The sequence below is a fragment of the Halorubrum rutilum genome (assembly GCF_042665015.1).
Taxonomy (GTDB): Archaea; Halobacteriota; Halobacteria; order Halobacteriales; family Haloferacaceae; genus Halorubrum; species Halorubrum rutilum.
Genome location: NZ_JBHTBL010000010.1, coordinates 1 through 94,299, shown reverse-complemented (window position 1 = coordinate 94,299; position 94,299 = coordinate 1). Strand labels below are relative to the sequence as shown.

Here is a 94,299-nt window from a genome sequence, read left to right as displayed (position 1 = left end):
TCGCTTACCGTCTTCACGTACCATGGTTTATGCTCCATGCGAACCCAGCACATAGTGTGTAATAAATATATCGGGGAAATGAAAGCTGCCCGGCAAAACATTTATATACTGACTCCGCTCGGGCTAGCGGTTTCGTCCGGTCAACGGGAAGTGGTTCGGGGAAGCGGGGTCAGATACGGGTCGGAACGGCCGACCGGCGCGTCGTGCGCGGGCGGACTGAATCGGAAGTGAGACGGGGCGGAGGGCGACGGAGCGGAACCGCCGCGAGACCGACCGTGGGCGGGTCGCGGGTGGGCGGGTAAACAACACTTATGTGTCTGCTATAGCGAAGTGCGACCAGTACAACCGCGATGGTCCGTAAAAAGAAGCTCAGCCCCAGTGGCGCCAAGGACGACGAGGGGGAGTACCACAACGTCCACGTGAATCTCCACGAGGACGAACTCGCCGTCGCCGGCATGGAGATCGGCGACGAGGTGTTCGTTCGGGTCCGAGACGGGAAGATAATCATCCAGAAGGCCGACTCCAACCCCGAACAGCTCGAACACGACTTCTGAATCGGGTCTCGTTTTCCGTCGTCCGCCGGACCGTCACCGCGAGCGACGGCGACGCCGCGAGGCGACCGGACGCGCGTCGACGCCGTCCTCGGTCGGCGGATTGATGCCGACTCGCGACGAATCCGAGACGATGAGCGCGTACGATCTGCTGAAGCCGGCGCTGTTCGCCCTCCCGCCGGAGACGGCACACGGGATGACGCACCGGCTGTTGCGAGGCGTACAGGGGACGGCGGTCACGGGCGCGCTGCGCGAGCGGTACGTCGTCGACGACCCGCGACTGCGGGTCGAGGCGTTCGGGGAGACGTTCCCGAACCCGGTCGGCGTGGCCGCCGGCTTCGACAAGAACGCGGAGGTGCCGCGCGCGCTCGCGTCGCTCGGGTTCGGACACGTCGAGGTGGGGGGCGTGACGGCCGAGCGGCAGCCGGGGAACCCGCGGCCGCGGCTGTTCCGGCTCCGCGAGGACGAGGCGCTGATCAACCGGATGGGGTTCAACAACGAGGGCGCGGACGCCGTCGGAGAGCGACTCGACCGGGAGCCGCTGCCCGACGTGCCGGTCGGGATCAACGTCGGGAAGTCGAAGTCGACGCCGCTCGCCGACGCGGCGGACGATTACCTGTACACCTACGAGCGGGTCGCGGACGCGGGCGACTACTTCGTCGTCAACGTGTCGAGCCCGAACACGCCCGGGCTCCGGGAGCTGCAGAACCGCGAGGCGTTAGAGGAGATACTCGGGGGCCTCGACGACGCGGGCGCGAGCCCGCTCCTCGTGAAGCTCTCGCCGGACCTCCCGGAGCCCGCGGTCGAGGACGCGCTCGGCGTCGTCAACGACCTCGGGCTCGACGGGGTCATCGCGACCAACACCACGACCGCCCGCCCGGAGTCGCTGGAGAGCCCGAACCGCGCCGAGCGCGGCGGCCTCTCTGGGAAGCCGATCGAAGCGCTCGCCACCGACCGGGTCCGGTTCGTCGCGGAACGCACGGATGTCCCGGTAATCGGCGTCGGGGGAGTCTCGGACGCGGCGGGGGCCTACGAGAAGATACGCGCCGGCGCCTCGCTCGTCCAGCTGTACACGGCGCTCGTCTACGAGGGGCCGGGCCTCGCGCGCGACATCAACGAGGGAGTCCTCGAACTGCTCGACCGAGACGGGTTCGACTCCGTCGACGAGGCGGTCGGCGCGGACCTGTAGGAGAGAGGGGGAGCCGATCCGACCTACGCCTCGTCGCGGACGATGACGACGACGTCGTCGGCTTCGAGCAGCTCGCCGTCGCCCCGGTACCGCCGCTCCTCCTCGATCGAGAACTCGTCGCCGACGAGCGTGACGCCGGCCGCGCGAAGCTCGTCGCCGTTGATCTCGTACTCCTCGCGCGCGATGGCGGCCTCGATGTCGCCGACCCGATCCCCGTACTTCGGGCCGATCGTCGCGTAGTCGAGGTCGATCCCGGTGACCACCGTCTCGACCGGCGCGTCGGCGTCGGGGTGGACCGCGAGGTCGGCGACGTGCATCACGCCCGTGATGTCGTCCTCGAACCCGCGGACGTCGGCGTACACCTCGACGGCGTCGAGCTCGGCGTTCAGCGGGAGCTGGTTCTCGCTCTTGTGCTTCCGGAGCGCGCCGACGACCGCGGTGGCGGCGGCGCCGGCCTCCCGGTCCGCCTCCAGCCCGAGCGGCTCGGGCCAGTCGGCGAGGTGGACCGAGTCGCTCGCGCCGTCGGAGACCGCGGCGTCGACCGCGTCGGGGTCGGTCGCGCCGTCGGCGTACATGTCGTGCCAGAGCTCTTCCGTCACGTGCGCGAGCAGGGGCGCGAACAGCTTCAGGAACCGGCGGTGCGCCGTCCGGAGCGTGTACGCCGCGGCGTCGTCGTCGCGCTGCTTGGCGATCTCGAGGTAGTCGTCACAGAACGTGTTCCAGAAGAAGCTCCGGAGCTCGTCGCGGGCCTTCGAGAACGCGCGGTCCTCGAACAGCCCGGTGAGCCGCTCGACCCGCTCGTCGAGCTCGGCGAGCAGCCAGCGGTCGAGCTCGCGGAGCTCCCCCTCGTCGGGCTCGTCCGGGTACGGCTCCGGGGCCAGCGACTCCACGAGCTTCGAGGCGTTCCAGAGCTTGCGGATCAGCTTCTCGCCCGCGCGGAGGTCCTTCTCCTTGAACGGGAAGTCGTCGCCGACGGCGGTGCCGGCCGCCCAGTAGCGCGTGGCGTCGACCGGGAACTCCGCCAGCACCTCCTCGGGCTCGACGACGTTACCCACCGACTTGGACATCTTCTCCCGGTTCTCGTCGAGGACGTGCCCGTTGATCATCGCCTCCTCGAACGGGACCTCGCCGGTGTGCTCGTAGCACTTGACGAGCGTGTGGAACAGCCAGAAGCTGATGATGTCGTGGCCCTGCGGCCGGAGGTCGAACCGGTACAGCTCCGGATGCTCCATCGTGAACTCCCCGGCCTCCGCGTCCCAGTCCCAGCCGGCGTTGATGAGCGGGGTGAGGCTGGAGGTGGCCCACGTGTCGAGCACGTCGTCCTCGGGCTCGAACTCCTCGTGCCCGCACGCGGGACACGCGTCGACCGGCGGGTCGTCGGAGAGGGGGTCGACGGGGAGGTCGGCCTTCTCGGCGATGACCTCCTCGCCGCAGTCCTCGCAGTACCACACCGGGAACGGGATGCCCGAGGAGCGCTGGCGGGAGATGAGCCAGTCCCACTGGAGCCCCTCGACCCAGTGCTCGTACCGGGTGAACATCTTCTCGGGCGACCACTCCATCTCCCGGCCGACCTCGAGGTACTCGTCCGCCTTGTCGAGCATCTCGATGTACCACTGCTCGGTGACGAGGAACTCGACGCTCGTCCCGCAGCGCTCGTGGACGTTGACGGCGTGGGAGATGTCGCGGCGGTCGAGCAGCGCGCCGGCCTCGTCGAGGTCCTCGACGATGGCCTCGCCGGCCTCGTCGGCGTGCATCCCCTCGTACCCCTCGGCGACGTCGGTCATGTGCCCGGACTCGTCGATGGCGACGCGGAGGTCCAGGTCGTGGACCTGGTACCACTCGATGTCGTTTTTGTCGCCGAACGTACAGCACATCACGATCCCGGAGCCCGTCTCCCTGTCGACGCGCTCGTCGGCGATGATCGGAACCTCGTGACCGAACAGCGGGACCTCGGCGGACTCGCCGACGAGACCCTGGTTCTCGTCGTCGTCGGGGTGGACGAAGACGGCGACGCAGGCCGGGAGGAGTTCGGGCCGCGTCGTCGAGATCGTGAAGGTCTCGGCGGCGCCGTCGGCGTCCTCCGCGTCGCCGTCCGCGACCGTGAACGCGATGTCGTTGAAGTGGCTGGCCTGCTCGTCGTCCTCCGTCTCGACCTGCGAGATGGCGGTCTCGCACTCGGGACACCAGATCGCGGGCGCCTTCTCGCGGTACTCGCGGCCCTGCTCGTAGAGGTCGACGAACGACAGCTGGGAGACGCGCTGGACGCGCGGCTCGATCGTCTGGTACGTCTGGTTCCAGTCGACGGAGACGCCGAGCGACTGGACGTTCTCGGTGAACTGCTCCTCGTACTGCGCGCAGACCTCCCGGCACTTCGCCTGGAACTCGCGGCGCTCGAAGTCTTGGTGCCGGATGTCGAGCTCGTCTTCGGTGAGCCGCTCGGAGGCGATCCCGTTGTCGTCGTAGCCGAACGGGAAGAACGTCGCGCCGCCGTTCATGCGCTCGAAGCGCGCGACGAAGTCCTGGAGGGTGAACCCGTACAGGTGGCCCATGTGGAGGCTCCCCGATACCGTCGGCGGGGGCGTGTCGATGGAGAAGACGGTGTTCGGATCGACCGGGTCGTCGTCGGGGTAGGCGTACGTCTCCTCGTCGACCCATCGCCGCTGCCACCGCGGCTCGACGGTGTCGGGGTCGTACTCACCACTGGGCATTTCACGCTCACGTTCCGCCGGTTCCCCCTTAACGGACTCGGTTGTGGGGGAGGGGTCGGGGCGGTCGGGCGGAGGGAGGTCGAGGAGGTCGGGTGGAAGGAAGCGGGCGGTCGGGGGTCGCCGAGCCCGGTCAGACCGTGTCGTCCGGGTCGTGTTCGGCCGCCATCCGCGACGCCTCGGACGCGAACCGCTCGACCTCGTCGGCCGGGCTCTCCCCGAGCGCGCTCTCGTCGACCTCGCGGCCGGCGGTGATCCCGTCGCCCGTGACGAGCCGCTGTTCGGCCAGCTCCTTCGTGTGCATCCGCTCACCGTCCTCGGTGGCGTAGGTGAGCCGCACGAGCCCCTTCGAGTCGAACTGCCGATCGACGAGCCAGACCGTGGTCATACGCGGTGATGGGCGCCTGCGACGCTTAAAAAGGACGGTCGGGCTGTGGGAGATCGGGGGAAGAGGTCAGTTCCGGAGGGCGGTTGCGGTGGTGCGTGCCGACGAGTGCCCGAAGGGCACGAGTCGCACGCGCGAGGGAGTCGGTGGTCCGAAGCGAAGCGAAGGACTACCGACGAGGCTGGGGAGGCGTGAGGTGCGGGGCGGTCGCGGTGGGGGGCGGGACTCAAAGCGGCAGCCGGGGGAAGTTCGGAGGCGACCCAAGCACCGCGGCGAAGGAGCGGAGCGACTGAGCGAGGCGCGCAGCGAGCGTCCGAACTTCCCCCGGCTGGGGCTTTGGAGGCGGTTATCGGTGATCGACCGTCGGGTCCGAGCCGACTGGATCCTCACACGCCTCCCGTCGCCACGGCTTTGTACCGTCTCACCTAACCGAGAGGCATGTACGTCGAGTTCGACCGCGACACCTGCGTGGGGATGTTCCAGTGCGTCGCCGAGTGGGACGCCTTCGAGAAGAACCTGAACGACGGGAAGGCCGACTTGGCGGGAAGCACCGAGGAGGACGAGGACCTGTTCGTCGTGGAGGTGCCCGACGGCGAGGAGTTCGACGCGAAGTTCGCGGCGCGGGTCTGCCCGGTCGACGCTATCGAGGTGTACGACGACGACGGCGAGCAGGTGGTCTAACGGGACTTGGTGATGACGACCTTTGAAATTCCAGCCGCCCAGTTATAAACTAATGTCGCCGGATCGACGGCGAACTCCTCCAAAGCCCCAGTCGCTCGGTTGTACGTGTCCAGCTACTCCACGGTAAACCCCTCCAAAGCCCCAGTCGCTCGGTTGTACGTGTCCAGCTACTCCACGGTAAACCCCTCCAAAGCCCCAGTCGCGACGGCTCGCGCACCTCGTTGCGCTCCTCACTCGGTCGCTATCGCTCCCTCGCTGCGGTGCTTACGTCGGTGTGCTTCGCCCTCGCGACTGCCCCTTTGAGTCCCGCACCGCATGGCAACCGCGCCTCACGCCTCCCCAGCCTCGTCGGCCACTCTCCGCGTCGCTCCGAGTGGCCGACTCCCTCGCGCGTGCGACTCGTGCCCTTCGGGCACTCGTCGGCACGCGCCACGGTGACTGAGTAGCGAGAGCGTCGGTCTCCACCGGCTCCTACTTATAACCGCTCGGCCAGGTCCTCAGCGAAGTACGTGACGATCAGGTCCGCGCCCGCGCGCTTGAGCGACAGCAGCGACTCGTGAGCGGTCTCTTCGAGGTCGAGCCATCCCTTCTCCGCGGCCGCGTGCAGCATCGCGTACTCGCCGGAGACGTTGTACGCGGCCACCGGGCGGTCGAACTCGCGCCGGACGTCGGCGACGACGTCGAGGTAGGGGAGGCCGGGCTTCACCATCAGCACGTCCGCGCCCTCCTCGGCGTCGATCCGGGCCTCGCGGAGCGCCTCGCGCCGGTTGGCCGGGTCCATCTGGTAGTGGCGGCGGTCGCCGAAGGCGGGCGCGCCGTCGGCCGCGTCGCGGAAGGGGCCGTAGAAGGCGGACTCGTACTTGACGGCGTAGCTCAGCAGCGCCACGTCCTCGTGGCCGGCCGCGTCGAGCGCCTCGCGGATCGCCCGGACCTGCCCGTCCGTCATCGCCGAGGGCGCGACCATGTCCGCGCCCGCGTCGGCCTGCGAGATGGCGGTCTCCGCGAGCAGCTCCAGCGTCTCGTCGTTTTTGACGGTGAGCGTCGGGTCGGTCTCCGCCGACTCCTCGATCACGCCGCAGTGGCCGTGGTCGGTATACTCGCAGAGGCAGACGTCGCCGATCACGTAGGCGTCGGTCTCGGCGGAGATCCGGCGGATCGCGCGCTGTATCACGCCGTCGTCGGCGTACGCCCGCGACCCCTCGGGGTCCTTCGACTCGGGGATCCCGAAGAGGATCACCGCCTCGACGCCGGTCTCGCGGACCTCCTCGACGCGGTCGACGGCCTCGTGCACGGGGACGCGCTCGTGGCCCGGCATCGTCTCGATCGGGACGCGCTCGTCGGTCGTCGCGTCGACGAAGACGGGCGCGACGAGGTCCGACGCCGACAGCGAGGTCTCGCTGACGAGGGGGCGGACGCCGTCGGTCCGGAGCCGCCGCGGCCGGTCGGTGGGGTGCATACCGGGGCGTTGGCTCCGGGCGGTCTTTTATGATCCGTCCGCGGCGAACCGATTCCGAAGCGAGAGGAGACGCGAGGAAGGCGCGGGGACTGGGAAGGAACACGGAGGAGGCGCAGGGACTGGGAAGGAACACGGAGGAGGCGCAGGGACTGGGAAGGAACATGGAGGAGGCGCAGGAACTGGGAAGGAACACGGAGGAGGCGCGGGTGCCGAGGGCGAACCCCTACTCCGACGACTCGACGTCGATCCGGTCGCGGAGCGACGCGAGCTCGTCCGACTCGGCGAGCTCCTCGACGCGCTGCTTGAAGTGCGCCTCGCAGAGACCGACGACCACGCCGCTCTGCTCGGCCTCGTACGTGGCCTCCCGCTCGCAGTAGTGACACCGCATGGTCGGTACTCTCTCGGCAGCGGGCTTAATCCTGTTCGTCGATCGGGGAAGATTCGGCTTCCCTCGGAGTCGGATCCGGCAGCCGGTCGCGGACGGGCTCGAAGGCCTCGGCGGTCAGCCCCGCCTCGGCGAGGGTCCGCTCGTGGGCGTCGCTCCCGCCGGTCAGGAGGAGGTCGCTCTCGGCGGCGACCCGCTCGACGCGGGCGTCGTCGACCGGGCGGCCGTACGGGTAGAACCGCTCGACCGCGTCCAGCTCGCGGGCGACGTCGAGCGCGGCGTCGACGTCGTCGTACCGGAACGGGTGCGCGAGCCCGACGAGCGCGCACGCGTCCCGGAGGAGCTCGACTCCCCGGTCCAGCGCGGTCACGTCGCGGGCGACGTAGCAGGGCCCGTCGTCGCCGATCAGCTCGTCGAAGGCGTCGGCGTAGTCGTACGGGGCCGGCGACTCCTCGATGGCGCGAGCGATGTGCGGGCGGCCGAGCCCGGGACGGGGCTCGACGCCGAGGTCGACGCCGAGCCGCTCTTCCACCGCCTCGAGCATCGCGGCGCCGCGGCGCTGGCGATCCGCCTGGAGGCGCTCGATCTCGTCGTCGAGCGCCGGGGTGCGCTCGACCGCGTAGCCGAGGAGGTCGAGCCGCCCGAAGCCGGCGTCGACGCGCAGCTCGATCCCCCGGACGACCCGGACCCCCTCGCGCTCGACGACGGGGGCGCCGAGGTCCGGATGGACCCGGTCGTGGTCGGTGACGGCGACCCAGTCGAGCCCCGCGTCGGCGGCGGTCGCCGCGAGCTCCGCGACCGTCATGGTGCCGTCGGAGACGGTGGTGTGCGCGTGGAGGTCGGCGACGATCCGGTCCGTGACCATGCGTCCCGTTCGGCGACCCGGTACTAATCGACCGCGATAGTCCCGTGTGAACGCGGGCCAATATAAGGAGATATAATCCGATACCTCGAACTAAGGTTGTGCATGGACAATCATTAAGAACCGTCGGCGATTGCGACTTGTTGATGCGCTTGAACGGCGTCGACGACCGACTCGAACGGCACCAATATCCGACGACCTCGGAGGAACTGATCGCGGCCCACGGGAACGCGACCGTAGAGCTCGCGGAGGGCTCCGAGCGTCTCGGCGACGTGCTGGAGCGGTTCGGAGACCAGACGTTCGACGACGCGGAGGACGTGTTCACCACGCTCCGCGCCGGCGTCTGCCACCGCGGAGTCGGTCGGCGGTTCTACTCGGACCGCGACCCGACGACCGACGCCGAGGACGGCCCCGCGCCGGTCTCGTTCTGAACGGCGCCGCGATCCGACGGGGTTTTTTCGTCGTAATCTCACGTCGCTAGCGACGGCGACGGCCGACCCCTACACCCAGTCGACAGCCGGGGACAGGTCGATCGGGACCGACCCCTTTCGATACCCCTCCACGTGCCCGTTCGGGCGCGCGCGGAGGACGACCGCCGGGCGGTGCCGGACGTCGGGTTCGGCGTCCCGGACCGCCGCCCAGTCGTCCGCGGGAAACGAGGTGCAGTCGACGAGCAGGGTGACGCCGCCGCCGTGCGCCTCCAGCTGGCCGCTCGTCTTCGTCTCGGCGGTGTCGCGGACCGCCGCGACGGGGCCGCTCGCGGACCGGTTCGAGGCGGGCTGCGGGCGCGTCACCTCGACGAGGGAGGCGCGTCCGGTGTCGGGATCGGTCGCCCGGAAATCGAGCGAGTGCCCGGTCGTCACCTCGATCTCCGGGGTCACGTCGTAGCCGGCGTCGGTGAGGATCCGCGCCGCGGTGAACTCCGCGATCGCCGCGCTCATCCGCACGAGGTCGAGCGACGCCGACGTGCCGAGCTTGCCGGCCATCGTCTCGCGGTAGTCGTCGAGGGTGCCCGGCCGCAGCGTCTCCTCGACGAAGCCCGTCCCCTCCTCACGGGTCGCGTCCGGGAACCCGGCCGCGTGGTCGCGGAAGAACGCCCGCGTCGTCTCCGCGCCGTCCTTCGAGCAGAACACGGGGAGGAAGTACCACGAGACGTGCGGGTACGCCGCGAGCCACGGCTCGTCGTCGTGGAGCGCGGCGAGCAACTCCCGCTGGACCCACCGGGAGACCGGGTACGGGACCTCGTCGAAGCCGTACTTGTCCGTGCGCCACAGCTCGCTCGGCGTCTCGGTGTTGCCGACCCAGTACCCCGCGGGGCCGCCGCTCGCTCCCGAGGGCGGGTCGGCGTCGTCGTCGGTCCAGCAGAACAGGGCGAACGAGCCGTCGTCCATGTCGAACCGCCGCGCGTCGTACCCCGGCGGAGGACTGAACCACGGGTCGCTCGCGGTCGCTCCGAGGTTGTCGTCGAGCGGCCGTTCGAGCTGCGAGCGGACGCGGTCGGCGCTCCACCGACCGGGAGCGCGCCTGAATCGGAGCGGTTGTGCCACGGCGGTGCTACCGGACGGCGGGTCTAATCGGTTCCGGTGGCGGGGAGACGCCGTACGCGACCGCGTCGCCGGGGTCGTCTCGGCGAACGGACAGCTCACCGACACATATATCAACAACTGTTTCCAAGGTATGGTGTACCATGTCAATGGGTGCCTACGACGAGGCCGAACACGAGCGTCGCGAGAAGAAGACCAGCGAAGTCGACGCCGACTTCGACGCCGAGCGGCCGGAGTACTCCGGGTCGCTCACGTACGACTCCGGCGACTCCGCGGAGGCACTCCTCGACAAGTTCCAGGAGCTGCAGGGCGAGTGAGACGGCGACGCCAGCTCGCGTTTCTGCGGACGCGTCGGGTTTGCTCCCGAATCCGTCGACTTCTCCCCGAACCACTGACTACGGTCCGGTCCGGTCAGGTCAGGTCAACGCGATCGCGGCCGAGCAGACGATCGCGACCGCGAGGACGTGGCCGACGACGGCTCCGAGGAGGATCGGCTCCTCGAACAGGAACGGGACGAGCGCCAGCTGGAGCGTCGAAAAGCCGATGTTCTCCGCATCGAGCCGCCTGACGCGCGCCGCCTCGCCCGGACCGAGGTCGACGTTGATCGCGCGCCACAGCGCGACGACCGCGCTCCACCACGACGTGCCGATCCGGTAGGTGAGGTCCCAGAGGATGAGCAGGGTGAGGTACACCACCGGGATCGGCGGATCGGGGCCGAACAGCCGCTCGATCAGGGTCCCGTCCCACGCGATCATGTACGTGAGCAGCGCGATGAACGCGAGCACGCCGAGGACGATCTCGACGCTCGACCCGAACAGCAGCCGCTTGTGCTCCGGCGGCGTCGAGAGCCGGCGGTTGGCGGCGCCGAGCCGGTGCATCTCCACGCTGCCGATGGCCGCGACGAGGACGGCGACCGTCCCCGCGACGACGGCGTTCCACAGCCCGTAGTACCAGCCGAGCGCGACCACGCCGACCTGGAACAGCAGGAACTGGATCGCGACCGCGAGCCTGCGCGAGACCCCGAGGCCGGGGATCCCCCCGACGAGGCTCTCGTACACCCACGTCTCGCCGTAGTTCCGGCTCACAGCTCGACCTCCAGCTCGGTCGGGGCGACCTCGTCGGTCGGGTCGCCGCGGCGGGGGCGGTCGATCGCCCGCGCGACGGCGACCTCGAACGGCGTCTGTTCGATCGGGACGAGGTCGCGGATCCGGTCGTCCTCGACGATCACGGTGTTGCGGAGCCCCTCGACGAGCGAGCGGGCGAGATAGGGGTTCACGTCGGTCACCAGTCGGAGCCACTTCGCCGACAGCTCCGGGCTCAACACCGGCACCCGGATGATCCACAGCGCGTGGCCGAGCTGCCGGCGGGTGCGGCGGAGGATCTCGGCGTACGTCAGGACGTTCGGCCCGCCGATCTCGAACGTGTCATCCCGGGTCTCCGGCACTTCGAGGACGCCGGTGAGGTAGCCGACGACGTCGTCGATCGCGATCGGCTGACAGAGCGTGTCGACCCACTTCGGCGTCGTCATCACCGGCAGCCGGCTCGCGAGCCCGTGGATGACCTCGAAGCTCGCGCTCCCGGCGCCGATGATGATGGCCGCCCGCAGCGTGGTCAGCGCCGGGGCGCCCGACGCGAGGATCCGCTCCACCTCGCGGCGGGACCGGAGGTGTTCGGAGAGCTCCTCGCGGTCCTCCCCGAGGCCGCCGAGGTAGATCACGCGGTCGACGCCGGCGGTCGACGCGGCCTCGACGAAGTTGGTCGCGCAGTTGCGGTCGCGCTCCTCGTACCCGGGGCCGCCGTCCATGGAGTGAACGAGGTAGTAGGCGGCGTCGACCGGGTCGCCGTCGACCTCGAACGCCGGCGGGAGAGTGTCCGGCTCCAGGAGGTCGCCCTCGACGACGCGGACCCCCGCGGGCGGGGCGTAGCCGTCGGCGTCGCGGACGAGCGCGACGACCTCGTGGCCGCGGTCGAGGAGGGTCGGAACGAGCCGGCTCCCGACGAACCCCGTCGCGCCGGTGACGAGCACGCGCATACCGATCGCTGGGGCGGGAGAACCATAAGCACCGGTCACGGCGACGCGGGTCCGGTCCGGGGCGTCGGTCCCGTCCGTCGCCGGGACCGATCCCTAAAAGGGGCCGGGCGGCGCTCGTTGGGGCATGCACGCAGGCGAGTTCGAACCGGTCCGCGGGGTCCCGGACCTGTACGTCCACGACACCGGGATGTTCGACACCGACGAATACGGGGCCGTGTACGTGTACGACGCCGAGCGCCCGATCGTGATCGACACCGGCACCGGCGCGAACCGCGAGGCGCTGTTCGAGACGATAGCCGAGGTCGGGATCGACCGCGAGGAGCTCGCGTGGATCCTGCCGACGCACGCCCACCTCGACCACGCGGGCGGGGCGGGCCACCTCGCCGAGCGCTACCCGAACGCGGAGGTCGTCGTGCCGGAGAAGGGAGTGCGACACCTCGTCGACCCGGAGGCGCTCGTCGCGGGGACGAAGTCCGCGGTCGAAGACCAGTGGGAGTACTACGACGAGCCCGAGCCGGTCCCCGAAGACCGTATCTCGGGGCTCGCGGAGGGCGACCGGATCGACCTCGGCGACCGCGAGCTGGTCGCGTACGAGGCGCCGGGCCACGCCCCGCACCACGCGATCTACCACGAGCCCGACGCCGACGTCGTCTTCGCCGCCGACGCGGCCGGGATCTACGTCCCCGCGGTCGACGGGATCGAGCCGACGACGCCGCCGCCGCAGTTCGACCTCGACCAGTGTCTCGCCGACGTGCGGACGATCGAGGAGCTCGACCCCGATACCCTCTGTTTCGGCCACTTCGGTCCCCGCGAGTACGAGCCGGAACTGGCCGGCGAGGTCAAGCGCGCGTACGTCGAGTGGGTGGAGGCGATCCGGGAGCAGCGCGAGGCGCTCGGCGACGACGACGCGGTCGTCGAGCACTTCGAGGCGGCGAGCCGGGACGTCGAGTTCTGGAACCCCGAGCGCGCCCGCGCCAACGCGAGCCTGAACGTCCGGGGCGTCCTCGCGTACCTCGACTACGTCGCGGAGAGCGGCGAGGAGTGAGACCCCGGGTCCGTCGCCACCGACGGAAACGTCCTAAACCCCGCGTCGCCTAGATCCGCTCATAGATGGGTATCTTCGACACGATCCGCGCCGTGCTCGGGACGAACGCCGAGACGGGCGCGACCCGCGAGGCCGACCCCGAGGACCTCTTCGGGATGTCGACGGCGTACATGACGATGGAGGCCGACCTCGGCTACGACCACTGCGGGGAGGCCGCGCTCTGCTTCTCCGGGGTGGACAGCACCCGGTTCGACGACGCCGTCGAAACCGTCGAAGCGATCCTGGAGGCCGGCGAGATCGAGACCGGCACGGGGTTCCACCGCCACGAGGACGACCACGGCTACCGCTGGTTCGTCCTCGAAGACGACGACCCGGAGGATCTCGTGACGAGCGTCCACTTCGCGGCCGACCAGTTCATCGAGGAGGGGTTCGGCTCCCGGCTGCTCGCGGCCGTCTTCGGCTTCGAGCGCGGTGACACCGCCGCCTACTGGATCTACTCGTTCCGGCGCGGCGCCTACTACCCGTTCTCGCCGAAAGGCACGAGCGACCGGAACCAGCAGGTCGAGTTCAAGCTCCAGTCCGTCCTCGACGGCGAGCTCGGGCTCGAAGACGACGAGTCCTACTGGTACCCGTTGTGGCCGGACGCGCCCGGGAACCACCCGTGGGAGTGACCCGATGACCGCGCCGGCGTCGGGAGGGGAGTCCGGCGGTGTCGCTTCCGAGGCCGGTCCGGACGGCGAGGCGTACGCCGGCCGCGACGCGCCGAGGAAGCGTGTGCTTCGAGTTGTCGCGGTGCAGGCCGCGGTGTTGAGCGCCGCCGTCCACCTGCTGTGGGCGTGGCCGCGGCTCGGCGACCCGGGCGACGCGCGGCCCTACGCGTTCCTGCTCGGCGGCGCGTTCGCCGTCGCCGTCGCGGTCGCGACGCTGCGCGCGCCCGAGTACCGGCGCCTGTACGCGCTGGGAGGCGGGACCCTCGCGGCGTTCCTCCTCGGCTACGTCGGCTGGCACGGCGCCGCGGCCGGGTCGGCGCTCGCGAGCGACCCGTTGGCGATCGTCGCGAAGGGGGCGGAACTCGTCGGGGTCGCCGCGTTCCTCGGGCTGTACCGGCTCGCACCGCCGACGAGCGCGGTGCTCGAACGACGGGACGGGTCGGTCGGCGGAGGCGACGACCCCGCCGAGAGCGACGATGTCGGCGAGGAGCGTGTCGACTCGTGACGGACGAGACGTACCTGACCGTCGCGGAGCCAGCGACGGCGACGTTCGAGGTCCGGGGATCGGAGTTCCTCGGGCACGTCGCCCCGGTCGACGCAGTCGACGAGGCCGAGGCGTTCGTCGAGCGCGTCCGCGAGGAGTACGGCGACGCGAGCCACAACGTGCCGGCGTACCGAGTCCCGGCCGGCGCGGCGTCCGAGCGGACGCCCGGGAGCGGCCCCATGCTCCGGGAGTACTCCTCCGACGACGGCGAGCCCTCCGGGTCGGCCGGGAAGCCGGCGCTCAACGTGCTCCAGCAGCGCGAGGTCCGCAACGTCGTCGCGGTGGTGACGCGGTACTACGGCGGGACGAACCTCGGCGTCGGCGGGCTCGCGCGCGCCTACTCGCGGGCGGTGAAGGAAGGAGTCGACGAGGCCGGGGTCGTCGAGGAGCGGCCGCACCGCCGGCTGGCCGTGGAGACCGCGTACGACGACTCGGGCACGGTTCGGGGCGTGATCGAGTCCGCGGGCGTGGAGTTCGACGCCGACTACGACGAGCGCGTGCGGTTCGAGCTCCGAGTTCCGGTGGCCGAGGTCGACGACCTGGTCGAGCGGCTCAACAGCGCGACGAGCGGCCGGGTCGAGATCGACCGGTAGGCCAGGGGGTCGGCCGCCGAGCGCGGTCCGAATGGCGAGCAGGCGACGGAGTCGAAACGGAGGGTCCCGCGGCGGTGCGTCGCGCTCCCGCCGAGTGCGCCGCGGGCGACGGTCACGTCACGGGCGGGGATGGCGGCGGTATCGAACTTCAACCGTCGGACCGATCCGACCGGGGGCAGCGACGGCTACGCGAACTTCCGCACGGTCATCTCCAGCGTGTCGAGGTCGAGGATGGGCGCGTATCCGGCGTCCGGATCGATGTTGACGGACTTCTGAAAGTCGGTCTGGGCCTGCCAGCAGCCGGAGTTGACCGCGAGGACGTTGTGGTACTTCCCCCAGCCCAGCTTGTGGACGTGGCCGGTGTGGAACACGTCCGGGACATCTTCGATGACGAGATAGTCGCGCTCCTCCGGCGCGACCCGGGTGTGCCCGCCGAACTGGGGCGCGACGTGGCGCTTCTTGAGGAGCTGGTACATCGCCTTGTGCGGCTCGTCGTAGCTCGCCTTCTCCTCCGGGAGCTCCGCGATCACCTCGTCGAGCGAGACGCCGTGGTACATCAGCACCTCGACGCCCTCGACCGAGACCGTAGCCGGGTTCGAGACGACCCGCGCGTCGTGGACGTTCAGGATGTCGCGGATCTCGTCGTTGAACCCGGGCTGCGGCTCGGCGAGCCGGACCGCGTCGTGGTTCCCCGGGATCATCACGACCTCGGTGTCCGCCGGCACCTCCTTGAGGTGCTCCGAGAACGCCTCGTACTGGTCGTAGATGTCGACGATCTCCAGCTCCTCGTCCTGATCGGGGTAGACGCCGACGCCCTCGACCATGTCGCCGGCGAGGAGGATGTACTCGACCGGGTCGGCCTCGGGCGTGTGGAGCCAGTCGGTGAAGCGGCTCCATGCGTCGGCCATGAACTCGTCGCTGCCGACGTGGACGTCGGAGATCAGCGCCGCTTGGACGTGGCGGTCGGCCCCGCCGGTCCGGTGGGTGCGGGGGACGTCCGGGAAGTGAAGCGAGTCGGCGAACAGGATTCCGGAGTCGTCGGCGAGCGTCCCCTCGACCGCGACGCACTCGTCCATCAGGATCTCGTCGACGACGTCGGCGAGCCCCTTGTCCTTCATCACCAGCGCGGGGAACGTCCCGGTGGTGTCCTCCAGCTCGACGAGCCAGTGGCCGGACTTGGTGGAGCGCACGTCGTTGACGAGCCCGATCATCGCGGCGTCGCTGCCGCCGGGCATGTCCGCGATCGCCTCCGCGGGCCGGTGGTTGACGCGACCGCGGAGGAGCTTCGAGAGGCGCTCGTAGCGGTCGCGGAACGTCCGGACGAAGTCGGCGTACTCGCCGGTCCCGGTGCTCCGCCCGGTCATGTCGTTCCCGACTTCCAGCTCGCGGCGCTCGGGGTCGCGAGCGCCGTCCCCCCCGGTCTCGTCGGCACCAGTCGACTCGCGAGCGCCGCCGGCGTCCGGCGCGGCGCGGTTCGGGGCTTCGTCCGTGGAGTCGGCGCGAACGGTTCCCACAGACCCCTCCGTTTCGACTGGAGATCGGTCGGCGTTGGCGGTCGTATCGAGGGATGCGTCCGTCTGAGTCCCGGAGTCGCCGTCGGGGTCCGGATCGGGATCGGGGGCGGTCGTAGTTTCGGAATCGGAATCGGTCGTGCTCTCGGGACCGACGGCGTCTGCCGAACCGATCGCCGCACGAACGTGGTCGGCGGTGATGCGGAGGGCGTCGTCGGGAGCGCGGTCGACGGCCGAGTCAAGGGCCGTCGCGGAGTCGGGCGCGCCCGCCAACAGGGTGACCGCTTCCCGCTCGGCGTTGTAGCCCCGTCTGGCGAGCTCCTCGACGATCCGGGCGTTCGACTCCAGCGGCACGACAGTCGAGAGGGGGGTGCGACTCAAAACGGTTCCGGAGGGGGCGCCCGGGCGTCGCGTCGACCGACGGCGGCGGTGACCCGGAAGCTTATCACCGAAACCCGACAACCCGGAGGTAATGGACGAAGGCGATCGGCCGGAGACGGACGGCGATCCGGCCGAGCGAAGCGGAGCGTCGGACGAGACCGGGGACGATCGGGACGAGACAGAGGGAGAGAGGAATGAGGGCGGCGACGGACGCGACGAGACCGAATGCGACGAGACCGAACGGGACGAGACCGAATTGGCCGACGCGGGCGACGGGATTAATGCGCGCGACGAGACCGATTCGGGCGATTTGACTGACACGGGGGACGTGACCGACACGGAGGATGTGACCGACACGGAGGGCCAAACCGATACGGACGACAGCGGCCGTTCGGCCGACCGCGGAGAGGAATCCGGGCTTTCGGTCGGCGGCGACGGTTCGAGCGATAAACTCGGACGCAGGCGTGATAGGTCTGATCCGGAGGAGACGAAGGGGTTCGTCCATCGGTTCCGCCACGACAAGGAGGGCCCACTGATGTGGGTCCGGGAGATGCTCACCAGCGTCGCCGTCGTGCTGGCTATCGGACTGATCCTGTTCGCGGTCAGCGGCGTGTGGCCGCCGATGGTCGCCGTCGAGTCCGGGAGCATGGAACCCAACATGCAGGTCGGCGACCTCGTCTTCGTGACGGAGCCCGGGCGGCTCGCGCCCGACGCCGCGGACAACGACGTCGGCGTGGTGACGTACGACGACGGGCGGGCCGCCGACTACCGGACGTTCGGGTCGTACGGGTCCGTGGTCATCTACCGGCCGCCGGGCCGGACCGCCTCGCCGATCATCCACCGGGCGATGTTTCACGTCGAGGAGGGCGAGAACTGGTACGACCGCGCCGACGAGGAGTACCACAGCGCGGCGGGATGCGCCGAGCTCCGCCACTGCCCGGCCCCCCACGACGGGTTCATCACGCTCGGCGACAACAACGGCGCGTACGACCAGGCGAACGGGCTCTCGCCCCCGGTCAGGGCCGAGTGGGTGACGGGCGTCGCGCGGGTTCGGGTCCCCTATCTCGGGTACGTGCGACTGGTCGCGAGCGGACAGGCCGAGCCGAGCGACGTGCTCGCGACGACCGCGGTCACTGGGTCCGGGATCGGGGGATCCGGTGCCGACGCCGAGCGGGGCGGTGCGAACGAGTTCGATGCGGTCGCCGAGCGGGAAGCTATCGAGGCGTTAGGAGTTCCGAGCGGAGGTTCAGTCGCGAGCGTATCAGTGTGATAGGGACCGTCAAGGCTCGACGTGAGCAGTCGGGATAGGCGAAGGCCGAAGTGACGCGAGTCAGTTGTCGAACCGGGCCTGGACGAACGGCTGGGCGTTTTCGATGTCGCCGAGCCGGGAGTCCGACAGGAGCACCGCTTCGGTCTCCTCGACCGGGACTGAGAGGCCCATCTCCTTCGTGCGGCCGTAGCGACCCTTCGACACGACGACCGCGTTGACGATCCCGAGCATGTCGAGCTCGCTGATGAGGTCGGTGACCCGGCGCTGGGTGAGGACGTCCGCGTCGATCTCCTCGCAGAGGCGCTTGTAGATGTTGAACACCTCGCCGGTGTTGATGTTGTGAACGCCGTTCTTCTCCAAGAGGATCACGGCGAAGAGGACGATCTTGCTCTGGGTCGGGAGCGTCCGGACGACTTCGACGACGCGGTCGAGCTCGATCTTGTCCTGCGCCTGCCGGACGTGTTTCTCGGCGACGATCTCGGCCTGCGAGCGCTCGGCGAGCTCGCCCGCGGTCCGGAGGAGGTCCAGCGCGCGGCGGGCGTCGCCGTGCTCCTGCGCGGCGAACGCGGCACAGAGCGGGATCACGTCGTCGGTGAGCGCCTCCTCTTTGAACGCGATGTCGGCGCGGTGCTGGAGGATGTCTCGGAGCTGGTTCGCGTCGTACGGCGGGAAGACGATCTCTTCCTCCCCGAGGCTGGACTTGACGCGGGGGTCGAGGAAGTCGGTGAACTTCAGATCGTTTGAGATCCCCATGATGGAGATCCGCGACCGGTCGAGCTCGGAGTTCATCCGCGAGAGGTTGTACAGGGTGTCGTCGCCGCTCTTCTCGACGAGCTTGTCGATCTCGTCGAGCATGATCACGACCACGCGCTCGTGGTAGTCGACCGCCTCGAAGAACGTCGAGTACACCCGGTCGGTCGGCCACCCGGTCATCGGGACCTCCTCCATCTCGTCCGCGTCGGCTTCGAGCTCGTCGATCCGCGCGTCGAGCTCGTCGAGCGTCGCGAACTCGGTCCCGGCGAGCGCTCCGTGGTCGTCGGCCGCCTCGGACCTGAGCTCTCGGTACTCTTCGAGGCGGTCCGCGATGACCTGCTGGTTCTTCTCGATGAAGGTGTTGGCGAGCTGGGCGAGGACGCGGTACTGCGTGTCCGTCACCTCGCAGTTGATGTACTCGACCTCGCAGGGGACGTCGTACTTCTGTGAGGTCGATTCGAGCTCCTGAGAGACGAACTTCGCCGACGCCGTCTTCCCGGTGCCCGTCTTCCCGTAGATGAGGATGTTCGACGGGGTCTCCCCGCGGAGCGCGGAGACGAGGATCGTCGCCATCCGGTTGATCTGATCGTTCCGGTGCGGGAGCTCGTGCGGGGTGTACGAGGGGCGGAGCACCTCCTTGTTCTCGAAGATCGGCTCGCCGGACAGGAGGTCGTCGAACAGGCCTTGGTTGTCGTCGCCGTCGTCGAGAACGACCCCGTCGAAGTCGACATCGGGGGAGGAGCGGTCGCGACCGGCGCTTCCGACGTCGACCTCGCCCTCGGCCGTAACCCCGATATCGGTGTCGACGTCGACGTCAGTGACGATGCCGGGATCGGCGTCCCCGTCGGTGTCAGGGTCTGTATCGACGCCGGGGTCAGTACTGGGGCCTGTATCGACGCCGGAGTCGGTGTCGGGACCGTGATCGTCCGGACTGTCGGAGGGTCGGGCCGATCCTTCGGTTACCCCGTCCGTCGAACTCGAAGCCGGATCGTCGAGGTCGTCATCTGCCGTGGCCGGTTCACCGGTTTCCCCGTCGCTGTCCTCCGATCTTCCCGCCTGCGGTGTATGCTCTCCTTCGTCCATATGTACCCCCCTGTTTCAGGTGGAAATACGCCACGCGGAAGCGAGGCGTGTCGCGTTCCGGCCTGAAACGTTGACATCCGACGCATTACGTGCTTCCGGATGTCCAGTTGATGCAGTCGAACCAGATGAAGAGGTGGTACTAAAGTGTTGCTCTCCGGACTCGAAACGACCGTCCAGTCGTGACAGCGTTGGACGAGACCCGCCGCGTGGAACGGTGCGACTCGCCCCCGACCCGACGAGACCGCCGTCGGCTCGACGAGGTGAACCGTGTGCGAGGGACCGAGGACGTCCCGAGAACCGCGACCGGATCGAGCTCTAGGAGGTGAGAACGGGGGGCGGCACGAACGGTATCAGCTTCCGTGAGCGGGTCTCGATACGCGGGATCGGATACAACGGTACACGATGATCGAAGACGTCGTCCGAACGAACACCCTGTGCACGGGAAGTGGAGGGGGCGGAGACGGTCGTATCGGGAGGAGATCGCTCGTACGGTTTCGAATAATCCATGAAGCTCTCCGACGAGTCGAGCGGGACTGAGTGGAACCGAACGGGATCGAACGAATCCCGGCCCGGTGGTTTCCGGGCTGTTCGATCGAGACGAGTTTGTCGATACCCCCACACCCCTTTGTTTCGTGTGGAACGGAGATTGGGTGGGTGGGGGTGGCTGGGGGTGCTATTAGTTATGGAAGAATTTATATAGTAAATAGTACAACAGTACCCTCGACAAACCACCCTTCTTTTTTGTTGTTGTATCTGGTTTGTATGTATTACTCGGAAAGTGAATTTAACGCGCGTCGGTTCCGACCGCCACCGCCGCAACACCTACCGACCCACACCACCGACCGTCTCCAGTCGAAACGAAGGGGTGGGGGAGGAGGACCCACGGTGGAAGGGGGAGAAGGACTCACGGTGGAACAGAATCTTTCCGACACAGACGGACCGTCGTTCCGGGGCCCGGATTCGATTCATTCCCTCCGGCCCGACCCGGTTCTCTCCAACTCGACACCTTCTTATCTAGCTCGACGCCTTCTTCTCCAGCATCCGAAACGAAACGAGTATCCTGCGGCTCGAATCCACACGCGCCCAATATCGGCCGATCGGAACGTCTGACGCAGTTCTTAAGTGAGAGGGGCGTGGATTCAAGCTTAATTCCCCGAACGAACGCCGGGCGCGGCCGGATCGGGCGGTGACGCGCGACGCGGCTCGTTCGGGCGAAACCAGGACTGGAGGTCAGGATGGGACTGCTCACGAATCTCAAAGACAGCATATCACGGGTCACGGACGGGCTGTTCGCGGCCGACGAACCCAAGCGGATCGGGATCTACGGACCGCCGAACGCCGGAAAGACGACCCTCGCAAATCGGATCGCACGCGACTGGACGGGTGACGCCGTCGGCCCCGAGAGCCACATCCCGCACGAGACTCGACGGGCTCGCCGCAAGGAGAACGTCGAGATCGAGCGGAACGGCCGGAAGGTCACGATCGACATCGTCGACACGCCCGGGGTGACGACGAAGGTCGACTACAAGGAGTTCCTCGACCACGACATGGAGAAGGACGACGCGGTGCGTCGCTCCCGCGAGGCGACCGAGGGCGTCGCGGAGGCGATGCACTGGCTCCGCGAGGACGTCGACGGCGTCATCTACGTCCTCGACTCCACCACCGACCCGTTCACCCAGGTGAACACGATGCTCATCGGGATCATCGAGTCGCAGGACCTCCCGGCGCTGATCCTCGCGAACAAGACGGACCTCCCCGGAGCGGACGTCCAGCAGATCGCCAACGCCTTCCCGCAACACGAGACGATCCCCCTCTCGGCGCTCGAAGGCGACAACATGGACGAAGTGTACACGAAGATCGCGGAGTACTTCGGCTGATGCCCGGACCGACTCCCAACGTCGACGGCGACGCCTCCTCCGACGGCCCCGAGGATGACGGCGTCCGGATCGACATGATAAGCGGCGCCCGGATGGAGGGGCTCACCGGGATGGAGAAGATCCGTCTCATCCTCGACGGTGTCCGCGACGGCAACATCGTGATCTTGGAGGAGGGCCTCTCTCCGGACGAGGAGTCGAAGCTGATCGAGGTGACGATGACCGAGATCAGCCCGGACGACTTCACCGGGATCGAGATCGAGACGTACCCGAAGGCCGAGACGAGCGACCAGAGCTTCCTCGACAAGCTGATGGGCCGGAACTCCGCACAGAAACTCACCGTCATCGGTCCGGCCAACCGGATCGAGACGCTGCACAAAGACGAGAACCTCATCAGCACGCTCGTCTCCCGCAAGTAAATGCCCCACCAGTGTACCACCTGCGGCCGGACGTTCCCCGACGGGTCGAAGGAGATGCTCTCGGGCTGTCCGGACTGCGGTGGGAACAAGTTCCAATTCAAGCCCGCGGGCGCGACGACGGACGAGCAGTCGGCCCCGAACGAGCAGTCACCCCCGGACGGGCAGTCGACCTCGAACGACCGAGCGGTATCCGACGACCGAGCGGTATCCGACGACCGACCGGCACCCGATGAGCGGCCGACGCCCGACGAGACGGAACGGCCACCCTCTCCCTCACCCGATCCCACCGACGTCGACCCCGCCGGGAACGCCGACACCTCTCCCGACGACAACGCCGACTCGACCGACCCGACCTCCGATTCGACCCCCTCTGGTAATCCCGACCCGACCTCCGCCGTCGACGAGGAGTCGACGGGAACCGAACGCGTTCGCGAACGCAGCGGAGAGGACGTCGCGCAGGCGAGCGCCCGATCCGACGTCGTCTCGTCCGACGAACTCGATCAGGCGAGCCAGCCCGTCGACTCCGGGTCCGGCGCGGACTCCACCGGATCCCCCGACCCCGAAGGCCCCCGTCCCGATATCGACGAACTCCGAGACGAACTCAACGAGCAGTTCGAGAGCATCCGGATCGTGAGCCCCGGAAAGTACGAGCTCAACCTGATGGAGCTGTACGACCGCCAGGAGTACATCATCTCGCTGCAGGAGGACGGCCGATACGTCATCGAAATGCCCGACGCGTGGGGCATTCAAGACGAGTAGCGTCGGCGGTATCTCTCTCCCCGTGCGACGCACCGATCGAATCGACTGTTCGAAGATTCGATCGCCTATCCGTCTGAATCGTCCGTCCGGCAAAACCGTCTGCCGGGTCGAACCGTCCGCCAGGCCGAACTACCACCATACTGAATCGTCTCCTCGGCCGAACAGTACGTTCGGGCGACCATTGTCGAAGTGGACACAGTTATGCGGCTTCCTCCGTTACGGGCGCTCATGTCTACCGATCACGCTTTCACTTCGCGATCTCGATCCGCCTCTTCACCGGCCCGACCCGACGACCGCGACCCGAACGTCCCCGGTGAGGTGTCCGTATGCGCGTAGTCGCCAAGTTCGGCGGGACGAGCCTCGGGAGCGGCGACCGCATCGAGCGCGCGGCGGACTCGGTCGCGAACGCGGTCGAGGCGGGCCACGAGATCGCGGTCGTCGCGAGCGCGATGGGATCGACCACCGACGAGCTCCTCGACGACATCACCTTCGAGACCGACGACGCCGACCGCGCCGAGATCGTCTCGATGGGCGAGCGAACCAGCGTCAGGATGCTCAAGGCGGCCCTCTCGGTGCGCGGCATCGAGGCCGTCTTCCTCGAACCGGGCCACCCCGACTGGCCGGTGATCACGAACGAGCTCGGCGAGGTCGACGTCGAGGAGACGAAGGAGCGGGCGCACGCCATCGCGGAGCGGCTCGACGGCGTCGTCCCGATCATCACCGGCTTCCTCGCGGAGGACCACGACGGCAACGTCACGACGCTCGGCCGCGGCGGGTCCGACACGACCGCGGTGATGCTCGGCAACTACATGGACGCCGACGAGGTCGTGATCGTCACCGACGTCGAGGGCGTCATGACCGGCGACCCCCGCGTCGTCGAGGGGGCCCGGAACGTCGGTCGGATCACCGTCGACGAGCTCCGGAACCTCTCGTTCCGCGGCGCCGAGGTCGTCGCGCCGTCGGCGCTCTCGTACAAGGACGAGGACCTCTCCGTCCGCGTCGTCCACTACCAACACGGCGACCTCCTCAGGGGCGGAACCCGGATCGAGGGCCAGTTCGAGAGCCTGATCGACATGCGCGAGGAGCCGCTCGCGTGTCTCACCATCGCCGGCCGCGCGATCCGGAACCGGTCCGGCATCCTCTCGCAGCTCGCGAACGCCCTCCGCGAGGAGGAGATCAACATCGACGCGGTCGCCTCCGGCATGGATTCGGTCACGTTCTACGTCGACGTCGACGTCGCGGAGACCGCCGAGGCCCTCCTCCACGAGGCCGTCGTCGACGACGAGGCGCTCTCGTCGGTGACGGTCGCCGACCCCATCGCCGTCATCCGGGTGACCGGCGGCGAACTCCCGAACCAGCCGGGCGTCATCCAGGACATCATCGCCCCGCTGTCCGACGCCGGGATCAACATCATCGACCTCATCACGAGCGCGACGTCGGTCGCGGTGTTCGTCGACTGGGAGGACCGAGAGGAGGGCCTCGAAATCGTCCAACAGCGGTTCGACTGACGACTCGCCTAGGCGGGACGACTCGCTTGGCCGGGACGATTCGCCTGAGTGGGACGACTCACCCCCGGCCGGATTCGCCCGTCTCCGATCCGCAGTCGTTTCACCCGTCCGTCCGCCCGTCTAACTCCTCGTACTCGATCCGATACCGGGTCGTCCGCCGCCCCTCGAATCGCGGCCCTCTCCCCGCCACGGCGAACCCCGAGGCCTCGATGACCTCGCTCGTCTCCTCGTCGTTCGGAACGACCACCTCGACGCACATCTCCTCTCGACGCGCGAACCGCCGCGGCTCCCGGAAGAGCCGTTCGATCGTCGAACCGCTCCCGTCGAAGTCGGTCACGTGAACGGTCCCGTCGCGAACGTCGAACGCGACGAATCCGAGCACCGTCTCCTCGCCGTCGCCGCTACCCCCACTGCCCTCACCGTCTCCGCCCTCCACTGCGACTCGAACCGACCGGTCGTGGATCATGTTCCTCACGACGTCCTCGGGCCGACCGATCAGCGTCGCCAGCGACTCGGCGTCGGACTCGAGTGCGTCACGGATCCGCATACCACGGTTACCGGACGGACCCGTATAAACCCGCTGGCGCTCGGCGCCCGCGGTCCGTCGGGATTTCGCCCCCTCCCGCCGACCTGCACTCTGATTCACCCGAATCGCGTCGTTCCCCGCCCGAATCGCGTCGTTCCCCGCCCGAATCGCGTCGTTCCTCATCCGAATCCCTCCGTTCGCCACCCGAACCACGCCCCGCTCGTCCGAAGTAATATGGTTTTAACCGACCGGCGGCCTCAGGCACCGACATGAGCAAATCCACAACGATCGTGCTCGGAACGATCGGCGTCTCGGCGGCCCTGTCCGTACTCATCATCCTCTCGTACGTGCTCGGCTGATGTTCTCGTCCCGGCCGCTCGACGACGACCTCGACGCGGTCCGCGAGGACCACGCGCCGGGATCGCCCGTCCTCGACGTCGACGCCGACTTCGAAACCCTCCCGCCGGCGTCCGCCGAGGACCTCGGACTGTTTGTCGACGGACTCTCGCCCGCCTCCTACCCGGCGGAGTGGCTCCCCGAGGAGGTCCCCGAACTGCTCCGGCGGTACGCCGGCCCGACCTTCACCGTCGGCCTCCCCGGCGACGGGACCGTCGTCCGGACGACCCAGACCGAGCCGCAGACCGTGCTCGTCAAGAAGCGAGCGGAGGGGACGCCGGACGACTTCCTCGCGTTCCTGATCGCCGACCGGCTGGTCCAGATCGGCGTCTCGCCGTCCCCCGGATCGCTCCCGGACGACGTGCCATGGAACGACGCACCCGAGGGGTCCGCCCCTCGGGACCGCCTCCCCGAAAGCTTCCTCCCGTTCTTCGGCGAGCGCTACCGCGACCTCGACGCCGCGATCCGCCGACCCGACCCCGACACCGGCGGCTCGACCACGGGGCACGGCCCGAGCGACGTCTTCCAGGTCGCCGCCGCGCTGTTCGACGCGTGGATGGGGCTGTACACCCGCGACGTCTTCCCGTCGTGGGAGGACCGCCACCCGCGGCTGTTCGACGCGTGGCTCGACGCCGGCGACCGCCTGGAGGGCCGCCTCGGCGACCTCGCCGGAGAGGTCGCCCGCGGCGAGACCGACTTCGCGAGCGCGACCGAGTACGCCTGCTCGGCCGTCCGCCACGGCCTCGACCTCCCCGCGCCGTTCGCCCCGCTCGACACGGCGGCCTACCGCGACCGCGGCGCTCCCTACGCGGTGAAGTGGGCGGAGAAGACGTTCGAATCGATGGCCGACGACGACGCCTGATCTGCTTCCGCTCTTATATTTCGAAGCTGACGTTCCCCTCGCCGTCGAGCTCGATGACGCCCTCGAACAGCTCTCGGAACCGGTCGAGCGTGGCGACCTCGTGGACCTCCTCGGAGAGGTGGAAGATACCGACCGCGTCGTGCTCGTCGAGGAGCGCGAGGATGTCCGCGGCCGCCTCGTACACCGCGTCGTCGTCGGCGTAGTACGCCATCTCGGTGAGCGAGTCGACGGACACCCGTCGCTTCCCCTCGTTCTCGGTGAGGAACCGCTCGACTCGGTCGACGACGCCGTCGAGGTCGTCGGGCGCCGAGACGTAGTACACGTCGTCGCTGGAGCGCCGCGAGTACCCGCGCTCGACGGAGAGCGTGTCGAGGATCGTCGCCTTCGTCTCGTCGACGTCGTAGTACTCAAGCTTCTGTTCGACCTCGCGCGCGGTCGTCCGCGTGGAGACGACGAGGAACGCGTCGGTGTCGGTCTTCAGGAAGTCCGTGTCGATGCGGTCCGTCTCGCCGATGCTCGGGTGAACGAGCAGCAGTCCCGTCCCCCCCGGGATCGTTTCCGGCCCGTTCTCGATGGCGAGCGAGTAGTCCATGGGATCGGAAACCCCCCGACCGACTTAACGATGCGGGCCACGTCGGCCGACCGGTTTTTGACGCTCCCTCGCGTCGAGGTGCACGATGGCCGGTCACGACACCGCGCGCGACGTCTACCGACAGGCGCTGCCGGTGATCCTCGTCAGCCTCGTCGCCGGCCTGTTCGCCGGCACGATCCTCGGCTCCGAGACGATGCGCGCCGGCATCTCGGAGGTCCCCGGCCTCCTCCTCCTGCTCCCGGCGTTCCTCGCGACCCGCGGCGGCGTCTACGGCTCGCTCGGCGCCCGGCTCTCGACCGGGCTCCACCAGGGGCTCATCGAGCCCCGGTTCCGGCTCGACCGGCGGCTCAGGAACGCGATCCTCGCCTCCTTCATCAACGGGATGAGCGTCTCCGTCTTCATCGCCGTGGTCACCTACCTCTGGCTGACGCTCCTCGGGACGGACGGGAACCTCCTCCAGCTGGTCGGGATCATGGTCGTCGCCGGGTTCCTCTCCGCGACGCTCATGATCTCGGTGCTGATCGCCGTCATCTTCGTCGGCTACCGCCGGGGACTCGACCCGGACAACGTGATCGGCCCCGTCGTGACGACGCTCGGCGACGTGTTCGGGGTCTTCTTCCTCCTCGTCGGGATCTACGTCGTGGGGGCCGTGCTGTGACCGGCTCCGATAACGCGGGAGACGGTCCCGCCTCTGATCCGGACGGTCGCTCGGCATCCGGCACGGGGGCGACGATGGCCGACGAGTGGTCGATCCGGCGGATCGTCCGGACGATGATCCCCCTCCTCGCCGCGCTGTCCGTGCTCCAGCTCGTCTCGGGGACTGTCCTGGAGACGTACGAGGCGGTGCTCGTCGACAATCCGGCGCTGCTCGTGTTGGTTCCGGTCCAGATCGGCACGGCCGGCAACCTCGCGTCGATCACCTGCTCGCGGCTCACCACGCAGCTCTACCTCGGGACGTACGAGCTCGATCCGTCGAACCCCGCGCTCAGGGCGAACGCCGGCGCCGTGCTCGCGCTGGCGGGCACCGTCTTCGGCGTCGTCGGCGTCGCCGCCTGGGCCATCGGCGTCGCGCTCGGCGGCACGCTCGGGCTCGGACGGGTGCTGCTCGTCTCGATCGTCTCCGGCATGCTCCTCGCCGTCCTCGTCGTCGTCGCCAGCGTCGCCGCCGTAGAGGCCTCCTACCGGATCGGGCTCAACCCCGACGACACGACCATCCCCGTCGTCACCAACGTCTGCGACATCGCCGGCGTGTTGATCCTCTTCGCCGTCGTCTCGGTCGTCGTGTGAGTTCGGGCGGCGCCGTCGCCGTCCGCGCTCAGAACACGCTGTCCGCGGTCGCGGCGCCGACGACGCTGAACACCGCGCCGACCGAGACCGCCTTGGCCGTCGTCGCCCAGAGCTCCGCTCCCGTCACGCCCTGCTCGATAAGGAAAGTGTCCGGGGCGTCGAACAGCACCGCGAGGACGGCCACGGAGCCGAACGCGACGACCATCAGCGACAGGAACCGAGCCGGGATCCCCGCGATCTCCTGCTCGACGTCGGGGTCGCGGTCGGTGTCGGCCCGGTAGAGCGCGGCGTACCCGATCAGCGCGACGATCCCCGCGGTCAGGGCCCCCTGAACCCAGTGCATGCCGGCGGCGAGCACCCACACCTCCTCGGTGACGACGAACGGCCCCGCGAGGAGGAACCCCCCGACCGCCTGCTGCGCGGAGTCCGCGATCCGGAACTTCGGTCGACGGAGGCTCCGCGGGCGTTTCATACTCCCGTGAGGGACAGCGGCCGATAAAACGGCGACGCTTTTCGGCCGCCCCCTCTCGACGCGCGTCACGGGTCCCCCGTGTCCGAACCCCTCCGAACCGGTTTTCACCCGTCCCCCCGTCGTGCCGCCATGAGCGTTCGCGAGGAGTTCGACGAGTGGGCGGCGTCGGGAAAGGACCGCGGGATGGAGGACAGACACTGGCACACCGCGAAACACGTGCTCGCGCGGATGCCGGTCGAGACGGGCGACGCCGTCCTCGACCTGGGCACCGGCTCCGGCTACGCGCTCCGCGCGCTCCGCGAGCGCGGGATCGGTCGCGGGTACGGGCTCGACGGCGCGCCCGAAATGGTCCGCAACGCCCGGAGCTACACCGACGACGGCGCGGTCGGCTTCCTCGTCGGCGACTTCGACGCGCTCCCCTTCGCCGACGACTCGCTCGACCACGTCTTCTCGATGGAGGCGTTCTACTACGCGAGCGACCCGGGGAACACCCTCCGGGAGATCCGCCGCGTCCTGAAGCCCGGCGGCACCTTCTTCTGCGCGGTGAACTACTTCGCGGAGAGCGAATCGACCCACGCGTGGCAGGAGAACATCGCGATCGAGATGACGCTGTGGAGTCGCGCGGAGTACCGCGAGGCGTTCCGCGACGCCGGGCTGTACGTCGCCGAACAGGACAACGTCCCCGACCGCGAGATCGAGATCCCGGACGCCTCGGCGTTCCCGACCGACGACTGGGACTCCCGCGAGGCGATGGTCGACCGCTACCGCACGTGGGGGACGCTGTTGACGGTCGGCGTCGCACCCTGACTCGTACGGTTATTCGTTATCCATCGGCGTGCCGTGGCGGCTGGTTCGAACCGTCCCGTTTCCGCCGCGGCGAACACGTCTAAAGCCCCGGTCGCTCGGCTATACGTTGTTGACATCGGCTCCGCGGCGACCACCGCCAAAGCCCCAGCCGCTCGTATGTAATCGATTAACTGCAGATCGGCGGTCAACGCCTCCAAAGCCCCAGCCGAGAGGCGGGCGTACGCTCGCTGCGGTCCTCAGTCGCTCGTTCCACTCGCTCCTTCCGGTCCTTACCTCGCCTACGCCCGCCTCTCGGCTGCCCCTTTGAGTCCCACCCCACACAGCAACCGCGGCCTCACCCCTCCCCAGCCTCGTCGCCGGCGCTGGGCGCCGGCTTCCAGAGGCGCTTCGCGCCTCGCTGCCGCGGCCGCCAAAGCCGGCCGCGGACTCCCTCGCACGCGCTCCTCGTGCCCGGCGGGCACTCGGAGGCGCGCGCCGGCCGCCGTCTGTTTGTAAGTATCTACGCTCACCCGCCGATCCCTTTTAAGCGTGCGAACCGTTCGCACGGCTGATACCAGATGGAGCTCCGCTGTGAGGGCTGTGCCGGCTGCTGCGTCGACTGGCGCGCGTTCGCGCCGGACGCCGCCGGCTCCGACCGCGCCGGCGACCGCCCCCCGCTCGACGACGTATACGGGCTGGCCCCGCTCACCCGCGACGAGGTCGCCGCCTTCCTCGACGACGGGCTCGGCGACGCCCTCGTCCCGCGGCTGTTCGAGCCCGCCGAGCGCGACCCGACCGTCTCGATCGACGGCGTCGAGGTGGCCGCCGCCGGCGACCGCCCCGTCTTCGTGGTCGGGCTCCGGAAACCCCCGAAGCCGGTCGCGCCGATCGGGACCGACAAGCCCCGCTGGCTCGACGCCTGCGTCTTCCTCGACCCGACGACGCTCCAGTGCCGGATCCACGACGAGGACCTGTATCCCCGGACCTGCGCGACGTACCCCGGACACAACCTCGAACTCGACGCCGAGACCGAGTGCGAGCGCGTCGAGGCCGCGGGCGGCGGCGACCGCCTCCTCGACGCCGAGCCCCCGAGCGACCTCCCCCCGCCGGCGTTCGGCCCGCAGGCGCTCGGAACCACGGTCTTCGCCTACCCCGATCCGGACGACCTCGACGGCGTGGTCGACCGGATCCGGACCGACTCGCTCACCGCCGACGACCGCGCCCGGTTCGTCGGGGCCGCCGTCGGCTCGCGACCCGGGTCGCTGTCGGTCGACCGCGACCGGATGGCCGAGGCCCGGGCTCACGTCCGCGACGCCGACTCGTGGGCGGGCCGCGCGGTCCGCGAGTGGACGGCCCGGGCCGGGAGCGATGGCGCCGCCGTCGACCTCGACCCCGAGTCCCGCGACCGGCTCGTCAGCGAACTGGAGGACGACGCCGGCGCCCCGGGCACTCCCGGCTGGGAACGGTAGCGGTCCGTTCGTCGCGTCCCCCGGCGCTCTGCCCGGTCGCGCACGCACGCGCGCGTGAGGCTTACCCGTCTGCGGTCCCTCCGATCGGGTATGGCCGAACGGAACCCCGTCGACGATCAGTCTCCCGAGTACGCGCGCGAGGACGTCTCCGTCCTCGTCGTCGGCGCCGGCGCCGCGGGGGCGCGCACCGCCATCGAACTGGCCGAACGCGGGATCGACGACGTGCTCGTCCTCGGGAAGCGCGGCCACGGGGACGCGCACACCACGTGGGCGCGCGGCGGCATCAACGGGGCGCTGGGCACCCACGACCCCAAGGACTCGCCGGCGATCCACGCCGCCGACACCCTTAACGAGGGCCACTTCGTCAACGACCCGGCGAAGGTCGAGACCGTGACCGAGCAGATGCCGGAGCGCCTCCGCGAGCTCGACGAGTGGGGAATGGCGTACTCCCGTACCGACGACGGCGAGATCGACCAGCGCTTCTTCGGCGCGCAGTCGTTCCGCCGGACGGCCTTCGCCGGCGACCACACCGGCGAGTCGCTGCTGAACACCCTCGTCGACCGGGCGCAGGAGCTGTCGGTCCCGTACCGCGAGAACGTGATGATCACGAAGCTCGTCTCCGACGGCGACGCGGTCCACGGCGCCGTCGGCTTCGACATGGACGACGGCGAGTTCGTCCTGTTCAACGCGGGCACCGTCGTCCTCGCCGCCGGCGGCCACGCGGCGATCTACGACCGCCACACCTCCAGAGACGACGAGAACAACGGCGACGGGGCGGCGCTGGCGTACGACGCCGGCGCCTCGCTGCTGGACATGGAGTTCATGCAGTTCCACCCGACCGGGATGGCCGTCGACGAGAGCGACCCCGAGTGGGCGCCGTGGAGCGGCCGCCTCGTCACCGAGGCGGTCCGGGGCGAGGGCGGCCGTCTGTTCAACGCCGACGGCGAGCGATTCATGGAGCGCTACTCCCCCGATCAGATGGAGCTTGACGCCCGCGACGTCGTCGCCAGGGCGATAGCGCGGGAGGTCGCCGAGGGTCGCGGCACCGAGAACGGCGGCGTCTACCTCGACATCTCCCACCGCGACGCCGACTTCATCCGCGAGCGGCTCCCCCGGATGTACGAGCGGTTCGCCGACCTCGGCGTCGACATGGCCGAGGAGGCCGTCGAGGTGGCGCCGACCTCCCACTACGGGATGGGCGGCGTCGCCGTCGACGATCACGGCGAGACCGACGTTGACGGCCTGTTCGCCATCGGCGAGACGATGGCCGGCGTCCACGGCGCGAACCGCCTCGGCGGGAACTCGCTGGCCGAGACCGTCGCGTACGGGGTCGTCGCCGGCGAGCGGATCGCCGACCGCGTCGGCGGCCCGGGCGAGGTACCCGACGACCTCCGAGAGGGCCTCGTAGAGCCCCACCTCCGCGACCTGCACGCGTTGGCGGGTCACGACGGCGAGCACGAGGCCGCGGCGGTGCTCGCCGACCTCCGGGAGCTGATGTGGGACCACGCCGGGATCCTCCGCGACGAGGCGTCGCTCCGCGAGGGCCTCGACCGCCTCGACGCCGTCCGCGATCGCGCCGCCGACATGCGCGTCGGCCCGGTCACGAGCGAGTCGTTCGAACTCGCCGTCGACGTCGGGTTCTCCCTCGTCGCCGCCGAGGCGGTGCTCCGCGGCGCGCTCGAACGCGATGAGTCCCGGGGCGCCCACTACCGCACCGACTACCCCGACACCGACCCGGACTGGCGCCGGAACGTCTACTTCGACGCGGCCGACGTCGGCGGGATGACACTTCGGACGGAGCCGGTCGGCGAGCCGAGCGACGCCGTGCAGGCCGCGCTCGACGAGGGCCACGAACTGGACTACCACCAGTTGGAGTGACGCCGGCGCGGTTCCGAGAACGACGCCCCCGCCGGTAACCCGGTTTATCCGTCCCGATCCGGTTCACCCGCCCCGCTTCCGATACCAGACGCGCTGTCCGACCGCCGACTCGTCGTCGTCGATCGGCAGCCGCTCCACGACCAGGTCCCTGACGGCGACCGTCACGACGAGTTCGATCGGCGAGTCGTCTCCTCCCGTCGCCCCGCCCCCCTCGCCCTCTCCCCCCGACCCGACCGGACGAACCGTGAGGACCGCGTGGCCGTCGCGCTCCCCGATCGACTCGATCACCCCGACCGACCATCGGTCGACGCGGTGCGACGGCTCTCGGGCGTGGACCCGGTCGTGGTTCACCCGGTCCCTCCCGGCCGCCAGACCCCCTGCCGTCGGTCGAGCCACGCGACGACGACCACGTGCGGGAGCGTCATGGCCGCGATGGCGACGAGCGACACGGCGAGCAGGTCGCCCGGGGCGGCGACCCCGGCGGGGACCGAGAGCCCGACCGCGGCGACCACGAGGAACCCGCCGAGCGTGAGGGGGGCGGCGTCGCGCCCGAACCGCGCGAGGGCGCCGTGGAGGTCGCCGTCGCCGACCGCGGCCGCCGCCCGGTCGTCGACGAGGATCAGCCGGCCGACGTGGCGGAGGCCGTGCCAGAGCGCGAAGTACACCCCGATAGCGAACACGGGCGCGGCGAGCAGGAACCACGCCCACAGCGCCCCGACCTCCCCGGCGTCGCGGAGCCAGTCCCGGCGCGAGGCGCCCGCCCGAACGCGTCGGTAGCCCAGCCCGACCGACACCGCCGTCGCGGCCGTCATGAACGCGCCGACGGCCAGTCGCGTCTCCGGGACGAAGACGGGGTCGACCGCGGCGGCCGCCGCGGCCGCGTCGACGACGAACAGCCCGACGATCCACTCGGCGACCAGCCGGTACTCCTCCGGATGCGCGACGAGCGGGACGCCCATCGGGAGCCCCCCGCGGACGACGAGGCTCAGCCAGCGCTCGGCCGCGGTCGGGAGGTGATCGACGTCGGCGACGGTGAGTGCCGCGACGTCGCCCTGCCCCCAGTGGAGCCACGTGAGGGCGATGAACCCGACGAACGCCGCGACCGGCGCGAGGAAGAACGCCGCGACGACCGCCCCCCCGAGGATCGCGTAGGCGACGGAGACGACCGCGACCGACCGCCGGAGCGAGACGTCCGTCGCCGCCCGCAGGGGGACGAGGTGGTCGACCGCGCCGTGGGCCATCCCGACGACCAGCGTCCCCAGCGCGAACGTCGCGACGCCCACCTCCACCGGAAACAGGGGGGTGACGGCGGCGAGCGGCAGCAGCCCCGCGAGCGCCAGCGCGGGATAGAACGCGAACCACCGGTCGACCGCCGACCGGGCGGGGTCGTCGCCCTCGTCCGCCGTCGCTCGACGCCGGGTCGCCGAGCGCGTCGCGGTCTCAGTCATCGACCGGTTCGGCCGGCTCCGGGTCCGGTTCGAGCGCGTCGGCCGCGGTCTCGGTCGGCCGCCCCCGGCGGTCGTTCCAGTCGAGGACCCACTCGAACAGCACGAGCCCGTTCACGGTCATCACGCCGGCCGAGGCGAAGAAGAGCATCTCCTCGATCGGGAGCCCGAGGACGGCGATCCCGGTCGTGAACTCGGTCGAGAGCCGCCACGTCCCCATCGCGATCGCGATCCGGTCGGCGACCCAGAAGTACGCCGCGGGGATCAGCGTCGCCGCGAGCCACATCCGCGGCGTCCGGACCAGGTAGCCGCCGCCGACCGCCCACTGGAGCGCGAAGACGGGGCCGACCCACGCGATCAGCCCGCCGAGGTAGAGGTACGAGGGGTCGAGCGTCACGAGCCAGAGCCCGCCGGCGATCATCGCGACCCCGGCGACGACGCCGGCGATCCGGGGACCACGGTCGAAGTCGCCCTCGCGGAACGTCGGGTCGAACCCGATCAGGTGGAGCGCGAACGCGGTGACGACGGTCTGGATGGTGAAGAAGAGGTACTCGCCGAGCGGGATCGACAGCGCCCGGACGAGCACCGCCCCGTCGGCGTACGACCACGCCCCCCGCCGGATCATGTAGCTGATCCACGGCGTCGTGTAGAGGTACGCGATGGCGACGAGGATCGCGATCCCGGCCGTCGCGCGCCGCCGGCGAACGACGTCGTACCGCGGCGCGAGGTACCACAGCGCCGCGACCACGGGGAGGCTGAAGACGAGGTGGAACTGGAGGTACGTCAGCGTCGGAAGCATCTACTCACCCCGGCGACGGCGATCATGGCTCCATGTTCGCTTTCCCTCTTATTAAGGCCCCGTCCAAACAGTGTGACCGCGTCCGACGATCGTCGAGCTCCCGCTCGGCGGTCATCGAGGCGACGACTCGACCGACAGCACGCCGTGTCCCTCCAGCACCTTCCCGAGCCGGAACATCGAGGCGACGACGGCGTCGCAGGCGGGACGCACCGCGTCCTTCGGCACGAACCCGACCGCGAGCCCGGCGACCTCCAGCATCGGGAGGTCGTTCGCGCCGTCGCCGACCGCGACCGTCTCGCTCATCGGGACGCCGAGGTCACCCGCGAGCTCCGCCAGCGCGTCGTCTTTCGTCCCCTCGATGAGCGGTCCCTCGGCCTCCCCGGTGAGCTTCCCGCCGGCCGTCGGGAGGCGGTTGGCGACGATCGTGTCGGCCTCCGCCCCCGCCTTCGCCAGCGCGCGCTCGACGCCGCGCTCGAACCCGCCCGTGAGCACGGCGACGTAGTGGCCCTCGGCCCGGAGGCGCTCGATCAGCTCTCCGGCCCCCGGCCGGAGCGTCACCGCGTCGAACGCGGCGTCGACGTCGTCCTCGCCGAGTCCCCCGAGCAGCTCCGCCCGCTGATAGAGGCTCTCGGCGTAGCTGAGCTCGTCGTTCATCGCCCGCTCCGTGATCTCGGCCACCGCGTCGGCGACCCCCGCGCGCTCGGCGAGCAGGACCGTCATCTCGGAGTCGGACAGCGTGCCGTCGAAGTCGAACGCGATCAGGCTCATGGGCCCCGTTCGGCGCGGCGGGGTTTTGAAGCACCTGATCGCGCAACGGACGCCGCGGGCCGGTGAGACTTTGACGCCCGCCGCCGTCGCCCACGTATGGACCGAACCGACGCGGACCGCGCCGACGTCGACGTCGACGACCTCCTGAAGGTGATCCTGGGGCTCGCTATCGTGTGGCTTCTCCTGGAGGTCATCGGAGCGGTACTGGACCTGACGTTCGCGCTGATCGACGCGCTCCCGACCCTGATCGTCGTCGTCATCGTCGTGTTAATCGCCTTACGGCTCACCGACCGGATCTGAGGCGTGTTCAGCCTGAACGTCCCGCTCCCGCCTGCGATAGGCGATTTCGCGGCCGATCTCCACCCGAAACTCTCGGGGTTCGACCGCGTGCGCGACCGGCACACCCTCGTCTGCAAGCGTCTCGGGGTCGAGGCCGTCCCGGACCGCGTCGACGGCAACGGGTCGAGTTCCGGGCGCGACGGCGGCGCGCCGAGCCCGCCCAAGCCCGACGCGCTCGCGGCCCTCCGCGAGGACCTCCGCCCCCTGCTGTCGGGGACCGGCCCGTTCGACGCCGCCGCGACCGAGGTCGACGTCTTCGACGCGCCCGCGTCCGGGTCGCGGCCGGTGGTGTACCTCGCCGTCGAGAGCGACGCCCTCGTCCGGCTCCATCACCGGCTCTGTGCGGCTTACGATGCGATCGAGGGGATCGAGGGCGACGACTTCGTCCCGCACGTCACCCTGGCGCGCGGCGGGAACCCCGACCCGGGCGTCGTGGCCGACCTCGTGAACCGGGAGTTCGAGCCGATCCGGTGGCGCGTTCACGCGATGGAGGTGTACGACCCCGAGTTCCGCGAGGTCGCCGCGACGATCGAGTTGTAAATAGCTCCGAACGGATCGGCGGTGAACAACTCCAAAGCCCCAGCCACGAGGCGGGCGCACGCTCGCTGCGCTCCTCACTCGGTCGCTCACTTCGTTCGCTCCCTCGTTGCGGTGCTTGTGTCGCCTGCGCCCGCCTCGTGGCTGCCCCTTTGAGTCCCACCCGACCGCACAGCAACCGCGCCTCACGCCTCCCCAGCCTCGCGGTTCGCGCTCTTCGAGCGCTCACCGCGTCCCTCGCACGCGCTCCTCGCGGCCTACCGGCCGCTCGGAGGCGCGCGCCACCGCTATCAATTTATACATAGCACGTCGCCTACGGCGCTCACTCCTAGTCGCCGTCTTCAGTAGCCGCACCGTCGCGCTCGCCCGGCTCGTCGACCGCGTGGTGCGGCCCGACGGGGCCGTGCGTCGGGCAGACGCCGGCGATGGGGGTCGCGTTGAGACAGCAGGCGCGCTGTTCGCTCGCGATGACGCCCCGCGAGAGGGGCTCGCCGCAGCGCCGGCAGTACGACGCGGTCGCGTCGTCGGTTATCCCTACCGCTCGCGGACGCGCATCGGCACCGGGTGGTCGGGGTGCATCGTCAGCGAGCCGCGCAGCGAGAGCTCCGGCCCCTCGTACTCTAGGTCGTACCGCGAGCAGACCTCCGCGAGGATCAGCTTGGCCTCCAGCAGCGAGAACGCCTTCCCGATGCAGTGGCGGGGGCCGCCGCCGAACGGGAAGAAGGCGAACCGCGGGCGCCCGCTCCGGCGCTCGGGGGCCCACCGGTTCGGGTCGAACGCCTCGGGGTCGTCGTACCAGCGCGGCGACCGGTGGACCACCCACTGCGACAGCATGAGCGCGGCGCCCTCCGGGATCCGGTACCCCCCGACCTTCACGTCGAGCTTCGGCTCGCGGAACAGGGTGTAGACGGGGGGATACAGTCGCATCGACTCGTTGAGCACGCGCTCGGTGAACTCCATGTCGCGGGCGTCGGCGGCGGTCGGGGCGCCGTCGGCGGTCGCCGCCTCGGCCTCCGCCGCCACGCGCTCGCGGGCCTCGGGGTGGTTCGAGAGCAGGTAGAAGGTGTAGGTGAGCGCGAGCGCGGTCGTGTCGTGGCCGGCGAGCAGCATCGTCACCAGCTCGTCGCGGAGGTTCTCGTCGGTCTGCTCGCCGCGGTCGCGGGCGCGCAGCAGGACCGAGAGCAGGTCCATCGGGAGGTCGCCGTCGGCGTCGCCGGCGGGGCCCCGCACCGCGACGCCCTCGGGGCCGGCCGGGTCGGCGGCGGGGTCGCGCTCGGTGCCGCGGCGGCGCTCGACGATCCCGTCGATCACCGATTCGAGGGTGTCGACGGCGGCGTCGAACCGGCGGTTCTCGCGGGTCGGGACCCAGTTCGGGATCAGGAAGCGGCGCGGGTCGGGCTCGAACCGCGCCCCGAGCGGCTCCAGCTCCTCCTGGACCGTCTTCACCTCCTCGTCGGTGATGTCGGCGCCGAACATCGCCGAGACGATGATCTTGACGGTGAGGCGGGCGACCTCCAGCTGGACGTCGACGACGTCGCCGTCGCTCCAGTCCGCGAGCTGCGACTCGGTGTGGTCGACCATCGTCCCCGCGAGCGCCCCGATCCGCCGGTTGTGGAAGGAGGGGTTCGCGAGCTTCCGCTGGCGCTGCCACGTCTCCCCCTCGCTCATGAGGAGGCCGTTCCCGAGCAGGGTGTCCATGGCGTCGTCGCCGAACTGCGGCTTCCGGTAGCGGTCGGCGTCGGCGACCAGGACGCGCTCGACGTCGGCGGGGTTCGTCAGGAGGTAGGTCTCGCGCGGCCCGAGGTCGAAGCGGACGACGTCGCCGTAGCTGTCGGCGCAGGCGCGCATGAACGAGAACGGGTCGTCGGCGTACTGGCGACCGTTGCCGAAGACGGGGTCGCCGATGGGTCCGGGCGGCGTGACGGACATACGAGAGACAGGGTCCGGGCGAGGTTAAACGTTCGGCGGCGGGAGGGAAACGCCGGGAGTCGGACCGCTCGATCGGGCGACCACGGGCCGTCTACTGCCGGGCGTCCAACCGCTCGACGCGGGTGATCAGCTCGTCGACGGCGGCCTCCTGGTCGTCAGTCGCCTCGACGATGCGGTCGGTCGCGTCCTCTGTGCGGTCGGAGCGCTCCCGGACCGCCTCCAGCGATGACGTGAGCTCCTCGACGGTTGCGGCCTGGTCGTCCGTGGTCCGGGCGACCTCGGCGACCCCCGCGGCCGCCTCGTCGACCGCGTCGGCGATCTCCTCCAGCGAGTCGAGCACCGTCTCGATCTCGGTCCCGGCGTCCTCGATGCGGTCGTGCGAGCGCTCGACGGCGGTGCTCGTCTCGTCGGACTGCGCCTGGAGCTCCGCGAGGCTCTCCGTGATCTCCTCGGTGTAACCGCGGGTCTCGTCGGCGAGCTTCTTCACCTCCTCGGCGACGACCGCGAAGCCGTCCCCGCCCTCCCCGGCGCGGGCGGCCTCGATGTTGGCGTTCAGCGCGAGCAGGTTCGTCTGCTCGGCGACGTCGGAGATGACCTCGATGACCTCCTCGATGTCGTCCATGCGCTCCGAGAGCGCGCCCACGCTCTCGACGAGCTCGTCGCCGATCTCGACCACGTCCTCGGTCGCCTCCCGGGCGTCCTCGCTGGCGTCGAGTCCCTCGTCGGCGGCCTCGCTGGCGGCGACCGCGGCCGAGTCGACCTGGTCGGCGGTGGCGGCGACCTCCTCCATGCCGGCCGAGAACGACTGCATCTCGGAGACGCTCTCCTCTAACAGCTCGTTCTGCTCGTCGACGTTCTCGGCGATGTCGGCGGCGGCCCCGCTCGCCTCCTGGACGGTCTCGTCGATCTGGCGCGCCTGCTCGTGGACGCTCTCGGAGAGGTCCTGGAGGTTCTCGGCCATCCCGTTGACGACGCCGATGACGGCCAGCAGCTCCTCGTCGAGGATCTCGCACTCCTCGTGGCAGACGGCGCGGGCGTCGAGGTCGCCCTCCCCGATCTCCTCGGCCGTCTCGCGGATCTCCGAGACCAGCCGCTTCGTCGCGTCGCGCTCGTTGACGTTCTCGGTGCGGTCGATGACGACCTCGGTGACGCCGACGAGCTCGTCGCCGTCGTACAGCGGGGTCGCCGTGAACTCGATGTGCTTCTCGTCGCCGTGGCGGTCCACCATGGTGCTGGTGTCGCGGTAGCGGTCCTCCGCCGAGCCGCAGCGCTCGACCCCGTACACCTCGTCCGCGGTCTCGGGCGCGTCGAGCACCTTGTCGGCGAGGGTGTCGGCCCGGCGGCCGTCGGGGTAGAACAGCTCCGAGACGTGGCCGTGCCCGACGGCGTCCTCGCGCTCGGCGCCCGTGAGCGAGGCGATCGACTCGTTCCACTCGGCGACGTTGCCGTCGGCGTCGAGGATGAACGTCGGCACGCTCGTCGCGTCGAACACCTGCTCGAAGCCGGCGGCCGCGAGCGTCCCGGCGCGGTCGACGCCCTCCTCCTCGGTGATCTCGTACTCCTCGCCGTCGTCCCGCTCTCGCCCCCCGCTGGGCGCTCCGCCGGCGTCGGGGCCGTCGACGACGACGCCCCCGTCCGGGACCGACCGCGAGTTCCGATCCCGTCCGAACACGCTCCGGAGCAGTCCGCGAAGTCCCGTCATAACTACGTGGGATTCCCCCAAGCCTCCGGATAAACCGTTCCCTCCGTTACTCACGTCTGATAATCGCCCGGTCGGAGGGAGAGGAAAGGCGGGCGACCGAACACGTCGTCGCGCCCCCGCGGCGGCTCGCCTCCTCCGGCCCCCGCCCGCAGCGTTCAAACGCGTCGGGCGGCTACTCGGATTCGATGGACGCCGACGCCGTGCGCGAGCGGGCCGCGGACCTCCCGACCGAGCCCGGCGTCTACCAGTTCCAGGCGGGAGAGACGACGCTGTACGTCGGCAAGGCGGTCGACCTCCGGGACCGGGTGCGGTCGTACACCGACCCGCGCTCGGGGCGCATCCGGGGCATGGTCGCCCGCGCCGACCGGATCGAGTTCGCGGTCACGGACACCGAGACGCAGGCCCTGCTGTTGGAGGCGAACCTGATCAAGCGGCTCCGGCCGCGGTTCAACGTCCGGCTGAAGGACGACAAGTCGTACCCGCTGATCGCCGTGACCGACCACCCGGTCCCGCGCATCGAGGTCACCCGCGACCCGGAGGAGGGCGCGGTCGCGTACGGCCCCTTCACCGACAAGGGCCGGGTCGACGCCGTGGTGAAGGCGATCCGCGACGAGTACCGGCTCCGCGGCTGCTCGGACCACAAGTACGCGAACCGCGACCGCCCCTGCCTCGACTACGAGATGGGGATCTGCTCGGCCCCCTGCACCGGGGAGATATCTCCCGAGGAGTACGCCGAGGACGTGGCTGCAGTCCACCGGTTCCTGGAGGGCGAGACGGGCGTCCTCGCCGACCCGCTGCGCCGGCGGATGGAGGCCGCCGCCGAGGACGCGGAGTTCGAGCGCGCCGCCAACCTCCGGGACCGCCTCGAAGCGGTCGAGGCGTTCCACGGCGAGGGCGGCGAGGCCGTCAGCGACCGCTCCGACGACCGCACCGTCGACGTGCTCGCGGCCGCCGTCGAGGGCGACACCGCCCGCGTCGCCCGGCTCCACAGCGAACGCGGCCAGCTGGTCGACCGGAGCCGCCACCGGCTGGACGCGGCCGCGGTGGGGGACGGCGAGGCGGCGGACCCGACCGAGGGCGCCCCCGCCGACCCCGACGCCAACACCCCCGCCGCGGTGCTCTCCGCGTTCCTCACGCAGTACTACGCCGAGCGCGAGTTCCCGGACGCGGTCCTCCTGGCCGAGCGCCCCGCCGACCCCGACGTGGTCGACTGGCTGGAGGCCGAGGGGGTCGCGGTCCGGGTCCCCGGCGCGGGCCGCGAGGCGAAGCTCGTCGAGCTCGCGCTCAAGAACGCCCGCAAGCGCGGCGGCCGCGACGACCCGGTCGGCGCGCTCGGCGAGCGCCTCGGGATCGACCGTCCGGCCCGGATCGAGGGGTTCGACGTGAGCCACGCGCAGGGGACCGCGGTGGTCGGCTCCGACGTCTGCTTCGTCGACGGGAGCGCCGAGACGGCCGACTACCGCCGGAAGAAGCTCACCGATCGCAACGACGACTACGCCAACATGCGCGAGCTGGTCCGGTGGCGCGCCGAGCGCGCGGTCGAGGGGCGGGACGACCGCCCCGACCCCAACCTCCTCCTGATCGACGGGGGCGAGGGGCAGCTCGGCGCCGCCCGCGACGCCCTCGCGGAGACCGGCTGGGACGTGCCCGTCGTCGCCCTGGCGAAGGCCGAGGAGCTGGTCGTCACCCCGACCGGCACCCGGCGGTGGGACGACGACGCCCCCGAGCTCCACCTGCTCCAGCGCGTGCGCGACGAGGCGCACCGCTTCGCGGTCTCGTACCACCAGACCGTCCGCGACGAGGTGGCGACCGTCCTCGACGACGTGCCCGGCGTCGGGCCGGAGACGCGTCGGCGGCTGCTCCGGCGGTTCGGCTCGGTCGAGAACGTCCGCGACGCCTCCCGCGCGGACCTCACCGACGTCGACGGCGTCGGCGACGCGACGGCCGAGACGATCCGGGAGCGATTGTAAGTGAATCCGCGGTGGCGCGTGCCTCCGAGTGGCCGCCGAAGGCGGCCGCGAGGAGCACGCGCGAGGGAGTCGCCCGGCCGGAGCGAAGCGGAGGCCGGGCGACGAGGCTGGGGAGGTGTGAGGCGCGGTTGCGGTGCTGTGCGGGGCGGGACTCAAAGGGGCAGCCGTGAGGCCGGTGGAGGCGACGTAAGCACCGCAGGGAGCGAACAGAGTGAGCGACCGAGGAGCGCAGCGAGCGTCCGGCAGCCTCACGGCTGGGGCTTTGGAGGTGTTCCCCGTAGTTCTGTTATCAGCCACGTATCGCCGAGCGACTGGGGCTTTGGAGGTATCCGTCGCGCCGATGGAGGTTTATAAACCAGCGAGCGATTCCGCGCCAGACACTTATAAACGAACTCGATCAAAGACTCGCACGTAATGCGCGCGTTCTTCGCCGTCGACCTCCCGGACGCGCTGGCCGACCCGCTCGCGGCGGTCCAAGACGACCTCGACGACGCCGAAGGGCTGCGGGTCACCGACCCGACGCAGGCGCACGTGACGCTGAAGTTCCTCGGCGAGGTCGACTCCGAGAGCGACCCCGACGACGACCGCCCCGCCCTCAACGACGTGATCGCGGCCGGCGAGCGCGCGGTCGAGTCGGCCTCGGTCGAGGGCGCTTCCGTCGCGCCCTTCGACTGCGAGGTCGCGGGGCTCGGCGTCTTCCCCGACCTCGACTACGTCTCCGTCGTCTGGGCGGGGGTCGACGAGGGGACCGCGGCGCTGACCGCGCTCCACGAGGCGCTCGAACGGGAGACGACCGCGATCGGCGTCGACCCGGAGGAGCACGCGTTCACCCCGCACGTCACACTCGCGCGGATGGACGACGCCCGCGGGAAGGGGCTGGTTCAGCGCGTCGTCCGCGGTCGCGACCCGCGGTTCGGGCGGTTCACGGTCGACGACGTGCGGCTCGTGGAGTCGACGCTGACGCCAGACGGTCCGGAGTACGAGACGATCGAGACGTTCTCGTTGGACTGAGTTTTTTTACTAACAACCCGTTCTGGCGCGGAGCGCACCGCCACTGTCCGGGTCACTCTCTTATAAATTGACTCTGATTGATCGACGGCGAACACCTCCAAAGCCCCAGCCGGGGGGACTCGATGCGCTCGCTGTGCTCCTCGGTCGCTCACTTCGTTCGCTCCCTGCGGTGCTTGCGTCGCGCGTCTTCGTCCTCCCGGCTGCCCCTTTGAGTCCCGCCCCCCACAGCCCCGCGCCTCACGCCTCCCCAGCCTCGCGGTTCGCGCTCTCCGAGCGCTCACCGCGTCCCTCGCGCGTGCTCCTCGCGGCCTCCGCTTTCGCTCCGGCCGCTCGGAGGCACGCGCCACCGCGACCGCCCCGCAAATCGTCAGTCGTCGTTACTCGCGTCGTCGCCCGTCGGCTCCACGATTTCGCCCTCACCCGCGTACTCGACGCGAACCCGGGTGACCCGCGTCGCGGTCGCGTCCGTGACCGCGAGCGTGACGTCGTCGAGTTCGACGCGGTCGCCCTCCTCGGGGACGCGCCCGAGCCGCTGGGTGATCAGCCCCGCGACCGTCTCGGCGCCGTCGCTCGGCAGCGCGAGGCCGAGCGTCTCGTTGAGGTGCGCGACCGTGGTCCAGCCGTGGACCACCGCGGCGTCGGGGCCGAGCACGTCGACGTGGTCGTGCTCCCACCGCCCGACCAGCTCGCCGACGACCTCCTCGATCACGTCCTCCAGGGTGACGAGCCCGACGACCGCGCCGAACTCGTCGACGACGACCGCCAGCCGGAGGCCGTCGGCGCGCATCGTCGCGAACAGCTCGTCGAGCGGCTGCGTCTCCGGGACGAACGTCGGCTCGCGCAGCACACTCGCGAGGTCCTCGCCGGCCTCGTCCGCGCGGATCGCGTCGCGCACGTCGACGGTCCCGACCACGTCGTCGCGGTTCTCGCCGTAGACGGGCATCCGGGTGACGCCCTCGCTCGCGGCCGTCGAGAGGACGTCCGCGGGGGTCGCGGTGTCCGGGATCGCCACCATGTCGGTGCGCGGGACCATCACCGACGAGACGCGGGTCGACCCGAGGTCGAGGACGCCGCGGATCATCGCGCTCTCGTCGGCGTCGAGCGCCCCCGCGGCCTCCCCGGAGAGCACGAGCGTCGCGATCTCCTCCCGCGTGAGGTACGACTCGATGTCGGATTCGCCGCCCGTGAACCGGTTGACGATCCCCGAGAGCGCCTCGAAGACGTACAGCACGGGCCGGATGATCCGCTGGACGGCCGCGACCGGCCGCGAGACGCGCAGCGCGTGCTTCTCGGCGTTCGCCACCGCGTACGACTTCGGCGCGATCTCGCCGAAGACGATGATGAACACGGAGGTGATCGCGGTCGAGGCCGTGGCCGCCTGGCCGCCGGAGAAGCCGAACCGCACGAACACCGCGGTCGCGACCGAGGCGGCCGCGATGTTGGCGACGTTGTTGCTCACGAGGGCCGTGACGAGGAAGCGGTGCGAGTCCTCCCGCAGCGCCGAGAGCGCCCGCGCGCCCGGCACGTCGGCGGCGAGCAGCGAGTCGATCCGGTGCGTCGGCACGGAGAAGACGGCCAGCTCCGAGCTGGAGAAGAAGGCGCTGATCCCCGTCAACACGAGGATGGCGGCCACCCCGGCGAACGCGATCGTGATGTCCATGCGTCTCCCTGCGTCCGGATATCAAAGGGAGTACCGGAGCGGCGGCGTCGGACGGACGCGTCCGCCGGTCGCGAGTCGCCGTCGACCGCGATCCGGGTGACCACGAACGAGCCGCTTCCACCGGAAATGAAGGGGTGAAATACGCACGGACGCGGATCGCCGCGGACGGCAAAACGGCGCGATGAGGAAAGCGTTAACCTCGCGCCGCCGGTGGATCCGGACATGAAGGTACTCGTGACCGACCCCATCGCGGACCCGGGGTTGGACCGACTCCGAGACGCCGGCCACGAGGTCGAAACGGACTACGAGGTCGAGGGGGAGGCCCTCCTCGACGCCGTGAGCGACGCGAACGCGCTCATCGTCCGCTCCGGGACCGAGGTCACCGAGGCCGTCTTCGAGGCCGCCCCCGACCTCGTCATCGTCGGCCGCGCCGGCATCGGCGTCGACAACATCGACATCGAGGCCGCCACCGACCACGGCGTCATCGTCGCCAACGCGCCCGAGGGGAACGTCCGGGCCGCCGCCGAGCACACCGTCGCGATGACGTTCGCCGTCGCGCGCTCGATCCCGCAGGCGCACGGCCGCCTCCTCGGCGGCGAGTGGGCCAAGGGCGAGTTCCTCGGCACCGAGGTGAACAACAAGACGCTCACCATCGTCGGGCTCGGCCGCGTCGGCCAGGAGGTCGCCAAGCGGCTCGACTCGCTCGGGATGGACCTCGTCGTCTACGACCCGTACATCTCCGAGGAGCGCGCCGACCGGCTCGGCGCCGAGCTCGTGGAGGACCTCCACGAGGCGCTCGCCCGTGGCGACTTCGCGACGGTGCACACCCCGCTCCTCCCCGAGACCGAGGGAATGATCGGGGAAGACGAGCTGGCGCAGCTGGAGGGCGGCTACCTCATCAACTGCGCGCGCGGCGGCATCGTCGACGAGGACGCGCTCGCGGCGGCGGTCGACGACGGCGTCCTCGCGGGCGCCGCGCTCGACTCCTTCGCCGAGGAGCCGCTCCCGGGGGACTCGCCGCTGCTCGACGTCGAGGAGATCGTCTTGACCCCGCACCTCGGCGCCTCGACAGAGGCCGCACAGGAGAACGTCGCCGTCGACACCGCGGAGGCCGTGCTCGCGGCGTTCAACGACGAACCGGTGCTCACCGCGCTCAACGCCCCCTCCGTCGACGAGACCGCGTTCCCGCGGATCAAGCCGTACATCGCCGTCGCGGAGACCGCCGGGAAGGTCGCCGCGCAGCTGCTCGACGGCCGCATCACCGAGGTGGAGGCGACCTACGAGGGCGACATCGCCGAGGAGGACGTCGACCTCGTCACCGCGAGCGCGCTGAAGGGCGTCTTCGAGCCGCTGGAGTGGCAGGTGAACTCGGTGAACGCGCCGCGGCTCGCCGAGGAGCGCGGCATCGACGTCACCGAGTCGAAGACCCGCCAGACGGAGGACTTCCAGAGCCTCGTGCGCGTCGCCGTCCGCAACGGCGACGACGCCATCGCGGTCGAGGGGACCCTGTTCGCCGGCGAGGACCCGCGGATCGTCCGGATCGACGGGTTCCGCGTCGACGCGGTCCCGTACGGCCACATGCTGGTCGCGCGCAACACCGACGAGCCGGGCGTCATCGGGCTCATCGGCACCGTCCTCGGCGACCACGACGTCAACATCGCCGGGATGTACAACGCCCGCGAGACGCAGGGCGGCGAGGCGCTCACCGTCTACAACCTCGATCAGGACGTGCCCGACGAGGCCATCGAGGCGCTGCTCGACGACGACCGGATCGTCGAGGTCACGGAGATCACGCTGGACGAGGCGGACGAGCGGAAGGCGGAGTAATCAGTAGTCGACGACCGGGACGAACGAGTCGAAGTCCTCGATGTTCCGGGTCGCGACAGTCATTCCTTCGGCCTCGGCGACCCCGGCGATAAGCAGATCCGCGGTGGCCGCGTCGACGGCTCGCCTCGTGTGTTCGTCGGAGCGGTACAGTTCCGCCTCGAACTCGCTCGCCGCCAAGGCGTGTTCGCTCGTGATCGCAACTATCTCGAGCCAGTCGAACGCCGCCGAGAGTTCCGCCGGATCGAACGCGTCGTTCAGCCGCCACCCGACTGCGACCTCCTTGTAGTTCATCGCCGTCGTCGCGAACTCATCGTTTTCGTGCGCTTCGAGGAATCGCCGAACGTCGTCAGCTCCGTTAAGATAATCGATGAGAAATGTGGTGTCGAGCAGGTACCGGGTCACGCCGATCCTCCGTTTCCGGTCCTCGTGCGGTCGTCACCCGTTCGGTCGTCGCCGCCGTCGACTCCGTCGGCATCGGCGTCCTCGCCGAACCGATCGATCGCTTCGGCCTGCCTCTCGACACCCGACTCGTTGAGCCGCTCCCGACTCGCCCCGGCGGCCTCGCGGAGTGCGTCGGCGTCGGCCGTCGACAGCGACCCGAACCCCTCTCGCCAGTCACCCTCGCTCTCGTCGATCAGCCGATCGATGAGGTCGGTGAAGCTCTCGTCGTCACGCTTCCGGGCACGGAGCCGGTCGTACACCTCCTCTCGAACGCCGATTGTCTTGGTCCCCATCTCATATTTGTGTATGTGTTTGTGTATATAAATACTGGGCAAGCGGTCTGCGTCGACTCCCGGCTTCAGCCGTGCAGGTGGTCGAGCACCGCGTCCACGTCGTTCGGGACGGGCTCGGGGTCGCCGCCGGCCTCGTAGGCGGCCTCGGGGTCCTTCAGGAGATGGCCGGTCGTCAGGCAGACGACGCGCTCGTCGTCGTCGACGACGCCCGAGCGCCGGAGCTTCTTGAGGCCGGCGAGGCTCGCCGCGGAGGCGGGCTCGACGCCGACGCCCTCGGCGGCGAGGTGGCGCTGCGCGGCGGTGATCATCGAGTCGCTGACGGCGACGGCGGTGCCACCGGTGTTGCGGATCCCCGGGAGCGCCTTCGGCGCGTTGACCGGGTTGCCGATGCGGATGGCCGTCGCGCGCGTCTCGACCTCTTCCCACCGGCGGATCTCGTCGTTCCCCTCCTCGACCGCCTCGACCATCGGCGCGGCGCCCTCCGCCTGGACCCCGGTGAGCTTGGGGACCTCGTCGACGTCGAGCGCGCCGGCCTGGACGAGCTCGCGGAACCCCTTGTACAGCGCCGAGGTGTTGCCCGCGTTGCCGACGGGGAGGACGATCCGGTCCGGGAACGCCCCGTAGTCGGCGTAGAACTCCTCCAGGATCTCGAAGCCGATCGTCTTCTGTCCCTCCAGGCGGAACGGGTTCAGGGAGTTGAGCAGGTACGCCTCGCCCCGGGCGGCCAGCTCCTGGACGATGTCGAGGCAGGCGTCGAAGTTGCCGTCGACCTCCAGGATGCGGGCGCCGTGGAGGCTCGCCTGCGCGACCTTCCCCGCGGCGACCTTCCCCTGCGGGAGGAGCACGAGCGTCTGCATGTCGCCCCGGCCGCCGTAGGCGGCGAGCGCGGCGGAGGTGTTCCCGGTGGAGGCGCACGCGAGCGCGCCGACGCCGAGCTCCTTCGCGACCCGGACGCCGACGGTCATCCCGCGGTCCTTGAAGGATCCGGTGGGGTTCATCCCCTCGTGTTTGACCCGGAGCGCGTCGACCCCCACCGCCTCCTCGATCCGCGGGACGCGGTGGAGCGGGGTGTCGCCCTCGGGGAGCGTGACGCCGAGGTCGAACGGGAGCGCCTCGCGGTAGCGCCAGACGCCGCGGTCGGGGCCGTCGGAGGACGCCCCGGACCCGAACTCGTCGAACGTCGGCGGGTCGGCGTAGCGCACCTCCAGCAGCCCGTCGCACGCGTCGCAGGTGTACCGGACGTCGTCGAAGGGGGCGAACGTCTCGTCGCACTCGATGCAGGCGAGCCACGTCCCGTCGGCGGCGCAGCCGGGCGCCGCCGGGGCCGGGGCGTCGATGGCGAGGTCCATTACGTCGTGGTCCGTGCCGCCGCGGCTTAAGACGGGCGGTCGGGACGGACGTTGCCGTGCGCCCGACCCGAGGCGAACCGGTTCGGGGCGCGGCCGGCGAGCCGAGGGGCCGCGGCTCCGAGCCTCAGTCGACGATGATCTCGGAGCTCCCGTCGGACTCGTCGGTGCCGGACCCGAGCCGGTCCTGGTAGCGCCGGATCCAGTCGGCGAAGCAGTCGGGGCAGAGCCGCTGGGTGTCGATGTTCGCCCGGTCGACGCTCAGCCGGACGGTCCGCGAGAGCGCGTCCGTCGTCGGCTCGCCGCAGTCGTCGCACGGCTCGGTCGTCGGCGCGTTGCTCATACCGATCGGTCGCGGGGACGGCTCTTAAAAGTACGTCGGCGGTCGTCGCCCCCCTCGTCCCGCCGGCCTCACACCGTCCGGAAGGCGCGGTCGCCGGCGTCGCCGAGGCCGGGGACGATGAACCCGTCGTCGTCGAGGCGGTCGTCGATGGCGACCGTCAGGAGGTCGGCCTCGGGCACCTGCTCGCTCACGCGGACGAGCCCGTCGGGCGCGGAGACCGCGGAGAGGACGAACAGGTCCTCGAAGCCGTCGGCCTCGTCGAGGACGTGACCGAGCACCGCGCACATCGTCGAGCCGGTCGCGAGCATCGGGTCGGCGACGATGACGGTGTCGTCGGGACCGATCTCGGGCAGCTTCACGTAGTCGATGGTGATCGGGAACTCGCCGTCGGTCATCCCGGCCTCCTCGTCGCGGCCGGCGGAGATGACGCCCTGCTTCGCCCGCGGGAACGCCTTCAGGAGCCCCTCCACGAACGGGGTCGCGGCCCGGAGGACGTTGATGATCACCACGTCGTCGAGCCCCCTCACGCGCTCGCCGGTCGTCTCCTCTAAGGGGGTCTCGACCGGGACGTACTCCGTCTCCATCGCCCCGTCGATGATCTCGTAGCCGCAGATGCGGCCGAGCTTCACGAGCCCCTTCCGGAAGGCGACCTGCTCGGTCTCGACGTCCCGGAGCCGCGAGAGGGTGTCCTTCGCCAGCGCGTGCGTGATGAGGTGCGCGTCGTCCCGGTCTTCGATCGTCATTACCGGGAGAGGGACCGCGTTCGGCTTAAAACGTGGCGACCCTCGTCCGCCGGCGCGTTCGCGGCTGTCGACCCGTTCGCGGTCGTCGCCTCGGCGCCCGGTCCGGCGCGCTCCGGTCGGCTCACCGCAGCACCGCGGCGTACGTCACCCCGAAGATGATCAGCGTGAGCGTCGCGACGTTCACCGCGTTCAGCGCGGTCACCCCGAGCCGGTCGAGCCCCCAGACGACGGTCCAGCCGAACCACGCGGACAGGACCGCGTTCAACAGGAGGATCAGCCGCGGGTCCCCCTTCGAGTCCTCGACGCCCTCGCGGATCCCCTTCGGCTCCTCGCTCATACGAATCCACGCGGGAGACCGGCACTTAGCTCTTTGTCCGTGGGGCTCGTAGGGACCCCATGCGCGTCGAGGTCCACGTTCACAACCGCCACGGCGACAGGGTGGACCCGGTCCCGTTCCTCGTCACCGTCGGGATCGCGTTCACCTTCGCGCTGTCGTACGGCCCGATCTACGGCCTCTCGTACGGGCTCACGCTCCCGACGTCGCTGGCGCTGTCGACGCTGGCGTTCGCGGTCGCGACCGCGGTCGCCTACCAGCAGCTCGTCCGCTGCGCCCCGCCGCTCGACGCCGGCCCGCTCCCGCCGGGGCCGCGCGTCGAGCGCCTGCTGTACGCCGGGATGGGCCTCGGCGTCCTGATCGTCGCGCTCACCGTGCCGCTGCTGTGATCCGGTCTCGCCCGCCGTCTCCGACGACCTCGACGGCCGATCGCGCCTGTGCGTCTGGCTCACACAGCACCGGGGGAATAAGATGGCCGAACTCCTATGAACGTTCATGGGGATCTTCGACACGGTGACGGACGTGATGGAGGGATCGACGCAGCGAGCGCCCGGAAACGCCGGCGACGACGGCTCGGAGGGGTCGTACTGGTGCGACGACTGCGGCGTGCGCGTCCGGGACGTCGACGTCGACGACGAGGGGCTCGACCTCGACGCCGACGGCGCGCCGATCTGTCCCGACTGCGGCGAGTCGATGCGGTTCGAGCGCGCGAGCGGCACCGGCTGCGCCTGCTGAGACCGGCTTCCGCGCCCCGGCGTCCGACCGGCTCTTCTACGGCTCCCGGAGCGCCAGCTCCTCGCCCTGTTCGGTCGGGAACGGGAGCTCTCCCCCGCCGATCGCGTCGCCATCCGCCCCGACGCCCGCCCACTCCTCGTCGGTGACGAGCGCGTCGTCGAGGCGCTCGCGGATCGCCGCCTCGTCGATCCCGGTGCCGATGACGACGTACTCGGTCAGCCGGTCGCCGTGCTCGTCGTCCCAGTCGAGGTTCGGGCGGTTCGAGCGCAGCATGTCGCGCTCGACCTCGGGGAGGCTCGCGATCCAGGGCCCGAGCGCCTCGACGCGCACCGACGCGCCGGCCTGCCCGACCTGCTGGCGCTGGTCGGTGCCCGCGACCCACAGCGTCCCCTTCGAGCGGACGACCTCGGGGGGGAGGTCGCGCAGGACGGCGGCGATCCGGTCCGGGTGGAACGGTCGCCGCCGGCGGTAGGTGAAGGAGGTGACGCCGTACACCTCGTCCGGGTGCCGGTGGGCGTGTTCCCCGTGCTCCCCGCCGTCGCCCCCTCCCTCTCCGTCGGCGTCGCCCGCGTGACCGTGCCCCTCGTGGTCCTCCGCCAGTGCGCGTTTCCACCCTGGCAGGTCGCCGAGCGCACCCGCGTCGAACAGCCCGACGTCAAGGACGGCGTCGGGGTCGACCGCGGAGAACTCCGTGACGACCGTCTCCGCGTCGGGCTGGAGCGCGCCCACGAGCCCGATCGCCTCGTCCATCTCCGCGTCGGTACAGAGGTCCGCCTTGTTACACACCACCAAGTTCGACACCTCGACCTGCTCGACGAGGAGGTCAGAGAGCGGCCGGGCCGCCTCGTCGTCGTCCGGGTCGACTCGCCGTTCGGGGGTCTCGTCGCCGGCGAAGGCGTCGAGGAACCGCCGCGTGTCGATCACGGTCACCAGCGCGTCGACCCGGTAGCGGGCCGCCGCGCGCGACTTGGTGGTGAACAGCCGCGCGACCGGCGCGGGCTCGGAGATGCCCGACGACTCGACGACCAGGTTGTCGAAGGAGCGCTCGTTCGCGAGCCGCACCACGGCGGTCTCCAGGTCGTCCTGGAGCTCGCAGCAGATACAGCCGTTGGACAGCTCCGTGACGCCCTCCACGTCGACCTCGGACTCCTCGGCGATCAGCTCGGCGTCGACGTTGACGTCGCCCATGTCGTTGACCAGCACCGCGATGTCGCGCTCGCCGGCGTTCCGCAGGAGGTGGTTCAACAGCGTCGTCTTCCCCGCCCCGAGGCTCCCCGAGAGCACGGTCACCGGAATCCGATCGTCGTCCATGACGTTCGATGCGCGTGCCGGCCCCTTCAACGTCGCGGCGGCGGAACCGTCTCCCGTCGCTCGCCCTCCGTCGCCCGTCCCCCGTCGCCCGCCCTCAGCCGCCTCTCCTCGTTGCCGCCACCGCCCGTATCGGGCGCGCTCGCCGCCCGTGTCGCCGGTCGTCGCGTCTCCGCTTCGTCGGAAGCCGACACGTTGATACGTCGCGCCCGCGCACCGCCGACCATGCTCCCGTACGTGTCGGTGGTGGGAATCGTGGCGATCACGATGACCGTCCTGATGGTCGTCTCGATGCTGTACCTCGTCTGGGGCGCCCTCGACGGCGACGCGCACACGCCGAGCCCCGACGCGGACGAGCAGCCGGAGCTCGGCGACGGCGACGAGACCGCCGACGCGGACGAACCGCAGGGCGAGCTGACCGCCGACGGCAACTCGGCCTGACCGCCGACGGCAACTCGGCCTGACCGCCGACGGCAACTCGGCCTGACCGCCGACGCTAACTCGGCCCGACCGCGGGCCGAGGTCTCGATCCGGTCCGACCGTCGAACTCTCCGTGCTCGACCCGGAATTACCCCGAACGCTCCGCGCTCGGCTCCCGACCGCCGCCGAGCCTCGGACGCCCGACCGCGACAGCTTTTAACACGCCCCGACCGTCACGACCGATAATGACAGTCGCAGACCGGATCGAAACGTTCCGAGCCGCGCTCGAGGAGTGGCTCCGCGGCCTGTATCACGGCATGTTCACGCACCCGGCCTACGAGAAGATCGAGAAGGAGGCTGAGGACGTGGAAGACGAGTTCATGCTGGCGTGCTTCCCGGACGCGTTCGGTATCCCCTCGCCGGTCTCGTACTACACCGCCGAGCTGCTCCCCTACCTCGAAGACGAGTTCGAGGCGTGGGAGCGACGGCTGTGGGACCGCGAGAGCCTCATGGAACGAAAGGGCCAGCAGTACCACTTCTGATGGAGCAGTTCGTCTTCTTCGGCGGGAAGGGCGGGGTCGGGAAGACCACCGTCTCCTGCGCGTACGCCTACCGCTGCGCGAACGCCGGGCTGCGGACGCTCGTCGTCTCGACCGACCCCGCGCACTCGGTGTCGGACGTGTTCGACCAGCGGTTCGGCGACGACCCCGAGCCGGTCGACGGCGTCGAGGGGCTCGACGCGTTGGAGCTCGACCCCGAAGACGAGATGCAGCGCCACCTCCAGGAGATCCGCGAGGGGCTCTCGGAACAGGTGTCGGCGGCGATGGTCTCTGAGATCAACCGGCAGCTGGAGATGTCGCACGGCACGCCGGGCGCGTACGAGTCCGCCCTCTTCGACGCGTTCGTCGACGTGATGCGCGAGGAGAGCGACCCGTACGACCGGGTCGTCTTCGACACCGCGCCGACCGGGTCGACGCTGCGGCTGCTCGGGCTCCCCGAGTTCCTCGGCGACTGGATCGACCGGCTCCTCTACAAGCGCAAGCAGTCGATCGACCTGTTCGAGAAGGCCGCGATCGGCGACATGGAGCCGCGGCGTCTGATGGACGGCGACCCCGTGTTAGAGCGCCTCCAGCGCCGCAAGGAGTTCTTCGAGTTCGCGGGCGACACGATGCGGAACGACGCCGCCTTCTTCCTCGTGTTGAACCCCGACCAGCTGTCCGTCAACGAGACGGGCCGGGCGATCGAGGGGTTCACCGAGCGGGACCTGCGGGTCCGCGGGCTCGTGGCGAACAAGCTCACCCCGTCGCCCGAGGAGCACGAGGAGGGCCGCGGGGCCGCCTACCTCCGCGACAAGGTCGCGACCGAGCGCGAGCGGCTCGATCAGGTCCGCGAGGAGTTCGACCCGCCGCTGGTCGCCGAGATCGAATCCCGAACGCGAGAGGTCCGGGGCGACGTGCTCTCGGAGGTCGCGGCCGCGCTCGACGTCGAGACGGGGCAGCCCGTGAGCGCGCGCGAGTAGGCCGAAAGCGCGCGAACGGTCCGGGCGAGCGCGCGCGAGTAAGAACAACCGATTGGGACGCGAAATCAAGTTTCAAATCGGAGAAAGTAATTCCCGTACGGCTCTCAGTCGGACGATTCGCTCGGTACCGCCGCGTAACTATCACGGTCGAAGCCAATATTTAATACGCTCTTTCCGAACCGAATTCACGAGGCAGGGGAACTCATGACAAACGTAATATGGATAATGGTCGCTGTCCTCGGAACGTTCACCGTCGGCTATATGGGGTACTCGCGGTACCTCTCGCGGTTCGTCGAACTCGATGACGAGCGCGAGACGCCGGCGCACAAGTACGAGGACGGACAGGAGTACGTACCGTCGAAGAAGCCGGTACTACTGGGGCATCACTTCTCGAGTATCGCGGGCGGCGCGCCGATCGTCGGCCCGATCACCGCGGGCGCCATCTGGGGATGGGTCCCGGCGATGCTGTGGATCGCGATCGGGAACCCGCTGATGGGCGCGGTCCACGACTTCATCTCGCTGTCGAGCTCGATCCGCCACGAGGGGCGCTCGATCGGGTACATCGTGGGCCAGTACGTCGGGGAGCGAGGGAAGAACCTGCTGCTGTGGTTCGCGTTCCTCACCATCATCCTCGTCGTCGCGGTGTTCGCGCTGGTCGTCGGGATCGTGTTCAACGCGTTCCCGCAGGTGACGACCGCGAGCTTCGTGTACGTGCTGCTCGCGCTCGCGTTCGGGGTGTACCTCTACCAGCTCAACGGGCCGTTCGTCCCGGGGACGATCCTGTTCGTCGCCGGCGTCTTCGCCGGCGTCTGGGTCGGCATCCAGTACCCGTTCGCGCTGTTCGAGCTCGCCGAGGGGAGCCACCCCGCGGGGACGTTCGTGCTGTTCAGCGGGAGCACGGGGAGCTGGGTCCCCGGCGCGGCGGCGCTCGGCGGTAACGCCGCCGGCTGGGTCCCGATCGTGATGCTGTACGCCGGCATCGCGAGCGCGCTCCCGGTGTGGGTGCTCCTCCAGCCCCGCGACTACCTCTCGTCGTTCCTGCTGTACAGCGGGGTCGGCGGGGGCGTGCTGGCGATCATCGTCGGGACCGTCTTCGCCACGTCGAGCCAGCCGCTCGTCATCGACTCCTCGATCGGCGTCTTCGAGGGGTTCTGGGGGATCGAGGCCGCGGGGCTGTTCCCGCTGTTCCCGTTACTCTTCATCACCATCGCCTGCGGGACGATCAGCGGGTTCCACTCGCTCGTCTCCTCGGGCACTACCTCGAAGCAGCTCAACAAGGAGAGCGACGCCCGCCTGATCGGCTACGGCGGGATGCTCGGCGAGGGGCTGCTCGGCGCCCTCGCGCTGTCGACGCTCGCGGTCGCCGGCTTCGCCGGTGACGCCGCGGCCGGCGGCATCGGCGGCGCGCTGCCGAACTTCGCGACCGGCGGCGGGATCATCCTCACCAGCTTCGGGATCCCGGAGGCGATCGGGAGCGTCTTCATGGCGCTCGTCCTGGTGAGCTTCCTGCTCACCTCCACCGACACCGCGGTCCGCCTGGGTCGGTACATGATGGAGGAGATCGTTGGCATGGACGACGGGATGACCGTCTCCGGGCTCTCCGGCGGCATCGGCGCGGCCGCTCGCGGACGGTACACGAACCCGGTCATCCAGATCGGCATCGCGTACGTCCTCGTCATCTCCGGCCAGTGGCAGACGCTCTGGGGGCTGTTCGGCGGCGCGAACCAGCTGCTCGCGGCGCTCGCGCTGCTGACGGCGACCGTGTGGCTCGCCAACTGGGACGAGTCCAAGCAGCTCGTCTCCACCGGCGTCCCGATGGCGATCATGGTGACGATCACCGTCCTGGGGCTGACGTGGGTCGCGCTGTACAACAACCTCTACGTCAACCTCATCCAGGGCGGCGCCGGGACGCTCGGCGCCCAGCTGTCGTCCGCGGCGCAGATGGTGCTCGGCATCGCGCTGATCTACATCGCGCTGTCGCTCGTCCGGATCGGCGTCGGGAACCTCCGGTCCGTGCGGAGCGGCGAGGCGCCCGCGGCCGAACCGAGCGACGACTGACGGCGGCGCCGCTTCGCGGCACCGTTTCGCTTTTCGAACCCGTTTTCGCGTCCGACTAGCGCCAGAACCGCTTCGCGAACTTGGAGAAGATCCCGTCGTCCGGCTTCTCGACCGGCTCCCACAGCCGAAGCGCCTCGGCGCTGCTCGCGGCCTCGCTGGCGACGAGCCGCTCCTCGTCGGGCGCGACGACGACGAGGTTCACCTCGTAGTGGCCGTAGTAGCCGAACTTCAGCAGCGTCCGGTCCCGGAACCCGTCGACGAACTCGGCGACCGACTCCGGGATCCGATCGGCGACGAGCACGACCGTGACGTCGGTGCCGTAGTGCTGCTCGTTCCCCTCCACCCGCTCGTCGGCGACGTCGTGAGCGAACGCCACGAGCCGCTCTAACTCGCCGACCGTCGGGTTCCCGACGCGCCGGGCGAAGAGGTACTCCATCACGTCGTGGTCCGCGTAGCTCAGGGCGGGATGGAGGAACTGCTTCTGGTTGCGCATCCGCATCTCCGCGGTCAGGTCGAACCGCTCCCCGTCGACGACGACGTCGGCGTCGAGGTCGTAGCTGTACATCAGCCGGTCGGAGACCCGGTCGAGGTACTCGTCGTCGTAGTCCGGGACCGCCTCGCGGATCTCGGCCGGCAGCTCCTCGGGGTCGCGGCGGTCGTCGCCGCCGGCCGCGTCACTCATCGTCGGGATCGTACGCGACCGCGTCGTCGTCTGCGGGCGGCGCGCCGACCGCCAGTACGGTCACGGGGCCGTCGGCGTCGGCCGCGTTGTACGCGCGCTGCGGGCTCTCGGGGTCGACGACGAACAGGTCGTCCGCGGGCACCTCGTACGTCCCCTCCGGCGTCTCCACCGAGAGCGTCCCGTCGAGGACGTAGAACGCCTCCTGCTGGGTCTCGTGGTAGTGGTACGCGAGCGGGAGCTGCTCGCCCGGCTCGGCGCGGAACCGGTTGATCGCGGCGGCGTCGAGCCCGCCCGGCTCGGAGAGCTTCCGGCACTCGCAGGGGCGGTCGGGCTTCGGCTCCACCGAGTCCGTGTCGACGACGCGGTATCCCATGGGAACCAATTCCACGGAGCGATTGAAAAGGTCGTCGGGCCGAGTCGGGTCGGCGTCGCCCGGTTCCGCGGTCGACGTCGCCCGGTTCCGCGGCCGGCGCTGTCCGGTTCCGCGGCCGGCGCCGCAGCCCGAGAAAACGCCGTAGCGACGCCAGCGGTGGGTTTTAACTTCGTCGAACACGATCGTTCGGTAGAGAAACTTATGTCCGACGACGAGATCCAAGCGGAGGCGTGCGGACGGTGCTCGATGTCGACCGTCGTGGGCGCGGTGAACGGCGACAAGGACCCGGAGGAGCGGGCCGATCACGACCCGTTCGCGGAGGAGCGCATCGAGGTCGACGAGTCGTCGTTCCGCCGGGTCTCGCCGGGCGGATTCCTCAGCGACCTCAAGGACCGCGTCGACGAGCTCGGGCGTCGGCTCTCGTACGGGAAGTGAACTCCCCCGCACTCCCCCTCACCTGACGCTCGCGCTCGGTCGGAGAGACTTATACGCGTTCGTTCCCTACCGGGTGCCACGCGATGGAAGAGAGCATCTCCGGCTTCAAGATGCGCGGGGACTGGGGAGACGTCGTCGAACACGGCGAGCGGATCGCCTTAGCGCTCCGGGAGACGGGCGCCGACGGCGACGCGTTCTACGAGTTCGACGACTGGCGCCCGAAGTCTCACGAACGCATCGACGAGGACGTGTCGGCGAAGACCGCCGAGCAGGCGTCCGTCGGCGAGGGCGAGGGCGAACAGGCCGGTAAGACGCCGGGCGACGACCTCCAGACGGCCGGCGAGAAGCTCACCGAGTCCTACGAGAAGGTCGAGGAGAACGACACCGAGAGCGCGATGGAGAGCTGGGGCGAGTCGATCGGCCACGTCGCCCGCGCGGCCGACTCGGCGAGCCGCAAGGCGCTCCGGAAGGTCGAGGACACGGTGTACCGGAAGGTGATGACCCAGATGGCGCCGTACTACTTCGACAACGAGCTCGTCAGCGCCAACATCCAGGAGGTCGGCCGCGGCGAGGACGGGGAGACGTTCGAGTTCGAGGTGAACGTCAACGACGACGAGCTGAAGGCCGAGGTGAGCGAGATCCTCGACGAGTACGAGTCCGAGATCGACCGCTGGCACGTCGAGACCGAGAAGCGCACGGACGACGTCGCCGCCGCCGAGGGGGTCGAGCCCCCGGAGACGGAGGGCGGCCCGGACTCGACGATGACGTGACCCGCGAGCGCGGTACGGACGGTTTTAACCCGACGACTCGCGAAGGGAGCCCATGAGCGAGGTACTCCGGATCGAGGCCGGCGAGCTGTCGGCCGACGAGATCATCGACGCCCTCAACGACGGCCGGCGGATCCTCGTCGACGTCGAGCTCGCCGGCGGCCGCCACGAGGTCGTGCTCCGCTACGACGGCGAGACGTACCACTGCGACACCCCGACGAACCTCCACCGGCACGCTGAGGAGTCGGAGATGCGCGGCTGTATCGACCGGATGGGGTACGCCGACCCCGACGGCTGACCGCCCGGGGTGCGCCGACCCCGACGGCCGACCGCCCGGGGTGCGCCGACCCCGACGGCCGACCGCCCGCCGAGCGCGCCCACGCGTCACATCCGCCGGGCCCCCACCGCCGCCGATGACGACTTTTAACCCGACCGCAGTCGAACGGCGCCCATGAGCGACCCCGAGATCGAGGACCTCGTCGGCGACGTCTCCCCCTCGTTCGAGCACGTGCTCTCCTGCGTGTTCGGCGTCCGGGACCACGAGAGCCGCACGTACCTGACGCTGCTCGATCACCCGGGAAGCACCGTCGCCGAGCTCGCCGAGACGCTCGACCGGGACCGGTCGAACGTGAACCGCTCGCTGTCGACGCTGCGCGACAAGGGGCTCGTCGAGCGCCGCCGTCGGCTGCTTGACTCCGGCGGGTACGTCTACCAGTACACCGCGATCCCGGTCCCGGAGGCCAAAGAGCGGCTCCACGACGCGCTCGACGAGTGGGTCGAGGGCGTCCACGAGGCGATCGACGCGTTCGACCCCGACGACCGGGAGTAGGACTACCCGTCGTCCCCGTTGTCGAACGCCAGCGTGACGCCGTCGCCGTCGACGGTCGCGCCCGCGGCGCAGACGGGATGCTCGAAGTCGGCGTCGAGGACCTCGCTCGCGGCCTCTCCCGCGTCCGGCGCGCCGGTCGCGGCCGCCGCGAGCGGGTACGGCTCGGGACTATCGGTCTCGTAAGTGGCGACGATCGTCGGCTCGTCGACGGTCTCCACGAGCAGCGCGTCGCGGCGGACGACGCCGACCGTCGCCGTCTCGCTCCCGACGACGCCGGCGATCCGCGGCGTGTCGTAGTCGTCCTTCTCGAAGTCGAGCGCGAGCAGCGGGGTCGCCAGCGCGTCGCGCGCCGGGTAGCCGAGCTCCAGCTTCTCCGCGATCGGGTCGACGTGGGAGCCGTTGCCGACGACCGCGAGCGGCTCCTCCGTCGGCGTCCGGACCGCTCGCGCGCAGTTGTACGAGACGTACGGGTTGTCCGTCTCGGGGGCGTCCGGCGTCGGGCCCACGGTGAGGGTCTCGCCGCGGTCGAGCACGCGGCGGTTCGGGAACGAGCGCGAGGAGACGCGGTAGGCCCCGATTCCGGGGGCGACGACGACGAATCGTCCGACGTACATACGTCTTCGTGGCTATTCGGTCGGGTAAAACGCATCGATATGCGCACGTTCGTCGATCGCTTCGCGGCCGCGGTCGGGCGGTCGCGTTCCGTCACCGCCTGCGAACGAGTGACAGAGGGCCGGCGACGCGCAACGCTTACAAACACGCACAGGCTATCGGCGGTTGCGCACAGTCCATTGGGGTAGTGGCCAATCCTGAAGCCTTCTGGGGGCTTCGACCCTGGTTCGAATCCAGGATGGACTATTCCCGCGGTCCGCCGCTTCTCGCCCCGACTGCGACGCCCCGTTCCGTCTCGCCGAGAAGGACCGTTTCGAGTGGACCGACTCGCTACTCCGGTTCGACTCGATCGTTCCCTTCGTTTGGAGCCGCATCCTCTCCGAGTACCTCGGTTTCCAGTAGAAACGAAGGGGTGATCGGCCGTGCCAGATCACTTCTCGACGTCGAGCAGCGCGACGCGCTCGCGGACGACGTCGGCCAGGTCGCCGGCCGTCGCCGCGAGCTCGCGGTCGGTAACGTCGTAGAACTCCCGCACCCGGTCCGCGTCGAAGTCGGTGACGGCGTCGGCGCCGACGGTCGTCAGCCCCTCGATCGCGCGCTCGGCCGCGTCGAGGTCCGCGGCGGGCCGGTCCGCGCCGGGCACGTCGCCGAAGTCTGCGGCGAGGACGACCGCGCGCTGGTCCCCCTCGGCGACGCCGAGCGTCAGCGCCCGATCGATCTGCCGCCGGCCGGCCGCGTACAGCAGGACCTCGACGCCCGGGTCGCGCGCGACGGCCTCGCCGCGGGCGATCGCTCGCGCGGCGAGACGGGTCGCGGCGTCGAGGTGGGCGTCGGAGACGACGAGACCGGCGTCGAACGCTTGGACGACCGCGCCGGTGTCGGCGGCGATCTCGTCGAGCCGGGCGAGGAACCCGTCGAGGTCGTCGATGGCGACCGTCCCGCGGACGAGGCGGTGCGGCGGCGTCGGCGGGTCCGGTGGGCCGTCGCCGTCGGCCTCGCCCCCGCCGCCCTCGGAGCGACCGTCGTCGCTCACTCGAAGTCACCCAGGCTCGCCTGTCCGTCGCCGCTCTCGTCGCTCGCGGACCCGGCGGTCGCCGCCGCCGAGGCCGACTTGTCCGGCCGCACGTCGTCCATCGACGGGTCCTCGCGGCCGGCGTGTTCGAGGATGCGCTCGGCGGTGCGCTCGCGGCCGCGGAGCGCGCCGAGCACGACCGCCTTGTCGGCCTCGCGGAGGTCGGCGCGCGTCTCGATCCCGGCCTCGAACAGCCGCCGGGCGCGCTTCCGGCCGACGTTGCGGACGCCGGCCAGGTCGAGCAGCTCCTCGCGGACGCCGTACTCGATCCGCTTCCGCGCCTCGCGGACCGCGACGACGACGTCGCCGTCGACGCCCTCCACGTCGCGCGCGAGCGTCTCGGCCGCGCGCAGCAGCCACTCGGCGGTGTCGACCTTCCCGCGGATGTCGCCCGGACCGACGCCGTACCGCTCCGTGATCCGGTCCTCGTCGACCTCGTTCGCCCAGTCCTCCAGGAGCCGGGCCGTCTTCAGCGACGCGAGCCAGTCCTCGAAGCGCACGTCCTCGTACTCGGAGGGCACGTCGCCGAGGAACTCGGACTCGCGCTCGTAGCAGAGCTCGGTGTACGTCTCGCGGTCCCCCGACTTCAGGTAGAGCTCGTACATGTCGGGGGTGCGGCTGACGAGGTGGTAGAGGCCGAGCGGGGTGACTTCGGGGGACTCCGTCACCTCTCCGCCTTCCGTCCCGCTCACCTCGCCGTCCTCGCCGCCCTCGCCGCCCGCTCCGGCCCGCGTGTACGTCCCGAACCCGGGCTCGTCGGCGTCTCCGTCGCCGTCGGCCGTCATGACGAACTCCCCCTCGCCCTCGCCTCCCGCGCCGGCGACCTCGGCGCTCCCGGCCGCCCCGACCGACCGGAGCCCGTCGAGCATCTCCGCGGCGCTCATCGGGTCGAGGTAGAGCCGCGAGACGGTGTGGCCGATGCCGGTCGCGGTCAGGCCCTCGGTCCCCCCGTCGCGGTCGACGAAGTCGTTGACGGCGAGGTAGTCGAGGACGGTGTCGGTGACGGCCGCGAGCCGGCCCTCGTCGTCGGTCTGCGTGGCGTAGAGGGTGTTGTCGAGGAACGAGAGGAGCCCGTCGCGGGTGGAGGCGAAGCCGGAGGCGATGGTGGCGAGCACGTGGGTCCGGAGCGCGGGCTCGGCGGCGAGCTTCGACCGGACCGGCTCGGGGTCGGCCCAGAGGTACCGCTCGAACAGCTCCTCCTTCGTGTCCGCGTCGTTCGCGAGCAGCACGGCCTCGCCGTACGGGTCGAGCCCGGGTCGCCCAGCGCGCCCGCACATCTGGTGGACCTCCAGCACGTCGAGGGGTTTCATCCCGCCGAACTCCCCGTCGTAGCGGCGCCAGTCGCGCACGATCACCCGGCGGGCGGGGGTGTTGACCCCGGCGGCGAGGGTGGGCGTCGCGGAGATGCACTTGATGAGGCGGTCGCGGAACGCGTCCTCCACGAGCGACCGGTGTTCGCTCGCGAGGCCGGCGTGGTGGAACGCCGACCCCCGTTCGACCGCGTCGGCGAGGTCCTCGGAGGTGTCGGTGTCGGAGACGCCGCGGATCTCCTCGGCGAGCTCGCGGAGGCGGTCGCGCTCGTTGTCGGTGAGCCGCGACCCGGTGACCTCGGCCAGCTTCCGGGCCGACGACTCGGCGTTGCGCCGGGAGTTGACGAAGACGAGCGAGGAGCCGCCCTGCCCGTCCTCCTCCGTGTCGAGGGCGTCCGCGACGAGCCGGGCGGTCTGGTCCTCGCCGCGCTCGACGGGCACCTCGCGCTTGCTCCCGTCGGCGAAGTCGATCGCGTTGCCGAAGTGGACGCCCATCCGGAGGTCGATCGGGCGCCAGTCGGACTCGACGAGGCCGGCGTCGAGCCACTCGGCGATGACGTCGGCGTTGCCGACGGTCGCCGAGAGCGCGACCGTCTGGAGCCCGGGGTTCACCTTGCGGAGCTTCGCGAGGGTCACCTCCAGGGTGGGGCCGCGGTTCGGGTCGTCGACGAGGTGGACCTCGTCGCTCACGACGCAGGTGAGGTCGTCGATCCACGGGGCGCCGTTGCGGATCAGCGAGTCGACCTTCTCCGAGGTGGCGACGATGATGTCGCGCGTCGCCAGCCACTCGCCGTCCGACTCGTAGTTGCCGGTGGAGACGCCGACCGTGACGCCGTGGTCCTCCCAGCGCTCGAACTCGGTCTTCTTCTCGCTGGCGAGCGCGCGCAGCGGGACGATATAGAGGGCCTTCCCCCCGCGCTCGACCGCGGACAGCATGGCGAGCTCGGCGATCAGCGTCTTCCCGGAGGCCGTCGGCACCGCGGCGACGAGGCTCTCGCCGTCGACGACGCCGGCCTCGACCGCGGCCGCTTGGGGCGGATACAGCTCGGCGACGCCCTCCGCTTCGAGCGCCTCGCCGACGCCCGCGGGGAGCCCGGAGAGCGAACTCGGTTGCATTGGTGGAGGGTGGGTCCCGACCCGATTTAAACCGTCGGAACGGGGCGGAGGGCGGCCGGGCCACCCCCGTCCCCGCCGCGGTCGGCCTAGAGCTCGCCCTTCGTGCTCGGCGTGTCGCTGCGGCGCTCGTCGAGCCGCGTCGCGTCGTCGAGCGCCCGCGCGAGCGCCTTGAACAGCGCCTCGACCTCGTGGTGGGCGTTGTCTCCCGTCTCCACTGCGGCGTGGAGCGTCAGGCCGGCGTTGTGCGCTAACGACAGCGCGAAGTGGTCGGCCATGACGCTCGTGAACTCTCCGACCGACTCCTGAGAGAATTCGCCCGAGAACTCGTAGTACGGCCGGCCCGCGACGTCGACGACGACGCTCGCGACCGCCTCGTCGAGGGGGACGCGCCGGTCGGCGTACCGCCGGATGCCGCGCTTCTCGCCGAGCGCCTCGTCGAACGCCTCGCCGAGGCAGATCGCCACGTCCTCGACCGTGTGGTGGTCGTCGACGTCGAGGTCGCCGTCGCACCTGACGGTGAGGTCGAAGAGCCCGTGTTTGGCGAACGACGCCAGCATGTGGTCGTAGAAGCCGATCCCGGTGTCGACCTCGCTGTCGCCGTCGCCGTCGACCGCGAGCGTGAGCTCGATCGTCGTCTCGCTCGTCTCGCGGGTGACCGCGGCCGTCCGGTCGTGCTCGCTCATACCGGCCTGTCACGGCCGATTCGTAAGTCGGTTGCGGGTGCGGTGACCTCCGAATCGGAGCGGAGCGAGCGTCACCTGGAAGGAGGCGATCGTCTGTGAGAGCCGGTCGCGGTCGGCGCGCGCCTGTGAGCGCCCGGAGGGCGCGAAACAGCGCGTGCGAGGGAGTCGGACCGGCGCGGCCGCGCCGGTCCGACGAGGCTGGGGAGGTGTGAGGCGCGGTGCTGTGCGGGGCGGGTGGGTCTCAAAGGGGCAGCCGGGAGGATGGCACAGGCGACGCAAGCACCACAGGGAGCGAGCACAGCGAGCGACCGAGGAGCACAGCGAGCGTGTGCCATCCTCCCGGCTGGGGCTTTGGAGGTGTTCTCTGCCGATCCGTAGTCATCCCCGTATCGCCGAGCGACGGGGACTTCGACACCATTCACCCTCGACTCGTCGTCAGCAATTTATAAGCGAGCGGTCGGCGCTTCGCCGACCCCTCCCGTCGATCGCCCGCGTTTTTACCACACGCGCTCGAACAACGCGTATGACCCGAATCGTCGCCGTCTCCGGCAGCCGGAGCGCGGACAGCACCACGCGGGCCGCGCTGGATGTCGCACTCGACGCCGCGGCCGACGCCGGCGCCGAGACCGGGATGATCGACCTCGGCGCGGTCGACCTCCCGCTGTACCACCCCGACGAGGACGCGCAGGGCGACAGCGAGGCGCTGACGCGGCGCGTCCGCGAGGCCGACGGCGTGATCGCCGGCACCCCCGTCTACCGGGGGTCCTACTCCTCGACGTTCAAGAACTTCCACGACTTCTGCGGGTCGAGCGAGTACGAGAACACCGCCGTGGGCCTGCTCGCGACCGCCGGCGGCGGGTCGTACGGCGGGACGCTCGAACACCTCCGGTCGACGTTCCGGAACGTCCACGCGTGGACGGTCCCCCACGAGGTCGGGATCCGGGGCGCGTCGGGCGTCGTCGACGAGGGCGGGATCGCGGACGACGACCTCCGAGAGCGCACGGAGCGGCTCGGCCGGGTCGTCGCGGAGCACGCGGAGCGGCTGCGGCGGTAGCCCGGCGCTCCCGCCCTACCCCGCCCCGGCGTCGACCCGCCGCCCTTTTGACCGCCTCGCGCCTACGGCGCCCATGACCGAACCGGGTGACGACGACCGTGTCCGCTAACCGGAAGGGGGACCGCCGCGAGCGCGAGCTGGTGAACGCCCTCGACGAGGCGGGGTTCGCCGTGATGCGCGCGCCGGCCAGCGGCGCCGCGACGGAGCGGGAGCTCCCGGACGTCCTCGCCGGCGACGGGGAGGCGTTCTACGCGATCGAGGCGAAGTCGAGCGCCGGCGACCCGATCTACCTCACCGGCGAGGAGGTGGAGGCGCTGACCTTCTTCGCGCGGAACTTCGGCGCGAAGGCGCGGATCGCGGTGCGGTTCGACCGCGAGGACTGGTACTTCTTCCACCCGGGCGACCTCTACACCACCGACGCCGGGTCGTATCGGGTGAAGAAGGAGACGGCGCTCGCCGAGGGGACCGACTTCCCCGAGTTCGTCGGCGAGACGGAGAAGGTGACGCTCGACGAGGTCGGCGGCGACGGCGGCGACGGGGTCGACCCCGAGCTCCAAGAGCGCCGCGAGATCCTGGAGGCGGTCCGGGACGGCCACATGCCGGTCGCGGACGCGCTCGACGTGCTGTGAGCGTCGAGGGCGGCGGGCCGCCGGCTCGGCTCGCGGGGGCGTCGCGGTCCCCAGACCCTCTCGCTTATCCCTCGCGACGCCGAACGCCAACGCGAATGAGCGAGGAGTTCGTCCTGCTGGAGCCCGACGAGCAGCCCGGCGACGAGTGGGAACAGCTGGACGTCTCCGACACGGAGGCCGACCGGATCGCCCGCCGGCAGGACCGCGAGTTCGACGAGTTCCGCAAGCGGATCAAAGACACCGAGCAGTTCAAGCTGCAGGAGTCGGTGTTCGACGACGCGACGCTGGCGGCGGTGTACAAGCTCGTGCAGGACGGTTACGTCGACGCCTTCGGCGGCCCGGTGTCGACGGGGAAGGAGGCGAGCGTCTTCGAGGCGCTCGGCGGGCAGGCGGGCGAGCGGCCGGAGCCCGGCTCCGCGGCCGCGAGAGGGGGTCCGGAAGGCGTCACGCCCGAGCGCGAGGTCGCCGTGAAGGTGTACCGGATCAACTCCTCGAACTTCCGGCAGATGCGCGACTACCTGGAGGGCGACCCGCGGTTCGAGGGGATCGCGAGCGACAAGAAGGCGGTCGTGCTGGCGTGGACCCGCAAGGAGTTCGCGAACCTCGAACGCGCGCGGAAGGCGGGCGTCCGGGTCCCCGAGCCGATTGCGGTCCAGCGCAACGTCCTCGTGATGGAGCTGGTCGGCCACGCCGAGGACCGCGCCCGGCGCCTGAACGAGGTCGACGTGGAGAACCCCGAGACCGCCTACGAGGTCGTCCGGGAGTACATGCGCCGGCTCTACCGCGCCGGCCTGATCCACGGCGACCTCTCGGAGTACAACATGATCGTCCACGACGGCGAGCTGGTGATCATCGACCTCGGACAGGCCGTGACGGTCCACCACCCGAACGCCGGCGAGTTCCTCGACCGCGACTGCGAGAACGTGGCGGCCTTCTTCACCCGCGAGGGGATCGACGTCGACCCCGACGACCTCCGCGCGTACGTGACGGAGCCGGAGCCCGACCCGAGCGGGGAGCCCGATTCGAACGCGAATGACGAGTCGATCGACGCGGCCGACGAGTAGACCGCGGCGAGACCGCCCTCAGCGGGCCGAAGAACCACGTTACGCGACCGCACGCCCGGCGCGACCGGAACACGTTTAAAAGGCTTCGCCGGGTATTCCGACGCATGCAACACGTGACGGTTCCGCAGGACCGCATCGGCGTCGTCATCGGCGCCGGCGGCGAGACGATGCGAGAGATCGAAGAGCGGGCGAACGTGCGGCTGGACGTCGACTCGGAGTCGGGCAGCGTCGCCATCGAGGAGCGCGACGACCCCGTGGCCGCGATGGTCGCGCCGGACGTGATCAAGGCGATCGGGCGGGGGTTCACGCCGGAGACGGCGCTGTCGATCCTCGATCACGACCTCCGGACGCTCGACCTGATCGACCTCTCGGAGCACACCCGCAACGACAACGACCTCCAGCGCAAGAAAGGCCGGATCATCGGCGAGAACGGTCGGACGAGGGAGCTACTGGAGGAGCTGTCCGGCGCGAACGTCGTCGTCTACGGGTCGACCGTGGGCGCTGTCGGCCAGCCCGAGGAGCTGGAAGTGGTTCGCCGGGCAGTCGGGATGCTGCTCGACGGCGCCCCGCACGGCGCGGTGTACTCGTACTTAGAGCGGATGTCGAACGAGCTCGACGACGACGTGAGCTTCAACGCGCCGCAGTAGTCGAATCGCTCGTCGGTGTCGCGGTCGGCGTCGCTGTCTGTTTGTACGCGTCCGGTGACAGATCCACGAAGAACACCGCCAAAGTCCCAGTCGCGAGGCGGCCTCACAGGCACGCGCCGCCACAGTCAGTATATACGTAGTCACGTCCCGCCGCCCGATCTGTCGTTCTATATAAACACCCGTGATAACGAGACACATACCGCTCGAATATCCCCCACCGTGCCGCGGTTTCGCACGCGTCGAACGAAGGGTTTATATAGAATCACAAACAATCAAAGGTTGATTATGTCTCAGCGACAGCGGATGGGCAATCAGCCCATGATCGTACTTTCCGAGGAGTCGCAGCGCACCTCCGGAAAGGACGCCCAGAACATGAACATCACGGCCGGGAAGGCTGTCGCGGAGTCCGTCCGCACCACGCTCGGTCCGAAAGGGATGGACAAGATGCTCGTCGACTCCGGCGGGTCCGTCGTCGTCACGAACGACGGCGTCACCATCCTGAAGGAGATGGACATCGACCATCCGGCGGCCAACATGATCGTCGAGGTGGCCGAGACGCAGGAGGACGAGGTCGGCGACGGTACCACGAGCGCGGTCGTGGTCGCCGGTGAGCTCCTCGACCAGGCCGAGGAGCTCCTCGACCAGGACATCCACGCGACCACCCTCGCGCAGGGGTACCGCCAGGCCGCCGAGGAGGCCAAGGCGATCCTCGAAGACGAGGCCATCGACGTCTCCGAGGACGACTACGACACGCTCGTCGAGATCGCCCAGACGGCGATGACGGGCAAGGGCGCCGAGAACGCGAAGGACCTCCTCGCCGAGCTCGTCGTCGACGCCGTCCTCGCGGTCAAGGACGACGACGGCATCGACACGGAGAACGTCTCCGTCGAGAAGGTCGTCGGCAGCTCGATCGACCAATCCGAGCTCGTCGAGGGCGTCATCGTCGACAAGGAGCGCGTCGACGAGAACATGCCCTTCGCGGTCGAGGACGCCGACGTGGCGCTGTTCGACGGCGCCATCGAGGTCAAGGAGACCGAGATCGACGCCGAGGTCAACGTCACGGACCCCGACCAGCTCCAGCAGTTCCTCGACCAGGAGGAAGCGCAGCTCCGCGAGATGGTCGACCACCTCACCGACATCGGCGCCGACGTCGTCTTCGTCGGTGACGGCATCGACGACATGGCGCAGCACTACCTCGCGCAGGAGGGCATCCTCGCCGTCCGCCGCGCGAAGTCCGGCGACCTGAATCGCCTCGCTCGCGCGACCGGCGGCCGCGTCGTCTCCAACCTCGAAGACATCGAGTCGGACGACCTCGGCTTCGCCGGCTCCGTCGCCCAGAAGGACATCGGCGGCGACGAGCGCATCTTCGTCGAGGACGTCGAGGAGGCGAAGTCCGTCACCCTCATCCTCCGCGGCGGCACCGAGCACGTCGTCGACGAGGTCGAGCGCGCCATCGAGGACTCGCTCGGCGTCGTCCGCACGACGCTGCTCGACGGGCAGGTCCTGCCCGGCGGCGGCGCGCCCGAGGCCGAGCTCGCGCTGCAGCTCCGCGACTTCGCCGACTCCGTCGGCGGCCGCGAGCAGCTCGCCGTCGAGGCGTTCGCCGACGCGCTGGAAGTCGTCCCGCGCACCCTCGCCGAGAACGCGGGTCTCGACCCCATCGACTCGCTGGTCGACCTCCGCTCCCGGCACGACGCCGGCGAGTTCGGCGCCGGTCTCGACGCCTACACGGGCGACGTGATCGACATGGAGGCCGAGGGCGTCGTGGAGCCGCTCCGCGTCAAGACCCAGGCCATCGAGTCCGCCACCGAGGCGGCCGTCATGATCCTCCGCATCGACGACGTCATCGCGGCCGGCGACCTCAAGGGCGGCGGCACCGACGACGGCGGCGACGAGGGCGGCCCCGGCGGCGCGCCCGGCGGCATGGGCGGCGGCATGGGCGGCATGGGCGGTATGGGCGGTGCGATGTGAAGTTCGGCGAGAACTCACACAGCCCCCTGACTCCGACCTGACGCCGAACCGCACCGCCTCCCGACCGACCGTCGCGCGCCCCTTACGGGCCTCGACGACACGCGCTTTTTATCGACGACCGCTCGCGGAGCCGACGGCTCGTCGCTCGCGACGCCGTTCCACTCGATCTGCCGACACGACGATAACACCGACGTAACCACCCGACACGAGGGTTCGCGAGCCGTTAAGTGCCGGCCGCCCCTCCGATCGACCACGAGACGCGGGCGCCGCGATCGCGTGCGACGCGGCCCGTCCCGTCCGATTTGATTCATCATGCCACAGCAGAAAGCGGACTACGCGGACGACGCCGAGATCGACGACGCGCTCGACCAGCTTCCCGACGACGAGACCGTCGACTCGGCGGTCGCGGGGCTCGAAGCCAGCGGCTTCGAGGTCGTGGTCGTCGACTCGGCCGCGGAGGCGCTGGAGGCCGTCGAAGCACAGATTCCCGCGGGCGCGTCCGTGATGAACGGCCACTCGACGACCCTCGAAGAGATCGGCTTCGACGACCTCCTGAGCGAGGGCGACCACGAGTGGGAGAGCCTCGCCGACGAGATCTGGAGCATCGACGACGACGCCGAGCGACAGGCCGCGCGCCGGCAGTCACAGACCGCGGACTACTTCCTCGGCGGGATCAACGCGATCGCGGAGACGGGCGAGCTCGTCGCCGCCGACCTCTCCGGCAGCCGCGTCGGGGCGTACCCGTTCGCCGCCGGCAACGTGGTCATCGTCAGCGGCGTGAACAAGATCGTCCCCACGCTCGACGACGCCCTCGACCGGCTGGAGTCGGTCGCGTACCCGCTGGAGAACGAGCGCGCGCAGGAGGCGTACGGCGTCGAATCGTCGATCGCGAAACAGCTCATCTACCGGCAGGAGACCGAGGAGGGCCGGACGACGGTCGTCCTCGTGCGGGAGCGGCTCGGATACTGAGTTCGGTTTCGGCGACACGTCACGCGCTTTTTCCCTCGATTTCGACGACTTGGAGCGGTCGCGTCGCTCTCGGTGTTTTTCGCGGCGAGGAGTACGGGCGCGACGGGATTCGAACCACTGTCACTCCGCTTCGCTCCGTTCTCTGATTCGAATCCCTCCCTCAGCACAGCACCGCCGCTCGCGATGTTGCTCGCGGCGGTACAGCGGGCCGGGAGGGATTCGAACCCCCGACCGTCCGGTTAAAAGCCGGACGCTCTCCCTAACTGAGCTACCGGCCCAGGCACGGATCGGTAGGGCCAGACCACGGATAAACGTTTAGAAACCGCCCGCGACGAGGTTCCAGTCCGGCGGATCCGAAACGGTTTCCCGGCCCTCTACGTCCCCGCGAGCATGGACTTCGACATGCGGGCGTTCGCCGCCGACCTCTGTCGGTTCGCCTCCACCGCCGGCGAGGAGGCGGCCGCGGCCGACTTCGTCGAGGAGACGCTCGACGACCTCGGCTTCGAGACGTACGCGTGGGGCGCCGACGCCGACCTCCTCGCGGACCACCCCTCCTTCCCGGACGACCTCGACGAGACGGACGTGGCTGGGCGCCGGAGCGTCGGCGGCGTGCTCGAACTCGGCGGGGCGGACGCGGCGGGGACGGGACGCGGCGACCCAGACGGCGACGGGACTCCCGCGGTCGTGCTGAACGGGCACATCGACGTGGTCCCGGCCGAGCCCGCGGAGTGGTCGAGCGACCCCTTCGAGCCGGTGTGGGGGGAGGCCAGCGAGGGGATCGACGGCAACGCCGACGGCGACGCCCTCACCGCCCGCGGCGCGGCGGACATGAAGTCGGGGGTCGCGGCGTGCGTGGGCGCCGCGCTCGACGTGCGAGCGGCGGCCGAGGGCGGGGGACTCGACCTCGCGCCGGGCGGGCTCCGGGTCGTCGTCGAGGCGGTCGCGGGCGAGGAGGACGGCGGGTACGGCGCGGCGACCGCCGCGCTCGCGAACCCGTACCCCTTCGAGCGCGACGCGGCGATCGTGGCGGAGCCGACCGAGCTGCGCCCCGTGGTCGCCACCGAGGGGTCGCTCATGGCGCGGCTGGAGCTGACCGGGCGGAGCGCGCACGCCGCCACGCGCTGGCGCGGCGAGGACGTCCTCCCGCGGTTCGAGGCGATCCGGGGGGCGTTCGCCGAGCTGGAGACCGAGCGCGGCGAGTCGGTGACGCATCCCCTGTACGGGGAGTTCCCGGTGCCGTGGCCGGTGGTCTGCGGGACGGTCGAGGCCGGGTCGTGGGCGTCGACGGTGCCGGCGGCGCTGACCGCCGAGTTCCGGATCGGAGTCGCGCCCGGGGAGACGGTCGACGAGGTGGAGGCGGCGTTCCGCGAGCGGCTCGACGAGGTCGCCGCCGAGGACCCGTGGCTGCGCGAGCGCCCGCCGACGTTCGAGCGGTTCTCGGTGCAGTTCGAACCCGCGGAGGTCGCGGTCGACGAGCCGATCGTCGAGGCCGCGCGGGCGGGGCTCGTCGACGCCGGCCTCCCGAACCCGGAGCCGACGGGGGCGACGTACGGCGCCGACTCCAGGCACTACGTCGCGGCGGGGATCCCGACCGTCCTGTTGGGGCCGGGGACCGTCACGGAGGCGCACTACCCGGACGAGACGATCGCGTGGGACGAGGTCGAGAAGGGGCGGGCGGCGATCGCGGCCGCGGTCGGTCGGTTCGCCGCGCGCTACTCGGGCGCGTCGGCGAAGTAGCCGTCGAGCGCCTCGGCGACGAGCGCGCCGGGCTCGACGTTCCGGTTCGAGGCGCGGCGCCGGAGCTCCACGTAGGTGTCGAGGGGGAGGCGGACGCCGAGCGCCCCGAGCTCGGCGCCCACGTCGCGGACGGCGGCCTCGACGTCGGCGCCGTCGTTGACCGCGGAGGCGATGGAGCGCACTTCGCGGACCGTGAGGTCGCCGTCGATGGTCGCCCACGCGAGGAGGTAGCGGTCGGTGCCGCCGAGGCGCGCGACGTGTTTCGCCGCGCTCGGCGCGATGCGCCCCCCGGCGACCTGTCGGCGGATCGCCTGCGGGAGGTCGTGGACGCGGGCCCACTTGCGGATGAACGCCACGGAGACGTCGTCGCCCGCGCGTTCGGCGGCCGCCTTGTACGAGCCGACGCCGCGGACCAGGGCCGCGCACGCGGCCGCCCCGCGCAGCATCAGGACGTTGTCCTCGTCGCCGACGTCGCCGGCCGCGAAGCGGGCCACCGTCTCGGCCGCCTTGGCCACGCTCTCGGGGTCGTCGGGGTCGAAGCCGACCGCCTCCGCGGCCCGCTCGCCCGTCACCTCGGGGTCGGCCCGGACGACGGGCTCGCCGACGGGAGAGCGGCGGTCAGCGCGGGAGTCCTCGTTCATACGCTCATCTTCGGGTGTACGCATATAAGCGACCGGCACCGGGGCAGGATTCGCTCACGACCGGGACGAGCCCGGACGGACCGCGAGACCGCCGATGACGGCCCGAAGAGAGCGACAGCCGCCCGACGGCAACGATGTGGTTTATACGTGTGCCGTGAGGCGGCGTCACGGTTACTTATCATCGAATTGCGGTGGCGCGTGCCTCCGAGGCCGCCTCGCGGCCGAGGAGCACGCGCGAGGGAGCCGGTGAGCGCTCGCAGAGCGCGAACCGCGAGGCTGGGGAGGCGTGAGGCTGCGGTGCGGTTGCGGGCGGGTGGGACTCAAAGGGGCAGCCGCGAGGACGAAGGCGGCCGCAGTAAGCACCGCAGCGAGCATCGCGAGCGAGGAGCGCAGCAAGGCCTCCGAGTCGTCGCGGCTGGGGCTTTGAAGATGTTCACCGTCTATCTGTAGTTAGATGTTTATAAGCGAGCGGCTGGGCCTTTGGAGATGTTCACCGCGCTAGCAACTGCGTATAAGCGATCAATGCGACTCATAACGACGGAAGGTGCGTATAAACCACATCCGTCCAGTCGGCGACGCAACCCTTACGCGTCGTGACCGTCAAACTGGGCCGTATGACCGACGAACGCGACGGCGACCGCCACGAGTTCTCCGCGGGGCAGGGCGTCGACGCCGACTACGAGGAGTTCACCCTCGACCCCGAGGAGCTCGACGCCGACCCGAACACGGTCGACCCCGTCGACTCCCGCGTGCTGACCGACATCCTCGACAAGCGCAACGTCGAGAGCGACGCCATCGACGTGGAGCGACTCATCGACGTCGGGCTCTCGTATATGGGGATCAACCGCTTCGAGGAGGCGACCGAGACGTTCGAGCGCGCCGCCCACTTCGCCGAGGAGGACTCGCTGGAGGCCCAGGAGGCCTGGGTGAACAAGGGCGCGGCTCACGCCGAGTTAGAGGAGTACGACGAGGCCATCGGCGCCTACGAGGAGGCGCTGCGGATCGACGACGACTCGGAGCACGCCGCGACCGCCGAGACCAACCTCGCGTACGCGCTCTGGGAGTTCGGCCGCACCGAGCAGGCGCTCGAACACGCCGAGCGCGCCGTCGAGACCGACCCGCGCTTCGCCGAGGCGTGGTACAACCGGGGGTTCCTGCTGGTCGAGCGCGGGCTCGCCGAGGACGCCGTCACCTGCTTCGACAACGCGATTCGGCTCGGTTACCGGAGCGCGGGCGTCCTCGAAGAGAAGGCGCGCGCCCTCGAAGAGGCCGGCGAGCACGAGCAGGCCGAGGAGGTCGCCGACCGCGCCGACGAGATCCGGCGCGAGGCGGAAGAGCAGATGGTCGAGGAACAGACCGGGCAGGCGCCCGGGCCGGGCGGTGGGGGCGGTCGCGGGCGAGGCGGCGGTCGGGGCGGCGCCGGCGGTCCGGGGGGACAGGCGGGCGGCCGCGGCGGCCGGGGCGGGCAGCCGGGCGAGCGCGACGAGGCGGCCGAGCCCCCGGAGCGAGAGCTCCAGGGCGAGGGGCCAGAGGGCTTCTAGATGGGCGATCCGGCCGCCGCGATGCTCCTCCGCGAGCGCGAGACCGCGGAGGGGACGCTCGTCTCCGTCTGCGACGCGGACTGCCTCGGCGAGACGTACGAGGACGGCGCCGTGACGCTCGACGTCACCGAGGAGTTCTACGGCGGCGACGAGGCCGTCGAGGCCAGCGCCGAGGAGGTCGTCGCCGGGCTCGGCCGCGCGCAGGTCGCGAACATCGTCGGCGTCGAGGCCGTCCGCGTCGCGGTCGAGGCCGGCCTCGTCGACGAGGAGACGGTGCTCGACGTCGGCGGAACCCGACACGCACAACTGCTCTGGCTGTGAGCGGGACCGTATGAAGCGACTCGGACGGGCGGAGCTCGCGGAGCGACTGGGCCCGCGGCCGCCGTCGGACGCGTTCTGGAACCGCGCGATCGAGGCCGAGCGCGCCGTCATCGGCGTCGCGCCGGACGTCGTCGAGGAGGGGACGGAGGGCGACCGCGAGAACCCGGAGCGGGCGCGTCGAAACCGCCGGCGGCGCGGCATTCCCGGCCCGGACGGGCCGCTCTCGACGGGCGACATCGTCGACGTCGGCGACCACTCGTTCGTCGTCGTCGCGGTCGAGGAGACGGAGGCCGGCGGACGCCGGTACCGGATCGAACTGGTCGAGCCGCGGTCGGACGACTGACGGGGTAACGGAGACCGACCGCGCTACAGGTCCGCGACGTCCTCGATGGCGTCGGTGAGCTCCTTCACGCTCTCGACGGTGTGCTCGCCCATGTGACCGATCCGGAACGTCTCCTCGCCGAGGTCGCCGTAGCCGTTCGAGAAGGCCATGTCGTACTCCTCGCTCACGTCCTCGATCGCCCCGGCGACGTCGATCCCCCGGGTGTTCTCGATGCAGGCGACCGTCTGCGACTCGTACCCCTCTTCGGGGAACATCGCGAAGTGCTCGTCCGCCCAGTCGTGGACGTACGTCATCATCTCGCGGTGGCGCTCGTCGCGGGCGCGGTGGCCCTCGTCGAGCATGCGCTTCATCTGCTTGCGGTACGCCAACATGATCGGGATCGCGGGCGTCGAGTGCGTCTGGCCCTTGCGGTCGTAGTAGTCGATGGCGCGGCGGAAGCCGCCGTACCACGAGGAGTCGCCCTTCTCGACCTCGCGGTCGTAGGCGTCGTCGCTGACGACGCAGACCGCGAGCCCCGGCGGCATCGCGAACGCCTTCTGCGTGGACGCGAAGATCACGTCGATGCCGTGTCCCTCGATGTCGACGTAGTCGCCGCCGAGCGACGAGACGGCGTCGACGGCGAAGTAGGTGTCCGGGTACTCCGCGATCACGTCGCCCATCTCCTCGATCGGGTTCCGGACGCCGGTCGACGACTCGTTCATCACGCCCGCGACCATGTCGTACTCCGCGTCGGCGGCCTCGATGGCGTCGCGGACGTCCTCGGGCTTGACCGCCTCGCCCCACTCGTACTCCAGCCGGTCGACGTCCTTCCCGAGGCGCTCGGCGACGTTGGCGTAGCGCTCGCTGAACGCCCCGCAGGTCGGCACCAGGACGCGGTCGTCGACGAGGTTCAGCGTCGACGCCTCCCAGAACTCCGTCCCGGACGCGGTGAGGATGATCACGTCGTTGTCGGTGCCGAGGAATTCCTTCGTGTCCTCGACGATGGTGGTGTAGAGGTCGGTCATCCGGTCCATCCGGTGGCCGAACGTCGACTCCGTCATCGCCTCGATCACGTCCTCGCGGACCTCCGTCGGGCCGGGGATGTACAGCGTCTTGTCCTGGTAGTCGTCTCGGTATTCGCGTTTCTTCGTCACGGGATCCACCTGATGGATCGTATCGGGTCGCGAGACGGTATGGTCCTTGTGATACGCTCGACCGGGGGCGCGAGGCGGACAGACGGACGGACGAACGCACGCGCGTCCCGGAGCGCGACCTCGGGCGCCGGAGACGGCGTCGTTGCCCGGATCAGCCGGGTTTATACCGGACGAGGAGAGAAGTAGCGTATGACAGACGCCCGGCGAGTCACAACCGCCCGAGGTGGACCGGCGTGAGCGGCGACGAGGAGCTCGCGAAGGACCTCGGGCCGCTGGCGGCGCTCACGATCGGGATCGGGACGATGATCGGCGCGGGGATCTTCGTCCTCCCCGGGACCGCGGTCGCGCGGGCGGGCCCGCTCGCGGCGTTCACGTTCGTCCTCGGCGGCGTCATCGCCCTGTTCACGGCGCTGTCGGCCTCCGAACTCGGGACGGCGATGCCGAAGTCAGGCGGCGCGTACTTCTACGTCAACCGGGCGCTCGGGCCCATGTTCGGCTCCGTCGCCGGCTGGGCGAACTGGCTCGGCCTCGCCTTCGCGTCGGCGTTCTACATGTACGGCTTCGGCGAGTACGTCAACGCCCTCGTCGGGCTCGGACCGGTCGGGCTCGGCCCGGTGACGCTGGAGGCCGCGCAGGTGATCGGGCTCGCCGGCGCGCTCCTGTTCATCGCGGTCAACTACTTCGGCGCGAAGGAGACCGGCGGGCTCCAGATCGTCATCGTCATGTCGCTTCTGGGGATCCTCGCCGTCTTCACCGTCGTCGGTCTGTTGAACGCCGAGATGTCGTCGCTGCGACCCCTCGCGCCGCCGGGGACGACGAGTCAGGTGCTCCCGGTGACGGGGATCATCTTCGTCTCGTACCTCGGCTTCGTCCAGATCACCTCGGTCGCAGAGGAGATCAAGAACCCCGGGCGGAACCTCCCGCTCGCGGTCCTCGGCTCGGTCGTGATCGTCACGGTCGTCTACGCGCTGTTCCTCCTCGTGCTGCTCGCGGCGGTGCCGAACGAGTTGGTCGCGAACAACGAGACCGCCGTGGTCGACGCCGCCCGCCTGCTGTTCGGCAACTACGAGGTGTTCGGCTTCTCGCTCGGGGCCGTCGGCGCCGGCATGCTGCTGATCGGCGGGCTGCTCGCGACCGCCTCCTCCGCGAACGCGTCGATCCTCTCGTCGTCGCGGATCAACTTCGCGATGGGCCGCGAGAAGATCGTCACCCCGAAGCTCAACGAGATCCACGAGCGCTTCGGCACCCCGTACAAGTCGATCGCGCTCACCGGCGCGCTCATCCTCGTCTTCCTCGTCGCCGGCGGCGTCGAGTCGCTGTCGACGATGGGCTCCGTGCTCCACCTCATCGTCTACGGCCTGCTCAACCTCGCGCTCATCGTCATGCGCGAGTCTGAGGTCGAGGGGTACGACCCCGACTTCGAGGTCCCCTTCTACCCGGTCGTGCCGATAATCGGGACGGTGTCGTCGTTCGCGCTGATCGGCTACATCGAACCCCGGATCATCGCGATCTCCGGGGGGCTCGTCGCCTTCGCACTGCTCTGGTACCTCCTGTACGCCCGCGGGAAGGTGGAGTCGCGGGGCGTGTTGGGCGCGTGGATCCTCGACCGCTCCGACGAGCTGCCGAAGGCCGCGGTGTCGGCCGCGACCTCGGTCCAGCCGAGCGGCGACGACTACCGCGTGATGGTGCCGCTCGCGAACCCCGCGACCGAGGAGCACCTGATCACGCTCGCGTCCGCCATCGCCAAGCAGCGGAACGGGACGGTCGTCGCGGTCAACATCGCGAACGTCCCCGACCAGACGTCGCTGGAGGCGGCGCGCGACCGCGGCGCTCACGAGGCGGCCCACGGCCTGCTGGACCAGGCGCGCGAGGACGCCGAGACGTTCGGCGTCGACGTGGAGACGCACGTCGTCCTCTCGCACCGCGTGTTCGAGGAGGTGTTCGACGCCGCGCGCACCTACGGCGCCGACATCACGGTGATGGGCTGGGGCGAGGACTCCCACGGGGCGCCGGGGCGCGCCGAGTCCGCCGTCGACGAGCTCGCGCACTCGCTCCCCTCGGACTTCCTCGTCTTCCGCGACCGCGGCTTCGACGCCTCGCGCATCCTCGTCCCGACCGCCGGCGGCCCGGCCTCGGACCTCTCCGGCGCGGTCGCGCGGATGCTCCAGGCCGAGTTCGACGGCGACGTCACCCTGCTGCACGTCGCCGACGACGAGGCGGCGGGCCGGCGGTTCCTCATGGGATGGGCCGCCGAGCACGACCTCGCCGACGCGACGCTGCGGATCGAGAGTGGCGACGTCGAGACGGCGATCGACCGCGCCGCCCGCGACGCCACGATGCTGATCATCGGCGCGACCCAGCAGGGGCTGCTCTCGCGGCTGGTCAGCGGATCGCTCGTGTTGGACGTGCTCAACGAGGTGGAGTGCTCCGTGCTGCTCGCCGAGCCGAAGAGCGACCGCGGGCTCCTCGACCGGCTGTTCGGGAGCGGCGCGCGGGCGACCGACATCACCGAGGCCGCGGAGACGCCCGCGGACACCGGCGTCGAACCCGACCCGTCGACGCCGGGGACCGACGACGACGGCGGCGCGGCGAAGTGAGGCCCGAGCCGGCGGGTAGACGCGTAGACTCGGCCGGCGGGAATCAGGTATCAGCGAACACGGAGGCGATGCGCTCCGTTTCCACTGAGATAGGCAGTGGCGCGTGCCTGCGAGCGCCCGGAGGGCGCGAGGAGCACGCGCGAGGTCGCCGGCGCTACGCGCCGGCTGCCAGAGGGACCTCCGGTCCCTCGCTGGACGCGGTGAGCGCTCGGAGAGCGCGAACCGCGAGGCTGGGGAGGCGTGAGGCTGCGGTCGCGGTCGGGTGGGACTCAAAGGTGCAGTCGCCGGCGGCTTCGCCGCCGGCTGCCAGAGGCGCGAAGCGCCTCGCGGCTGGGGCTGTAGAGGTTCACCGCCGATCCGCAGACACGTATTTATAAGCGAGCGGCTGGGGTTTCCGAGGCGCTTCGCGTGACAGCTACGGTATAAACGATCGATTGTCCGAACGCGCCGATCCGGCGGGTTATTTCCAGTGCCAGAAGTCGTTCCCGTCCGCCTCGACGGGGTCGGTGCGCTCGCGGAGGTCGACGACGTCCGCCTCGGTCGGTTCGTGGTCGTCGGGGAGCGCCTCCATGCACTCGAAACAGAGGAAGAACTCGGCGCCGTCGGTCAGTTCCAGGGTCATCCCCTGCGTCGACTCGAACGCGAAGTTCCACAGGTCGCCGATCCCGCCGGCGATCCTGACGGACCGCTCGCAGACGAAACAGGACTCCGAGGCCATACGAAGGCTAGCGACTCCGAGCGCTAATGCGTGTCGGCGGAAACGTGATCGCTAGCATATCGACGGTGATAACCTCCAAAGCCCCAGCCGCGAGGGCTCCTGCGCCTCGCTGCGCGCTTCGGTCGCTCGCGGTGCTCGCTCCCTGCAGTGCTTACGTCGGCGGAGTTCGCCCTCGCGGCTGCCCCTTTGAGTTCCACCGCCCGCACAGCACCGCAGCCTCACACCTCCCCAGCCTCGCGGTTCGCGCTCTCCGAGCGCTCACCGCGTCCCTCGCGCGCGCTCCTCGTGGCCGCCTTCGGCGACCACTCGGAGGCACGCGCCGACCGCGTCGTTCAGTTATCAATAACCGCTCGTCACGTCCCGTCGACGCTGATAACGTGCGCGTCCTCGGGGTCGAAGCCGACGACGATCTCCCCGGAGAGGGGGTCACGCGTCCGGACCACGAGGTCGCGCCCGCCCCAGTCGAGGGTCACCCGCGTCGTCTCGCCGAGGAACTCCGCGCTCGCGACGGTCGCCCGGATCCGACTCTCGCCGCCGTCGATCCGGAGGTACTCCGGGCGGACGCAGAAGGTGAGGCGGTCGCCGACGGCGACGTCGGTTTCGTCTTCCCCGCCGACCGCGACGCGGAGCGTCTCGCCGCCGGCGTCGACGGCGGCGGTGCGGGCGGTCTCGTCGCCCGTCGCGTCTCTCACCTCGACGTCGGCCACCCGCCCCGCGAAGACGTTGTTGTCGCCGACGAACTCGGCCACGAACCGGGTGGCGGGCTCCCGGTAGACGGTCCGCGGAGGCGCGACCTGCTCGGGCGTCCCGCCGCGCATCACCGCGACGCGATCGGAGATCGCCAGCGCCTCTTCCTGGTCGTGGGTGACGTAGACGGTCGTGATCCCCAGTTCGGACTGGATCGTCCGGACCTGCACGCGGAGCCGTTCGCGGAGCCGCGCGTCGAGCGCGCTCATCGGCTCGTCGAGGAGGAGGAGGTCGGGACCGGGCGCGAGCGCGCGGGCCATCGCGACGCGCTGCCGCTGGCCGCCGGAGAGGCTCTCGGGCTCGCGGTCGGCGGCGTCGGGGAGGTCGACCAGTTCGAGCAGCTCCGCGACGCGCTCGTCGCGGGTGACCCCCTCGGGCGGGTCGGCGAAGTTGAGCCCGTAGCCGACGTTCTCGCCCACGGTCATGTGCGGGAACAGCGCGTAGTTCTGGAAGACGACGCCCACGTCGCGGTCCTCGGGCGGCACGCCCGCGACCGACTCGCCGCCGAACCGGACGGCGCCGGAAGAGGGATCCTCGAACCCCGCGATCAGCCGGAGCGTCGTCGTCTTTCCGCAGCCCGAGGGGCCGACGAGCGTGAAGAACTCGCCCTCGCGCACCCGGAGGCTCACGTCGTCGACGGCGGCGGTGTCCCCGTAGCGCTTGGTGACGCCGTCGAGCTCGACGGCGGGCGGGGCGTCGGAGCCGGGCGACTCGCGGCCGCCGCCGGCGGGACGCCGCGGATCAGAGCCCACGCGTCTCACCCCCGAGCCGGTCGATGACGACGAAGCTGAGCCCGGTGACGACGAGGAGGACGACGCCCATCGCGGTCGCCGGTCCGAGTCGCCGCCCGATGAACCGTTCGATCGCGACCGGCATCGTGTACGCGTCGGCGCCGGTCGCGAGCACCACCGTCGCGGTGAACTCGCCGATCGAGATGGCGAACGCGAACGCCGCGCCCGCGACGACGCCCGGCCACACGAGGGGGAGCTCCACGTCGCGGATCACCCGCGCCCGCGACGCGCCGAGCGCCCGCGCCGACTCGATCAGCGACCGGTCGAGCCCCTCCAGCCCGGGCGCGACCGTCCGGACGACGAACGGGTAGCCCGCGACCGCGTGCGCGACGACGATCGCGACGGCGCCGGTCGCGGCGACCCGCCAGCCCGCGATCTCGACGCCGAAGACCAGCCCGCGGAGAAGCCCGAGGCCGACGACGATCCCGGAGACGGCGAGCGGCGCCATCGCGGCCGCGTCGACCAGCTTCCGCCCGCGGTACCGCCGGGTCGTCAGCACCGCGACGACGACCCCCATCGGGAGGGCCAGGAGGGTCGCGGCGCTCGCGAACGTCAGCGAGTTCCGGACCGCGGGCCACGGCCGCACCTGGAACGCCGCGCCCGTCCGCTGGCGCTCCACGAGGAAGCGGTAGTGCTCCAGCGTCAGCGCGCCGTCGCCGCCCGTGACGCTGGCGAGGACCATCGAGGCGATCGGCGCGAGGAAGAGGACCGCCACGGCGACGGCGTAGGCGGCGAGGCCGACGCGCGGGAGGACCTCCCGGGGGGTCGGAGCCGCGGGCCGGAGGGACTTCCGCGGGAGCGGCCGAGCGCCGCGGGCGCTGACCGTGTTGCGCGCCTCGTAGCGCAGGTACGCGAGCAGTACCCCCAGCGAGATCGCGAGCTCGACGATCGCCAGCGCGGCCGCCTCGGCGTAGTTCAGATCGCGGACGAGCCGGTAGACGAACACCTCGACCGTCGCCAATTCGAACCCGCCGAGCGCGAGCACGATGGGGAAGGTGCCGAAGGTGAAGACGAACGTCAGGGCCGCGCCCGTCAGGACGGCGGGGGACACCTGCGGCGCGACCACGTCGAAGAACGCCCGGATCGGCCCCGCGCCGAGGCTCCGGGCGGTCTCGACCGCGCGCGCGTCGACCGACTCCCACGCCGCCGTCGTCACCCGGGCGACGAGCGGCGCGTTGTAGAAGGCGTGGGCGATCACGACCGCCTCCAGCGTGAACAGCAGCTCGACGGGCGGGAGCCCGAGCGCCGAGAGGACGGCGTTCAGGGTCCCGTTCGCGCCGAAGGTGGCGACGAAGCCGACCGCGATCATGATCGACGGGAGGACGAACGGGACGATCGTCAGCGACCGCAGCGTCCGCCGGCCGCGGAACTCGAAGCGCGCGAGGAGGTAGGCCGCCGGGAGCCCCAGCGCGACGCTGGCGACCATCGACAGCCCGGCCTGGTACGCCGTGAAGCCGACGATCCCGAGCCGCCGGTCCGGCGAGAGCAGGGCGCGCGCGACCGCGAGCGGCGACTCGCCCGCGAACAGCCGGGCGAGCTCCCCGAAGTAGAAGGGGTCGCGCAGCAGCGCGGCGAACACCGAGAGCGTGGCCGCGCCGTCGACGACGACCGCCTCGATCAGGACCGTGCCGACCGGGTAGTAGAAGGCGACGACGAGCGTGAGGCTCGTGACGACCGCGAGCGCGGTCAGCAGGTTCCCTTCGAGCCGGTCGCGGAGCGAGCGCGCGCGGCGGCTCGGGTCGGGGTCGCCGCGGCGGTCCGTCACGCGGTCGCCCTCAGTTCCCGGCGTACTGCCGCTCCCAGGCGTCGATCCACTCACTGACCGAGCCTCGGAGCTCGTCGTACGTGAACGTCACCGGTTCGGCCGGCTCCTTCGCGAGCTCGGCGTAGTCGTCGGGGAGCGTCGCGGTGTCGGTCGCGGGGAAGGCGACGTTGCGCTGGGCGATCTCTCCCTGCACTGCCGGCTCCAGCATGAACGACATGAACTCGCGGGCGAGCTCGGGCTCGTCGGCCTCGGCGAAGACGGCCATCCCCTCCGGGTTCGCGTACGCCTGGTCGTTCAGGAAGCGGATCTGGTGTTCCTCCAGGTTCGCGCCCTCCATGTCCGCGAACACCTGGTCCGTCGAGTAGGAGACGACCATCGGCGCCTCGCCGTTGCTCCAGGCGGTGTACGCCTCGTCCCAGTCCCCGAGCACCCGCACGTCGTTCGCCTGGAGGTCCGCCCAGTAGTCGAGGTAGTCGTAGTCGGGGTCGCCGTCGCCGCCCTCGACCGCCTCCTCGCCGCCGTCCCCGTAACCGCCTCCGCCGTCCCCGTCGCTCGCGACGCCGCCGTCGCCGAACCGGTGGATCGTGTGGAGCAGGAACGAGCGTCCGGTCGTCGATCCGCCCGGGTTCTGCGCGATGAGCGCCCCCGCGTGCTCGTCTGCGAGCAGCCCCTCGAACGTCTCCGGCGCCTCGGTCGCCGTGCCGTCGTAGACGAGGCTCACGTAGCCGGTGTCGAAGGGGACCGCCCGGTCGAACGGGTCGAACAGGAGCCCGTCGCGGACGTCGTCGAACCCTCCCACCTCGCCCCGCTCGGCGAACAGGTCGCCGTCGAGCCGGTCGTCGACGCGCACGAGGTCCTCGGTCGTCAGCCCGACGTAGAGGTCGGCGTCGACGGAGACGCCGGAAGCGGCGCGCTCGACGTAGTAGTTCAGCTCGTTGTCGGGCGTCGCCCACTCAAGCTCGGCGTCGACGCGCGACTCGAACTCCGCTTTGAGCCACTCGCCCGGGCTCACCGAGGGCGCGTCGATGAAGCTGGTGTACGTCGCGACCGTCAGCGTGGGCGTCTCTCCGTCGTCTCCGCCGTCCGAGCCGTCGGACTCGTTCGAGCCGTCGGAGCCGTCCCCGGCGCCGCCGTCCCCGCCGTCGCCGGTTCGCTCCGCGCTACAGCCGGCGAGCGCGACGGCGCCCGCCGCGCCGCCGAGCGCGAGGAACCGGCGGCGGGTCGAGCGGTCGGCGCCCCGCCGCGCTCGCCGGTCGCCCGGGTCCGCGTCGACGGCCGCGTCCGTGTCGTCTGGCATTACCGAGTAGTTACACCCGGTGGTTAAAAGCGATCCGTGTCGGTGACGACGCGGGGACGGCGACGGCGGCGATGGAATTCGGCGGTATCGTTCTCGATAGCCGCGGCAACACCCACTTACGGGGGCGACTCGTCCGGCGAGGTATGAACGACTCGTCGACCGGAGACGCGACCGGCACCGGACGTCGTCGACTCCTCGCCGCGGGCGCGAGCGCCGCGGCCGTCGGCCTTGCCGGCTGTCTCGGGGCCCGCGACGGTCCGGTGCCGGAACCGACCGTGACGAGCGACCGGATCGACGACGGCTGGCGGCTCCTCGACGAGTCGGAGAGCACGGTCTTCGAGCGGGCGTACGGGCCGGTGACGGTGCGCGCGCTCGAACACACGCTGATCTACGAGGACGCCTCCGTCGCCGAGGCCCTCGCCGAGGCGCTCGACGCGAGCGGCTCGCCGGTCGTCTTCTTCGCGACCCGTCTCGACCTCCGGCCCGCGATCGACGGGCTGCCGGGCGGGGTCGGCCGCGACCGGGTGATGTCGGCGGTCGAGACGGCCGCGGTCGACGCGTTCCGCGCGCGGCTCCGGAACGCCGGGATCGAAGACCTCCGGGAGGTCGACGAGGGGGTCACGACGGTGACGGGCGGCCACACCGCGACCGCGTGGCGCTTCGAGGGCGAGTTCGCGCTCGACGGCGAGGTCGCCCTCCCCGACGGCTCGACGACCGCGGTGGACGAGGCGACGGGCGTCAGGGCGCGGCTCGCCGTCTGGCACGACGGCACCGACGCCCTCGTGGCCGGCGGAGCGTTCCCGTCCGAGGCGATCACGGCCGTCATCGGCGACGCTCTCCCCGGCTCGATCGACGGCGAGACCGTCGTCGAATCGACGGCCGGCGCGGCGGCGGCGGACGCGCTGGCGACCGACCCGGCCGCGTTTGACGAGGAGGTCTCGGCGCTGATCGTCTCGGTGACGTAGCGCTCCTCGGAACCGACCCGTTTAATCCGCGCCCGCGACTCTCGGCGCGTATGAGCGGCTTCCCCGAGTTCGAGGTGATCCCGGCGGTCGACGTCCAGGACGGCGAGGTCGTCCAGCTCGTCGGCGGCGAGCGCGGGACGGGCAAGCGGTACGGCGACCCGGTCGCGGCCGCCGAGCGCTGGATCGAGGCGGGCGCGGAGACGCTCCACCTCGTCGACCTCGACGGCGCCTTCGAGGGCGAGCGCGTCAACGCCGACGCGATCGAGGCGGTGGTCGAGGCGGTCGGCGGGGACGGCGTCGGCCTCCAGCTCGGCGGCGGCATCCGCACCGCCGAAGGCGCGCGCGACCTCCTCGACCTGGGACTCGACCGCGTCATCCTGGGCACCGCGGCGGTCGAGACGCCCGAGATCGTCGCCGAGATCGATGAGACGCACCCCGAGAGCGTCGTCGTCAGCCTCGACGCGAAGGGCGGCGAGGTCGTCGTCAGCGGGTGGACCGAGGGGACCGGGTTGGACCCCGCCGAGGCGGCGGTCCGGTACGAGGAACTGGGCGCGGGGGCCATCCTGTTCACGAACGTCGACGTCGAGGGGCAACTGGCGGGGATCGACCGCGAGGCGGTCGCGAGCGTCGCGGACGCCGTCGATATCCCCGTGGTCGCCTCCGGCGGCGTGGCGACCGTCGACGACGTGGTCGCGCTGAGAGAGGCCGGCGCGGCCGCGGTCGTCGTGGGGACCGCGCTGTACGAGGGCGCGTTCACGCTGCGAGAGGCCCAAGAAGCGGCGGACGAGCGGTAGGTCTCGGCGCGGGCGTCGGCGGTGTTCGGCTATAGATCGCCGGTGCGGTGAATACCGCCAAAGCCCCAGCCGCTCGGCGATACATGATCGACAGTGGACCGCCGGTGAACACCACCAAAGCCCCAGCCGCTCGGCGATACATGATCGACAGTGGACCGCCGGTGAACACCACCAAAGCCCCAGCCGCGAGGACTCGGTGCGGTCGCTGCGGTCCTCAGTCGCTCGCGGTGCTCGCTCCTTGCGGTCCTTACGTCCCGCGCCTTCGTCCTCGCGGCTGCCCCTTTGAGTCCCACCCCCGCGACCGTACCGCACCTCAAACCTCCCCAGCCTCGCCGCTCACGCCCTGTCGGGCGTTCGCGGCGTCCCTCGCGCGTGCTGCTCGCGCCGATCGCACGAATATCACCTTCCCGTGGCCGACTCGCCGCCGCAAGGTTCGCGAACGGCACCGGGCATTATTGTCCCGGCCGCCGACGTGGGCCACATGGAGCAGATTTCCTTCGGCACGGACGGCTGGCGGGCGACGCTCGATACCTTCACCGACGAGCGCGTGCGGATCGTGGGACAGGCGGTCGCCGACCACCTCGACGCGGCGGGCCGCGACGAGCCGGTCGCGGTCGGCTACGACGCCCGCGAGACGTCGGAGGGGTTCGCCGAGAGCCTCGCCGAGGTGCTCGCCGGCAACGGCTTCGACGTCATCCTCCCCGAGCGCGACGCGCCGACGCCCGTGATCGCGTACGCCATCGTCGACCGCGGGCTCGCCGGCGCCTGCATGGTCACGGCCTCGCACAACCCGCCCGAGTACAACGGCGTGAAGTTCATCCCGCACGACGGCGCGCCCGCGCTCCCCGACGTCACCGAGGACATCGTGGACCGGCTCGCCGAGCCCGACCTCCTCCCCGAGGCCGAGCGCGGCGACGTCTCGCGGGTCGACCTCGTGAGCGCCCACGCCGACGCGGCCCGTGACCTCGTCGGCGCCGACCTCGACGGGCTCACGGTCGCGTACGACGCGATGCACGGGAGCGGGCGCGGCGTCACCGACGCCCTCCTCGAATCCGCGGGGGCCGAGGTCGTCCGCCTGCGCTGCGAGCGCGACGTGACGTTCGGCGGCGACTCCCCGGAGCCGTCGGCCGAGCACCTCGAAGAACTGGCAGAGCGCGTCACCGACCCCGAGAGCGACGTCGACCTCGGGATCGCCAACGACGGCGACGCCGACCGGATCGCGGTCGTCACGCCCGAGCGCGGCGTGCTCGACGCGAACCTCTTCTACGCCGCCTGCTACGACCGCCTGCTGGAGGGCGACTCCGGGCCCGCGGTCCGGACCGTCTCGACGACGTTCCTCGTCGACCGCATCGCCGAGGCGCACGGCGAGGCGGTGTACGAGACCCCGGTCGGGTTCAAGTGGGTCGCCGAGGCGATGGGCGAGCACGACGCGCTGTTCGGCGGCGAGGAGTCCGGCGGGTTCACCCTCCGCGGCCACGTCAGGGAGAAGGACGGCGTGTTGATGTCGCTGCTCGCCGCGGGCACCCACGCCGCGGAGCCGTTCGACGAGCGCGTGGACCGCCTGCTCGACGAGCACGGCCGCATCGCGGCCGGGAAGGTGTCGCTCGACTGCCCCGACGACCGGAAAGAAGGCGTCCTCGACGAGCTCGAAGACCACATCCCCGAGTCGGTGAACGGCTCCCCCGTCGCGAAGGTCGTCACGCTCGACGGGTTCAAGCTCCTCTTGGAGAACGGCTCGTGGCTGCTCGTGCGCCCCTCCGGAACCGAGCCGAAGCTGCGGGTGTACGCCGAGGCCGACTCCGAGGCGGCGGTCGACGACCTGCTCGCCGAGGGTCGCGAGACCGTCGAGCCGCTGATCTGATCGCCGACGTCCGCGGCGGTCGACGGCGACGCCCCGTGCGACGCTCGCGGTCGTCGTCGGCCGCCTCATCCGGTCGGTTTGAGCGTTTCCGTGCCGGTCGGATCGGGTGCCTTTTTAGGTGATACCGCCCTAGCCGAACGTATATGTTCAAGGCCATCGTGGGCGCGTCGACGTTTCAGGACGCGCTCGATTCGGTGAGCGTGCTGGTCGACGAGTGTAAGATCCGCCTGAACGAGGAGGAGCTCTCGATCCGCGCCGTCGACCCCGCCAACGTGGGCATGGTCGACCTGACCCTCGAAGCCGCCGCGTTCGAGTCGTACGAGGCCGACGGCGGCGTCATCGGCGTCAACCTCGCCCGCCTGGAGGACATCGCCGGGATGGCCAACTCCGGCGACCTGATCCACCTCGAACTCGACGAGGAGACCCGCAAGCTCCACATCGAGATCGACGGCCTCTCGTACACCCTCGCGCTCATCGACCCCGACTCCATCCGCCAGGAGCCGGACATCCCGGACCTCGACCTGGCCGCCGAGATCGTCGTCGAGGGCGCCCAGATCGACCGCGGGATCAAGGCCGCCGACATGGTCTCCGACCACATCCGCCTGCGCGTCGACGAGGCCGACGAGGCGTTCTTCATCGAGGCCGAGGGCGACACCGACGACGTCGACCTCGAGCTCACCCGCGAGGACCTCATCGCACTCACCGCCGGCCCCGCCGACTCGCTGTTCAGCCTCGACTACCTGAAGGACATGAACAAGGCGATCCCCGGCGACGCCGAGGTCACCATCGAGCTCGGCGAGGAGTTCCCGGTCAAGCTCCACTACGGGTTCGCGGAGGGGCTCGGACACGCAACGTATATGCTAGCCCCCCGCATTCAGAGCGACTAAATTGCCTAGGGAGACGTGCCCAGAATGCGGCAAATCGTTCAAGCGGGTCGGTAGTCACTGGGCACGCGGAAGCTGTACTTACCCTGAAATCCCCACATACCTTCGCGAGATGCTTATTGGCTGTTTCGTGGGTGATGGATCCGTCCCAAAGACGAACGACGGGTCTCACGGTCTGTTTCGTCTCCCGATGGTTAACAAGCAATTTTTGGAGTGGTTCGACCACGAAATGGGGATATTGAGTACTGGTGTCGTCCTAAAAAAGACGGCAGCGGAACTAGCACGTAATAACCGTGAATCGGGGTTCAGTCCGAACGCCAAGGCCGAGAACTACCATGATATGTACACCGTCATATCGCGATCTCACCCGTTCATGCGGTCTCTTCGTCGATGGTACCGGTCCGGCGAGAAGCGGTTCCCAGAGAATCTATCGCTAACGCCACGGATCGCGAAGATGTGGTACGTCTGTGACGGATATCTTGATGTTCAAAAGTACGGCGAGCCTAGATCCGCGATACGGATACGACACCGAGACGATCGTCAGGATTTTCTTTTAAATCTATTCGAGGAGGTTGGTCTCTCACCGACGTACAGCCGCGAAACGATCCGCTTCGGCGTCGAAGAGACCCGTTCTTTCCTCAACTGGATAGGCAATCCGCCGCCCGGTTTCGAGTACAAGTGGGTACTTGACTCGCGAGAGCGCTACGATCGCCTGAAGGCACAGGCGTACGGCGAGGCGCGTGCCTTCTAATCAGTCCACGACCGGAATCGACACCGTCACCTTCGTCCCTCGCGGCTCCCGATGGGCGTAGTCGACGTCGGCGCCGACCGCCGCCGCGCCCCACGCGACGACCCACAGCCCGAGCCCGGAGCCGTGTTCGAGCGCCGTCTCGCGCCCGGACTCGACGGTCTCGATCTCGTGGTCGGGGATCCCGGGGCCGTCGTCGCCGACGGTGAGGACGAATCGATCGGGCCCCTCGTCGCCCTCGCCTCCGCCCTCTCGTTCGAGCGTCACCCGGACCCACCGCCCGCCGTCGTCGCGCTCGACGCCCTCGCCGTCGTGGTGAACCAGGGCGTTCTCGACGGTGTTGTCCACGACCGCGCGGAGCGCGTCCGCCCTGACGCGGGTGACCCAGTCCCGAGCGGTCCCGCCGTCCGCCGCCTCCGCGTCCCGCTCGACCTCCAGTTCGACGGTCGCGTCGGGCTCGCGGTCGCGCGCGTCGGCGACGGCGTTCTCGACGAGCTCGTCGACGGCGACCGCGTCCGCCTCGCCGTCGGTGAGGAGCGCCTCCACGGTGCCCGCCTTCTCGCCGAGCGCGGCCAGCGCGCCCGCCCGTCGCTCGATCGCGTCGGCCATCCGGGCCAACTCCGGGTCCTCCAGGCGGTCGGCGAGGAGCTCGCCGTAGCCGTGGACGACGCCGGCGTCGTTCCGCAGGTTGTGCCGGAGCACGCGGTTCAACACCTCCAGCTGCTGGCGGCGGCGCTCCCGCTCCGTCACGTCGGAGAGGACCACCGTGTAGCCGACGCGGGTCCCGCTGGGGTCGGTCAGCGGCGAGGTCGACACCGCGTACGTGCGCCGTCCCGCGCCGGACCCGGCGTCGACCGCGACCGTCTCGCGGGCGCCGGCGTCGGCTCCTCCCGTCCTCCCGCCCTGTTCCGCCTCGTCGCTCCCGTCCGTCTCGCTGTCGCCGCTCGCGCCGTCCCCCTCGTTCACGCCGATCGGGAGATCGAGGAACGCGTCGAGCGGGCGGTCGCGGGCGGTCTCGGCGTCGACGCCGAGCAGCGCCTCGGCCGCGGGGTTGAGCCGGACGACCCGCCCGTCGAGCGCGAGCGCGACGATGGGGTCGGCGAGGTCGTCGATGGCGGTGCGCTCCGCGGCGCGGCTGGTCGTCGGATTGCGGTCGAACATCTCCGCGCGGTTGAACGCGTAGGCGTCCATGAGCACGTGCGGGACGAACAGCAGGGGGGCGAGCTGGAGCTGCGGGACCGGTCCGAGCTCCAGCGCCCACGCGACCAGGGCGAACCCCGGCGGCAGCGAGCTCAGCGCGACCGCGGCGCTCTCCCGGCGGTACAGCGGGCCGTAGCTGAGCAGGGTGTCGACGAGGAGGAAGACGGCGCTGGCGACGAGCACGGTCTCGACGGCGACGACGAGGTACGCCCAGGGGCCGAACGCGTACGAGACGGTCGCGACGCCGAACGCGGGGTCGCTCTCGAAGCCGGTCCAGAACGCCCCGTGGAGCGGGTTCGTGGCGAGCAGCGCGGTCGAGAGGAGCCCGAAGCCGACGACCGCCGCGAACAGGCGGCTCCGGACCACGTCGCTCCGGCCGGTGTACTCCAGCGCGAAGCCGAGGAAGGCGATCCCGGTCCATATCACGCCGAGCCACATCCCCGCCTCCAGCGCGGCCCGGAGCGTCGGGTCCGCGACGAGCAGCCCGACCCCGTACGAACAGCACCACGTCGCCTGCGCGGCGAACACGCCGAGGAACCAGTCGACGCCGGGGCGCCCCCGATGCTCGCGGATCGCCCACGCGAGCCCGAGCGCCCCCGCCCCGCCGGCGAGCGAGCCGACGGCGGGCCACGCGGGGACGGGGTCGAGGACCATGCGTGGGTACGACGGCGACGCCGGGGGTAAAACTGTCGCGCGCCGGCGGTCGGGCCCCCTCGGCCCCGACCCGGTCACCCGGTCCGCCGTCCGAACGCCGCGGCGACGGGGACGAGGAGGAGCGCGCCGACGAGGAACGGGGACGCGACGGCGACCGTGTAGAGGACGGCCATCAGGGGCGGCCCCACGGTCCGACCGAGGCTCGACGCGCCCTGGGTCACTCCGAAGGCGGCCCCCTGTTCCGCGTCGCCGGCCGACGCGGAGACGAGCGTCGCCAGCGAGACGTTCACGAGGGCGTTCCCGAGCGAGAGCGCCGCGAGCGCGAGGAGCAGCGCCGCGAGCGGGAGCGTGAGCCACCCCGGGCCGCCGAGAGCGACGTCCCCGGCAACCCGATCGACGAGGCCGGTCGCGGGGATCGCGACGAGCGCGACGCCGAGCACGACCGACCCGGCCGCGACGAGCGTCCGCGACGGGACGACCCGCGAGAGCCGCCCGACGAGGACGCCCTGATTCACCGCGCCGAGGACGCCGACGTAGGTGAGCAGGAGCGCCGCGGCCGTCGCGTCGTAGCCGAACGCGTCCGCGACGAACGGGATGAACATCACCTGCACGCCCGCGAACGCGACGGCGACGACGAAGTACGCGACCGTCAGCGGCCGGAGCGTCACCGACGCGAGGGCGTCGCGGAACTGCCCGATCGCGGTCGTGCGGCGGGCGGTCTCGCTCGCGGGGCGGGTCCGCTTCGGCTCTTCGAGGAAGGCGAACCCGACGCCGACCGCGAGGAGGCTCATCCCCGCCGCCGCGAAGCTCGGCAGCGAGTACGCCGTCGCCGGGACGAACGCGGGCAGGAGGGCGTCGGCGCGGGCGACCACCGGATCGGCGGCGAGCAGCCCGCCGATCGCCGGGCCGAAGACGAAGCCGAGCGCGAACGACGCGCCGACGAGCCCGAGGGCGCCCGCCCGCCGGTCCCGGGGCGTGATGTCCGCGACGTACGCCTGCGCGGCGGCGATGTTCCCGCCCATCGCCCCGGCGAGCGTCCGGGAGGCGAACAGCGTCGCCAGCGCCGCGACGGGGCCGAAGCGCGCCCCCGCCGCCCCGGCGTAGCCGAACGTCACCCACGCGACGCCGGCGGTCGCGAGCGACGCGAGCAGGACGGGTCGGCGCCCGATCCGGTCCGAGAGCCGACCGAGCGTGGGCGCGGCGAGGAACTGCGCGAGCGAGTACGACGCCGCGAGCAGCCCGATGAAGGCGTCGCTGACGCCGAACGACCGGACGTAGAAGGGGAGGATCGGGATCACGATCCCGAAGCCGACGAGGTCGATGAACACGACGCCGATCACGACTGCGAGCGCGCGCCGGGGGTTGGCGACGGCGGGGGGTCGCTGCCCCTCGTCGCCGTCGGGGTCGGGGTCGGCGACGAGCGTACCGACCTCGTTCCCGCTCGCCGCCGCGCCGGCCTCCGGGTGTGTCACGGTTGCGAGACGCCGCGCGGAAACTTAAGCGGGCGGCCGCGGTACGTCGCCGCGGCCGGCGGCGACTCAGAGTTATAAATGCCGCTCGATGACGCGCTTCGCGGCCTGGCCCTTCTCCTTCCAGCCGTACCCCTCGTCGTACACGTGGCGCTTGGCGTCGACGAGCTCCTCGGGCGTCGACTCCTCGAAGCCGCCGCGGTCCCACGCGCCGGACTCGCGGAGCCACTCGACGACGTTCTCGCGGGTCTCGGGCCACGAGAGCCCGACCATCTCGTACCACGCGACCATCGCGAAGACGGCGTTGTCGTGACAGCCGGGGACGGAGCCGTGCTCGTAGACGGTGCGCATGGGGTCGCGGGTCGGCTCCGAGACGAGCTCCTTGAACTCCGCGGCGGTGAGCAGCCGGAGGCGATCGCCCTCCTCGACGACGCGCTGTTCGCGCTCCAAGGCGTCGAGCGCGGCCTTGTGGAGCCCGCCCCACTCGCCGTGGACCGCCTCGCGGAGCGTGGACTCGGCCATCCCGTCGGGCTCGGCGGTGAGGACGGTCAGCAGGTCCGTGTACGCCTTCTCGATGGTCGGCCAGCTCACGCCCTCGAAGTCGCAGTCGGCGTCGTGGAGGCTGTTGGTCGTCCGACAGCCGGGGCACGGGTAGCGGAACGTCGGCACTGGGTGGGAGTGGGTCGCGCCCCGAGTTAGGGTTTTCGCGACGGCCGCCCGGCGCGGATCGCCGGCCGAGTCCGGAGACGCCCGGAATCGGCACGGTCAATCATGCCGTTCCGAAACGTTTACTCGCCGGCCGGCCGCGGTTTCAGACGGTATGACAAAAGTCAGCGTCATCGGTGCGGCGGGGACCGTCGGGGCGGCGGCGGGGTACAACCTCGCGCTGCGCGACGTGGTCGACGAGCTCGTCTTCGTCGACATTCCGGACCAGCGCGAGACGACGATCGGCCAGGCGGCCGACACGAACCACGGGATCGCCTACGACTCGAACACGACCGTCCGGCAGGGCGAGTACGAGGACACCGCCGGCTCGGACGTCGTCGTGGTCACGGCCGGCATCCCGCGGAAGGAGGGGCAGACCCGGATCGACCTCGCCGGCGACAACGCGCCCATCATGGAGGACATCGGCTCGTCGCTGGCCGAGCACAACGACGACTTCGTCACCGTCACCACCTCGAACCCTGTAGATCTCCTCAACCGCCACCTGTACGAGGCGGGCGACCGCGACCGCCACAAGGTGGTCGGTTTCGGCGGCCGGCTCGACTCCGCGCGCTTCCGCTACGTCCTCTCCGAGCGCTTCGACGCGCCCGTGAAGAACGTCGAGGCGACGATCCTCGGCGAGCACGGCGACGCGCAGGCGCCCGTCTTCTCGAAGGTGCGCGTGAACGGCCGCGACCCCGGCTTCGACGCCGACGAGAGAGAGGAGATCCTCGCGGACCTCCAGGAGTCGGCGATGGACGTGATCAGCCGCAAGGGCGCCACGCAGTGGGGGCCCGCCACCGGCGTCGCGCACACCGTCGAGGCGATCCTGAACGACACCGGCGAGGTGCTCCCCTGCTCGGTCGTGCTCGACGGCGAGTACGGCTACGAGGACACCGCGCTCGGCGTGCCCGCGAAGCTCGGGTCCGACGGCGTCGAGGAGGTCGTCGAGTGGGACCTCGACGAGTACGAGGCCGACCTGCTCGACGAGGCCGCCGAGAAGCTCTCCGAGCAGTACGAGAAGATCGCCTGAGGCGCGCCGGACGCGGCGGTCGAAGTTACACTCCCGATTTCGTTTTTAACGGCCGTGTTGAATCGCTGTAAGGCGTTGGAATTCACTGTTTGACGAGGCGTTTGATGTTA

General features: G+C 70.5%; 96 protein-coding genes and 1 tRNA gene. 53 read left to right on the top strand and 44 right to left on the bottom strand.

Annotated elements, in window-relative coordinates:
• The first annotated feature begins 350 nt into the window (after window positions 1-350).
• Together ACFQMF_RS11395 and ACFQMF_RS11390 are read left to right on the top strand one after the other, a co-directional pair.
• A complete protein-coding gene (locus ACFQMF_RS11395; RefSeq protein ID WP_092564125.1) occupies window positions 351-554 on the top strand; it encodes a hypothetical protein in 204 nt (67 codons plus the stop codon).
• A 130-nt stretch (window positions 555-684) separates the two neighbouring features.
• Entirely contained in the window at window positions 685-1,740 is a 1,056-nt protein-coding gene (locus ACFQMF_RS11390; RefSeq protein WP_256410115.1) for a quinone-dependent dihydroorotate dehydrogenase, read from the top strand.
• Between the two features lie 23 nt (window positions 1,741-1,763).
• On the opposite strand, the gene ACFQMF_RS11385 is transcribed toward ACFQMF_RS11390, so the two are convergent.
• Window positions 1,764-4,448, bottom strand: coding sequence for a valine--tRNA ligase (locus ACFQMF_RS11385; RefSeq protein ID WP_256410116.1), 2,685 nt, complete (start codon window positions 4,446-4,448; stop codon window positions 1,764-1,766).
• 130 nt (window positions 4,449-4,578) lie between these two features.
• On the bottom strand, window positions 4,579-4,833 hold the full coding sequence (locus ACFQMF_RS11380) for a DUF7967 family protein (RefSeq protein WP_256410117.1): 255 nt from the start codon (window positions 4,831-4,833) through the stop codon (window positions 4,579-4,581).
• A 435-nt stretch (window positions 4,834-5,268) separates the two neighbouring features.
• On the opposite strand from ACFQMF_RS11380, the gene ACFQMF_RS11375 reads away from it, so the two are divergent.
• The gene (locus tag ACFQMF_RS11375) at window positions 5,269-5,511 is read left to right on the top strand and encodes a ferredoxin (RefSeq protein WP_256410118.1); all 243 of its coding nucleotides are present in this window, start codon (window positions 5,269-5,271) and stop codon (window positions 5,509-5,511) included.
• 475 nt (window positions 5,512-5,986) lie between these two features.
• Here ACFQMF_RS11375 and hemB read toward each other — a convergent pair whose 3' ends face one another.
• From hemB to ACFQMF_RS11360, 3 genes are all read right to left on the bottom strand, one after another.
• The gene (gene hemB, locus ACFQMF_RS11370; protein WP_256410119.1) at window positions 5,987-6,967 is read right to left on the bottom strand and encodes a porphobilinogen synthase; all 981 of its coding nucleotides are present in this window, start codon (window positions 6,965-6,967) and stop codon (window positions 5,987-5,989) included.
• Between the two features lie 223 nt (window positions 6,968-7,190).
• Window positions 7,191-7,355 (bottom strand): DUF6757 family protein, encoded by a 165-nt coding sequence (locus ACFQMF_RS11365; RefSeq protein ID WP_256410120.1) that lies wholly within the window; start codon window positions 7,353-7,355, stop codon window positions 7,191-7,193.
• A gap of 25 nt (window positions 7,356-7,380) precedes the next feature.
• A complete protein-coding gene (locus ACFQMF_RS11360; RefSeq protein WP_256410121.1) occupies window positions 7,381-8,217 on the bottom strand; it encodes a PHP domain-containing protein in 837 nt (278 codons plus the stop codon).
• A gap of 143 nt (window positions 8,218-8,360) precedes the next feature.
• Between ACFQMF_RS11360 and ACFQMF_RS11355 the strand changes: the two genes are divergently transcribed.
• Complete coding sequence (locus ACFQMF_RS11355) at window positions 8,361-8,645, top strand: DUF5789 family protein (protein ID WP_092564146.1); 285 nt, start codon at window positions 8,361-8,363, stop codon at window positions 8,643-8,645.
• Between the two features lie 69 nt (window positions 8,646-8,714).
• Here the strand turns inward: ACFQMF_RS11355 and ACFQMF_RS11350 are convergent, their stop codons facing one another.
• A complete protein-coding gene (locus ACFQMF_RS11350; RefSeq protein ID WP_256410122.1) occupies window positions 8,715-9,761 on the bottom strand; it encodes a DUF5784 family protein in 1,047 nt (348 codons plus the stop codon).
• A gap of 146 nt (window positions 9,762-9,907) precedes the next feature.
• On the opposite strand from ACFQMF_RS11350, the gene ACFQMF_RS11345 reads away from it, so the two are divergent.
• Window positions 9,908-10,075 (top strand): DUF5786 family protein, encoded by a 168-nt coding sequence (locus ACFQMF_RS11345; RefSeq protein ID WP_170938337.1) that lies wholly within the window; start codon window positions 9,908-9,910, stop codon window positions 10,073-10,075.
• Window positions 10,076-10,174: 99 nt separating this feature from the next.
• On the opposite strand, the gene ACFQMF_RS11340 is transcribed toward ACFQMF_RS11345, so the two are convergent.
• The gene (locus tag ACFQMF_RS11340; protein WP_256410123.1) at window positions 10,175-10,843 is read right to left on the bottom strand and encodes a DUF7530 family protein; all 669 of its coding nucleotides are present in this window, start codon (window positions 10,841-10,843) and stop codon (window positions 10,175-10,177) included.
• A complete protein-coding gene (locus tag ACFQMF_RS11335; protein ID WP_256410124.1) occupies window positions 10,840-11,790 on the bottom strand; it encodes an NAD(P)H-binding protein in 951 nt (316 codons plus the stop codon). Before ACFQMF_RS11335 ends, ACFQMF_RS11340 begins: the two co-directional genes overlap by 4 nt.
• Before the next feature lie 124 nt (window positions 11,791-11,914).
• Between ACFQMF_RS11335 and ACFQMF_RS11330 the strand changes: the two genes are divergently transcribed.
• The 4 genes from ACFQMF_RS11330 (at window position 11,915) to ACFQMF_RS11315 (ending at window position 14,682) form a co-directional block, all read left to right on the top strand.
• Window positions 11,915-12,835 (top strand): MBL fold metallo-hydrolase, encoded by a 921-nt coding sequence (locus ACFQMF_RS11330; protein WP_256410125.1) that lies wholly within the window; start codon window positions 11,915-11,917, stop codon window positions 12,833-12,835.
• Between the two features lie 65 nt (window positions 12,836-12,900).
• On the top strand, window positions 12,901-13,506 hold the full coding sequence (gene pspAB, locus ACFQMF_RS11325) for a PspA-associated protein PspAB (protein ID WP_256410126.1): 606 nt from the start codon (window positions 12,901-12,903) through the stop codon (window positions 13,504-13,506).
• A gap of 4 nt (window positions 13,507-13,510) precedes the next feature.
• Window positions 13,511-14,050 carry a hypothetical protein gene (locus ACFQMF_RS11320; RefSeq protein ID WP_256410127.1) on the top strand — a complete coding sequence of 180 codons (540 nt, stop codon included), beginning with the start codon at window positions 13,511-13,513 and terminating at the stop codon, window positions 14,048-14,050.
• Window positions 14,047-14,682, top strand: coding sequence for an IMPACT family protein (locus tag ACFQMF_RS11315; protein WP_256410128.1), 636 nt, complete (start codon window positions 14,047-14,049; stop codon window positions 14,680-14,682). Before ACFQMF_RS11320 ends, ACFQMF_RS11315 begins: the two co-directional genes overlap by 4 nt.
• 185 nt (window positions 14,683-14,867) lie before the next feature.
• On the opposite strand, the gene ACFQMF_RS11310 is transcribed toward ACFQMF_RS11315, so the two are convergent.
• Window positions 14,868-16,547 (bottom strand): DNA-directed DNA polymerase II small subunit, encoded by a 1,680-nt coding sequence (locus ACFQMF_RS11310; protein WP_256410129.1) that lies wholly within the window; start codon window positions 16,545-16,547, stop codon window positions 14,868-14,870.
• A 118-nt stretch (window positions 16,548-16,665) separates the two neighbouring features.
• Here ACFQMF_RS11310 and ACFQMF_RS11305 point away from each other — a divergent pair, with 118 nt between their 5' ends.
• Window positions 16,666-17,844: a S24/S26 family peptidase gene (locus ACFQMF_RS11305; RefSeq protein WP_256410130.1), complete on the top strand. Its 1,179-nt coding sequence runs from the start codon at window positions 16,666-16,668 to the stop codon at window positions 17,842-17,844.
• Between the two features lie 60 nt (window positions 17,845-17,904).
• Here the strand turns inward: ACFQMF_RS11305 and ACFQMF_RS11300 are convergent, their stop codons facing one another.
• Complete coding sequence (locus tag ACFQMF_RS11300; protein ID WP_256410132.1) at window positions 17,905-19,680, bottom strand: Cdc6/Cdc18 family protein; 1,776 nt, start codon at window positions 19,678-19,680, stop codon at window positions 17,905-17,907.
• A 1,235-nt stretch (window positions 19,681-20,915) separates the two neighbouring features.
• Here ACFQMF_RS11300 and ACFQMF_RS11295 point away from each other — a divergent pair.
• The 4 genes from ACFQMF_RS11295 to ACFQMF_RS11280 all read left to right on the top strand — a co-directional run bounded on the left by ACFQMF_RS11295 (window position 20,916) and on the right by ACFQMF_RS11280 (window position 24,240).
• The gene (locus ACFQMF_RS11295) at window positions 20,916-21,557 is read left to right on the top strand and encodes an Era-like GTP-binding protein (protein WP_092564173.1); all 642 of its coding nucleotides are present in this window, start codon (window positions 20,916-20,918) and stop codon (window positions 21,555-21,557) included.
• A complete protein-coding gene (locus ACFQMF_RS11290) occupies window positions 21,557-21,973 on the top strand; it encodes a DUF2073 domain-containing protein (protein ID WP_256410133.1) in 417 nt (138 codons plus the stop codon). The genes ACFQMF_RS11295 and ACFQMF_RS11290 overlap by 1 nt, the downstream gene beginning before the upstream one ends.
• Window positions 21,974-22,732: a Zn-ribbon domain-containing protein gene (locus ACFQMF_RS11285; protein WP_256410134.1), complete on the top strand. Its 759-nt coding sequence runs from the start codon at window positions 21,974-21,976 to the stop codon at window positions 22,730-22,732.
• Between the two features lie 326 nt (window positions 22,733-23,058).
• On the top strand, window positions 23,059-24,240 hold the full coding sequence (locus ACFQMF_RS11280) for an aspartate kinase (RefSeq protein WP_256410135.1): 1,182 nt from the start codon (window positions 23,059-23,061) through the stop codon (window positions 24,238-24,240).
• A gap of 100 nt (window positions 24,241-24,340) precedes the next feature.
• Here ACFQMF_RS11280 and ACFQMF_RS11275 read toward each other — a convergent pair whose 3' ends face one another.
• The gene (locus ACFQMF_RS11275; protein ID WP_256410136.1) at window positions 24,341-24,787 is read right to left on the bottom strand and encodes a hypothetical protein; all 447 of its coding nucleotides are present in this window, start codon (window positions 24,785-24,787) and stop codon (window positions 24,341-24,343) included.
• Between the two features lie 248 nt (window positions 24,788-25,035).
• On the opposite strand from ACFQMF_RS11275, the gene ACFQMF_RS16305 reads away from it, so the two are divergent.
• Both ACFQMF_RS16305 and ACFQMF_RS11270 read left to right on the top strand, forming a co-directional pair.
• Window positions 25,036-25,125, top strand: coding sequence for a hypothetical protein (locus tag ACFQMF_RS16305; protein WP_425492680.1), 90 nt, complete (start codon window positions 25,036-25,038; stop codon window positions 25,123-25,125).
• Window positions 25,125-26,024, top strand: a complete 900-nt coding sequence (locus ACFQMF_RS11270; protein ID WP_256410137.1) for a DUF7089 family protein — start codon at window positions 25,125-25,127, stop codon at window positions 26,022-26,024. The genes ACFQMF_RS16305 and ACFQMF_RS11270 overlap by 1 nt, the downstream gene beginning before the upstream one ends.
• 13 nt (window positions 26,025-26,037) lie before the next feature.
• Here the strand turns inward: ACFQMF_RS11270 and ACFQMF_RS11265 are convergent, their stop codons facing one another.
• On the bottom strand, window positions 26,038-26,616 hold the full coding sequence (locus tag ACFQMF_RS11265) for a DUF7090 family protein (protein ID WP_256410138.1): 579 nt from the start codon (window positions 26,614-26,616) through the stop codon (window positions 26,038-26,040).
• Between the two features lie 85 nt (window positions 26,617-26,701).
• On the opposite strand from ACFQMF_RS11265, the gene ACFQMF_RS11260 reads away from it, so the two are divergent.
• The gene (locus tag ACFQMF_RS11260; protein ID WP_256410139.1) at window positions 26,702-27,274 is read left to right on the top strand and encodes a magnesium transporter; all 573 of its coding nucleotides are present in this window, start codon (window positions 26,702-26,704) and stop codon (window positions 27,272-27,274) included.
• A gap of 74 nt (window positions 27,275-27,348) precedes the next feature.
• Entirely contained in the window at window positions 27,349-27,903 is a 555-nt protein-coding gene (locus ACFQMF_RS11255) for a magnesium transporter (RefSeq protein WP_256410140.1), read from the top strand.
• Between the two features lie 28 nt (window positions 27,904-27,931).
• On the opposite strand, the gene ACFQMF_RS11250 is transcribed toward ACFQMF_RS11255, so the two are convergent.
• Window positions 27,932-28,375 (bottom strand): DUF2391 domain-containing protein, encoded by a 444-nt coding sequence (locus tag ACFQMF_RS11250; RefSeq protein ID WP_256410141.1) that lies wholly within the window; start codon window positions 28,373-28,375, stop codon window positions 27,932-27,934.
• A 129-nt stretch (window positions 28,376-28,504) separates the two neighbouring features.
• On the opposite strand from ACFQMF_RS11250, the gene ACFQMF_RS11245 reads away from it, so the two are divergent.
• The 3 genes from ACFQMF_RS11245 to ACFQMF_RS11235 all read left to right on the top strand — a co-directional run bounded on the left by ACFQMF_RS11245 (window position 28,505) and on the right by ACFQMF_RS11235 (window position 32,508).
• Window positions 28,505-29,182, top strand: a complete 678-nt coding sequence (locus tag ACFQMF_RS11245; RefSeq protein WP_256410142.1) for a class I SAM-dependent methyltransferase — start codon at window positions 28,505-28,507, stop codon at window positions 29,180-29,182.
• 557 nt (window positions 29,183-29,739) lie between these two features.
• Window positions 29,740-30,630, top strand: a complete 891-nt coding sequence (locus tag ACFQMF_RS11240; RefSeq protein ID WP_256410143.1) for a YkgJ family cysteine cluster protein — start codon at window positions 29,740-29,742, stop codon at window positions 30,628-30,630.
• A gap of 90 nt (window positions 30,631-30,720) precedes the next feature.
• Complete coding sequence (locus tag ACFQMF_RS11235; protein ID WP_256410144.1) at window positions 30,721-32,508, top strand: L-aspartate oxidase; 1,788 nt, start codon at window positions 30,721-30,723, stop codon at window positions 32,506-32,508.
• A 63-nt stretch (window positions 32,509-32,571) separates the two neighbouring features.
• On the opposite strand, the gene ACFQMF_RS11230 is transcribed toward ACFQMF_RS11235, so the two are convergent.
• From ACFQMF_RS11230 to serB, 4 genes are all read right to left on the bottom strand, one after another.
• Entirely contained in the window at window positions 32,572-32,859 is a 288-nt protein-coding gene (locus ACFQMF_RS11230; protein WP_256410145.1) for a DUF7861 family protein, read from the bottom strand.
• The gene (locus tag ACFQMF_RS11225) at window positions 32,856-33,956 is read right to left on the bottom strand and encodes a Brp/Blh family beta-carotene 15,15'-dioxygenase (protein ID WP_256410146.1); all 1,101 of its coding nucleotides are present in this window, start codon (window positions 33,954-33,956) and stop codon (window positions 32,856-32,858) included. The genes ACFQMF_RS11230 and ACFQMF_RS11225 overlap by 4 nt, the downstream gene beginning before the upstream one ends.
• Complete coding sequence (locus ACFQMF_RS11220; protein WP_256410147.1) at window positions 33,949-34,752, bottom strand: lycopene cyclase domain-containing protein; 804 nt, start codon at window positions 34,750-34,752, stop codon at window positions 33,949-33,951. The genes ACFQMF_RS11225 and ACFQMF_RS11220 overlap by 8 nt, the downstream gene beginning before the upstream one ends.
• 111 nt (window positions 34,753-34,863) lie before the next feature.
• Window positions 34,864-35,520, bottom strand: a complete 657-nt coding sequence (gene serB, locus ACFQMF_RS11215; RefSeq protein WP_256410148.1) for a phosphoserine phosphatase SerB — start codon at window positions 35,518-35,520, stop codon at window positions 34,864-34,866.
• Window positions 35,521-35,616: 96 nt separating this feature from the next.
• Between serB and ACFQMF_RS11210 the strand changes: the two genes are divergently transcribed.
• Window positions 35,617-35,820 carry a DUF7554 family protein gene (locus tag ACFQMF_RS11210; RefSeq protein ID WP_256410149.1) on the top strand — a complete coding sequence of 68 codons (204 nt, stop codon included), beginning with the start codon at window positions 35,617-35,619 and terminating at the stop codon, window positions 35,818-35,820.
• Between the two features lie 3 nt (window positions 35,821-35,823).
• A complete protein-coding gene (locus ACFQMF_RS11205; protein WP_256410150.1) occupies window positions 35,824-36,399 on the top strand; it encodes a 2'-5' RNA ligase family protein in 576 nt (191 codons plus the stop codon).
• A 325-nt stretch (window positions 36,400-36,724) separates the two neighbouring features.
• On the opposite strand, the gene ACFQMF_RS11200 is transcribed toward ACFQMF_RS11205, so the two are convergent.
• The 3 genes from ACFQMF_RS11200 to ACFQMF_RS11190 form a co-directional block, all read right to left on the bottom strand.
• The gene (locus tag ACFQMF_RS11200; RefSeq protein WP_256410199.1) at window positions 36,725-36,928 is read right to left on the bottom strand and encodes a hypothetical protein; all 204 of its coding nucleotides are present in this window, start codon (window positions 36,926-36,928) and stop codon (window positions 36,725-36,727) included.
• A gap of 2 nt (window positions 36,929-36,930) precedes the next feature.
• A complete protein-coding gene (locus ACFQMF_RS11195) occupies window positions 36,931-38,325 on the bottom strand; it encodes a cytochrome P450 (RefSeq protein ID WP_256410151.1) in 1,395 nt (464 codons plus the stop codon).
• A 91-nt stretch (window positions 38,326-38,416) separates the two neighbouring features.
• Window positions 38,417-40,027, bottom strand: coding sequence for a methyl-accepting chemotaxis protein (locus ACFQMF_RS11190; protein WP_256410152.1), 1,611 nt, complete (start codon window positions 40,025-40,027; stop codon window positions 38,417-38,419).
• A gap of 185 nt (window positions 40,028-40,212) precedes the next feature.
• Between ACFQMF_RS11190 and ACFQMF_RS11185 the strand changes: the two genes are divergently transcribed.
• Window positions 40,213-41,997, top strand: coding sequence for an excinuclease ABC subunit C (locus tag ACFQMF_RS11185; protein WP_256410153.1), 1,785 nt, complete (start codon window positions 40,213-40,215; stop codon window positions 41,995-41,997).
• Window positions 41,998-42,411: 414 nt separating this feature from the next.
• Complete coding sequence (gene thpR / locus ACFQMF_RS11180; protein ID WP_256410154.1) at window positions 42,412-43,008, top strand: RNA 2',3'-cyclic phosphodiesterase; 597 nt, start codon at window positions 42,412-42,414, stop codon at window positions 43,006-43,008.
• Between the two features lie 367 nt (window positions 43,009-43,375).
• On the opposite strand, the gene ACFQMF_RS11175 is transcribed toward thpR, so the two are convergent.
• Window positions 43,376-44,668, bottom strand: coding sequence for a hemolysin family protein (locus ACFQMF_RS11175; RefSeq protein WP_256410155.1), 1,293 nt, complete (start codon window positions 44,666-44,668; stop codon window positions 43,376-43,378).
• A 222-nt stretch (window positions 44,669-44,890) separates the two neighbouring features.
• Here ACFQMF_RS11175 and serA point away from each other — a divergent pair, with 222 nt between their 5' ends.
• Window positions 44,891-46,495 (top strand): phosphoglycerate dehydrogenase, encoded by a 1,605-nt coding sequence (serA, locus tag ACFQMF_RS11170; RefSeq protein ID WP_256410156.1) that lies wholly within the window; start codon window positions 44,891-44,893, stop codon window positions 46,493-46,495.
• Here serA and ACFQMF_RS11165 read toward each other — a convergent pair whose 3' ends face one another.
• The 6 genes from ACFQMF_RS11165 to ACFQMF_RS11140 all read right to left on the bottom strand — a co-directional run bounded on the left by ACFQMF_RS11165 (window position 46,496) and on the right by ACFQMF_RS11140 (window position 49,998).
• Complete coding sequence (locus ACFQMF_RS11165) at window positions 46,496-46,897, bottom strand: type II toxin-antitoxin system VapC family toxin (RefSeq protein WP_256410157.1); 402 nt, start codon at window positions 46,895-46,897, stop codon at window positions 46,496-46,498.
• Window positions 46,894-47,229: an antitoxin VapB family protein gene (locus ACFQMF_RS11160; protein WP_256410158.1), complete on the bottom strand. Its 336-nt coding sequence runs from the start codon at window positions 47,227-47,229 to the stop codon at window positions 46,894-46,896. Before ACFQMF_RS11160 ends, ACFQMF_RS11165 begins: the two co-directional genes overlap by 4 nt.
• 65 nt (window positions 47,230-47,294) lie before the next feature.
• Complete coding sequence (gene thrC / locus ACFQMF_RS11155) at window positions 47,295-48,578, bottom strand: threonine synthase (RefSeq protein WP_256410159.1); 1,284 nt, start codon at window positions 48,576-48,578, stop codon at window positions 47,295-47,297.
• A 124-nt stretch (window positions 48,579-48,702) separates the two neighbouring features.
• Window positions 48,703-48,918, bottom strand: a complete 216-nt coding sequence (locus tag ACFQMF_RS11150) for a DUF7569 family protein (protein WP_256410160.1) — start codon at window positions 48,916-48,918, stop codon at window positions 48,703-48,705.
• Window positions 48,919-48,986: 68 nt separating this feature from the next.
• Window positions 48,987-49,661 (bottom strand): uracil phosphoribosyltransferase, encoded by a 675-nt coding sequence (gene upp, locus ACFQMF_RS11145; RefSeq protein ID WP_092564257.1) that lies wholly within the window; start codon window positions 49,659-49,661, stop codon window positions 48,987-48,989.
• 121 nt (window positions 49,662-49,782) lie between these two features.
• Window positions 49,783-49,998, bottom strand: coding sequence for a hypothetical protein (locus tag ACFQMF_RS11140; RefSeq protein WP_256410161.1), 216 nt, complete (start codon window positions 49,996-49,998; stop codon window positions 49,783-49,785).
• Window positions 49,999-50,057: 59 nt separating this feature from the next.
• Here ACFQMF_RS11140 and ACFQMF_RS11135 point away from each other — a divergent pair, with 59 nt between their 5' ends.
• The gene (locus ACFQMF_RS11135; protein WP_256410162.1) at window positions 50,058-50,384 is read left to right on the top strand and encodes a hypothetical protein; all 327 of its coding nucleotides are present in this window, start codon (window positions 50,058-50,060) and stop codon (window positions 50,382-50,384) included.
• A 106-nt stretch (window positions 50,385-50,490) separates the two neighbouring features.
• On the top strand, window positions 50,491-50,730 hold the full coding sequence (locus tag ACFQMF_RS11130; protein ID WP_092564266.1) for a hypothetical protein: 240 nt from the start codon (window positions 50,491-50,493) through the stop codon (window positions 50,728-50,730).
• A gap of 36 nt (window positions 50,731-50,766) precedes the next feature.
• On the opposite strand, the gene ACFQMF_RS11125 is transcribed toward ACFQMF_RS11130, so the two are convergent.
• Window positions 50,767-52,041: a CobW family GTP-binding protein gene (locus ACFQMF_RS11125; RefSeq protein WP_256410163.1), complete on the bottom strand. Its 1,275-nt coding sequence runs from the start codon at window positions 52,039-52,041 to the stop codon at window positions 50,767-50,769.
• A 222-nt stretch (window positions 52,042-52,263) separates the two neighbouring features.
• Here ACFQMF_RS11125 and ACFQMF_RS11120 point away from each other — a divergent pair, with 222 nt between their 5' ends.
• The 4 genes from ACFQMF_RS11120 (at window position 52,264) to ACFQMF_RS11105 (ending at window position 56,035) form a co-directional block, all read left to right on the top strand.
• Window positions 52,264-52,479 (top strand): hypothetical protein, encoded by a 216-nt coding sequence (locus ACFQMF_RS11120; protein WP_256410164.1) that lies wholly within the window; start codon window positions 52,264-52,266, stop codon window positions 52,477-52,479.
• Between the two features lie 224 nt (window positions 52,480-52,703).
• Window positions 52,704-53,000 (top strand): DUF7990 family protein, encoded by a 297-nt coding sequence (locus ACFQMF_RS11115; protein WP_092564277.1) that lies wholly within the window; start codon window positions 52,704-52,706, stop codon window positions 52,998-53,000.
• Window positions 53,000-53,977 carry an ArsA family ATPase gene (locus ACFQMF_RS11110; RefSeq protein ID WP_256410165.1) on the top strand — a complete coding sequence of 326 codons (978 nt, stop codon included), beginning with the start codon at window positions 53,000-53,002 and terminating at the stop codon, window positions 53,975-53,977. Before ACFQMF_RS11115 ends, ACFQMF_RS11110 begins: the two co-directional genes overlap by 1 nt.
• Window positions 53,978-54,181: 204 nt before the next feature.
• Window positions 54,182-56,035 carry a carbon starvation CstA family protein gene (locus ACFQMF_RS11105; protein ID WP_256410166.1) on the top strand — a complete coding sequence of 618 codons (1,854 nt, stop codon included), beginning with the start codon at window positions 54,182-54,184 and terminating at the stop codon, window positions 56,033-56,035.
• 55 nt (window positions 56,036-56,090) lie between these two features.
• On the opposite strand, the gene ACFQMF_RS11100 is transcribed toward ACFQMF_RS11105, so the two are convergent.
• Window positions 56,091-56,717 carry a DUF8052 family protein gene (locus ACFQMF_RS11100; protein WP_256410167.1) on the bottom strand — a complete coding sequence of 209 codons (627 nt, stop codon included), beginning with the start codon at window positions 56,715-56,717 and terminating at the stop codon, window positions 56,091-56,093.
• Window positions 56,710-57,090 (bottom strand): cupin domain-containing protein, encoded by a 381-nt coding sequence (locus tag ACFQMF_RS11095; RefSeq protein ID WP_256410168.1) that lies wholly within the window; start codon window positions 57,088-57,090, stop codon window positions 56,710-56,712. The genes ACFQMF_RS11100 and ACFQMF_RS11095 overlap by 8 nt, the downstream gene beginning before the upstream one ends.
• 201 nt (window positions 57,091-57,291) lie before the next feature.
• Between ACFQMF_RS11095 and ACFQMF_RS11090 the strand changes: the two genes are divergently transcribed.
• The 4 genes from ACFQMF_RS11090 (at window position 57,292) to ACFQMF_RS11075 (ending at window position 59,121) form a co-directional block, all read left to right on the top strand.
• Complete coding sequence (locus ACFQMF_RS11090) at window positions 57,292-57,525, top strand: hypothetical protein (protein ID WP_256410169.1); 234 nt, start codon at window positions 57,292-57,294, stop codon at window positions 57,523-57,525.
• Between the two features lie 83 nt (window positions 57,526-57,608).
• Window positions 57,609-58,295 (top strand): DUF5828 family protein, encoded by a 687-nt coding sequence (locus ACFQMF_RS11085; protein ID WP_256410170.1) that lies wholly within the window; start codon window positions 57,609-57,611, stop codon window positions 58,293-58,295.
• A 52-nt stretch (window positions 58,296-58,347) separates the two neighbouring features.
• Complete coding sequence (locus tag ACFQMF_RS11080) at window positions 58,348-58,590, top strand: hypothetical protein (RefSeq protein ID WP_256410171.1); 243 nt, start codon at window positions 58,348-58,350, stop codon at window positions 58,588-58,590.
• A 153-nt stretch (window positions 58,591-58,743) separates the two neighbouring features.
• Window positions 58,744-59,121 carry a helix-turn-helix domain-containing protein gene (locus ACFQMF_RS11075; RefSeq protein WP_256410172.1) on the top strand — a complete coding sequence of 126 codons (378 nt, stop codon included), beginning with the start codon at window positions 58,744-58,746 and terminating at the stop codon, window positions 59,119-59,121.
• A gap of 2 nt (window positions 59,122-59,123) precedes the next feature.
• On the opposite strand, the gene ACFQMF_RS11070 is transcribed toward ACFQMF_RS11075, so the two are convergent.
• From ACFQMF_RS11070 to hisB, 4 genes are all read right to left on the bottom strand, one after another.
• Window positions 59,124-59,735 carry an IMP cyclohydrolase gene (locus ACFQMF_RS11070; protein ID WP_256410173.1) on the bottom strand — a complete coding sequence of 204 codons (612 nt, stop codon included), beginning with the start codon at window positions 59,733-59,735 and terminating at the stop codon, window positions 59,124-59,126.
• A 428-nt stretch (window positions 59,736-60,163) separates the two neighbouring features.
• Window positions 60,164-60,766 (bottom strand): KEOPS complex subunit Cgi121, encoded by a 603-nt coding sequence (gene cgi121 / locus ACFQMF_RS11065; RefSeq protein WP_256410174.1) that lies wholly within the window; start codon window positions 60,764-60,766, stop codon window positions 60,164-60,166.
• Entirely contained in the window at window positions 60,763-63,231 is a 2,469-nt protein-coding gene (locus tag ACFQMF_RS11060) for an ATP-dependent DNA helicase (RefSeq protein ID WP_256410175.1), read from the bottom strand. The genes cgi121 and ACFQMF_RS11060 overlap by 4 nt, the downstream gene beginning before the upstream one ends.
• An 86-nt stretch (window positions 63,232-63,317) precedes the next feature.
• Window positions 63,318-63,914, bottom strand: a complete 597-nt coding sequence (gene hisB, locus ACFQMF_RS11055; protein WP_256410176.1) for an imidazoleglycerol-phosphate dehydratase HisB — start codon at window positions 63,912-63,914, stop codon at window positions 63,318-63,320.
• Window positions 63,915-64,437: 523 nt separating this feature from the next.
• On the opposite strand from hisB, the gene ACFQMF_RS11050 reads away from it, so the two are divergent.
• The 6 genes from ACFQMF_RS11050 (at window position 64,438) to ACFQMF_RS11025 (ending at window position 70,248) form a co-directional block, all read left to right on the top strand.
• Window positions 64,438-64,968 carry an NADPH-dependent FMN reductase gene (locus ACFQMF_RS11050; RefSeq protein ID WP_256410177.1) on the top strand — a complete coding sequence of 177 codons (531 nt, stop codon included), beginning with the start codon at window positions 64,438-64,440 and terminating at the stop codon, window positions 64,966-64,968.
• Window positions 64,969-65,054: 86 nt separating this feature from the next.
• Window positions 65,055-65,597 carry a Holliday junction resolvase Hjc gene (gene hjc / locus ACFQMF_RS11045; RefSeq protein ID WP_256410178.1) on the top strand — a complete coding sequence of 181 codons (543 nt, stop codon included), beginning with the start codon at window positions 65,055-65,057 and terminating at the stop codon, window positions 65,595-65,597.
• Window positions 65,598-65,692: 95 nt separating this feature from the next.
• On the top strand, window positions 65,693-66,661 hold the full coding sequence (gene rio1 / locus ACFQMF_RS11040) for a serine/threonine-protein kinase Rio1 (protein ID WP_256410179.1): 969 nt from the start codon (window positions 65,693-65,695) through the stop codon (window positions 66,659-66,661).
• Between the two features lie 104 nt (window positions 66,662-66,765).
• Complete coding sequence (locus ACFQMF_RS11035) at window positions 66,766-67,308, top strand: KH domain-containing protein (protein ID WP_049983967.1); 543 nt, start codon at window positions 66,766-66,768, stop codon at window positions 67,306-67,308.
• Window positions 67,309-67,626: 318 nt separating this feature from the next.
• Window positions 67,627-69,279: a thermosome subunit alpha gene (gene thsA / locus ACFQMF_RS11030; protein ID WP_256410200.1), complete on the top strand. Its 1,653-nt coding sequence runs from the start codon at window positions 67,627-67,629 to the stop codon at window positions 69,277-69,279.
• A gap of 312 nt (window positions 69,280-69,591) precedes the next feature.
• Window positions 69,592-70,248: a lactate utilization protein gene (locus tag ACFQMF_RS11025; protein ID WP_256410180.1), complete on the top strand. Its 657-nt coding sequence runs from the start codon at window positions 69,592-69,594 to the stop codon at window positions 70,246-70,248.
• A gap of 204 nt (window positions 70,249-70,452) precedes the next feature.
• Here the strand turns inward: ACFQMF_RS11025 and ACFQMF_RS11020 are convergent.
• Window positions 70,453-70,526 (bottom strand) — tRNA-Lys (locus tag ACFQMF_RS11020).
• A 112-nt stretch (window positions 70,527-70,638) separates the two neighbouring features.
• On the opposite strand from ACFQMF_RS11020, the gene ACFQMF_RS11015 reads away from it, so the two are divergent.
• On the top strand, window positions 70,639-71,985 hold the full coding sequence (locus ACFQMF_RS11015; protein ID WP_256410181.1) for a M20/M25/M40 family metallo-hydrolase: 1,347 nt from the start codon (window positions 70,639-70,641) through the stop codon (window positions 71,983-71,985).
• Here ACFQMF_RS11015 and ACFQMF_RS11010 read toward each other — a convergent pair.
• Window positions 71,961-72,626, bottom strand: a complete 666-nt coding sequence (locus ACFQMF_RS11010) for a DUF7119 family protein (protein WP_256410182.1) — start codon at window positions 72,624-72,626, stop codon at window positions 71,961-71,963. The genes ACFQMF_RS11015 and ACFQMF_RS11010 overlap by 25 nt on opposite strands.
• Before the next feature lie 614 nt (window positions 72,627-73,240).
• Between ACFQMF_RS11010 and ACFQMF_RS11005 the strand changes: the two genes are divergently transcribed.
• From ACFQMF_RS11005 to ACFQMF_RS10995, 3 genes are read left to right on the top strand one after another with little or no spacing between them, the layout of a single operon-like run.
• On the top strand, window positions 73,241-74,167 hold the full coding sequence (locus ACFQMF_RS11005) for a tetratricopeptide repeat protein (protein ID WP_256410183.1): 927 nt from the start codon (window positions 73,241-73,243) through the stop codon (window positions 74,165-74,167).
• Between the two features lie 21 nt (window positions 74,168-74,188).
• Complete coding sequence (locus ACFQMF_RS11000) at window positions 74,189-74,488, top strand: DUF424 domain-containing protein (protein WP_256410201.1); 300 nt, start codon at window positions 74,189-74,191, stop codon at window positions 74,486-74,488.
• A gap of 10 nt (window positions 74,489-74,498) precedes the next feature.
• Entirely contained in the window at window positions 74,499-74,831 is a 333-nt protein-coding gene (locus tag ACFQMF_RS10995; protein WP_256410184.1) for a hypothetical protein, read from the top strand.
• A 23-nt stretch (window positions 74,832-74,854) separates the two neighbouring features.
• On the opposite strand, the gene ACFQMF_RS10990 is transcribed toward ACFQMF_RS10995, so the two are convergent.
• The gene (locus ACFQMF_RS10990) at window positions 74,855-75,964 is read right to left on the bottom strand and encodes a pyridoxal-phosphate-dependent aminotransferase family protein (RefSeq protein WP_256410185.1); all 1,110 of its coding nucleotides are present in this window, start codon (window positions 75,962-75,964) and stop codon (window positions 74,855-74,857) included.
• A gap of 233 nt (window positions 75,965-76,197) precedes the next feature.
• Between ACFQMF_RS10990 and ACFQMF_RS10985 the strand changes: the two genes are divergently transcribed.
• Window positions 76,198-78,561: an amino acid permease gene (locus ACFQMF_RS10985; RefSeq protein WP_256410186.1), complete on the top strand. Its 2,364-nt coding sequence runs from the start codon at window positions 76,198-76,200 to the stop codon at window positions 78,559-78,561.
• A 460-nt stretch (window positions 78,562-79,021) separates the two neighbouring features.
• On the opposite strand, the gene ACFQMF_RS10980 is transcribed toward ACFQMF_RS10985, so the two are convergent.
• From ACFQMF_RS10980 to ACFQMF_RS10965, 4 genes are all read right to left on the bottom strand, one after another.
• Entirely contained in the window at window positions 79,022-79,279 is a 258-nt protein-coding gene (locus ACFQMF_RS10980; protein WP_256410187.1) for a DUF7561 family protein, read from the bottom strand.
• A 353-nt stretch (window positions 79,280-79,632) separates the two neighbouring features.
• Window positions 79,633-80,778: an ABC transporter ATP-binding protein gene (locus ACFQMF_RS10975; protein ID WP_256410188.1), complete on the bottom strand. Its 1,146-nt coding sequence runs from the start codon at window positions 80,776-80,778 to the stop codon at window positions 79,633-79,635.
• On the bottom strand, window positions 80,768-82,582 hold the full coding sequence (locus tag ACFQMF_RS10970; protein WP_256410189.1) for an ABC transporter permease: 1,815 nt from the start codon (window positions 82,580-82,582) through the stop codon (window positions 80,768-80,770). The genes ACFQMF_RS10975 and ACFQMF_RS10970 overlap by 11 nt, the downstream gene beginning before the upstream one ends.
• A 10-nt stretch (window positions 82,583-82,592) precedes the next feature.
• A complete protein-coding gene (locus ACFQMF_RS10965; RefSeq protein WP_256410190.1) occupies window positions 82,593-83,879 on the bottom strand; it encodes a thiamine ABC transporter substrate-binding protein in 1,287 nt (428 codons plus the stop codon).
• A gap of 143 nt (window positions 83,880-84,022) precedes the next feature.
• Here ACFQMF_RS10965 and ACFQMF_RS10960 point away from each other — a divergent pair, with 143 nt between their 5' ends.
• The 5 genes from ACFQMF_RS10960 (at window position 84,023) to ACFQMF_RS10940 (ending at window position 89,134) form a co-directional block, all read left to right on the top strand.
• A complete protein-coding gene (locus ACFQMF_RS10960) occupies window positions 84,023-84,844 on the top strand; it encodes a DUF6517 family protein (RefSeq protein WP_256410191.1) in 822 nt (273 codons plus the stop codon).
• 50 nt (window positions 84,845-84,894) lie between these two features.
• Complete coding sequence (hisA, locus tag ACFQMF_RS10955) at window positions 84,895-85,638, top strand: 1-(5-phosphoribosyl)-5-[(5-phosphoribosylamino)methylideneamino]imidazole-4-carboxamide isomerase (protein ID WP_256410192.1); 744 nt, start codon at window positions 84,895-84,897, stop codon at window positions 85,636-85,638.
• 481 nt (window positions 85,639-86,119) lie between these two features.
• Window positions 86,120-87,499, top strand: coding sequence for a phosphoglucomutase/phosphomannomutase family protein (locus ACFQMF_RS10950; RefSeq protein WP_256410193.1), 1,380 nt, complete (start codon window positions 86,120-86,122; stop codon window positions 87,497-87,499).
• A 143-nt stretch (window positions 87,500-87,642) separates the two neighbouring features.
• Window positions 87,643-88,386, top strand: coding sequence for a DNA polymerase sliding clamp (locus ACFQMF_RS10945; RefSeq protein WP_256410194.1), 744 nt, complete (start codon window positions 87,643-87,645; stop codon window positions 88,384-88,386).
• 109 nt (window positions 88,387-88,495) lie between these two features.
• The gene (locus ACFQMF_RS10940) at window positions 88,496-89,134 is read left to right on the top strand and encodes a hypothetical protein (RefSeq protein ID WP_256410202.1); all 639 of its coding nucleotides are present in this window, start codon (window positions 88,496-88,498) and stop codon (window positions 89,132-89,134) included.
• On the opposite strand, the gene ACFQMF_RS10935 is transcribed toward ACFQMF_RS10940, so the two are convergent.
• The 3 genes from ACFQMF_RS10935 to ACFQMF_RS10925 all read right to left on the bottom strand — a co-directional run bounded on the left by ACFQMF_RS10935 (window position 89,135) and on the right by ACFQMF_RS10925 (window position 93,123).
• Window positions 89,135-90,985: a histidine kinase N-terminal 7TM domain-containing protein gene (locus tag ACFQMF_RS10935; protein WP_256410195.1), complete on the bottom strand. Its 1,851-nt coding sequence runs from the start codon at window positions 90,983-90,985 to the stop codon at window positions 89,135-89,137. It lies immediately after the preceding gene.
• Between the two features lie 74 nt (window positions 90,986-91,059).
• Window positions 91,060-92,457 carry an MFS transporter gene (locus ACFQMF_RS10930; RefSeq protein ID WP_256410196.1) on the bottom strand — a complete coding sequence of 466 codons (1,398 nt, stop codon included), beginning with the start codon at window positions 92,455-92,457 and terminating at the stop codon, window positions 91,060-91,062.
• A 72-nt stretch (window positions 92,458-92,529) separates the two neighbouring features.
• Window positions 92,530-93,123 (bottom strand): DUF7474 family protein, encoded by a 594-nt coding sequence (locus ACFQMF_RS10925; protein WP_256410197.1) that lies wholly within the window; start codon window positions 93,121-93,123, stop codon window positions 92,530-92,532.
• Window positions 93,124-93,274: 151 nt separating this feature from the next.
• Between ACFQMF_RS10925 and mdh the strand changes: the two genes are divergently transcribed.
• On the top strand, window positions 93,275-94,189 hold the full coding sequence (mdh, locus tag ACFQMF_RS10920; RefSeq protein WP_256410198.1) for a malate dehydrogenase: 915 nt from the start codon (window positions 93,275-93,277) through the stop codon (window positions 94,187-94,189).
• Window positions 94,190-94,299: the final 110 nt, after the last annotated feature.

Coding starts and splice junctions, on each gene's coding strand:
- ACFQMF_RS11395 (WP_092564125.1), top strand. CDS start 351: ATGGTCCGTAAAAAGAAGCTCAGCCCCAGTGGCGCCAAGGACGACGAG.
- ACFQMF_RS11390 (WP_256410115.1), top strand. CDS start 685: ATGAGCGCGTACGATCTGCTGAAGCCGGCGCTGTTCGCCCTCCCGCCG.
- ACFQMF_RS11385 (WP_256410116.1), bottom strand. CDS start 4,448: ATGCCCAGTGGTGAGTACGACCCCGACACCGTCGAGCCGCGGTGGCAG.
- ACFQMF_RS11380 (WP_256410117.1), bottom strand. CDS start 4,833: ATGACCACGGTCTGGCTCGTCGATCGGCAGTTCGACTCGAAGGGGCTC.
- ACFQMF_RS11375 (WP_256410118.1), top strand. CDS start 5,269: ATGTACGTCGAGTTCGACCGCGACACCTGCGTGGGGATGTTCCAGTGC.
- hemB (WP_256410119.1), bottom strand. CDS start 6,967: ATGCACCCCACCGACCGGCCGCGGCGGCTCCGGACCGACGGCGTCCGC.
- ACFQMF_RS11365 (WP_256410120.1), bottom strand. CDS start 7,355: ATGCGGTGTCACTACTGCGAGCGGGAGGCCACGTACGAGGCCGAGCAG.
- ACFQMF_RS11360 (WP_256410121.1), bottom strand. CDS start 8,217: ATGGTCACGGACCGGATCGTCGCCGACCTCCACGCGCACACCACCGTC.
- ACFQMF_RS11355 (WP_092564146.1), top strand. CDS start 8,361: ATGCGCTTGAACGGCGTCGACGACCGACTCGAACGGCACCAATATCCG.
- ACFQMF_RS11345 (WP_170938337.1), top strand. CDS start 9,908: ATGGGTGCCTACGACGAGGCCGAACACGAGCGTCGCGAGAAGAAGACC.
- ACFQMF_RS11335 (WP_256410124.1), bottom strand. CDS start 11,790: ATGCGCGTGCTCGTCACCGGCGCGACGGGGTTCGTCGGGAGCCGGCTC.
- ACFQMF_RS11330 (WP_256410125.1), top strand. CDS start 11,915: ATGCACGCAGGCGAGTTCGAACCGGTCCGCGGGGTCCCGGACCTGTAC.
- pspAB (WP_256410126.1), top strand. CDS start 12,901: ATGGGTATCTTCGACACGATCCGCGCCGTGCTCGGGACGAACGCCGAG.
- ACFQMF_RS11320 (WP_256410127.1), top strand. CDS start 13,511: ATGACCGCGCCGGCGTCGGGAGGGGAGTCCGGCGGTGTCGCTTCCGAG.
- ACFQMF_RS11305 (WP_256410130.1), top strand. CDS start 16,666: ATGGACGAAGGCGATCGGCCGGAGACGGACGGCGATCCGGCCGAGCGA.
- ACFQMF_RS11300 (WP_256410132.1), bottom strand. CDS start 19,680: ATGGACGAAGGAGAGCATACACCGCAGGCGGGAAGATCGGAGGACAGC.
- ACFQMF_RS11295 (WP_092564173.1), top strand. CDS start 20,916: ATGGGACTGCTCACGAATCTCAAAGACAGCATATCACGGGTCACGGAC.
- ACFQMF_RS11290 (WP_256410133.1), top strand. CDS start 21,557: ATGCCCGGACCGACTCCCAACGTCGACGGCGACGCCTCCTCCGACGGC.
- ACFQMF_RS11285 (WP_256410134.1), top strand. CDS start 21,974: ATGCCCCACCAGTGTACCACCTGCGGCCGGACGTTCCCCGACGGGTCG.
- ACFQMF_RS11280 (WP_256410135.1), top strand. CDS start 23,059: ATGCGCGTAGTCGCCAAGTTCGGCGGGACGAGCCTCGGGAGCGGCGAC.
- ACFQMF_RS11275 (WP_256410136.1), bottom strand. CDS start 24,787: ATGCGGATCCGTGACGCACTCGAGTCCGACGCCGAGTCGCTGGCGACG.
- ACFQMF_RS16305 (WP_425492680.1), top strand. CDS start 25,036: ATGAGCAAATCCACAACGATCGTGCTCGGAACGATCGGCGTCTCGGCG.
- ACFQMF_RS11270 (WP_256410137.1), top strand. CDS start 25,125: ATGTTCTCGTCCCGGCCGCTCGACGACGACCTCGACGCGGTCCGCGAG.
- ACFQMF_RS11265 (WP_256410138.1), bottom strand. CDS start 26,616: ATGGACTACTCGCTCGCCATCGAGAACGGGCCGGAAACGATCCCGGGG.
- ACFQMF_RS11260 (WP_256410139.1), top strand. CDS start 26,702: ATGGCCGGTCACGACACCGCGCGCGACGTCTACCGACAGGCGCTGCCG.
- ACFQMF_RS11255 (WP_256410140.1), top strand. CDS start 27,349: ATGGCCGACGAGTGGTCGATCCGGCGGATCGTCCGGACGATGATCCCC.
- ACFQMF_RS11250 (WP_256410141.1), bottom strand. CDS start 28,375: ATGAAACGCCCGCGGAGCCTCCGTCGACCGAAGTTCCGGATCGCGGAC.
- ACFQMF_RS11245 (WP_256410142.1), top strand. CDS start 28,505: ATGAGCGTTCGCGAGGAGTTCGACGAGTGGGCGGCGTCGGGAAAGGAC.
- ACFQMF_RS11240 (WP_256410143.1), top strand. CDS start 29,740: ATGGAGCTCCGCTGTGAGGGCTGTGCCGGCTGCTGCGTCGACTGGCGC.
- ACFQMF_RS11235 (WP_256410144.1), top strand. CDS start 30,721: ATGGCCGAACGGAACCCCGTCGACGATCAGTCTCCCGAGTACGCGCGC.
- ACFQMF_RS11225 (WP_256410146.1), bottom strand. CDS start 33,956: ATGACTGAGACCGCGACGCGCTCGGCGACCCGGCGTCGAGCGACGGCG.
- ACFQMF_RS11220 (WP_256410147.1), bottom strand. CDS start 34,752: ATGCTTCCGACGCTGACGTACCTCCAGTTCCACCTCGTCTTCAGCCTC.
- serB (WP_256410148.1), bottom strand. CDS start 35,520: ATGAGCCTGATCGCGTTCGACTTCGACGGCACGCTGTCCGACTCCGAG.
- ACFQMF_RS11210 (WP_256410149.1), top strand. CDS start 35,617: ATGGACCGAACCGACGCGGACCGCGCCGACGTCGACGTCGACGACCTC.
- ACFQMF_RS11195 (WP_256410151.1), bottom strand. CDS start 38,325: ATGTCCGTCACGCCGCCCGGACCCATCGGCGACCCCGTCTTCGGCAAC.
- ACFQMF_RS11190 (WP_256410152.1), bottom strand. CDS start 40,027: ATGACGGGACTTCGCGGACTGCTCCGGAGCGTGTTCGGACGGGATCGG.
- ACFQMF_RS11185 (WP_256410153.1), top strand. CDS start 40,213: ATGGACGCCGACGCCGTGCGCGAGCGGGCCGCGGACCTCCCGACCGAG.
- thpR (WP_256410154.1), top strand. CDS start 42,412: ATGCGCGCGTTCTTCGCCGTCGACCTCCCGGACGCGCTGGCCGACCCG.
- ACFQMF_RS11175 (WP_256410155.1), bottom strand. CDS start 44,668: ATGGACATCACGATCGCGTTCGCCGGGGTGGCCGCCATCCTCGTGTTG.
- serA (WP_256410156.1), top strand. CDS start 44,891: ATGAAGGTACTCGTGACCGACCCCATCGCGGACCCGGGGTTGGACCGA.
- ACFQMF_RS11160 (WP_256410158.1), bottom strand. CDS start 47,229: ATGGGGACCAAGACAATCGGCGTTCGAGAGGAGGTGTACGACCGGCTC.
- thrC (WP_256410159.1), bottom strand. CDS start 48,578: ATGGACCTCGCCATCGACGCCCCGGCCCCGGCGGCGCCCGGCTGCGCC.
- ACFQMF_RS11150 (WP_256410160.1), bottom strand. CDS start 48,918: ATGAGCAACGCGCCGACGACCGAGCCGTGCGACGACTGCGGCGAGCCG.
- upp (WP_092564257.1), bottom strand. CDS start 49,661: ATGACGATCGAAGACCGGGACGACGCGCACCTCATCACGCACGCGCTG.
- ACFQMF_RS11140 (WP_256410161.1), bottom strand. CDS start 49,998: ATGAGCGAGGAGCCGAAGGGGATCCGCGAGGGCGTCGAGGACTCGAAG.
- ACFQMF_RS11135 (WP_256410162.1), top strand. CDS start 50,058: ATGCGCGTCGAGGTCCACGTTCACAACCGCCACGGCGACAGGGTGGAC.
- ACFQMF_RS11130 (WP_092564266.1), top strand. CDS start 50,491: ATGGGGATCTTCGACACGGTGACGGACGTGATGGAGGGATCGACGCAG.
- ACFQMF_RS11125 (WP_256410163.1), bottom strand. CDS start 52,041: ATGGACGACGATCGGATTCCGGTGACCGTGCTCTCGGGGAGCCTCGGG.
- ACFQMF_RS11120 (WP_256410164.1), top strand. CDS start 52,264: ATGCTCCCGTACGTGTCGGTGGTGGGAATCGTGGCGATCACGATGACC.
- ACFQMF_RS11115 (WP_092564277.1), top strand. CDS start 52,704: ATGACAGTCGCAGACCGGATCGAAACGTTCCGAGCCGCGCTCGAGGAG.
- ACFQMF_RS11110 (WP_256410165.1), top strand. CDS start 53,000: ATGGAGCAGTTCGTCTTCTTCGGCGGGAAGGGCGGGGTCGGGAAGACC.
- ACFQMF_RS11105 (WP_256410166.1), top strand. CDS start 54,182: ATGACAAACGTAATATGGATAATGGTCGCTGTCCTCGGAACGTTCACC.
- ACFQMF_RS11100 (WP_256410167.1), bottom strand. CDS start 56,717: ATGAGTGACGCGGCCGGCGGCGACGACCGCCGCGACCCCGAGGAGCTG.
- ACFQMF_RS11095 (WP_256410168.1), bottom strand. CDS start 57,090: ATGGGATACCGCGTCGTCGACACGGACTCGGTGGAGCCGAAGCCCGAC.
- ACFQMF_RS11090 (WP_256410169.1), top strand. CDS start 57,292: ATGTCCGACGACGAGATCCAAGCGGAGGCGTGCGGACGGTGCTCGATG.
- ACFQMF_RS11085 (WP_256410170.1), top strand. CDS start 57,609: ATGGAAGAGAGCATCTCCGGCTTCAAGATGCGCGGGGACTGGGGAGAC.
- ACFQMF_RS11080 (WP_256410171.1), top strand. CDS start 58,348: ATGAGCGAGGTACTCCGGATCGAGGCCGGCGAGCTGTCGGCCGACGAG.
- ACFQMF_RS11075 (WP_256410172.1), top strand. CDS start 58,744: ATGAGCGACCCCGAGATCGAGGACCTCGTCGGCGACGTCTCCCCCTCG.
- ACFQMF_RS11070 (WP_256410173.1), bottom strand. CDS start 59,735: ATGTACGTCGGACGATTCGTCGTCGTCGCCCCCGGAATCGGGGCCTAC.
- ACFQMF_RS11060 (WP_256410175.1), bottom strand. CDS start 63,231: ATGCAACCGAGTTCGCTCTCCGGGCTCCCCGCGGGCGTCGGCGAGGCG.
- hisB (WP_256410176.1), bottom strand. CDS start 63,914: ATGAGCGAGCACGACCGGACGGCCGCGGTCACCCGCGAGACGAGCGAG.
- ACFQMF_RS11050 (WP_256410177.1), top strand. CDS start 64,438: ATGACCCGAATCGTCGCCGTCTCCGGCAGCCGGAGCGCGGACAGCACC.
- rio1 (WP_256410179.1), top strand. CDS start 65,693: ATGAGCGAGGAGTTCGTCCTGCTGGAGCCCGACGAGCAGCCCGGCGAC.
- ACFQMF_RS11035 (WP_049983967.1), top strand. CDS start 66,766: ATGCAACACGTGACGGTTCCGCAGGACCGCATCGGCGTCGTCATCGGC.
- thsA (WP_256410200.1), top strand. CDS start 67,627: ATGATCGTACTTTCCGAGGAGTCGCAGCGCACCTCCGGAAAGGACGCC.
- ACFQMF_RS11025 (WP_256410180.1), top strand. CDS start 69,592: ATGCCACAGCAGAAAGCGGACTACGCGGACGACGCCGAGATCGACGAC.
- ACFQMF_RS11015 (WP_256410181.1), top strand. CDS start 70,639: ATGGACTTCGACATGCGGGCGTTCGCCGCCGACCTCTGTCGGTTCGCC.
- ACFQMF_RS11010 (WP_256410182.1), bottom strand. CDS start 72,626: ATGAACGAGGACTCCCGCGCTGACCGCCGCTCTCCCGTCGGCGAGCCC.
- ACFQMF_RS11005 (WP_256410183.1), top strand. CDS start 73,241: ATGACCGACGAACGCGACGGCGACCGCCACGAGTTCTCCGCGGGGCAG.
- ACFQMF_RS11000 (WP_256410201.1), top strand. CDS start 74,189: ATGCTCCTCCGCGAGCGCGAGACCGCGGAGGGGACGCTCGTCTCCGTC.
- ACFQMF_RS10995 (WP_256410184.1), top strand. CDS start 74,499: ATGAAGCGACTCGGACGGGCGGAGCTCGCGGAGCGACTGGGCCCGCGG.
- ACFQMF_RS10980 (WP_256410187.1), bottom strand. CDS start 79,279: ATGGCCTCGGAGTCCTGTTTCGTCTGCGAGCGGTCCGTCAGGATCGCC.
- ACFQMF_RS10965 (WP_256410190.1), bottom strand. CDS start 83,879: ATGCCAGACGACACGGACGCGGCCGTCGACGCGGACCCGGGCGACCGG.
- ACFQMF_RS10960 (WP_256410191.1), top strand. CDS start 84,023: ATGAACGACTCGTCGACCGGAGACGCGACCGGCACCGGACGTCGTCGA.
- hisA (WP_256410192.1), top strand. CDS start 84,895: ATGAGCGGCTTCCCCGAGTTCGAGGTGATCCCGGCGGTCGACGTCCAG.
- ACFQMF_RS10950 (WP_256410193.1), top strand. CDS start 86,120: ATGGAGCAGATTTCCTTCGGCACGGACGGCTGGCGGGCGACGCTCGAT.
- ACFQMF_RS10945 (WP_256410194.1), top strand. CDS start 87,643: ATGTTCAAGGCCATCGTGGGCGCGTCGACGTTTCAGGACGCGCTCGAT.
- ACFQMF_RS10940 (WP_256410202.1), top strand. CDS start 88,496: ATGCTTATTGGCTGTTTCGTGGGTGATGGATCCGTCCCAAAGACGAAC.
- ACFQMF_RS10935 (WP_256410195.1), bottom strand. CDS start 90,985: ATGGTCCTCGACCCCGTCCCCGCGTGGCCCGCCGTCGGCTCGCTCGCC.
- mdh (WP_256410198.1), top strand. CDS start 93,275: ATGACAAAAGTCAGCGTCATCGGTGCGGCGGGGACCGTCGGGGCGGCG.